The 115,343-nt window shown below is 63.7% G+C and carries 92 protein-coding genes and 2 pseudogenes (1 of these 94 cut by a window edge); 40 read left to right on the top strand and 54 right to left on the bottom strand.

What is annotated here, in order from left to right; genetic code table 11:
- From BN1188_RS17775 to sdhC, 5 genes are all read right to left on the bottom strand, one after another.
- On the bottom strand, nt 1-2,608 hold the 5' portion of the coding sequence (locus BN1188_RS17775) for a 2-oxoglutarate dehydrogenase E1 component (RefSeq protein ID WP_040262768.1). The gene continues 239 nt to the left of window position 1, outside the view; 2,608 of the gene's 2,847 nt are visible here — the first part of the coding sequence; the start codon lies at nt 2,606-2,608; its stop codon lies beyond the left edge, outside the window.
- Between the two features lie 243 nt (nt 2,609-2,851).
- Nucleotides 2,852-3,556: a succinate dehydrogenase iron-sulfur subunit gene (locus BN1188_RS17770; protein WP_040264197.1), complete on the bottom strand. Its 705-nt coding sequence runs from the start codon at nt 3,554-3,556 to the stop codon at nt 2,852-2,854.
- A 14-nt stretch (nt 3,557-3,570) separates the two neighbouring features.
- Nucleotides 3,571-5,343, bottom strand: a complete 1,773-nt coding sequence (gene sdhA, locus BN1188_RS17765; RefSeq protein WP_040262764.1) for a succinate dehydrogenase flavoprotein subunit — start codon at nt 5,341-5,343, stop codon at nt 3,571-3,573.
- 3 nt (nt 5,344-5,346) lie between these two features.
- Nucleotides 5,347-5,715 carry a succinate dehydrogenase, hydrophobic membrane anchor protein gene (gene sdhD / locus BN1188_RS17760; protein ID WP_040262762.1) on the bottom strand — a complete coding sequence of 123 codons (369 nt, stop codon included), beginning with the start codon at nt 5,713-5,715 and terminating at the stop codon, nt 5,347-5,349.
- Nucleotides 5,709-6,095 carry a succinate dehydrogenase, cytochrome b556 subunit gene (sdhC, locus tag BN1188_RS17755; RefSeq protein WP_187375337.1) on the bottom strand — a complete coding sequence of 129 codons (387 nt, stop codon included), beginning with the start codon at nt 6,093-6,095 and terminating at the stop codon, nt 5,709-5,711. The genes sdhD and sdhC overlap by 7 nt, the downstream gene beginning before the upstream one ends.
- A 351-nt stretch (nt 6,096-6,446) precedes the next feature.
- Here sdhC and gltA point away from each other — a divergent pair, with 351 nt between their 5' ends.
- Nucleotides 6,447-7,733 carry a citrate synthase gene (gltA, locus tag BN1188_RS17750; RefSeq protein ID WP_040262761.1) on the top strand — a complete coding sequence of 429 codons (1,287 nt, stop codon included), beginning with the start codon at nt 6,447-6,449 and terminating at the stop codon, nt 7,731-7,733.
- Between the two features lie 54 nt (nt 7,734-7,787).
- Here gltA and BN1188_RS17745 read toward each other — a convergent pair whose 3' ends face one another.
- The 9 genes from BN1188_RS17745 to BN1188_RS17705 all read right to left on the bottom strand — a co-directional run bounded on the left by BN1188_RS17745 (nt 7,788) and on the right by BN1188_RS17705 (nt 14,793).
- Nucleotides 7,788-8,393: an START domain-containing protein gene (locus tag BN1188_RS17745; protein ID WP_040262758.1), complete on the bottom strand. Its 606-nt coding sequence runs from the start codon at nt 8,391-8,393 to the stop codon at nt 7,788-7,790.
- Between the two features lie 16 nt (nt 8,394-8,409).
- The gene (locus tag BN1188_RS17740) at nt 8,410-8,682 is read right to left on the bottom strand and encodes a YkgJ family cysteine cluster protein (protein WP_040262756.1); all 273 of its coding nucleotides are present in this window, start codon (nt 8,680-8,682) and stop codon (nt 8,410-8,412) included.
- 92 nt (nt 8,683-8,774) lie between these two features.
- A complete protein-coding gene (locus BN1188_RS17735) occupies nt 8,775-9,359 on the bottom strand; it encodes a hypothetical protein (protein ID WP_040262755.1) in 585 nt (194 codons plus the stop codon).
- Nucleotides 9,360-9,443: 84 nt separating this feature from the next.
- On the bottom strand, nt 9,444-10,889 hold the full coding sequence (locus tag BN1188_RS17730) for an aminotransferase-like domain-containing protein (protein WP_040264192.1): 1,446 nt from the start codon (nt 10,887-10,889) through the stop codon (nt 9,444-9,446).
- A gap of 106 nt (nt 10,890-10,995) precedes the next feature.
- Complete coding sequence (locus BN1188_RS17725; protein WP_040262753.1) at nt 10,996-11,811, bottom strand: OmpA family protein; 816 nt, start codon at nt 11,809-11,811, stop codon at nt 10,996-10,998.
- Nucleotides 11,808-12,167 carry a DUF4398 domain-containing protein gene (locus tag BN1188_RS17720; protein WP_040262750.1) on the bottom strand — a complete coding sequence of 120 codons (360 nt, stop codon included), beginning with the start codon at nt 12,165-12,167 and terminating at the stop codon, nt 11,808-11,810. The genes BN1188_RS17725 and BN1188_RS17720 overlap by 4 nt, the downstream gene beginning before the upstream one ends.
- A 1-nt stretch (nt 12,168) precedes the next feature.
- On the bottom strand, nt 12,169-12,981 hold the full coding sequence (locus tag BN1188_RS17715; RefSeq protein WP_040262748.1) for a substrate-binding periplasmic protein: 813 nt from the start codon (nt 12,979-12,981) through the stop codon (nt 12,169-12,171).
- 133 nt (nt 12,982-13,114) lie between these two features.
- Entirely contained in the window at nt 13,115-14,044 is a 930-nt protein-coding gene (locus tag BN1188_RS17710) for an electron transfer flavoprotein subunit alpha/FixB family protein (RefSeq protein ID WP_040262746.1), read from the bottom strand.
- A complete protein-coding gene (locus BN1188_RS17705) occupies nt 14,044-14,793 on the bottom strand; it encodes an electron transfer flavoprotein subunit beta/FixA family protein (protein ID WP_040264190.1) in 750 nt (249 codons plus the stop codon). Before BN1188_RS17705 ends, BN1188_RS17710 begins: the two co-directional genes overlap by 1 nt.
- Nucleotides 14,794-15,316: 523 nt before the next feature.
- On the opposite strand from BN1188_RS17705, the gene BN1188_RS17700 reads away from it, so the two are divergent.
- Complete coding sequence (locus BN1188_RS17700) at nt 15,317-16,972, top strand: electron transfer flavoprotein-ubiquinone oxidoreductase (protein WP_040262744.1); 1,656 nt, start codon at nt 15,317-15,319, stop codon at nt 16,970-16,972.
- A gap of 126 nt (nt 16,973-17,098) precedes the next feature.
- Here the strand turns inward: BN1188_RS17700 and BN1188_RS17695 are convergent, their stop codons facing one another.
- The 7 genes from BN1188_RS17695 to BN1188_RS17665 all read right to left on the bottom strand — a co-directional run bounded on the left by BN1188_RS17695 (nt 17,099) and on the right by BN1188_RS17665 (nt 25,180).
- On the bottom strand, nt 17,099-17,875 hold the full coding sequence (locus BN1188_RS17695; protein ID WP_040262743.1) for an IclR family transcriptional regulator: 777 nt from the start codon (nt 17,873-17,875) through the stop codon (nt 17,099-17,101).
- A gap of 55 nt (nt 17,876-17,930) precedes the next feature.
- The gene (locus tag BN1188_RS17690) at nt 17,931-19,253 is read right to left on the bottom strand and encodes an MFS transporter (RefSeq protein ID WP_052469346.1); all 1,323 of its coding nucleotides are present in this window, start codon (nt 19,251-19,253) and stop codon (nt 17,931-17,933) included.
- A gap of 59 nt (nt 19,254-19,312) precedes the next feature.
- On the bottom strand, nt 19,313-20,461 hold the full coding sequence (gene dgoD, locus BN1188_RS17685; protein ID WP_040262742.1) for a galactonate dehydratase: 1,149 nt from the start codon (nt 20,459-20,461) through the stop codon (nt 19,313-19,315).
- 45 nt (nt 20,462-20,506) lie between these two features.
- Nucleotides 20,507-21,130 carry a 2-dehydro-3-deoxy-6-phosphogalactonate aldolase gene (locus tag BN1188_RS17680; RefSeq protein WP_408633614.1) on the bottom strand — a complete coding sequence of 208 codons (624 nt, stop codon included), beginning with the start codon at nt 21,128-21,130 and terminating at the stop codon, nt 20,507-20,509.
- Nucleotides 21,117-22,088 (bottom strand): 2-dehydro-3-deoxygalactonokinase, encoded by a 972-nt coding sequence (locus BN1188_RS17675; RefSeq protein WP_040262741.1) that lies wholly within the window; start codon nt 22,086-22,088, stop codon nt 21,117-21,119. Before BN1188_RS17675 ends, BN1188_RS17680 begins: the two co-directional genes overlap by 14 nt.
- 156 nt (nt 22,089-22,244) lie before the next feature.
- On the bottom strand, nt 22,245-23,147 hold the full coding sequence (locus BN1188_RS17670) for a 1-aminocyclopropane-1-carboxylate deaminase/D-cysteine desulfhydrase (RefSeq protein ID WP_040262740.1): 903 nt from the start codon (nt 23,145-23,147) through the stop codon (nt 22,245-22,247).
- Nucleotides 23,144-25,180 (bottom strand): NADPH-dependent 2,4-dienoyl-CoA reductase, encoded by a 2,037-nt coding sequence (locus BN1188_RS17665; protein WP_040262739.1) that lies wholly within the window; start codon nt 25,178-25,180, stop codon nt 23,144-23,146. The genes BN1188_RS17670 and BN1188_RS17665 overlap by 4 nt, the downstream gene beginning before the upstream one ends.
- A 167-nt stretch (nt 25,181-25,347) precedes the next feature.
- On the opposite strand from BN1188_RS17665, the gene BN1188_RS17660 reads away from it, so the two are divergent.
- Together BN1188_RS17660 and BN1188_RS17655 are read left to right on the top strand one after the other, a co-directional pair.
- On the top strand, nt 25,348-26,385 hold the full coding sequence (locus tag BN1188_RS17660; protein ID WP_040264185.1) for a carbon-nitrogen hydrolase family protein: 1,038 nt from the start codon (nt 25,348-25,350) through the stop codon (nt 26,383-26,385).
- Nucleotides 26,382-27,437, top strand: a complete 1,056-nt coding sequence (locus tag BN1188_RS17655) for an AraC family transcriptional regulator (protein ID WP_040262737.1) — start codon at nt 26,382-26,384, stop codon at nt 27,435-27,437. The genes BN1188_RS17660 and BN1188_RS17655 overlap by 4 nt, the downstream gene beginning before the upstream one ends.
- Here the strand turns inward: BN1188_RS17655 and BN1188_RS17650 are convergent.
- Entirely contained in the window at nt 27,434-28,234 is an 801-nt protein-coding gene (locus tag BN1188_RS17650) for a DUF2242 domain-containing protein (protein ID WP_084596271.1), read from the bottom strand. The two genes, BN1188_RS17655 and BN1188_RS17650, sit on opposite strands and share 4 nt — an antisense overlap.
- A gap of 187 nt (nt 28,235-28,421) precedes the next feature.
- Here BN1188_RS17650 and gcvA point away from each other — a divergent pair, with 187 nt between their 5' ends.
- The gene (gene gcvA / locus BN1188_RS17645; RefSeq protein WP_040262735.1) at nt 28,422-29,306 is read left to right on the top strand and encodes a transcriptional regulator GcvA; all 885 of its coding nucleotides are present in this window, start codon (nt 28,422-28,424) and stop codon (nt 29,304-29,306) included.
- A gap of 33 nt (nt 29,307-29,339) precedes the next feature.
- Here gcvA and BN1188_RS17640 read toward each other — a convergent pair whose 3' ends face one another.
- The gene (locus BN1188_RS17640) at nt 29,340-30,230 is read right to left on the bottom strand and encodes a helix-turn-helix domain-containing protein (protein ID WP_040262733.1); all 891 of its coding nucleotides are present in this window, start codon (nt 30,228-30,230) and stop codon (nt 29,340-29,342) included.
- A gap of 133 nt (nt 30,231-30,363) precedes the next feature.
- Here BN1188_RS17640 and pobA point away from each other — a divergent pair, with 133 nt between their 5' ends.
- Both pobA and BN1188_RS17630 read left to right on the top strand, forming a co-directional pair.
- Nucleotides 30,364-31,590, top strand: a complete 1,227-nt coding sequence (pobA, locus tag BN1188_RS17635; protein WP_052469344.1) for a 4-hydroxybenzoate 3-monooxygenase — start codon at nt 30,364-30,366, stop codon at nt 31,588-31,590.
- 171 nt (nt 31,591-31,761) lie between these two features.
- Entirely contained in the window at nt 31,762-32,820 is a 1,059-nt protein-coding gene (locus BN1188_RS17630) for a permease (RefSeq protein WP_040262731.1), read from the top strand.
- A 127-nt stretch (nt 32,821-32,947) separates the two neighbouring features.
- Here the strand turns inward: BN1188_RS17630 and mnmH are convergent, their stop codons facing one another.
- On the bottom strand, nt 32,948-34,051 hold the full coding sequence (mnmH, locus tag BN1188_RS17625; RefSeq protein WP_040262729.1) for a tRNA 2-selenouridine(34) synthase MnmH: 1,104 nt from the start codon (nt 34,049-34,051) through the stop codon (nt 32,948-32,950).
- A complete protein-coding gene (gene selD / locus BN1188_RS17620) occupies nt 34,048-35,085 on the bottom strand; it encodes a selenide, water dikinase SelD (protein WP_040264178.1) in 1,038 nt (345 codons plus the stop codon). Before selD ends, mnmH begins: the two co-directional genes overlap by 4 nt.
- 141 nt (nt 35,086-35,226) lie before the next feature.
- On the opposite strand from selD, the gene BN1188_RS17615 reads away from it, so the two are divergent.
- The 3 genes from BN1188_RS17615 to BN1188_RS17605 all read left to right on the top strand — a co-directional run bounded on the left by BN1188_RS17615 (nt 35,227) and on the right by BN1188_RS17605 (nt 38,098).
- Complete coding sequence (locus BN1188_RS17615; protein WP_040262728.1) at nt 35,227-36,003, top strand: substrate-binding periplasmic protein; 777 nt, start codon at nt 35,227-35,229, stop codon at nt 36,001-36,003.
- Nucleotides 36,000-37,340 carry a diguanylate cyclase domain-containing protein gene (locus BN1188_RS17610; protein WP_084596269.1) on the top strand — a complete coding sequence of 447 codons (1,341 nt, stop codon included), beginning with the start codon at nt 36,000-36,002 and terminating at the stop codon, nt 37,338-37,340. Before BN1188_RS17615 ends, BN1188_RS17610 begins: the two co-directional genes overlap by 4 nt.
- Before the next feature lie 71 nt (nt 37,341-37,411).
- Nucleotides 37,412-38,098 (top strand): substrate-binding periplasmic protein, encoded by a 687-nt coding sequence (locus BN1188_RS17605; RefSeq protein ID WP_052469343.1) that lies wholly within the window; start codon nt 37,412-37,414, stop codon nt 38,096-38,098.
- Between the two features lie 6 nt (nt 38,099-38,104).
- Here BN1188_RS17605 and BN1188_RS17600 read toward each other — a convergent pair whose 3' ends face one another.
- A complete protein-coding gene (locus BN1188_RS17600; protein ID WP_084596325.1) occupies nt 38,105-38,422 on the bottom strand; it encodes a hypothetical protein in 318 nt (105 codons plus the stop codon).
- Between the two features lie 117 nt (nt 38,423-38,539).
- Between BN1188_RS17600 and gstA the strand changes: the two genes are divergently transcribed.
- Nucleotides 38,540-39,145 carry a glutathione transferase GstA gene (gene gstA, locus BN1188_RS17595; protein WP_040262726.1) on the top strand — a complete coding sequence of 202 codons (606 nt, stop codon included), beginning with the start codon at nt 38,540-38,542 and terminating at the stop codon, nt 39,143-39,145.
- A gap of 43 nt (nt 39,146-39,188) precedes the next feature.
- Nucleotides 39,189-40,049: a DMT family transporter gene (locus tag BN1188_RS17590; protein WP_040262724.1), complete on the top strand. Its 861-nt coding sequence runs from the start codon at nt 39,189-39,191 to the stop codon at nt 40,047-40,049.
- A gap of 152 nt (nt 40,050-40,201) precedes the next feature.
- On the opposite strand, the gene BN1188_RS17585 is transcribed toward BN1188_RS17590, so the two are convergent.
- The 3 genes from BN1188_RS17585 to BN1188_RS17575 all read right to left on the bottom strand — a co-directional run bounded on the left by BN1188_RS17585 (nt 40,202) and on the right by BN1188_RS17575 (nt 43,499).
- Nucleotides 40,202-40,972, bottom strand: a complete 771-nt coding sequence (locus tag BN1188_RS17585; protein ID WP_040264174.1) for a 3-hydroxybutyrate dehydrogenase — start codon at nt 40,970-40,972, stop codon at nt 40,202-40,204.
- Between the two features lie 82 nt (nt 40,973-41,054).
- On the bottom strand, nt 41,055-42,269 hold the full coding sequence (locus BN1188_RS17580; protein ID WP_040262722.1) for a sugar transporter: 1,215 nt from the start codon (nt 42,267-42,269) through the stop codon (nt 41,055-41,057).
- A gap of 153 nt (nt 42,270-42,422) precedes the next feature.
- On the bottom strand, nt 42,423-43,499 hold the full coding sequence (locus BN1188_RS17575) for an NAD(P)H-dependent flavin oxidoreductase (RefSeq protein ID WP_052469341.1): 1,077 nt from the start codon (nt 43,497-43,499) through the stop codon (nt 42,423-42,425).
- 257 nt (nt 43,500-43,756) lie between these two features.
- Between BN1188_RS17575 and BN1188_RS17570 the strand changes: the two genes are divergently transcribed.
- The gene (locus BN1188_RS17570) at nt 43,757-44,203 is read left to right on the top strand and encodes a hypothetical protein (protein ID WP_040262721.1); all 447 of its coding nucleotides are present in this window, start codon (nt 43,757-43,759) and stop codon (nt 44,201-44,203) included.
- 26 nt (nt 44,204-44,229) lie between these two features.
- On the opposite strand, the gene BN1188_RS17565 is transcribed toward BN1188_RS17570, so the two are convergent.
- Nucleotides 44,230-45,468, bottom strand: a complete 1,239-nt coding sequence (locus BN1188_RS17565) for an MFS transporter (RefSeq protein ID WP_040262719.1) — start codon at nt 45,466-45,468, stop codon at nt 44,230-44,232.
- Between the two features lie 240 nt (nt 45,469-45,708).
- Between BN1188_RS17565 and BN1188_RS17560 the strand changes: the two genes are divergently transcribed.
- Entirely contained in the window at nt 45,709-45,936 is a 228-nt protein-coding gene (locus BN1188_RS17560) for a hypothetical protein (RefSeq protein WP_040262717.1), read from the top strand.
- 26 nt (nt 45,937-45,962) lie between these two features.
- On the opposite strand, the gene BN1188_RS17555 is transcribed toward BN1188_RS17560, so the two are convergent.
- Nucleotides 45,963-46,472, bottom strand: coding sequence for a ferritin-like domain-containing protein (locus tag BN1188_RS17555; RefSeq protein WP_040262715.1), 510 nt, complete (start codon nt 46,470-46,472; stop codon nt 45,963-45,965).
- A 120-nt stretch (nt 46,473-46,592) separates the two neighbouring features.
- The gene (locus BN1188_RS17550) at nt 46,593-46,817 is read right to left on the bottom strand and encodes a DUF2188 domain-containing protein (protein ID WP_040262710.1); all 225 of its coding nucleotides are present in this window, start codon (nt 46,815-46,817) and stop codon (nt 46,593-46,595) included.
- A gap of 170 nt (nt 46,818-46,987) precedes the next feature.
- On the opposite strand from BN1188_RS17550, the gene BN1188_RS17545 reads away from it, so the two are divergent.
- Nucleotides 46,988-47,578, top strand: a complete 591-nt coding sequence (locus BN1188_RS17545; protein WP_040262709.1) for a flavin reductase family protein — start codon at nt 46,988-46,990, stop codon at nt 47,576-47,578.
- Between the two features lie 30 nt (nt 47,579-47,608).
- Here BN1188_RS17545 and mqo read toward each other — a convergent pair whose 3' ends face one another.
- Together mqo and BN1188_RS17535 are read right to left on the bottom strand one after the other, a co-directional pair.
- Entirely contained in the window at nt 47,609-49,243 is a 1,635-nt protein-coding gene (gene mqo, locus BN1188_RS17540) for a malate dehydrogenase (quinone) (RefSeq protein ID WP_040262708.1), read from the bottom strand.
- Between the two features lie 268 nt (nt 49,244-49,511).
- Complete coding sequence (locus BN1188_RS17535; protein ID WP_040262707.1) at nt 49,512-50,189, bottom strand: polysaccharide lyase family 7 protein; 678 nt, start codon at nt 50,187-50,189, stop codon at nt 49,512-49,514.
- 641 nt (nt 50,190-50,830) lie between these two features.
- Between BN1188_RS17535 and BN1188_RS17530 the strand changes: the two genes are divergently transcribed.
- Nucleotides 50,831-51,499, top strand: a complete 669-nt coding sequence (locus BN1188_RS17530; RefSeq protein ID WP_040262706.1) for a polysaccharide lyase family 7 protein — start codon at nt 50,831-50,833, stop codon at nt 51,497-51,499.
- 381 nt (nt 51,500-51,880) lie between these two features.
- Nucleotides 51,881-52,768 carry a manganese catalase family protein gene (locus tag BN1188_RS17525; RefSeq protein ID WP_040262704.1) on the top strand — a complete coding sequence of 296 codons (888 nt, stop codon included), beginning with the start codon at nt 51,881-51,883 and terminating at the stop codon, nt 52,766-52,768.
- A gap of 47 nt (nt 52,769-52,815) precedes the next feature.
- Here BN1188_RS17525 and BN1188_RS17520 read toward each other — a convergent pair whose 3' ends face one another.
- On the bottom strand, nt 52,816-53,355 hold the full coding sequence (locus BN1188_RS17520) for a CinA family protein (protein WP_052469340.1): 540 nt from the start codon (nt 53,353-53,355) through the stop codon (nt 52,816-52,818).
- Nucleotides 53,356-53,607: 252 nt separating this feature from the next.
- Between BN1188_RS17520 and BN1188_RS17515 the strand changes: the two genes are divergently transcribed.
- Nucleotides 53,608-54,780: a zinc-dependent alcohol dehydrogenase gene (locus tag BN1188_RS17515; protein WP_040262702.1), complete on the top strand. Its 1,173-nt coding sequence runs from the start codon at nt 53,608-53,610 to the stop codon at nt 54,778-54,780.
- 51 nt (nt 54,781-54,831) lie between these two features.
- On the opposite strand, the gene proP is transcribed toward BN1188_RS17515, so the two are convergent.
- Together proP and BN1188_RS17505 are read right to left on the bottom strand one after the other, a co-directional pair.
- Complete coding sequence (proP, locus tag BN1188_RS17510; RefSeq protein ID WP_040262700.1) at nt 54,832-56,334, bottom strand: glycine betaine/L-proline transporter ProP; 1,503 nt, start codon at nt 56,332-56,334, stop codon at nt 54,832-54,834.
- A gap of 210 nt (nt 56,335-56,544) precedes the next feature.
- On the bottom strand, nt 56,545-57,006 hold the full coding sequence (locus BN1188_RS17505) for a PA2169 family four-helix-bundle protein (protein ID WP_040262699.1): 462 nt from the start codon (nt 57,004-57,006) through the stop codon (nt 56,545-56,547).
- A gap of 256 nt (nt 57,007-57,262) precedes the next feature.
- On the opposite strand from BN1188_RS17505, the gene BN1188_RS17500 reads away from it, so the two are divergent.
- The 3 genes from BN1188_RS17500 to BN1188_RS17490 all read left to right on the top strand — a co-directional run bounded on the left by BN1188_RS17500 (nt 57,263) and on the right by BN1188_RS17490 (nt 62,237).
- Complete coding sequence (locus BN1188_RS17500; protein WP_040262697.1) at nt 57,263-58,603, top strand: MFS transporter; 1,341 nt, start codon at nt 57,263-57,265, stop codon at nt 58,601-58,603.
- 138 nt (nt 58,604-58,741) lie between these two features.
- Nucleotides 58,742-60,556 (top strand): ABC transporter ATP-binding protein, encoded by a 1,815-nt coding sequence (locus BN1188_RS17495; protein ID WP_040262695.1) that lies wholly within the window; start codon nt 58,742-58,744, stop codon nt 60,554-60,556.
- A 124-nt stretch (nt 60,557-60,680) separates the two neighbouring features.
- A complete protein-coding gene (locus BN1188_RS17490) occupies nt 60,681-62,237 on the top strand; it encodes a sensor domain-containing diguanylate cyclase (protein WP_040262693.1) in 1,557 nt (518 codons plus the stop codon).
- 15 nt (nt 62,238-62,252) lie between these two features.
- On the opposite strand, the gene BN1188_RS17485 is transcribed toward BN1188_RS17490, so the two are convergent.
- The 4 genes from BN1188_RS17485 to BN1188_RS17465 form a co-directional block, all read right to left on the bottom strand.
- Nucleotides 62,253-64,895: an excinuclease ABC subunit UvrA gene (locus BN1188_RS17485; RefSeq protein ID WP_040262691.1), complete on the bottom strand. Its 2,643-nt coding sequence runs from the start codon at nt 64,893-64,895 to the stop codon at nt 62,253-62,255.
- 622 nt (nt 64,896-65,517) lie between these two features.
- On the bottom strand, nt 65,518-66,972 hold the full coding sequence (locus BN1188_RS17475; protein WP_052469339.1) for an FAD/NAD(P)-binding protein: 1,455 nt from the start codon (nt 66,970-66,972) through the stop codon (nt 65,518-65,520).
- A gap of 183 nt (nt 66,973-67,155) precedes the next feature.
- Complete coding sequence (locus BN1188_RS17470; RefSeq protein ID WP_040262687.1) at nt 67,156-68,007, bottom strand: CAP domain-containing protein; 852 nt, start codon at nt 68,005-68,007, stop codon at nt 67,156-67,158.
- 129 nt (nt 68,008-68,136) lie between these two features.
- Nucleotides 68,137-68,592: a GNAT family N-acetyltransferase gene (locus tag BN1188_RS17465; protein ID WP_040262685.1), complete on the bottom strand. Its 456-nt coding sequence runs from the start codon at nt 68,590-68,592 to the stop codon at nt 68,137-68,139.
- A gap of 160 nt (nt 68,593-68,752) precedes the next feature.
- Here BN1188_RS17465 and BN1188_RS17460 point away from each other — a divergent pair, with 160 nt between their 5' ends.
- Entirely contained in the window at nt 68,753-70,162 is a 1,410-nt protein-coding gene (locus BN1188_RS17460) for a YncE family protein (RefSeq protein WP_198293231.1), read from the top strand.
- Nucleotides 70,163-70,200: 38 nt separating this feature from the next.
- Here the strand turns inward: BN1188_RS17460 and BN1188_RS22355 are convergent, their stop codons facing one another.
- From BN1188_RS22355 to BN1188_RS17450, 3 genes and pseudogenes are all read right to left on the bottom strand, one after another.
- Nucleotides 70,201-70,899 (bottom strand): methyl-accepting chemotaxis protein, encoded by a 699-nt coding sequence (locus BN1188_RS22355; protein WP_408633632.1) that lies wholly within the window; start codon nt 70,897-70,899, stop codon nt 70,201-70,203.
- Nucleotides 70,900-71,316: 417 nt separating this feature from the next.
- Nucleotides 71,317-72,108: pseudogene (locus BN1188_RS22350) on the bottom strand (cache domain-containing protein); the annotation flags it as partial.
- A gap of 219 nt (nt 72,109-72,327) precedes the next feature.
- The gene (locus BN1188_RS17450; protein WP_040262679.1) at nt 72,328-73,341 is read right to left on the bottom strand and encodes a GlxA family transcriptional regulator; all 1,014 of its coding nucleotides are present in this window, start codon (nt 73,339-73,341) and stop codon (nt 72,328-72,330) included.
- A 471-nt stretch (nt 73,342-73,812) separates the two neighbouring features.
- Between BN1188_RS17450 and BN1188_RS17445 the strand changes: the two genes are divergently transcribed.
- From BN1188_RS17445 to BN1188_RS17435, 3 genes are all read left to right on the top strand, one after another.
- Nucleotides 73,813-75,075, top strand: coding sequence for an aromatic amino acid transport family protein (locus tag BN1188_RS17445; RefSeq protein WP_040262677.1), 1,263 nt, complete (start codon nt 73,813-73,815; stop codon nt 75,073-75,075).
- A gap of 144 nt (nt 75,076-75,219) precedes the next feature.
- Nucleotides 75,220-75,714 (top strand): GNAT family N-acetyltransferase, encoded by a 495-nt coding sequence (locus tag BN1188_RS17440; protein ID WP_040262675.1) that lies wholly within the window; start codon nt 75,220-75,222, stop codon nt 75,712-75,714.
- Between the two features lie 35 nt (nt 75,715-75,749).
- Nucleotides 75,750-77,342 carry an ABC transporter substrate-binding protein gene (locus tag BN1188_RS17435; protein ID WP_040262673.1) on the top strand — a complete coding sequence of 531 codons (1,593 nt, stop codon included), beginning with the start codon at nt 75,750-75,752 and terminating at the stop codon, nt 77,340-77,342.
- On the opposite strand, the gene BN1188_RS17430 is transcribed toward BN1188_RS17435, so the two are convergent.
- Together BN1188_RS17430 and BN1188_RS17425 are read right to left on the bottom strand one after the other, a co-directional pair.
- Entirely contained in the window at nt 77,329-78,378 is a 1,050-nt protein-coding gene (locus BN1188_RS17430; protein WP_040264166.1) for a sensor domain-containing diguanylate cyclase, read from the bottom strand. The genes BN1188_RS17435 and BN1188_RS17430 overlap by 14 nt on opposite strands.
- 152 nt (nt 78,379-78,530) lie before the next feature.
- A complete protein-coding gene (locus tag BN1188_RS17425; RefSeq protein WP_040262671.1) occupies nt 78,531-79,313 on the bottom strand; it encodes an SDR family NAD(P)-dependent oxidoreductase in 783 nt (260 codons plus the stop codon).
- 174 nt (nt 79,314-79,487) lie between these two features.
- Between BN1188_RS17425 and BN1188_RS17420 the strand changes: the two genes are divergently transcribed.
- Nucleotides 79,488-79,913, top strand: a complete 426-nt coding sequence (locus BN1188_RS17420) for a nuclear transport factor 2 family protein (RefSeq protein WP_040262669.1) — start codon at nt 79,488-79,490, stop codon at nt 79,911-79,913.
- Between the two features lie 89 nt (nt 79,914-80,002).
- Entirely contained in the window at nt 80,003-81,304 is a 1,302-nt protein-coding gene (locus tag BN1188_RS17415) for an APC family permease (RefSeq protein ID WP_040262667.1), read from the top strand.
- On the opposite strand, the gene arfB is transcribed toward BN1188_RS17415, so the two are convergent.
- Entirely contained in the window at nt 81,301-81,717 is a 417-nt protein-coding gene (arfB, locus tag BN1188_RS17410; RefSeq protein ID WP_040262665.1) for an alternative ribosome rescue aminoacyl-tRNA hydrolase ArfB, read from the bottom strand. The genes BN1188_RS17415 and arfB overlap by 4 nt on opposite strands.
- A gap of 393 nt (nt 81,718-82,110) precedes the next feature.
- Between arfB and BN1188_RS17405 the strand changes: the two genes are divergently transcribed.
- From BN1188_RS17405 to BN1188_RS17390, 4 genes and pseudogenes are all read left to right on the top strand, one after another.
- The gene (locus BN1188_RS17405; RefSeq protein ID WP_040262663.1) at nt 82,111-94,641 is read left to right on the top strand and encodes a BapA/Bap/LapF family large adhesin; all 12,531 of its coding nucleotides are present in this window, start codon (nt 82,111-82,113) and stop codon (nt 94,639-94,641) included.
- Nucleotides 94,642-94,706: 65 nt separating this feature from the next.
- Nucleotides 94,707-96,146 (top strand): TolC family outer membrane protein, encoded by a 1,440-nt coding sequence (locus BN1188_RS17400; protein ID WP_232430939.1) that lies wholly within the window; start codon nt 94,707-94,709, stop codon nt 96,144-96,146.
- The gene (locus BN1188_RS17395; RefSeq protein WP_040262661.1) at nt 96,143-98,305 is read left to right on the top strand and encodes a type I secretion system permease/ATPase; all 2,163 of its coding nucleotides are present in this window, start codon (nt 96,143-96,145) and stop codon (nt 98,303-98,305) included. Before BN1188_RS17400 ends, BN1188_RS17395 begins: the two co-directional genes overlap by 4 nt.
- Nucleotides 98,302-99,504: pseudogene (locus tag BN1188_RS17390) on the top strand (HlyD family efflux transporter periplasmic adaptor subunit). The gene BN1188_RS17395 and the pseudogene BN1188_RS17390 overlap by 4 nt, the downstream one beginning before the upstream one ends.
- Before the next feature lie 27 nt (nt 99,505-99,531).
- On the opposite strand, the gene BN1188_RS17385 reads toward BN1188_RS17390, so the two are convergent.
- The gene (locus tag BN1188_RS17385; protein ID WP_148485267.1) at nt 99,532-100,176 is read right to left on the bottom strand and encodes a serine protease family protein; all 645 of its coding nucleotides are present in this window, start codon (nt 100,174-100,176) and stop codon (nt 99,532-99,534) included.
- Between the two features lie 651 nt (nt 100,177-100,827).
- On the opposite strand from BN1188_RS17385, the gene BN1188_RS17380 reads away from it, so the two are divergent.
- Nucleotides 100,828-101,199, top strand: coding sequence for an FxLYD domain-containing protein (locus BN1188_RS17380; protein WP_148485266.1), 372 nt, complete (start codon nt 100,828-100,830; stop codon nt 101,197-101,199).
- A 16-nt stretch (nt 101,200-101,215) separates the two neighbouring features.
- On the opposite strand, the gene BN1188_RS17375 is transcribed toward BN1188_RS17380, so the two are convergent.
- Nucleotides 101,216-102,064 (bottom strand): PhzF family phenazine biosynthesis protein, encoded by an 849-nt coding sequence (locus tag BN1188_RS17375; RefSeq protein WP_040262658.1) that lies wholly within the window; start codon nt 102,062-102,064, stop codon nt 101,216-101,218.
- A 111-nt stretch (nt 102,065-102,175) separates the two neighbouring features.
- Here BN1188_RS17375 and BN1188_RS17370 point away from each other — a divergent pair, with 111 nt between their 5' ends.
- The 5 genes from BN1188_RS17370 (at nt 102,176) to BN1188_RS17350 (ending at nt 107,771) form a co-directional block, all read left to right on the top strand.
- Nucleotides 102,176-103,234 (top strand): M4 family metallopeptidase, encoded by a 1,059-nt coding sequence (locus tag BN1188_RS17370; protein ID WP_040262656.1) that lies wholly within the window; start codon nt 102,176-102,178, stop codon nt 103,232-103,234.
- Between the two features lie 32 nt (nt 103,235-103,266).
- Nucleotides 103,267-103,572, top strand: a complete 306-nt coding sequence (locus tag BN1188_RS17365) for a protealysin inhibitor emfourin (RefSeq protein ID WP_040262654.1) — start codon at nt 103,267-103,269, stop codon at nt 103,570-103,572.
- Between the two features lie 186 nt (nt 103,573-103,758).
- A complete protein-coding gene (locus BN1188_RS17360) occupies nt 103,759-104,271 on the top strand; it encodes a sigma-70 family RNA polymerase sigma factor (RefSeq protein ID WP_040262652.1) in 513 nt (170 codons plus the stop codon).
- Between the two features lie 3 nt (nt 104,272-104,274).
- Nucleotides 104,275-105,198, top strand: coding sequence for a DUF4880 domain-containing protein (locus tag BN1188_RS22130; RefSeq protein ID WP_040262650.1), 924 nt, complete (start codon nt 104,275-104,277; stop codon nt 105,196-105,198).
- Nucleotides 105,199-105,293: 95 nt separating this feature from the next.
- Complete coding sequence (locus BN1188_RS17350) at nt 105,294-107,771, top strand: TonB-dependent siderophore receptor (RefSeq protein WP_040262648.1); 2,478 nt, start codon at nt 105,294-105,296, stop codon at nt 107,769-107,771.
- Between the two features lie 128 nt (nt 107,772-107,899).
- On the opposite strand, the gene BN1188_RS17345 is transcribed toward BN1188_RS17350, so the two are convergent.
- Both BN1188_RS17345 and BN1188_RS17340 read right to left on the bottom strand, forming a co-directional pair.
- Nucleotides 107,900-109,216: a dihydrolipoamide acetyltransferase family protein gene (locus BN1188_RS17345; RefSeq protein ID WP_052469337.1), complete on the bottom strand. Its 1,317-nt coding sequence runs from the start codon at nt 109,214-109,216 to the stop codon at nt 107,900-107,902.
- Between the two features lie 3 nt (nt 109,217-109,219).
- Nucleotides 109,220-111,298 (bottom strand): alpha-ketoacid dehydrogenase subunit alpha/beta, encoded by a 2,079-nt coding sequence (locus tag BN1188_RS17340; protein ID WP_052469336.1) that lies wholly within the window; start codon nt 111,296-111,298, stop codon nt 109,220-109,222.
- Nucleotides 111,299-111,420: 122 nt separating this feature from the next.
- Between BN1188_RS17340 and BN1188_RS17335 the strand changes: the two genes are divergently transcribed.
- Together BN1188_RS17335 and BN1188_RS17330 are read left to right on the top strand one after the other, a co-directional pair.
- Entirely contained in the window at nt 111,421-111,891 is a 471-nt protein-coding gene (locus tag BN1188_RS17335) for an Lrp/AsnC family transcriptional regulator (RefSeq protein ID WP_040264157.1), read from the top strand.
- 11 nt (nt 111,892-111,902) lie between these two features.
- Nucleotides 111,903-112,226: a hypothetical protein gene (locus BN1188_RS17330; RefSeq protein ID WP_040262645.1), complete on the top strand. Its 324-nt coding sequence runs from the start codon at nt 111,903-111,905 to the stop codon at nt 112,224-112,226.
- A gap of 16 nt (nt 112,227-112,242) precedes the next feature.
- Here BN1188_RS17330 and BN1188_RS17325 read toward each other — a convergent pair whose 3' ends face one another.
- From BN1188_RS17325 to BN1188_RS17315, 3 genes are all read right to left on the bottom strand, one after another.
- Entirely contained in the window at nt 112,243-112,524 is a 282-nt protein-coding gene (locus BN1188_RS17325) for a type II toxin-antitoxin system RelE family toxin (protein ID WP_040262644.1), read from the bottom strand.
- A complete protein-coding gene (locus tag BN1188_RS17320; RefSeq protein ID WP_040262643.1) occupies nt 112,514-112,759 on the bottom strand; it encodes a type II toxin-antitoxin system Phd/YefM family antitoxin in 246 nt (81 codons plus the stop codon). Before BN1188_RS17320 ends, BN1188_RS17325 begins: the two co-directional genes overlap by 11 nt.
- Before the next feature lie 320 nt (nt 112,760-113,079).
- Nucleotides 113,080-113,700 (bottom strand): TetR/AcrR family transcriptional regulator, encoded by a 621-nt coding sequence (locus tag BN1188_RS17315; protein ID WP_040262642.1) that lies wholly within the window; start codon nt 113,698-113,700, stop codon nt 113,080-113,082.
- Nucleotides 113,701-113,831: 131 nt separating this feature from the next.
- On the opposite strand from BN1188_RS17315, the gene BN1188_RS17310 reads away from it, so the two are divergent.
- A complete protein-coding gene (locus BN1188_RS17310; protein ID WP_187375336.1) occupies nt 113,832-115,205 on the top strand; it encodes an aspartate aminotransferase family protein in 1,374 nt (457 codons plus the stop codon).
- Nucleotides 115,206-115,343 lie beyond the last annotated feature (138 nt).

Below are 115,343 nucleotides of genomic sequence, written 5' to 3'. Positions count from 1 at the left end.
GCGCCAGCATCTCCGCCAGGTCGGTGTCCGGGAACGGATAGAGCTGTTCCAGGCGGATGATGATGGTGTCTTCACGACCTTCGGCGCGGCGTTTTTCCAGCAGGTCGTAGTACACCTTGCCGCTGCAGAGGATCAGGCGCGTCACCTTGGCCGGGTCGAGGCTGTCGACTTCCGGGATGACTGTCTGGAAGGAACCTTCGGCCAGGTCCTCAAGGGTGGACACCGCCAGCTTGTGACGCAGCAGCGACTTGGGCGTAAGCACTACCAGGGGCTTGCGCAGCGGACGGATGACCTGACGGCGTAGCAGGTGGTAGATCTGGGCCGGCGTAGTCGGCACGCATACCTGGATGTTGTGCTCTGCGCACAGCTGCAGGTAGCGCTCAAGGCGTGCGGAAGAGTGTTCCGGCCCCTGCCCTTCGTAACCGTGTGGCAGCAGCATGGTCAGCCCGCACAGCCGGCCCCACTTGTGCTCGCCACTAGTGATGAACTGGTCGATCACTACCTGGGCGCCGTTGGCGAAGTCACCGAACTGGGCTTCCCAGATCACCAGGGAGTTTGGCGAAGTGGTGGCGTAGCCGTACTCGAAGGCCAGCACGGCTTCCTCGGAGAGGAAGGAGTCGTAGAGCTCGAAGCTCGGCTGGCCAGCGAACAGATGGCGCATCGGCACATAGGTGCTGGCGTCCTTCTGGTTATGCAGCACGGCATGGCGGTGCGAGAAGGTACCGCGACCGATGTCCTGGCCGGTCATGCGTACCGGATGGCCTTCGAACAACAGGGTGGCGTAAGCCATGGTCTCGGCGTAACCCCAGTTGATGGGGAGGCCGCCGGCCTGCATCTTCTGGCGATCTTCATAGATCTTGGCCACCTGGCGCTGAACGACGAAGCCTTCGGGCACTTCGAGCAGCTTGGCGGAGAGTTCCTGCAAAGTCTTGAGGTCGAAGCGGGTGTCGTGACGGGCGGTCCAGGCATGGCCCAGGTAGGGACGCCAGTCCACGAAGAGCTCCTTGTTGGGCTCCTTGACCAGGCTCTTGACCACGTGCAGACCGTTGTCCAGGGCGCTGCGGTATTCATCTACCTGGGCCTGGGCGATCTCGGGGGTCAGCGCGTTGGCTTGCGCCAGGCGCTCGGCGTACAGCTCGCGAGTGGTGCGCTGCTTGGCGATCTGCTGGTACATCAGCGGCTGAGTGCCGCTCGGCTCGTCGGCTTCGTTGTGGCCCCGGCGGCGATAGCAGACCAGGTCGATCACCACGTCACGCTTGTATTGCATGCGATAATCGATGGCAAGCTGTGTAACGAACAGCACTGCCTCGGGGTCGTCGCCGTTCACATGCAGGATAGGCGCCTGGATCATCTTGGCGACATCGGTGCAGTACTCGGTGGAACGAGCGTCACGGGCGTTGCTGATGGTGAAGCCGACCTGGTTGTTGATCACGATGTGCACCGTGCCGCCGGTCTTGAAACCGCGGGTCTGGGACATCTGGAAGGTCTCCAGGACAACGCCCTGGCCGGCGAAGGCCGCGTCGCCATGGATGGAAACCGGAACGACCTTGTCGCCGTTGGCATCGTTGCGGCGATCCTGACGGGCGCGCACGGAACCTTCGACCACCGGTGATACGATCTCGAGGTGGGAAGGGTTGAACGCCAGCGCCAGGTGCACTTCCCCGCCGGGCGTCATCACGTTGCTGGAGAAGCCCTGGTGGTATTTCACGTCCCCGGAACCGAGCTCGACTTTCTTCTTGCCCTCGAACTCGTCGAACAGATCCCGCGGGTTCTTGCCGAAGGTATTGACCAGCACGTTGAGGCGACCACGGTGGGCCATGCCGATGACGACTTCCTTGGTGCCGTAGGAACCGGAACGCTGGATGATCTCGTCGAGCATCGGGATGAGGCTTTCGCCACCTTCGAGACCGAAGCGCTTGGTACCCGGGTACTTGGTGCCCAGGTACTTTTCCAGGCCTTCGGCCGCGGTGACGCGTTCGAGCACATGGCTCTGCACTTCGGGCGAGTACACGGGACGACCACGAACGCTTTCGAGGCGCTGCTGGAACCAGGCGCGCTGCTCGGAATCGACGATGTGGGTGAACTCCGCGCCGATGGTGCGGCAATATGTCAGCTGTAAGGCTTCCTGGATTTCGCGTAGGCTCGCTTCTTCCTTGCCGATGAACAGGTCGCCGGTACGGAAGGTCGTATCAAGATCGGCATTGGTCAAGCCGTAATGATTGATCGACAGGTCTGCCGGAGCGGGCCGTTGCCACAAGCCCAGCGGGTCCAGCTGGGCCGCCTGGTGGCCCTGCATCCGGTACGCATGGATCATGCGCAGCACTTCAACCTGCTTCTTCTCGTGCTCACTGCTCACGCTACCGGCGGAAACCGGTTGGGCGCGGCGCTGGTTCTTCGCCAGCAGGACGAAATGATCGCGGACGGTAGAGTGCGAAACATCGGGGGCGGTGCTGCCTTCGGCGGGCAACTTCTGGAAGTAGGTGCGCCACTCTTCTGGCACAGCGTTAGGGTCGTGCAGGTAAAGCTCATAGAGCTCTTCCACGTAGGCAGCGTTTCCACCTGACAGGTAGCCGCTGTCCCACATGCGCTGCATCACGCTTTCTTGCATGCTTGGTCACCCTCGGTTAGGGGCCACCACCTGCGCGAGCCACGGCGGGCCTGAACAAGTCCGGTGCAGCGACTCGAACACAGCCACCAAGGGTCTCGCAGGTAGTCCGGGTACCAGCCCGGATGCCCCTGCTGGTCTCATTTCTTCAAAGTAAGGGCAGCGACCGGCAAGGCCGACGCCCGAGTTCTCGCCGTGGCCGGGCTGGCGGGCCTGACCACGGGGTGCTGCGGTGCAACGGATGAATCAGGTACCGCTTTGCAGCAGCATGTTACGCACGTGCCCGATGGCCTTGGTAGGGTTCAGGCCCTTGGGGCATACGTTCACGCAGTTCATGATTCCGCGGCAACGGAAGACACTGAAGGGGTCGTCCATGGCTGCCAGACGTTCGCTAGTGCGGGTATCGCGGCTGTCGGCCAGGAAGCGGTAGGCCTGCAACAGCGCGGCGGGGCCCAGGAACTTGTCCGGGTTCCACCAGAACGAGGGGCAGGACGTCGAGCAGCAGGCGCACAGGATGCACTCGTACAGGCCGTCCAGCTTTTCCCGGTCTTCCGGCGTCTGCAGGCGCTCGATGGCAGGCGCCGGCGTATCGTTCTGCAGGAAAGGCTTCACCTTCTCGTACTGCTTATAGAAGATGCTCATATCCACCACCAGGTCACGAATGACCGGTAGACCCGGCAGTGGACGCAGTACCAGCTTGTTGCCCTTGACCACGGACGACAGCGGCGTGATGCAGGCAAGGCCGTTCTTGCCGTTGATGTTCATGCCATCGGAGCCGCAGACCCCCTCGCGGCAGGAGCGACGATAGGAGAAGCCTTCGTCCTGTTCCTTGATCAGCGCGAGGACGTCCAGCACCATGAGGTCCTTGCCGCCGGTATCGACCTGGAAATCGACCATCTTGGGCGCGGCATCCTGGTCCGGGTTGTAACGATAAACACTGACTTGCAACATAGCGGTCATCACCCTTAGTAGGTCCGGACTTTAGGTTCGAAAGCTGGCACGGTTTTCGGCGCGAAGTTCACGGCACGCTTGGCGACGCGCTTTTCACCCGGGAAGTACAGGGTGTGGCACAGCCAGTTTTCGTCGTCACGGTCTTCGTAGTCTTCGCGGGCATGGGCACCGCGCGACTCCTTGCGCTCCTCGGCCGCGATCGCGGTGGCCTCGGCAACTTCCAGCAGGTTCTGCAACTCCAGCGCCTCGATGCGGGCGGTGTTGAAACCCTGGCTCTTGTCGTTGATCTTCACATTGGCGATTCGTTCACGCAGGCTCGCCAGCTGGGCAATACCCTTCTGCATGTACTCGCCGGTACGGAACACACCGAAGTAGTTCTGCATGCAGCTTTGCAGCTCGCGCCGCAGGGTGGCGACGTCTTCACCGGTGGTGCGCTCGTTCAGGCCGCTCAGACGGGCCAGGGCCACGTCCACATCGGTGGAGCTGGCATTGCGGTATTCGATGCCGTCGCTGAGTGCCTTCTCCAGGTGCAGGCCCGCGGCGCGCCCGAAGACGACCAGGTCCAGCAAGGAGTTGCCGCCCAGGCGGTTGGCGCCATGGACCGAGACGCAGGCGACTTCGCCCACCGCGAACAGGCCTGGGATGATGACATCCTTGCCTTCGCCGTCCTGGGTGATGGCCTGCCCGTGAATGTTGGTGGCCACGCCGCCCATCATGTAATGGCAGGTAGGCACCACCGGTACCGGGGCAACCACCGGGTCCACGTGGGCGAAGGTCTTGGACAGCTCGCAGATACCTGGCAGGCGGCTGTGCAGCACTTCCTCGCCGAGGTGGTCCAGCTTGAGCAGCACGTGATCGCCATTCGGACCACAGCCGTTGCCGGCGATGATTTCCTTGACCATGGAGCGGGCCACGACATCGCGACCGGCCAGGTCCTTGGCGTTGGGCGCATAACGCTCCATGAAGCGCTCGCCATGCTTGTTGATCAGGTAGCCACCTTCACCGCGGCAACCTTCGGTTACCAGTACGCCGGCGCCAGCGATGCCGGTCGGGTGGAACTGCCACATCTCGATGTCCTGGACCGGCACCCCGGCGCGCAGGGCCATGCCCACGCCATCGCCGGTGTTGATCAGGGCGTTGGTGGTGGACGCATAGATGCGGCCAGCGCCGCCGGTAGCCAGGACGGTGGCCTTGGAGCGGATGTAGACGGTTTCACCGGTTTCGATGCAGATGGCGATCACCCCGACGAAGGCACCGTCCTGGTTCTTCACCAGGTCCACGGCGTACCACTCGTTGAGGAAGGTAGTGCCGGCCTTGAGGTTGCCCTGGTAGAGGGTATGCAACAGGGCATGACCGGTACGGTCGGAGGCGGCGCAGGTACGCGCGGCCTGGCCACCCTTGCCGAAGTCCTTCGACTGGCCACCGAACGGACGCTGATAGATGCGCCCCGTTTCCGTGCGGGAGAAAGGCAGGCCCATGTGGTCCAGCTCGAAGACCGCGGCCGGGCCTTCCTGACACATGTATTCGATCGCGTCCTGGTCACCGATGTAGTCCGACCCCTTGACGGTGTCGTACATGTGCCAGCGCCAGTCGTCGTTCGGGTCGGCCGAGGCGATGGCGCAGGTGATGCCCCCCTGGGCCGATACGGTGTGCGAACGGGTCGGGAAAACCTTGGTCACCACGGCGGTCTTGTGACCCCCCTGGGCCAGTTGCAGCGCGGCGCGCATGCCGGCGCCACCACCACCGATGATGATGGCGTCGTAATTCAGCGTACGGATGTTGGACATGGATCAAATACCCCAGAGAATCTGCACACCCCAGACGAAGTAGGCGAACATTGCGACGCCACATACCGCCTGGAACAGGAAACGCACGACAGTGGCCGACTTGCCCAGCGCCATGGGCGTGAGGTAGTCGGTGGAAATGGTCCACATGCCGACCCAGGCGTGGGCGCTCAGGGCGACCAGCGACAACAGGCTGAAGATGCGCATCCAGTTATTGGAGAACAGAGCGTGCCACTGGGCGTAGTCGAGCCCCGGGTGAGCCACCAGGTATCCAATCAGGAAAATGAAATATACCGCGAGAACGACAGCTGAAACCCGCTGCGCCATCCAGTCGTAGAGGCCCGAACGGGACAGGTTAGTGACGTTGGTTACCATATCCAGACTCCCGCCAGAACGATCAACACTACGGAAACGACGATGACGATCTTGGAGCCGAGCTTGCCGCCTTCCAGCGTTTCGCCGACACCGGTGTCCATGATCAGGTGACGCACGCCGGCCACCAGATGATAAAGCAGCGCGGAGAGCAGGCCCCACATCACGAGCTTGGCCAGCGGACTGGTCAGATACGCCTTCACCTCGCCGAAGCCTTCCTCGGACCCCAGGGACTTGCCCAGCGCGTAGAGCGCCACGGCGATGCCGAGGAACAGGATGACACCGGAAATGCGATGGAGAATGGACGTGTAAGCAGTGACGGGGAGTTTGATGGTCCTTAGGTCTAGGTTTACAGGTCGTTGGCTATTCACGGCTTTTTTCACACTGAAGAGCCCCCAGCTAGCAGGGCAAAGTTGTAGGGAAGTGTACTGGTCAGGTACCCACCACCCAGGGAGTGACGACGACAGTGGAACGGGCTCGAAAGCCCCTGGCGGTCGGACGCCGAGTATAGACAGTTAGGATACTAATGACAACGTAAAGGACTGTTCCGCAATCCGCGTTGCAGCGCATTTCGAAAAGGCGTAGATGGTGTAAAAAAACTACATTTTCGGGCAGGCGAGGCGCCCATCCCAGGGCGGTTCGGCAAATTGACTTTGAGATTTATCACACTATAGTGGTGCGGGCCCTGCGTGGGGGGTCTGTCTGATGATTTGAAGCATTAATAGGAGGCCACAATGGCTGACAAAAAAGCGCAGTTGATCATCGAGGGCGCAGCCCCCGTCGAGCTGCCGATTTTAACCGGCACCGTTGGTCCCGAAGTTATCGACGTGCGCACCCTGACCGCGTCGGGCCGCTTCACCTTCGACCCGGGCTTCATGTCCACCGCCTCGTGCGAATCGAAGATTACCTACATCGACGGCGACAAGGGCATCCTTCTCCACCGCGGCTATCCCATCGAGCAGTTGGCCGAGAAGTCGGACTACCTGGAAACCTGCTACCTGTTGCTCAACGGCGAACTTCCGAACGCCGAGCAGAAGGCGCAATTCGTAAGCACCGTGAAGAATCACACCATGGTGCACGAGCAGCTCAAGACGTTCTTCAACGGCTTCCGCCGCGACGCGCACCCCATGGCGATCATGTGCGGCGTGGTCGGGGCGCTGTCCGCGTTCTACCACGATTCACTCGACATCAAGAACCCGCAGCACCGCGAGATCTCGGCGATCCGCCTGATCGCCAAGATGCCGACCCTGGCAGCCATGGTGTACAAGTATTCCATGGGCCAGCCCATGATGTATCCGCGCAACGATCTGTCGTACGCGGAGAACTTCCTGCACATGATGTTCAACACACCGTGCGAGATCAAACCGATCAGCCCGGTATTGGCCCGCGCGATGGACCGGATCTTCATCCTGCACGCGGATCACGAACAGAATGCCTCCACTTCCACCGTGCGCCTGGCCGGCTCTTCCGGGGCCAACCCCTTCGCCTGTATCGCGGCCGGCATCGCCGCGCTATGGGGCCCCGCCCATGGCGGCGCGAACGAAGCGGTACTGTCAATGCTCGATGAAATCGGCGATGTTTCCAATATCGACAAGTACATCGCGAAGGCCAAGGACAAAGACGATCCGTTCAAACTCATGGGCTTCGGCCATCGGGTTTACAAGAACTTCGACCCACGCGCCACCGTGATGAAGCAAACTTGTGACGAAGTTCTTGCCGAACTTGGCATCAAGAATGATCCGCAGTTGGAACTGGCCATGCGCCTGGATGAAATTGCACGTAACGATCCTTACTTCAAGGAACGCAATCTCTATCCGAACGTGGACTTCTATTCGGGTATCATCCTGAAAGCCATTGGCATTCCAACCAGCATGTTCACGGTAATCTTCGCCCTTGCCCGTACGGTCGGCTGGATTTCCCACTGGAAGGAAATGCTCTCGAGCCCTTACAAGATCGGCCGCCCACGCCAGCTGTATACTGGCGAAACCCAGCGAGACGTGAAGGACCTCGAAACTCGCTAGACAAGATTGTGCCAACTGAAGAGCCGCCCCAGGGGGCGGCTTTTTCTGGCCCGCTCAACGTTGCTCGGCGAGCGCCTTCAGGCTTTTAAGCGTGTTGAAAGGCGCGTCCACCACGAACTTGTTGGCGAGCCAGGAAGGAACGCTACCCCCAGGCTCGGTATGCACCTGATAGGTGACCTGGGTAGCATTCGGCCCCTTGGGCTCAAGCTTCCAGTAGCCCTCGACCTGCGCGACGCGCACAAAACCCTTTTCCTCCGGCAAATAGGTAGGCACGCCCTTGAGTTGGCGAGTGATGGAACCATCCGCCCCTTCGCTGCTGGTCACTTCCAGCACCGAGTCGCGGGGCGTCACCGGCCACGGCGTATTGAACTGGGTGTAGGTCCAGCTCTTCGCCCCTTCATGCTTGAGCAGCTTCTGCGACTTGCATTCATGGATCCAGGCGCAGGCGCCACTGGCGTCTTCCTGCAAGCCGCGCACCTTGACCAATGGAGCATTGATGGTGACTACTCCTTTATAGGTCTTGTAGTCAGACCCGGGCTGCGCGCTCAGGGAAACGGTGATGCCGTCCGCCTGCTTGGCCACCTGCCAATCCTCGGCGACGGCAATGCCACTGAGCCAGGGAAGCGCGCACACTGTGATCACTCGATACATCGCTCTCATAGGTTTTCCTTCTTGTTTACGAGACGCTAGAAGCCCCAGCCACGGTTTCGCACTCCAGCCATGCCAGGGTCGCCAGCGCCTGGGCCGTGTCCGTGCCGCAGACCTCAGGATCAGCGGTGAATGCACTGCACACCGGCGGCCGTTCAGGCTGGCCGAATATCCTGCAGCGGTTGTCGTTATCGAGCTGTACACAGCGCTCTCCGGCGCGCTTGCCCTGCGGCATGCCCGGAATGGGGGACGAGATCGATGGGGCGATGCAGCAGGCACCACAGCCGGCACGGCACAACATGGCAGCACGACTCCGTAGAGGGCGATAGGGTGAAGCAGGACGATGTTAACCGGGTAAACGCTCGTTTGAAACCGCTGTTCGGCGTATATGGCCTATTGCTTGAACTTGAAGTCCAAGGCCGCGCCATCGACTTCCCGCCGACTGTCGTTGCGTAGCTGCAGATCCATTTCGTTGGTAAGCAGCCGACCGTTGAGTTCGAAGGGCTCCCCTTCGACCTTGGGCGCGAACAGCGAGGGCAATAACGGCTTGCCGTCCACAGCCGCCTGAGCCGCCGCAGCAGGAACCCGCTCGGGCTTTCCAGGAGGCTGCAGCTGCTTGACCATATCCTTTGGTAGGCTGAGGTCGAGCTTCGCGGCGGGAATATCCGTGGCGATGACTTCGGCTTTTTTTCGTGACTTGCTTTTGGCGGCGACTTTTCCCGCTGTTGCCTTGCCTCGATTGCTGGCAATGCTCTTGGACGCCTTGCCTTTGCCAGGTTGAGCCTTAGTGACAGCGGGTTTTTTGGCGGAACCTGGCTTGACAGGATCAGCCGACAAGGCCTCGGGGGCAGCTACCGCCTTGCCCAGCCCAAACCCTTCAGGCGCGTCGACTGCAGGCGCCGCCGCCATGGCCAGGGCCGCCGCCGGCAGCGCCGAGGCGAACATGAGGAGGGAAGCGAGGCGCGTGAGCCGGTTCATGGAATGACCACCTAGCAACGGACAAGGGGCATGCTCGCTCTCACCCGCGACCTTGGCAAGGGCTGCATCGTGACATTGGACTGATCAATACCAGGCGCCGTTCCCGCTTTCCTCGCACAACTGCGTAGCCAGGACGCCAAGAGTCATCAATGCCCGCTCGGACTCGCGATTCCAGGGGATGCCGCAGTTCAGACGGATGCAATGATTGAACTGCTCGGTATTACTGAAGATAAGTCCCGGCGCAATGCTGATCCCCTGCTCCAGGGCACGTACATGCAGCTCCTGGGTGTCGACGCGGCCTGGCAAGCTCACCCAGAGAATGAATCCGCCCAGAGGGCGCGTCATCTGGGTTCCGCTGGGAAAATACTGTTGCACAGCCAACTGGTAGGCCGTGAGGTTCTTCCGATATTCCTGGCGAATGTGGCGCAGATGGCGGTCATAGCCGCCATTCTCCAGGTAGCTGGCAATGGCCATCTGGGTCACGCTGCACGCCGAATGAGTACTGAAGGTCTGCAGTCGCTGAATCTCGGCCTGATGCTTGCCCGCAATCATCCAGCCGATGCGCACGCCCGGCGATAGGGTCTTGGAAAAGCTGGAGCAGTAGATGACATGCCCCTGCCGGTCATAGGCTTTCAACGCCTTGTGGCGCCCCTGGTCAAACATCAGCTCGCCATGGATATCGTCTTCGACGATCTGTATGTTGAAATCCGCCGCCAAGCGCAGCAGCTGCTTCTGTCGTTCCTCGGGAACAATACCTCCCAGCGGGTTGCTCAGACGCGAGGTCATCATCAGCGCCTTGATCGACCATTGATTAGCGGCCAGTTGCAAGGCCTCAAGGCTGATTCCCGCGGTGGGATCGCTTGGAATCTCGATAACCTTCAGCCCTAGCAGGTCGGCCAGTTGCAGCAGCCCGTAGTAGGTAGGCGATTCGGCGGCGATGAGGTCGCCCGGTCGCGTCACCGTCCGCAATGCCATCTGTAACGCGTCGACGCACCCATGGGTGATCACCAGGTCTGCCGGGTCCACCACCACCCCTGCGTCCCGCATGCGGATAGCGATCTGCCGGCGAAGGGGCTCGTAGCCCGGGCTGAACATATAGCTGAAGGCCCTGGGGCTCTGGAACCGGGTTACCTTGGCGATCTGCTGGTGCAACGCGCGCACCGGCAGATACTCCACATGAGGCACAGCCGCTCCGAGCGCAAAGACGCCGTCACGTCTGGACTCATCGAGTACCTGCTGGATGATGCTGCTGCGGGTGACCAGGCCGGGGCGCTCGACGCGGGCGATGTCAGGCGTAGGCGCCGTCAGCGCAGGGGTCTGATGAACATAGTAGCCCGACTGCGGCCGCGCCCGGATCAGCCCCTGGTCCTCTAGATTGGCGTAGGCTTGCAGCACCGTGGCATGGCTGACGTTGAGCTGAGCGCTCATCTTGCGCACTGAAGGTACACGCTCTCCTGGCTGGTACACACCCTTGCGGATGTCTTCAGCCAGCTGTTGGGCGATGCGCTGATAGAGGAGAAGGTTGGTCATGGCGCCGCCGAACACCTGAGCACGATACAGTTGCAACTGTATGGGAACAAGGCACGAATTGCCAGAGGCCGCTCGCGCGGCCACTTGCATACCCTCAGCCGGACGGTCAGCGCTGCTGACCCAGTACGCCCTGGCGGTCAGAGATCACCACTTCCACCCGGCGGTTCAACGCCCTGCCCCGCTCCGTGGCATTGGCCTCGACCGGGTATTGATCGCCATAGCCCAGCACCTGGATGCGGCTCTCGCGCACGCCCAGGTCGACCAGCATGTCGGCGACCGCTTGCGCGCGGTCCCGTGACAGTTTCAGGTTCTCATCCGCCGAACCCGTGCTATCCGTATAGCCCTCGATGCGCACAGCCCGGCGAGGATTCATCTGCAGAAACTGCACCAGCTTGAGCAAGGTACGGTTGGCCGAGGGCTTCAGGTCTGCCTCGCCAGTGTCGAACAACACGTCGCCCAGGGTCAGGACCAGACCGCGATCAGCGTCGGTCGTGGTCAGTGCCAGCAGTTGATCCTCCAGCCACTGGCCCTGGCGCTGGACGCTCATCAGTTTCGATTCGCGCAAGGCCAGTTGGAGCCGTTCCCGTTCCAACTCCTGATGCTGGCGTCGTTCCTGGTTACCCGCCGCCTCGCTATGGGCCATGGCGATGTCGCTGTAGCGACTGCTCAGATACGCGTAGTGGCGTACGTCGCTTTCACTCCCCCAGTAGCCAGCGAGGCGCTCGGCGCGCGCCAGCGATTCGCCGGCGCGAATCACGTCTCGCGGCGCATGCCGCAGTACTTCGGTGTTATCGCGCACTGCCTGGAAACGGGTGTTGGCCTGGGCAAGCGCTTCATCCGCGTCGTGGGTGGCGCACCCGGCCACGGTACCGGCCAAGCCCAGGATCAGGCAACTGGCGGCCCGCCATGGCTTGAGGCTCATTGAACGTCCCCCAGTTGCTTGTGCAGGCGCTGGATGCGGGCATTGACCTGGGCCAACTGTTCGCGACTCTTGCGGTTCAGTTCGTTGGCTTCGGCCAGTCGCGCATCCAGCTCCGCCTGTTCCAGAGCCATGCGCGCCGCCTTGTTACGCTGGCCCGCCAATTCAGCCCGCGCCCGGGCGGTCTTGGCCAGAGCTTCGGAAAGTGGCGCGCTGTCATCGGCGGCGCCCACTGCGCGCGCCTGTTCGATGGCTTGCTCGGTCAGCCGCAGTTGTTCATCCGGCACCGGGTCCGAGGCACAGCCGGCCAACGCCAGCGCGAGCCCCAGGGAGTAAAGTCGTTTGTTCACACTGCTCATCCTATGGTTTCGCCGTTGCGCCCGCCGCTTGTTGCTGTAGCTTCCAGCGTTCGGCGTTGCGCTGCAGGATCGCCTGGATCCCGCCGGAGGCGGCCAATTCTGTCATTTTTTTTGCCAGCTGTCCGCGCAGCCAGCCGTCGTTGCAGGCAGAGTCCTGGGCGATCGCCAGGTAGATGCCAGGCCGGTCGACGGAGACCTCCGTGGGAACGAGCTGCCCGGTGAGCCCCAGCGCCTCGACCGCGGCGGCACCCGCGTAGCGAGGCGCGATGGCGTATTGCGCCTCACCCTGGGCAAGGCGCCGCAGCGCTTGCGAGAGCGATTCGGCGACTGTCAGCTTGAGATGAGTGGCCGCGAAAGCCTGGAAAGCCGGTGTCAGGCGAGCCTTGCCGGATACGATGCCCTGAGCGCCGGCAAGGTCGGCGAGGCTGCCATACGCGGGGTTGGCGCCCTGGCGAACCCAGGGCACGTACTCGTTGTAGGCCAGGGGTGGATAGACGTAGTCCAGACGAGTCAGGTCTTGCTCATTGAGTACGGCATCGGCCAGCAGGTCCACACGGCCGCTACGCGCTTCCTCCAGTGCCTGGGAGCGCCTGCCGGTATAGAGTACGTCGATTTTCACGCCCAGTTCGCCACTCACTTGCGAGAGGATGTCGATACTGGCGCCGATCAAGCGGCCAGGCTCGGCCGGATCACGCCACGCAAAGGGTGGCGCGTCCGGGCTGGCCGTGGCGACCAGTCGCTCGCAGCTGCCTCCGGCAAGGGCCAGAGAAGGGAGCAAGGCCAGACAGGCCAGGGAGCGGGCGGTCCAAGACATAGCGTCATCCGGCAGCTAAAGCCCGGCAGTTTAGCGCCAGGGGATGGCTAAGGAAACGATACCCCATCAGGGATGGCCTGGTCGCACAGACGCAAAACCCGGGCAAGCCCGGGTTTCTGGCTTCGCCGCGAAATCAGACCAGTTGTTCGAACTGGGGAATGATTTCGAACAGGTCGCCCACAAGGCCGTAGTCCGCCACCTGGAAGATAGGCGCCTCTTCATCCTTGTTGATGGCCACGATGACCTTCGAGTCCTTCATGCCAGCCAGGTGCTGGATGGCGCCCGAGATACCGACGGCAATGTACAGTTGAGGCGCGACTATCTTGCCGGTCTGGCCTACCTGCATGTCGTTGGGCACGAACCCGGCATCCACCGCGGCGCGGGATGCGCCGACGGCGGCACCAAGCTTGTCCGCCAGAGCGTAGAGATGCTTGAAGTTGTCACCGTTCTGCATGCCGCGGCCGCCAGAGACTACGATCTTGGCCGCCGTCAGCTCGGGACGGTCCGACTTTGCCAGCTCTTCGCTCACGAAAGCCGAAACGCCAGCGCTCTTCACTTCGCCGACCGCTTCGACCGAGGCCGCGCCACCTTCGGTGGCGACCGGGTCGAAACCGGTGGCGCGCACGGTGATGACCTTCACAGCTGCGCTGGACTGCACGGTGGCGATCGCGTTACCCGCGTAGATAGGCCGCTTGAAAGTATCGGCGCTTTCCACGGCGATGATCTCGGAGATCTGATCGACGTCCAGCAAGGCGGCGACCCGCGGCAGGAAGTTCTTGCCATTGGTAGTGGCCGGGGCGAGCACATGGCTATAGCCCGAGGCCAGCGAAACGATCAGTGGAGCGACGTTTTCCGGCAGTTGATGGGCATAGGCAGCGTCATCGGCGGCCAGCACCTTGGCAACGCCCGCCACCTTGGCGGCCGCCTGGGCGACCGCGTCGATCCCCTGCCCTGCGACCAGGACGTGAATGTCGCCGCCAATCTTCTGCGCGGCCGCCACGGTGTTCAGGGTAGCGCCAGCCAGTGCGCCGTTCTCGTGTTCAGCGATAACCAGGATAGCCATCAGATTACCTTCGCCTCGTTCTTCAGTTTTTCGACCAGCTCGGCGACCGACTTGACCTTCACCCCAGCGCTGCGGGTGGCTGGTGCCTCGACCTTGAGGGTCTTGGTGGTGGACGTGAGGGAAATGCCCAGGTCCTGGGCCTTGACCACTTCCAGCGGCTTTTTCTTGGCCTTCATGATATTGGGCAGCGACGCGTAGCGCGGTTCGTTCAGGCGCAGGTCGGTGGTGACGATCGCCGGCAGGTTCAGCGCGACCGTCTGCAGGCCGCCGTCGATCTCACGGGTGACGTTGACCTTGTCCCCGCTCAGCTCGACCTTCGAGGCGAAGGTGCCCTGAGCGTAGCCGGTCAGCGCGGCGAGCATCTGGCCGGTCTGGTTGTTGTCGCTGTCGATGGCCTGCTTGCCAAGGATCACCAGTTGCGGCTGCTCCTTGTCCACGACGGACTTGAGGGCCTTGGCGATGGCCAGGGAATTGAGTTCTTCGGTGGCTTCGATGAGCACGGCGCGATCGGCCCCGAGTGCCAGGGCGGTCCGCAGCTGTTCCTGGGCGGTTGCCGGGCCTACCGTGACCACGACGATCTCGCTGGCGACGCCCTTTTCCTTGAGACGGACGGCCTCTTCAACGGCGATTTCGCAGAACGGGTTCATGGACATCTTGACGTTGGCAAGATCGACCCCGGAGTTGTCCGGCTTGACCCGGACCTTGACGTTGTAATCGACCACTCGTTTGACAGCTACAAGAACCTTCATGGATTCCTCGTTACTCTCCGGTGAATAGAATGTCGCAGGGCGGGCCTTGCGATTGCTCATGGCGCGACATGCCGCCGGCCAGGAAGCTTCATGCGAAAACTGGCTGTGCCCGACGGCGCCATGCCTGTCGATCAGCAGCGTAGCAGGCCTGCGAGGCCTTGATCGCCCGCCCCGGGCCTGGGCCCGGAAGCCGCCACAGGGCGCGAAGCCGGCCGTCGCAAGCGACAGCCGGCGTGAAACCGCTCGTATCTTGACCGTATCGAAAAACCCGGTCAATACGCGGAACCCGCCGGTCACGCCGTTGCGCATGGCGTATTTACAGGCCTGGAGCGAATTCAAACAAACGTTTGATTTGGACCGGCCCAATGGTGTAGATATAATGTGCCACCCGCGGTAAAGGGCCACTTGAGCCCCCTGCCCCGAGTCTGCCGCGTGGTGCTCGTGCATCACCGCTACAGGCGTGGCCAGCGCGCCAACCTGCCCATTAGAAGAAACCGTACCCGCCTGTGTTAGGAGAGAACCTGTGGAACGCGAATACATGGAATTCGACGTGGTCATCGTCGGGGCAGGCCCCGCGGGCCTGTCTGCTGCCTGCCGTATCAAGCAGAAAGCGGCCGAAGCCGGTAAGGAAGTCAGCGTCTGCGTGGTCGAAAAGGGCTCCGAGGTCGGCGCCCACATTCTCTCCGGGGCTGTGTTCGAACCCCGCGCGCTGAACGAACTGTTTCCCGATTGGCAAGCGCTCGGCGCCCCGCTCAATACCCCCGTCAAGCGTGATGACATCTATCTGCTGAAAGATGCCGAGCGCGCGCGCAAGATTCCCGACGCCTTCGTGCCCAGGACCATGCACAACGAAGGCAACTACATCATCTCGCTGGGCAATCTCTGCCGCTGGCTTGGCCAGCAGGCGGAAAACCTGGGCGTGGAGGTGTATCCCGGATTCGCCGCGCAGGAAGCGCTGATCGACGAGCAGGGCATCGTTCGCGGCATCATCACCGGCGACATGGGTGTGGATCGCGAAGGCCAGCCCAAGGAAGGCATGTACACGCCCGGCATGGAACTGCGTGGCAAGTACACTCTGTTCGCCGAAGGCTGCCGCGGGCACATCGGCAAGCAGCTGATCGAGCGCTTCGCCCTGGACAGCGAAGCGGACCCTCAGCATTACGCCATCGGCCTCAAGGAGATCTGGGACATCGACCCGGCGCGCCACGAGCAGGGCCTGGTCGTGCACACGGCGGGCTGGCCTCTGGACGACGAGAACCCGGGAGGTTCTTTCCTTTATCACCTGGAAAACAACCAGGTGGTCGTCGGGCTCATCGTGGACCTGTCCTATAGCAACCCTTACCTGTCGCCCTTCGACGAATTCCAGCGCTACAAGCATCACCCGGTGATCAAGCAGTACCTCGAAGGCGGCAAGCGGGTCTCCTACGGTGCCCGGGCCATTGCCAAGGGCGGCTACAACGCGCTGCCGAAGATGGTGTTCCCCGGTGGCGCCCTGATCGGTTGCGACCTGGGTACCCTGAACTTCGCCAAGATCAAGGGCAGCCACACCGCCATGAAATCCGGCATGCTGGCCGCCGAGGCGGTGGTGGAAAGCCTGTTCGCCGGAAGCGAGGGCGGTGACCTGCTCAGTGCCTACCCGGAAACCTTCAAGGCGAGCTGGGTCTACGAAGAGCTGTTCCGTAGCCGCAACTTCGGCGCGGCGATCCACAAATGGGGCGCGGTCAAGGGAGGCGCCTTCAACTTCATCGACCAGAACCTGTTCGGCGGCAAGATCCCCTTTACCTTGCGCGACACTACCCCCGACTATGCCTGCCTGAAGCTGGCCGCCGATTCGAAGAAGATCGACTACCCCAAGCCAGACGGCAAACTGAGCTTCGACAAGCTCAGCTCGGTGTTCCTGTCCGGTACGAACCATGAGGAGGAACAACCCTGCCACCTCAAGCTCAAGGATCCGAGCATTCCGATCGGGAAGAACCTGCCGCTCTACGACGAGCCCGCCCAGCGCTATTGCCCGGCCGGCGTGTATGAAGTGGTGACCCAGGAAAACGGCGACAAGCGCTTCCAGATCAACGCCCAGAACTGCGTGCATTGCAAAACGTGCGATATCAAGGACCCTTCCCAGAACATCACCTGGGTAGCACCCGAAGGCTCGGGCGGCCCGACTTATCCCAACATGTAGAGGCAGGGGTTGAAGAGCTGGCGAGGCTATTGGACGTTCGCTAGCCTTCGCCCTATCTGAAGGGATCAGCCAGTAGCGATATGGCGGGGCAACGCTCTTCGATGAGCGTCGCGCAAACCGCCGGGGTCAGCCGCCCAGCTCGCGACTTACGGCTTGGGCGGCCTGCTGGACCCTTGGCCGCAGTTCGTCCATGCGCTCCAGGGGCATGTAGGGTACCGTACTGGCGACACTGATGGCGGCGACGATCTGCCCGCTGGCGTCGCGCACGGGTGCGGCCACACAGCGGATGGAGGGCTCATTGTCTTCCAGGTCGAACGCATACCCACCGGCGGCATACTCCTGCATGCGGGCCAGAAACGTCTCCCAATCCGGTTCAGCGCGGCCGGGCCACACGGCGGCGGGCTGAGGCTGCCCTTCGAACAAGCGCCGCCATTCCGCCTCGGCGGCATCGAGCAACAGTGCCTTGCCGATCCCGGTACGGGTGAGCGGCATGCGCTGGCCGACCCGGGAACGCATCTCCGGCCCGTTTCGCCCTGGGTTCTTATGCAGGTAGAGCACCTGATCGCCGTCGCGCACGGCCAGGTGCACCGTATCGCCGGTAAGCCTCGATAGCTCATCCAGCCAGGGCGTGGCCAATGCTGGCAGCGGGAGTTCGTCCCGCGCCTGGAAACCCAGCTCGATCAGCCTCGAGCCGAGGTAGTAACCCTGTGGCGTCACCCGCAGGTAGCGCGCTTCCACCAGGGCACTGGCCAGGCGATGAGTGGTGCTGCGGGTCATCCCCAGGCGCGCGGAAATCGCCTTGAGGTCGCGCGCGCCCGTGGCCACCGCCTGGATGACATTCAACCCTCGCAGCAGCGTCTGGGTGCCGGCGGGCACGGAGCAAGAGGCATCACTGGACGTCATCGACTATGACCCTGAACGGTAAAGGAGCTCATTATCGTCGGCCGCGAAGGAGCCGTCATCTCTCCTCGACCGCGATGCGTTCTACCTTCCCGACCAGGAGGATATAGCAGAGCGCGCCCACTAGCGCAGTGGCCGCTACATAGGTGATGGCTGGGGCGAACGAGTCTCCGCTTGCCAGGAAGCCGATCACCATGGGTGTGATGATGGCCGACAGGTTGCCGATGAAATTGAACATGCCGCCCGTAAGCCCCAGCAACCCGGCCGGCGCCAGGGTCGATACCAATGACCAGGTAATGGACGCCAGGCCGTTGCCGAAGAAGGCCAGGGCCAGGCAAGCGATGACCACAGCCGTGGAGTCGAACCAATTAGCGCCTATGATGCTGGTAGAGATGAGCAGCCCGCCGATGATCGGCAACTTGCGCGCCACGCCCACGCTGGCGCCGCGGCGGATAAGCCAGTCGGAAAACACCCCGGAGCAAAGCACGCCGATGAAGGCGGCCAGGAACGGGACTGCTGCCAGCAGCCCGGACTTGATGAAGTCCATGCCCCGGTATTTCACCAGGTAGGTAGGAAACCAGGTCAGGAAAAACCACAGGGTCGAGTTCAGGCAAAACTGGCCGATATAGATGCCCCACAGCTTGCGCTGGGTCAGGACGGCCTTGATTTCCCAGGCCTGGAAACCGCGCCTGGCAGCCTTGCCCTGCAGGTCCAGCAGGCCGCCGCCTTCCTGAATCAATGCCAGCTCCGCCGCGTTCGCGCCCCGGGCGGCGCGCGGCTCTCGATACAAGGCATACCACGCCAAGGCCCAGGCCACGCCTGCCAGGCCGGTGATGACAAACACCATCTGCCAGCCGAAGGCCTGTTGCAGCCAGGCCAACACCGGCGTCAGGAACGCCAGCCCGACGAACTGCCCAGAGGTGTATACCCCCACGGCGGTAGCTCGCTCACGCTCAGGGAACCAGCTGGTCACTACCCGGCTGTTGATCGGATAGGCCGGCGCTTCCAGCGCGCCCACTGCCATGCGCAGCACGAACAGCGCCACGAAGCTGCCGACGAAGCCCAGGGCCAGGGTAGCCAGTGACCATAACAGCAGCGCGGCGGTATAGAGGATGCGCGGCGGTACCCGGTCAACCAGCCAGCCGCCGGGAATCTGCATGGCGGCGTAGGTCCAGCCGAAAGCAGAGAACACGAGCCCCACGTGGGTGGGGTCCAGCCCCAGCTCACCGGTCAGGGCGGGCGCGGCGATGGACAGGTTGGCGCGATCCAGGTAGTTGATCACCACGGTGATGAACAGCAGCACCATGATGAAGAACCGTTTACGCGTAGGCGCCATCGCGACGCTGGGGGCCACTGGCGCGGCGGTAGCTGAGGTGTGCATGTCGGGTCTCTTCTGATTATTGTCCACGTGCCGAACGCGCCCTCAGGCGCCGGGCGGCCTTACCACTCTGCGAAACTGCCATCGGCGTGACGCCAGATCGGATTACGCCAGCGGTGGCCAATGGCGGCTCGCTCACGCACGTACTCTTCGTTGATCTCGATGCCCAGGCCTGGACCGCGCGGGATCTTCACGAAGCCGCTGTCGTAATCGAAGACTTCGGGCTGGCGGACATAATCGAGCAAGTCGTTGCTCTCGTTGTAGTGGATGCCCAGGCTCTGCTCCTGGATGAACGCGTTGTAGCAGGCCGCGTCCAGTTGCAGGCAGGCGGCCAGGGCGATAGGCCCCAGGGGGCAGTGCAAGGCCAGGGCCACATCGTAGGCTTCCGCCATGGCGGCGATCTTGCGTGTTTCGGTGATGCCGCCAGCATGGGACGCATCGGGCTGGATGATATCCACGTAGCCCTCGCTGAGGATGCGCTTGAAGTCCCAGCGGGAGAACAGCCGCTCGCCCAGGGCGATGGGAGTACTGGTCAGAGGCGCCAGCTCCTTCAAGGCTTCGTAGTGTTCGCTGAGTACAGGCTCCTCGATGAACATCAGCTTGAATGGGTCCAGCTCTTTCATCAGCACCTTGGCCATGGGCTTGTGCACGCGCCCATGGAAGTCAACACCAATGCCTACGTTGGGGCCTACGGCATCGCGAACGGCGGCCACGCTGGCCAGGCAGCGATCGACCTTGTCGAAACTGTCCACATACTGCATTTCTTCAGTGCCGTTCAGCTTCACCGCGCTGAAGCCACGGGCCACGGCCTCGCTCGCTGCCGTGGCGGTTTCCGAGGGTCGGTCGCCGCCGATCCAGGAATATACCTTGATGCGATCACGGACCTGCCCGCCAAGCAGATCACTGACCGACACCCCCAGGGCCTTGCCCTTGATGTCCCACAAGGCCTGGTCAATGCCGGCCAGGGCGCTCATGTGTACCGCCCCACCTCGGTAGAAACCGCCGCGGTATAGCACCTGCCAATGGTCCTCGATGTTGCGCGGGTCCTTGCCGACCAGGTAATCGGCCAGCTCCTCGACCGCCGCCGCCACGGTGTGCGCGCGCCCCTCCACCACCGGTTCGCCCCAGCCACTGATGCCTTGGTCTGTCTCGATTTTCAGGAAGCACCAGCGCGGGGGCACGATAAAGGTGGTCAAACGGGTGATTTTCATCGCTTGTCTCTCTTGTCGATGTTCTGAATTCGTAGGGGTTGCGCTTCAGCGTGCCCGCTGCCAGCCTTGTACATAGGCGTCGGCCCGCTGGCGTATGTCTTCGGTGCTCATGCCCGGCTTGTACAAGCCGGAGCCCAGGCCGAAGCCGGCGACACCGGCTTCAAGGAAGGGCGACATGTTCTCCGGCGTGATACCACCGACCGGCACCAGCGGTGTTCCCTTTGGCAGCACCGCCAGCAACGCGCGAACCACTGCAGGGGTCAGCGCCTCGGCCGGGAACAGCTTGAGCGCGTCGGCACCGGCCTCCAGCGCTGCGAACGCCTCGGTTGGGGTCACCACTCCGGGAGCCAGTTGCAAACCTGCGGACTTGGCTGCGCGCACTACTTTCAGGTCGGCATGGGGCATCACGATGAGCTCGCCGCCGGCGTCGCGCACCTCGCCCACGTCTCGCTCGCTAAGCACGGTGCCCGCGCCCACCAGGCAATCCGCTGGCAGGCCATCGCGCAGAATGCGGATACTGCGCAAGGGCTCGGGAGAATTGAGTGGCACTTCGATCACTCGCAGGCCGGCAGCATAGAGCGTCTGGCCTACGGACAATGCCTCATCGGGCCGCAGGCCCCGCAGGATCGCGATCAGGCCGTTACGCGCCATGGCGTCATTGAGCAACATGGGTGAGCTCCTTCAGGTCAGGTTGGACAAGGCCGGCCGCCGCAGCCAACGACCACAGCCCAAGCTCGGTAGCCTGATCGCTGATGCGGACATTGGCGAAACCGCAAGCGTGCAAGACACGCTGGTAGCGCTGGCAGAGGGCTGGGCTACCGATAAGGGCAATAGCGCCGGTACTCGTTGCGCCTGGCCGGGCGTTGACCAGCGCGGCTACCTCATGGCCGATCATCAAGCCGGAGAGGTAGTCGGCTTGCTCGTGGGGTGCCAATACATTGGTCAACCCCAGCGTCCTGGCACTGAACAGCGTGGCGAGCAGACCCAGGCGGCCCTCCGCCGACCGCGCCACCGCCACTCCGCGATCGAAGGCCTGCTGCTGAAAGGCTTCGCTGGGTGCCTGGGTACGCCCCAGGATGGTGTGTTGGCAAGCCACCGCGAAGAGTTCGCCGGTCATGAAGGTATCGAAGTGGCGGATGCACCCTTCCTCCACCTGTACCCATTTGCTGTGAGTGCCCGGCAGGCCGATCAGCCACGGCGTCTTGCCCTCAGCCTGAGCTAGCGTCTGGAGCAAGCCGAAGACCTGGGTCTCTTCACCCCGCATCACGTTGGGCAGCGCTCCGTCTTGCAGCACGCCAGGAATGATATGCAGGCAGCCGCCGTCTTGCAGGGGCTGGCGGACCAAGCCGGCAGCGACGCCGGCCGGGCTGGCGGGCGCCATGCAATAAGGGGCCTCACGCCAGCCCTGGGCGCTGCCGACCATGCCGCAGGCCACGACTGGCACCTGGGGAGCGAGCTCACGCCAGTCGCCGCAGGCTTCATGGAGGACCTGCTCGAAGCCACCCTTGGCGATGTTCATGATGCCCTTGGCCAATGCGCGTGTCGCCAGCACGTGGCCGTTCTCGCCCAGGCAATAGGCCCTCAGGGCGGTGGTGCCCCAATCCAGCCCGATCAATCGTACGTCCATTGCCTCACCTGCTTGTTGTTATGTCAGCGGCGAAAAGACTATAGCGCGACCTCTCGGAAAATCTCAATATATAAACTTCATTCCCATATTATGGGATTATGCTGCAGACTCACGAAATCGCGCTCAGGCGATCAGTGACCTTTAAACAGAATCTGGTTACGGAAGCGACGGGAATCCGCGACGCCCTTGCAGGCCGCCTGTATGAACGAACACCAGACGGCTGCCCTTGGGGAACAGCCCGGCACTTACCGACGTGCGTAGCGCAAACAGCGCCTTGGCGGTGTAGAGAGGCTCCAGAGCAAGTTCGCCTTGGGCTTCGGTGGTGGTCAGGAAGGTGAACAGCTCGGCATCGACCTTGCCGAAACCGCCGCGACTGGCGTCATGCCATATGACGGGCTCGGCGCCCAGCAGCGCGATGACATTGCGCTCAGCGCCTTGGCCAGGTCGCACCGCCAAGGCAGCGTGCACAGGGCGTCTGCCGTCTTCAGCCATGGCCAGGCCGGCCGCGGTAGTGCCGGTACCCGCGGCCAGCCACCAGGCATCGAAATCCTCCCAGCCAATGACACCCAGCTGCGACTGGACCAGCTCAAGCAAAGCGCTACAGCCCTGGACGCCTCGCTGACAAGCGCCGCCTTCGGGCAAGCCCAGGTAGCCTGGGTAGCGTTCGTGCCAAGGTTTCCAGAAATCAGGTTCATGCCGGGCCCGATAGCCGCCATAACCCAGCCAGTGCAGTTGCATGCCCATGGCGCGCAGGTCGGCCACGGTCGCCGTGTCTCGGGCCTCGCCTCGCAGCAGGCCGACGGTCGCCAGGCCTTCATGCGCGCCCAACGCGGCCAGTGCATGAAGATGATTGGACCAGGGGCCGCCCAGGCTGATCAGGCCGGTGGCGCCCGTCGCCCGGGCTTCGGTCAGCCAGGGAAGCAGCTTGAACAGCTTGTTGCCGCTGACCAAGGGGTGGATAAGGTCCAGCCTCAGCACCGACGCTTCCACTCCCGCTGCGTCCAGCCACGGTAGGCGCAACCGCTGCAAGGGCGCCTGGCCAGGCCCCGGCGCAATCATAGCGCCGCGGCGAGACGTGAGCCCTGGTTGATGGCGCGCTTGGCATCCAGCTCCGCAGCGACGTCCGCGCCGCCGATCAGATGCACCCGGATACCCGCGTCGCGCAGGCCGTGCTCCAACTCCCGTAGCGGATCCTGCCCGGCGCATACCACGATATTGTCCACGGCCAGGACACGCGGTTCACTGTCGCCGACGCGGATATGCAGCCCCTGTTCATCTACCTTCAGGTACTCGACCGAATTGAGCATCTGGACGCGCTTGCTCTTGAGCCCCGCGCGATGGATCCAGCCCGTAGTCTTGCCGAGACCATCGCCTACCTTGCTGGCCTTGCGCTGCAACAGCCAGACCTGCCGCGCCGGCGGACTGACTTCAGCCTGCACCCCAGCAACCCCGCCACGAGCGTCCAGGGCGGGGTCGATACCCCATTCGCGCCAGAAGGCGCCGGGGTCCAGACTGCTCACGGTGCCTTGGTGAACCAGGAATTCGCTGACGTCGAAACCGATGCCGCCCGCTCCGATCACGGCGACCCGAGCGCCGACCGGCTTGCGCCCAAGCAGAACGTCGAGGTAGGTCAGCACGCTCGGGTGATCGATGCCGGGAATCGGAGGAACCCTTGGCGTGATGCCGGTGGCGAGGATGACCTCGTCGAAGCCGCCATCGAGCAGCTCGGCCACGCCAACCCGGGCCCCCAGCCGTAGGCTGACCCCGGTCAGTTCCAGCTTGCGACGGAAGTAGCGCAGGGTTTCGTTGAACTCTTCCTTCCCGGGGATACGCCGCGCCACGTTGAACTGGCCGCCCACTTCGGTGGCGGTGTCGAACAGCGTTACCTGATGCCCGCGCTCGGCCGCCACGGTAGCGGCGGCCAATCCCGCTGGCCCGGCGCCCACCACGGCGATTCGCTTAGGCGCCATCGTCGGCAGGTACAGCAGTTCGGTCTCATGGCAGGCTCGCGGGTTGACCAGACAGCTGGTGAGCTTGCCGGCGAACGTATGGTCAAGGCACGCCTGATTGCAGGCGATGCAGGTGTTGATCTCGTCCGCGCGGCCTTCGGCGGCCTTGGCAATGAATGCCGGATCCGCCAGGAAGGGCCGGGCCATGGACACCATGTCTGCGTCGCCCTCGGCAAGGATGCGCTCGGCCACTTCCGGCGTGTTGATGCGGTTGGTGGTAATCAGCGGAACCTTGACCGCGCCGCGCAGCTTGGCGGTTACCTTCGCGAAGGCCGCGCGAGGCACCTTGGTAGCGATGGTTGGGATACGCGCCTCATGCCAGCCGATACCGGTGTTGATCAAGGTCGCCCCGGCCGTTTCAACCGCCTGGGCCAATCGCACTATTTCGTTCCAGTCGCTGCCACCTTCGATGAGGTCGAGCATGGACAGCCGGAAAATGATGATGAATTCGGCACCGACCGCGGCGCGGACCTGGCTGACGATCTCTACCGCCAGGCGCATGCGGTTCTCGTAGCTGCCGCCCCAACGATCCGTGCGATGGTTGGTCCAGGCGACCAGGAACTGGTTGATGAAGTAACCCTCGGACCCCATGATCTCCACGCCGTCGTAGCCGGCCTGCCGGGCCAGGCGCGCGCAGTTGACGAAATCGGCGATCTGCTTCTGGATACCGCCCTCATCCAGCTCATGGGGCTTGAACGGGTTGATCGGCGCCTGGATGGCGCTCGGTGCTACCAGCGCCGGGCTGTAGGCGTAGCGCCCGGCATGCAGGATCTGCAGGCAGATCTTGCCGCCTTCGGCATGTACCGCCTGGGTGACCACACGGTGACGCTCGGCTTCCTCAGCCGTGGTCAGCTTGGCGGCGCCCTTGTACACGCCCCCTTCTTCATTCGGTGCGATGCCGCCGGTCACCATCAGACCTACGCCGCCCCGGGCGCGCTCGGCGAAGTAGGCGGCCATGCGTTCGAAGCCGCCGGCCACCTCTTCGAGCCCGGTATGCATGGAGCCCATCAGGGCTCGGTTGCGCAAGGTGGTGAAGCCCAAGTCAAGCGGGGCAAGCAGGTGTGGGTAGGCGGTGTTGGTCATGGGGTAGCTCCAGCATCAGGTCCGCGGCTGCTCGGGATGGCGCCTACGTCATGGCTGCGACAGTAATGACCGGACGGGGGTACGCTCAATGATCACAAATGACAAGTCATTGATCCAAACGCACAGGCTGCTAACCTATGCTCCATTGTTCGCTTCTCTGGTTGCTCATGCGCAAGCTCTCCCTTCTGCTCTGCACAGCGCTGGTTGTATCAGCGGTAGTGGCCTATGTCGGCTGGATTGGTCAACGGCCGGTGGCGCACTACCTTTCCGACTTGCGTATCGACCTGGTGCAGGAGCAGGGCGCGCACGGCGATGCTGGCAACATCCTCGGAATACAGCCACACATGGCCCCGGCGGACTATCAGGATGCCCGGCGCCTGCGCCTGAAGTTCGAGGCCTACCTGCGCCAGGCGCAAGCCCAGGGCCTGCTCGGCCCCCATACCGTGATTGTGCTACCCGAGCACATCGGCACCTGGCTGTGGCTCAGCGGCGAAAAGGACGAGGTCTACCAGGCTGATCGCCTGGACGCCGTCAGCGGCTGGCTGACCTTCAGCAACCCTTTGGCGTTCGTCCGGGCGTGGTGGCAGGGAGAGGGCAGGCATCGCCTGAGCGAGGCGCAGTTACGCATGAAGGCCTCGCGAATGCGCGACGAGTTCCAGTGGGTGTTCGGCGGCCTGGCGCGGCAATTCAAGGTAACCCTGGTGGCCGGGTCCATCGTGCTGCCCAACCCCAGAGCCGAGGACGGGCAACTCGCGCTCGCGGCCGGCCCGCTGTACAACGTCGGCGTGATCTTCGGGCCGGACGGGCGGGTCCTGGGTCAACCGCTGCGCCAACACCAGGTACACTATCGGCGCTTTCTCAGCCCGGGCCCCTCCCCGGCCGTTGCCTTCATTCCCACCGCCGCAGGCCCGCTGGCCGTGGCCTTGGGCGACGATGCCTGGGCGCCCGAGGTACAGGCCCGGATTCGTGAGCAAGGCGCTCGCGCGCTGCTGGTCCCTGCCTTCAGCGCCCAGGCCCTGAACGAATCGCCGCCCGCGCCGCTGCCGGACCTGTCTGCCCACATCCCGGCCGGCGTGCTGGTATATCTGCGGGGTCGTTTCTGGAGCCATGTGGGCGCTGGCGCGGGTTACAGTTGGCAAGCCGGCGCGCAGGGCCGGCCCGCGCCGGCGGGTGGCGGCGCCGGGATGTTCAGCCTATGGCTATGAATGCCCGCACGGTGCGGCTGGGCGCGGTGTCCGTAGGGTTTCTCCAGGCCCTGGCCGCGGCCCTGGTCGAACACAATCGAAGCCCCACGCCGTTGCTGGAACAGTTCGGCTTCGACACGACCCGCCTGGGACAAGCGGGCGCTACCTTGTCCATCGCCCGCTACATGCGTCTGGGCCACGCTGCCATCCAACTGAGCGGCATTCCGGCCTTCGGGTTGACCATGGGCCGCTGTGCTCGCTTTGCCCACGCGGGTCTGGCCGGGGTGACCGCGGCCCAGGCGCCGAACGTGCGCGAAGCAGCGCGGACACTGATCCGCTTCGAGCCCCTCTATGGCGTCAACTATCGAGGACAGTCCAGCTTCCAGGAAGATGCCGGGGGCGCCTGGCTGAACTTTTACTCCATCAGCCCCTATAACGACTTCAACCGCTTTGTGGTGGACTCCGTGCTCAGTGGCTGGCTCGGCCAGCTCAGCCTGCTGACGGGCGAGCCACTACGCGCGGAGCAGCTACAGATCGAATTCCCTGCCCCAGGCTATGCCCAGGCCTATGAAGGCCTGAGCGAGGCCCCGGTGCAATTCGGCAGCCAGGCCAACCGGCTGCGACTGAGCCTGCGCACCCTCGCGCTACGCAATCCTGACCATTGCCCAAGCACCTGGCAGCAACTGTTGGCCTTGTGTGAGGAGGCCCTGGTTCGACAAACCCGCTCGCGCAGCCTGACCGAGCGTATCGCCGGGCTGCTCGGCCCCATGCTGGAGGGCCGTCGCGAGCCAGACTTGGGACAGGTCGCCGCCCGCCTGAAAATGCCGCCCTGGACGCTGAGACGCAAGCTTGCCGAGGAAGGCAGCGGCTTTCGCGCAATTCTCAACCAGACCCGCCGCGACCTGGCCATGGCCTATATCCGCGACACCGAACTGAGCCTGGGGGAGATCACCTACCTGCTCGGCTTCACGTCCGCCGAGGCGTTCCAGCGCGCCTTCAAGCGCTGGGCCGGTCAGCCGCCCGGTGTCTATCGCAAGAACTGGCGGCAGCCTGGAGAAGATCCGAACTGCTAGGGCGCCTCCTGGGCGCCCTCACCTGGAGTGATAGGTGGCTGCTCGGCGGGCGGAGCCAGCGGCTCGGACGTCTCGGGCAAAGCCTCGGAGGGTTCGGCTGTCGGGGCAGGCGCCGGGGCCTGGGCAGCAGGTGGCGCTGCCACAGCCGGCTCCGAAGGCAGGGGGTCTGCCGTGCGGATGGCGCCCGGGGACGGCGACGCTTCCGGCACGCCGAGATCCCCCTTGGGCCTGTCGGGAATATGCGCTGCCTCCCGCGCCTCCCTGGGCAGGAAGCTTTCTACCAGGGCAAAGTAGCGTTCGTAGAATTTACTGGCCGATACGGTTTCACTGGCCACCTTGACCATGGAATCGTCGGTGGACCCGATCGGCATGGATACCGAGCCCAGTACCCCAACCCCAAGGCTGGCCGAATTGTTGACTTTCTTCAGGGCGTAACGGTCCTGCAGGGCGTTGGCGAACATGGTCGAGGACCGGTCGCCATTGCTGTCCGGCGCGCAGACCACGTTGAAGGAGATTTCCAGATGGGTGTCACCGTTCTGCTGGAAGCTCTTGTGTCCGCTGACCAGCTTGGGGTCGTTGCTGGTGATGATGTAGCCCTGGCTGAGCAAGGCGCGACGGGCGGCCTCACAGGACGCGGTATCGCTGACCGGGTAGCTACGGGAAAAGGTGCCGGAATCATCGAAATGCTCGTGCTCGTAGATGGCCGGTTTCTGCGAGGAACAACCCGCCCCGGCCGTCACGATCAAGGCCAGCACCCACCCTTTGCGAGGGAGAGCGGCGGCAATGGAATTGAACATCGACATATCCTGGTAACGAACGGCGGGATCGGCATTGTGCATTACAACAGCGGGCCGCGCGCCATGAAATCGGTGATTAGGACCACGGATTTTACTATGCCCCGCCGCAAGTACCAACTGGCCGAATGGCAGCTGGCGTAGGCTTGCCGTATATTGCGCCGGCTTCGTTACGCCCAAGGAAACGGACATGTCCCGCCGCCTGATGCCCTCGATCGCCGCGCTGCAATGCTTCGAAGCCGCCGCGCGCCATCTGAGCTTTACCCGTGCCGCCCAGGAGTTGCACCTGACCCAGAGCGCGGTCAGCAAGCAGGTGGCGCAACTCGAGGACATGCTCCGTCATCACCTGTTCCAGCGTGTGCGGCGGCGTCTGCAACTGACGCCCGCAGGATCCCTCTACCTCGCCGAGGTGGATAAGATTCTGACCCAGATCGATATGTCCAGCCGCTATATCCTTTCCTACGGAGCCGAAACCGAAGTGCTGCGCGTGGCTACCCAGCCCACCTTCGGCGCGCGCTGGCTCATTCCTGCCCTCAAGGGCTTTGGCAAGCGCTATCCGCAGATTCATCTAGAGATCAGCAACGCGCTGGAACCCTTCGACCTGTCCCAGTCTCGGGCCGACGTAGCCTTTTTCTTTGGCCAGGGCACCTGGCCCGGCGCTACCTGCCTGCGATTGTTCGATGAAGAGGTGATTCCGGTCTGCGCCCCGGAGCTGGCGGCAGAGACACGCCTGTCCAAGGCGATGGATCTTACCGGGGTAGTGCTGCTGCAATGCACGTCTCGCCCCGAAGCCTGGCACGAATGGTTTCTGGCCCAGCAGCTGCATTCTTCGAACAGCTACCATGGCCCGCGCTTCGATACCTTCTACATGTGCATTCACGCAGCAGTGGCCGGATGCGGCGTGGCACTGCTGCCGCGCTACCTGATAGAAGACGAACTGGCCTGCGGAAAACTGGTGACGCCAGTGCCCGCGGCCATGCCCAGTAATGGCTCACACTTCATCGCTTTCTCCGAACACGCCAGCGAAGTGCCCAAGGTCCGCCGCTTCGTGGACTGGATACTCGAGCGGGTCTGAGCCCACCCCGCGCAATCCGGAAGGGCCGGCGGCCTAGACAGCCGGGCCGGTGGCGAGCGACTCCCGAAAGGCGCGCGGCGACTGGCCCGTCAGTCGACGGAAAAACCGGGCGAAATACGCAGGATCGGCAAACCCCAGCGCGTCGGCGATCTGATTGATGGTCATGCTGGTGTAGGTCAGGTTGCGCTTGGCCTCCAGCAGTACGCGCTGATGAATGATCTGCAACGGCGACTGTTGCGCCAGACGCCGGCACAGGCTGTTGAGCTGGGGCACCGATACCCCGATGGCATGGGCCAGATGCTCTACGCTGGGCTGGCGACGGAAGCAGGCCTCCACTTGTTGTTGAAAGCGCGCCAGTACTTCACGCCCCCGTTCCGGGACCTGCAACGCGGCCCGATGCTGCTGGATACGTCGGCCCAGCCACACCAGGGCTACGTTGGCCAGAGCATGCAGCATCAGTTCACGGCCCGGCTGCGGACCTGCATATTCGCGCTGAAGCGCCTGGAACAAGCGATACAGGTAACCCCGTTCTTCACCCGCCAGCAGGCACACCGGCGCCTGGAACAATTCCTGGCCCATGCCCGCCTGCGCGCGCAGCTGTTCGATCCAGGGCGCGGCCAGGGTCACTACGTAACCCTCCACGTTTTCACTGAAGCGAAAGCCGTGAACGGCCAGTGGTGGCACGAACTGCAAGGCAGCCTGACGCACCGACTGTCGATGGCCTTCGATGTCGATCTGCGCCTCTCCACGATGCAGGTATAGCAACTGATAAAGGTCGGCATGGCGGTGCGGCCCGATTTCCCATTGGAAAACCCGGCTGCGGGCACTGATGGTCTCGCAGTGCAGCAAGTCGGCGATTGGCCAGTCAAGTCCGTCGCCGTAAAGCTTGAAGGTCGGTACCTGTTCAACAGCAGGCGGATTCACGGCGCACCTCGGTTCGATAATCGAACTCTTTACTTGAAAGTACCCGTTATTTAGCCGATTTCCCCTGTTATGAACAGTGGGCGGGACGAAAAATACAGACAGCCCAAACACAATAACAATCGCGAGACATTCCATGCATACTTCAGTCGCAATCATAGGCGCGGGGCCTTCCGGCCTTCTGCTCGGTCAGTTGCTTCACCGTGCCGGCATTTCCAACGTCATTCTTGAACGTCAGACCCCGGAGTACGTACTTAGCCGCATTCGCGCGGGGGTGCTGGAACAGGGCATGGTCGACTTGCTGCGCAAGGCCGGCGTGGATCAGCGGATGAATGCTGAAGGCCTGGTGCACGATGGTTTCGAGCTGGCCCTGGATGGCCGCCGGGTGCATATCGACCTGAAGGGGCTTACCGGCGGCAAGACCGTGATGATTTATGGCCAGACCGAAGTCACCCGTGACCTGATGGCCGCGCGCCAAGCCGCTGGCGCTACCACCGTGTACCAGGCCGCCGATGTGCGTATCCACGAGCCCAAGAGCGACCGCCCCTGGCTCACCTATGAGCGGGACGGCCAGGTACATCGGCTCGAGTGCGACTATATCGCTGGCTGCGATGGGTTCCATGGCGTTTCCCGACAGAGCATCCCCGCCGAGGCCATGGAAATCTTCGAGCGGGTCTACCCCTTCGGCTGGCTGGGCATCCTGGCCGATACGCCGCCGGTGAATGAAGAGTTGGTGTATGCCGCCCACGCCAGGGGGTTTGCCCTGTGCAGCATGCGCTCACCCACCCGTACCCGCTATTACGTGCAGGTGGATGCCCAGGAGACGGTCGAGAACTGGTCTGACGAGCGTTTCTGGAATGAGCTGAAGGCACGGCTTCCACAGGACCTGGCTGAGAAACTGGTGACCGGCCCGTCCATTGAAAAGAGCATCGCCCCGTTGCGCAGCTTCGTAGTCGAGCCCATGCAATATGGCCGCATGTTCCTTGTGGGCGATGCGGCCCATATCGTCCCGCCGACCGGGGCCAAGGGCCTCAACCTGGCGGCCAGCGACGTGAGCACGCTGTTCGATATCCTCCAGAAGGTGTACCACGAAGGCCGCACGGAGCTGATCGAACGCTATTCGCAGATCTGCCTGCGGCGAGTATGGAAGGCCGAACGATTCTCTTGGTGGATGACTTCCATGCTTCACCAGTTCCCCGATGCCGATGCGTTCAGCCAGCGCATCACGGCTACCGAACTGGATTACTTTGTCAGCTCGGAAGCCGGGCGGCGCACCATCGCCGAGAACTATGTAGGCTTGCCCTACGAGCCGGTAGAACCGCAAGCGGATACCGACCTCCCGCTTCGCTCGCGCTGTGCCTGATGGGCATCGCGGGCCCATGGCAATGCCGTTGCCATTAGGCCTGCGTCACCCTTTCACAGGTAGTTTTCCCATCGCCGGCCCCGCCTGGAACTGCCCCAGCCCGGCGGCCCTGCCCTTTGCGCCACCGAAACCTTATCATGCAGCGTTTTTTACCCACGGACATCTGCTGCCATGCATAGCCTGCCCTCCTCTCCCCAGCCACGTGGCTGGTCGTTCTGGTGGAAACCCCTGTTGTTCGTACTGGTCGCCGTGCTTGGCCTGTACTACGTCAAATGGTCGCCCTATTACCTGAAGTCGTTCGTGGCCGCGCAGAATCACAGTATCGGGGCTTCGATCATCGACGATCACCAGGTGGCACCGCTGCAGGCAGCGCTGGCCTATGCCCAGGTCTATTTCCTGGCAATCTGGAAGGCCGCTGTGCTGGCGGTGATTCTCGGCTCCCTGCTGCAGGTGCTGATTCCGCGGGACTGGCTACTGCGTCTGTTCGGCAAGGCGGGCTTGGGCTCTACCGTGCGCGGCGGTCTGTTCGCCCTGCCGGGAATGATGTGCAGCTGTTGCGCTGCCCCCGTGGCCGCCGGCCTGCGCAAGCAGCAGGTTTCCGTGGGCGCGGCCCTGGCCTTCTGGATTGCCAACCCGGTGCTCAACCCGGCGACGCTGGTGTTCATGGGCTTCGTGCTTGGCTGGGGCTTCGCCGCGTTGCGGCTGGTCGGCGGCGTGATGCTGGTGCTGGGGGTGGCGCTGTTCGCTCAGCGCCTGTCCCGCCCTGATCAGGTGCCAGAGCCGGCGCTCAATGCGGTGGCGGCGGCTACGGCCGAGCCTGAAGGCAGCTTGCTGGGACGGTGGGCCGCCAGCCTGTGGCAGCTGTTCTGGAGCACCATCCCGGTGTATGTGCTGGCGGTGCTTGTGCTTGGGGCGGCTCGGGTATGGCTGTTTCCCCACGTCGACGGCAGCTTCGGCGAAGGCCTGGGCTGGCTGGTGCCCATGGCCGTGATCGGCACGCTTTTCGTGATCCCCACGGCCGCGGAGATTCCCATCGTGCAGACCCTGATGACCCTGGGCCTGGGCACAGCGCCAGCAGTGGCCCTGCTGATGACCTTGCCCAGCGTGAGCCTGCCGTCCCTGCTCATGCTTCGCCAGTCGTTCGATGCTCACGTGCTCTGGGCCGTCGCCCTGATGGTCATGGCCTTTGGCGCCCTGTGGGGACTGGTGGCCCTGGCCCTGCCGCTCTAAACGCCAGGGCGGCCCCGCTGAATCGAGTAGGCGGGTTCTGCCCTGGCCCGGTGGGAGCTTGCAAAGCAAGCGAATCCGAATCCTTGCAGCTCCGCTGGCTGCCAGCGGGTGAACCGAGCAGGCGGGTTCAGCCCTGGCTTCGGCGCTGCCTAAGGTACTCCACCACCTCGGCCCGCTGGCCAGCGAATTCGATACGCTGGCCCTTGGCATCACGCTGGAAGACATACATGGGGTCGTAATACTCGTTGAGCAGCGTTTCGATCCAGCCGCGATGACTGTCGACACGGCCGCTGGCGGCCTGGACCTGCAGCGCCTGGTCCAGGATAGCGGCCAGGCGCTGATAGCGCTCGCCCCCCAGACGCTTGGCGATGCCTGCCAGGCTCTGGCGCAGGCGCTGCGCGAACGCTGTGAAACCCGCTTCCTCGCCCTGGAGCGCGACGAACTCGGCGCAAAGGTCGACCACATAGTCGCGCAGGATGCGCGAGACCCGCGAATCGAAGCTGTCCTCCAGCCACACCAGCGGGCTTTGCTGCATGCGCCGGAACAGCGACAGCGGCAAGGCGCAACTGCCGATCATGCGGCTTTCATCCTCGACCACAAACCCTTGCTGGCCCCGTGCGCGCCGCTTGAGCAGGTCGATCGCCAGGCGATTCTCGAAGGTGATCGGTGCCGGCTGCGCAGTGGCGCGCTTGCCGAACCCCGAGCCCCGATGGTTGGCCAGGGCTTCGAGGTCCACGGCATTGTCCAGTTCGCCAAGCACTTCGGTCTTGCCGATGCCGGTCATGCCACCCAGGCATACGAAGTCACAGTGCGCCACCGCGTCCTCGGTCTGCTCGATGAGGTAGGTGCGTAGCGCCTTGTAGCCGCCGACCACGCGGGGAAAGTCCAGGCCCGTCTCGGCCTTGATCCACTGTTGGGTGATCTGTGAACGCAAGCCACCGCGGAAGCAGTACAGGAAACCCTCGGGGTTGGCCTGTACGAATCGCGTCCAGGCTTCGACCCTGGCCAGCTTTACCGAACCGGCGACCAGCCGGTGGCCAAGCTCGACAGCGGCCTGCTGGCCATGCTGCTTGTATGCCGTGCCGACCCGCTCGCGTTCGCGGTCGTCCATGAGCGGAAGATTGACCACCCCGGGAAACGCACCCTTGTTGAACTCGACCGGGGCGCGTACATCCATCATGGGCACGTCTTCCAGAAACAAACGCTGGAAGTCCGTGGTATTTTCCCTCATCGAATCACCTCGACCGCATGCGCGCCCCGGCCTGTCATCTCGCCGATGGGCGCGAGCGCCAACCCCAGTTCGGCAGCGCAGGCGAGGAAGGCTGCATCGTCCTCCGGCGCTACCGCAACCAACAGGCCGCCGCTGGTCTGTGGGTCGCACAAGAGCAGGCGATCGGCCTCACTCATGGGGCTCACCCCAGCGCCGTAACTGTCGAAATTGCGCGAGGTGCCGCCCGGGGCACAGCCCTGCGCCAGGTAATCGTCCACCCCCGCCAGGCGTGGCACCGCCGCAGCCTCGACGCGGGCAGTGAGGCCGGCGCCGTCGGCCATTTCCAGCAAGTGGCCGATCAGCCCGAAGCCCGTGACGTCCGTCATGGCCCGCACGCCGGGCAGCTTGGCAAAACGGCTGCCGGCCGCGTTGAGGGTGCACATCCAGTCCCGCGCCACATCCTGGTGCTCCGGGCGCAGCAATCCCTTCTTCTCCGCGGTGGTCAGGATGCCGATGCCCAGGGGCTTGGTCAGGTAAAGGCGGCAGCCGGCGGTGGCAGTGTCGTTGCGCTTGAGCTGCGCCTTCTCCACCAGGCCGGTGACCGCCAGGCCGAAGATGGGCTCCGGCGCATCGATGGAGTGGCCTCCGGCCAGGGGGATGCCAGCCGCGTCGCAGGCGGCCCGGCCGCCACGGATGACCTCGCGGGCAATCTCCGGCGCCAGGACGTTCACCGGCCAGCCCAGGATCGCGATGGCCATCAGCGGCGTACCGCCCATGGCATAGATGTCGCTGATGGCGTTGGTGGCAGCGATACGTCCAAAGTCGAAGGGGTCGTCCACGATGGGCATGAAGAAGTCCGTGGTGGATACCACGCCCCTTTCCCCATCGATGCCGTAGACCGCCGCATCGTCCCGCGAGGCGTTGCCTACCCACAATGCCGGGTCGAGGTTCTGCGCTCCGCTGCCCGCAAGGATCACTTCGAGCACCTTGGGAGAAATCTTGCAGCCACAGCCAGCGCCATGGCTGTACTGGGTCAGGCGAACGGTTTCGGTCATGGTCGGGCCTCTGAAGTTCAAGGCGGCCAAGTCTACCACCGCCGGCCGGGCCTTGAGGCCGTCACTTGCCCAGGGTCAAGTTGCCGCCCGACCGGCCGATAGCGTGGGCACGACCCTTCCACCAGCCTTCGGAGAGCGACCATGCCCCTTGCCTGGCTCTCGCGCACCTTCAGCGCCGCGCTCGCCGCCGTGGCGCTCTTGGCGTGCCCGGAAGGCGCCAGCGCCACGGCATTGCAGGTGGTCACCGAAGAGCTGCCACCTTACAACACCCGAGTGGGCGGCAAGGTCAGCGGCATGTGCACCGAGATCGTCGAGGCGGTGTTCCGGGATATGGGTATCGACCCTGACATCCAGATGATGCCCTGGGCCCGCGCCTACGACCTGGCGCTGCACGCGGACAACGTGATGATCTATTCCATCACCCGCACCCCTGAACGCGAGGCACTGTTCCAATGGGTCGGCCCCATTGTCAGCACGCGCTGGTTTCTCTATTCCACCCAGGCGCGGCCCGTGAACCGGAGCAGTCTCGGGCAGGCCTTGGAGCAGCGCTACCAGATCGCGACCGTCAATCAGGACGTAGGCGAGCAGTACCTGATCCGGCAGGGCTTCGCCTTGGGCCAGACACTGCAGCAGAGCAACCATTACGCCCTCAACTACGAGAAGCTCAAGCTGGGCCACGTGGCCCTGTGGATTTCGGACGAACTCAACGCCGCCTATACCGTAAGCATGGCCGGCGACGATCCGCACCAGGCATTGCGTCCCGTGCTGGAGCTGCCGGAGCTGGAAGACAGTGGCTTCAACGTCGCTTTCAGCCGCAGCACTGATCCGCAGACCGTCGCCGCCTTCCGCGCAGCCTTGGCACGCCTGCGCGACGACGGTCGCTACGATGCCATCGTTCGCCGCTGGGTGGGCCCATGAGACCGGAACACTACGAGGACCCTACGCACCCGAGCATGGGCGCGGAACGGCCCCTGGCCCATCGCCTGGTGGTGGCGACCCTGGTGTTCTGCCTGGCCTTCACCTGCGCCACGGTAAGCGTGCGGACCTGGTTCGCCTGGGGCACCGGAGTCCAAGCCATGAACGGTGAGCTGGCGTTGATCGACCAGGTGTTCCAGGGCTCGCTGTCCAAGGCAATCTGGGAGATGGACCGCGACAGCCTCGAAGCGCAACTGGATAGCGTGGTGCACGCGGCCCCAGTGGGGCGCGTGACTTTGCGCATTCCCCGTCCCGAGCGCACCGAGGAAGTATTGGTAAGGCAACGGGACGGTTTCCTCGGCACCGGCCCGGCGCCGTCCTTGCAACGCGCGTTGGCCGTGGTGCCTTACCCCGGTGCCGTGCAGGCCGTGGGCGTCCTGGTCATCGAAGGCGACCCTGCCCTGCTGCGCCAGCGGCTCTGGAAGGAAATCTGGACCATCATGCTGACGCAGGTCGTCCAGGCTCTGGCGCTGGCGGGCATCACCATGCTCATGTTCAATGGCCTGGTCACCGTGCACGTACGCCATATCGCTCGCCACCTGGAACGACTTACTCCGGAAACCCTGGGCAAGCGCCTGCGACTGGATCGCCTGGGCAGCCGCAACGACGAACTGGACCTGCTTACCCTGCGCATCAATGCGCTGCAAGACAATATGGGCCAGTACCTGCAGCGCCAGCGCGAGGCCGAACAAGCCCTGGCCGCCAGCCGCGACGACCTGGCCCTGGAAGTGGCGCAACGCACCGCCGAGCTGGTGCGCGCGAACGAGCAATTGCAGAGCCTGTCACGCCTGGACCCGCTCACAGGCCTTGCCAACCGGCGCTATTTTGACGAGCTCAAGGATGCGGAATTCAACCGCGCCTTGCGCAGCGGGCGCCCCTTGACCGTGCTGATGTGCGACGTGGATTTCTTCAAGCGCTACAACGATACCCACGGGCACGGCGGTGGCGATGTCTGCCTCAAGCAAGTGGCCGATACCATGAAGGCCTTGTTCATGCGCAGCGGCGAGGTCATCGCCCGGCTGGGCGGCGAAGAGTTCGCCGTGCTGTTGCCTGGCAGCGATGCCCGCCAGGCCCGCCAGGCCGGCGAGCGGCTGCGCGAGGCGTTGGCCGGCAAGCGGATCCCGCATGGATCCTCGCCCATTTCCCCTTATGTCACGGTGAGCATCGGCATGGCTGAGCTCGATCCGGTCGGCATGAGCGTGTTCGATCAATTATTGCATAGCGCCGATGAAGCGCTATATCGCGCCAAGAACGGAGGCCGAAACCGGGTATGCGAATGACTCCTGTAGCTCCAGCCTCTGGCTGGAGGACCTGCCTGACTCAAGGCGTCGTCGCCGCCTTGATTGCGCTGATGGCAAGCCAGGCCCTCGCTCAGCCGATCGAAGCGGTCACCGAAGAATCCTCCTACAGCTACATGGAGGACGGGAAGGTGGCTGGGCCCGCGACCTCAGTGGTGACCACCGTGCTGGAACGTGCAGGCCTGAGCGAGTATCACCTGGCCATGTATCCTTGGGCACGTGCGTACGACATCGCCCTGGGTGAACCCAACGTGCTGATTTTTCCCATTATCCGGACTCCGGAGCGGGAAGCGCATTTCAAATGGGTGGGCGAATTCGAGGAAATCCAGACAGTGCTCTACAAGCTCCGCGAAAGGAGCGACCTTGTCATTGCCCAACTGGCTGATGCGCAGGAGCACAATCTGGGGGTAGTGCGCGACGACGTGCGTCACCAATACTTGCGCAGCAACGGCTTCACCCGTCTGGTGATCTCGGCCACGCCCATGGACAATCTCCGCAAGCTCCTGGCCGGCCAGGTCGATATGGTGCCCCTGTCGCCCCGGGATGCGCGACGGTTCTGTGAAGAGCTGGCGATGCCCTTCGAAAACCTCGAGGCGGTCATGCCGTTGAGCCAGATCACTGCCCATGCGTACCTGGCCTTCAGTCTGGGTACCTCTGACGAACTGGTACGGCGCGCCGTGGAAGCCTTCCGGCAACTACAGCGTGACGGAGAGCTCAAGCGCCTGATGGCGCCTCGCTGAGGCCCCTCAGTCTTGCATCAGCGCCGGGAGGAACTCACCATGCAGGTCCTGCTCGGCCAGGCGCTGCTCGACCGCCGCACGCAGCCGCGCGACAGTGGCGTCCGCCGTGGGCATGGCCACACGCACCCACACGCGCCTGACATTCTGCTCATGGGTACCCTCGCTGAGCATGTCATGGCTGACTACCGGGCGGCCCCGCCACAGGCACAAGCCTTCACTGGGGGAGTCCGTATCCTCGGGGGCATCCAGCGGCACCAGCCATAGCTCGGTAGCGCCCCGCAGGTCCACAGTGTTGATATGCGCTTCTTCGATCGCTATGTTCATGTAGCTCTCCAGTGTGATGTCGTTGAGAGTCCGGTACATCCCGGCCGGTTCACTCGGCCTGGCTGAGCCGGCCATCGAAAAGGCCGCGACCGCGGCCACGCCCATCAAGGAACTGTCATGAAACTGTTCTACCTGCCTGGCGCCTGCTCCCTCGCTCCCCATATCGTACTGTGCGAAACCCGGACTCCCGTCACCCTGGTGAAGGTGGACCGCGCCACCAAGCAAACCGACGAGGGCGAAGACTTCCTGAATATCAACCCGAAGGGCTATGTGCCGGCCTTGCAACTCGATGATGGCCAAGTGCTGACCGAGGCTCAGGTCATACTTCAATACCTGGCCGACCAGCCTCCGGGCAGTTCACTCGCCCCCCAGGCGGGCACCATGGAGCGCTATCAGCTGCAGGAATGGCTCAGCTTCATCTCTACCGAGTTGCACAAGACAATAGGCTCCTTCTTCAACCCCAAACAGACACCGGAGTGGAAAGACGTCGCCACCGAGATTCTGCACAAGCGCCTGGCCTGGCTGGAAAACCAGCTGCAAGGCCGTGAGTTCGTCCTGGGCGACCGGTTCACTGTGGCTGACGCCTACCTGGTCACGGTGCTGAGCTGGACCGTACGGGTGAAGTTCGATCTGTCGCCATGGCCAGCGGTACAGGCCTATCACACCCGCGTGGCCCAGCGACCTTCCGTGCAGCAGGCCCTGCGTGAGGAAGGCCTGGCGTAATGATTCCTGTTCGGGGCATCACTGCCTTGCGCGCTGGGGCGCCGTGACGCGGGCCCGGGCGTTGCTGCAACTGCACCTGGCCGCCCTGCTCTATGGCCTGTCCGCGCTGTTCGGCCAGGCCTTGAGCGTGAGCCCTGAAATGATTGTCTTCGCCCGAGGGCTGTTCGCCCTGGCGGTGCTCGCCCCGCTATGCGTGCTGGCAAGGCGGCTCCCCTGGCGCTCGCTGCGCCTGCTCGATATCGGCAAGCTGATGCTGCTGGGCATTGCCCTGGCCATCCACTGGCTGCTGTTCTTCAAAGCCATTCATACTGGCGGCGTAGCGGTAGCGACCCTGGGCTTCGCCACCTTTCCGGCCTTTACCGCGCTCAGTGGCTGGCTTCTGTCAGCGCAGCGCATGAGCCGCCAGGACTGGGCCCTCATTGGCCTGGCCAGCGCCGGCCTGGTATTGATCGGCCCCATGGACGCCAGCGATGCGACATCCCTGCAGGGGCTGGCATGGGGCATTGCCAGCGGCGCGACCTACGCGGTCATCGCCATCGCCAATCAGCACCTGAAGGTCACCTCGGACAGCCTCACGTCCAGCGTTTGGCAGATGGCCAGCATTGCCTTGGCGCTCGCGCTTTTCAGCCTGGGCGAGTGGGCCCAGGTCACCGCGAGGGACTGGTGGCTGCTGGCAGGCCTGGGCGTACTGTGCACAGGCGTGGCCTATACGCTTTTCATCAGCGGACTCAGCCAGGTCAGCGCCCACGTCGCCGCTGTGGTGATAGCCATGGAGCCGGTCTACGCCATCGCCGGCGCATGGCTGCTATTCCAGCAGCGGCCGACCTGGCCCATGGCCCTTGGCGGGGCCTTGATCGTGGGGGCCGTGGCCTGGGCGGGTTGCCGTCAGAAGCCGACCGCCTAGCTTAGCGATAGTTACCGGCCATAGCTTGGCAATCAACGGAAACTAGAGCGGAAAGCCGCAGCGCCCGGGAATGAATGGCGAGGTTTCATCGCAGCGATGCCCCTCGGGAATAGCGAGCGCGGCATCCTCTATTTGCGTATTCCCTGCTGTCATCAGGCCGCGGTCCATCCGCCATCCATGCTCCAGGCCGCGCCGCGAACTTGACGAGCGGCGTCGCTACACAGGAAACACGCCAGTTCACCAAGCTGTTCGGGGGTGACGAACTCCAGCGAAGGCTGCTTTTCGGCCAGAAGTTGGCGCCGGGCCTCGTCCGCGGTCAGCCCGCCTTCAGTCTTGGCGTCGATCTGAGCCTGTACCAGGGGCGTCAGCACGAAGCCTGGACAGATGGCGTTGCAGGTAACCCCGGAGGTCGCCGTTTCCAGCGCCATCACCTTGGTCAGGCCAAGCACACCATGCTTGGCCGCCACATAGGCCGCCTTCCCCGCCGAGCCGACGAGGCCATGCGCCGAGGCAATGTTGATGATCCGCCCCCAGTCGCGCGCCTTCATTCCGGGTAGACAAAGACGGGATGCATGGAAGACGGAAGACAGGTTGATGGCAATGACGGCGTCCCAGCGGTCCACCGGGAACTCCTCTACCGGCGCCACATGCTGGATGCCAGCGTTGTTCACCAGAATATCCACTGCGCCGAAGGCCGCCTCGGTGGCCTGGACCATGGCTGCGATAGCCTGCGGGTCGCTCACATCGGCAGCGTGGTGGAAAGCCTTGACTCCCAGCGCCCTGACCTGGGCCAGGGCCGGCTCCGCGTCGCCGAAACCATTGAGCATGAGATTGGCGCCCGCCCGGCCGAGCGCCAAGGCGATGCCTAAGCCGATACCGCTGGTGGAGCCTGTGACCAGGGCGGTCTTGCCGCTCAGTTGCATGAGTGCCCCCTTGGGTTGGTTGATACTCCAACGGTAGCGGGGCATGCAGGTGGCGCCAGCCTGGGCGAAGGTTTTTTCTCCTTCAGTGCAGCGCCATCGGGCCCGCGTCTGCCTGGGCCGGCGGCGCCCCATAGCGGCGGGTAGCCCAGGCGCATAGCCCCAGCCCGACCAAGGCGAACAACCCACCGACGAAGCCCACCTGGCCAACGCCAAGGTGACTGGTCACCACGCTGCCCAGCAGCGCGCCGCCGCCAATGCCTATGTTGTAGATGCCTGAATGGAGCGCCATGGCCACGTCGGTGGCATCCGGGGCCAGATTGAGTACCCGAGCCTGCAATATCAGGCCGAAGCACATGACGAAGATGCCCCAGAGCGCGCTCTGCACAGCCAGCCCTGGCAGCCAGTCGGCGACGGGTGTCATCACCAGCAGGCAGGTGGCGAGGCCACCTAGCACCAGCAACAACAGTGCACGGGGATAACGATTGTTATAGCGGCTGAACAACAGGGAACCGAGAATGCCCGCGCCGCCGAACAACAGCAGCAGCCCTGTGGTGGTTTCCCCACGCAGCCTGGCTACTTGGGCGACGAAAGGCTCGATGTAGGTATAGGCAGTGAAATGAGCGGTGACCACCAGGGCAGTGAGGACGTATTGCAGCGTGAGCGCGGGGCGCTTGAACAGCACCGGTAGGCTGCGCAGCGAGCCCGAGTTCTGGCTGGGCAGCGCGGGCAGCGCCCTGGCCAGGACGATCAGGGTAGCGGCCGCGGCGATCCCGATGACGGCGAAGGTCACCCGCCAGCCAAAGGCTTCGCCCAAGACCCGGCCCAGCGGGATGCCCAGCACCATGGCCAGGGAGGTTCCCGTGGCCAGCAGCCCCAGGGCCTGCACCTGACGTCCTGGAGGCGCCACACGTACCGCCAGCGACGCGGTGATGGACCAGAACACTGAATGGGCGAACGCGATCCCTACCCGGCTGGCCAGCAGCATGCTGAAACTGGTGGCGAAGGCTGAAACCAGGTGGCAGAGCGCGAACACGGCGAAGATCACCATAAGTAATCTACGCCGCTCGACATTTCGGGTCAGCAGCATGATCGGCAGCGAGATCAGCGTAACGATCCAGGCGTAGACCGTCAGCATCAACCCGACCTGGGCGGAAGTCATCTCAAAGCTGCCGCCAATGGCGGCAAGCAGTCCCACCGGCACGAACTCAGTGGTATTGAAAATAAAGGCGCCCAGGGCCAGGGCTATCACGCCCAGCCAGCTGTCACGTAGGACGGGGGTAGCGGATGACGTCATCATAGGTACTCAGGTCAAGTCCACCCGGTGAGGGCGAATCAGCGAAACGGCCAGTGCCAAAGCAAAAAGGCGCGCTCACCAAGGGTAAGGGCGCCTTCTGATTGTCATTATGGAATCATTGCAAAGCATGCAGCCGGACATGCTAACGGTGACACGCTATCGGAGCAATCCGGCCAAGGCATCGAGATCGGAGCTGGCGTTGCGCTCCTGCTCCAATACCTTGACCAGTTCGCCCGCTGGCAAGCGCCGCGCCAAAGGCGCGCCCTGCCCCGCCCACTGCACGGCGAAATCCGTGCTGCCAGCGGCCGAAGCCGCCGCCGCCAAGGCTTTTTGCGCGTCATAGGCCAAGGGATAGTCGGGAATACCCGAGCAGCCGAGGCTGAAGTTGCGGTTGACCAGCCCACGGGCCGGCCGCCCCGAAATGGCTGTGGTTATCCGGGTGCACAAGCCTCGAGGCCCGACCAGCGCCTGGCGATAGCTTTCGTTGGCCGCGGATTCCGGACATCCGATAAAGGCTGTTCCCAGCTGTACGGCACTGGCGCCCAGTTCCAGGCAGGCGCGGATGCCGGCGCCATCCATGATGCCGCCGGCGGCTATCAAGGGTAGCGACACCTTCGCCGCCAATAAGCGCAACAGCGGCAGGGTTCCCAGGCAGAGATCAGCGTCGGGGTCGAAGACGCCTCGATGCCCACCCGCTTCATATCCTTGCACGACCAGCGCGTCCATGCCCGCCGCTATCGCCAGCTCGGCCTCGGCCAGCGAGGTAACGCTGCACAGCAACAGGCTGCCGGCCTTCTTCAGCGCCTGCACCGCTTCCGGCGCGGGCAGCCCGAAATGAAAACTCACCACGGCCGGGCGCACTTCCAGCAGACAGGCGAGCATGGCCTCATCAGCCACGAAGGTACGGTAGATCTCTCGCAAGGCCTGGGGAGGACGCGCGCCGAATTCCATGAACAGCGGTTCTAGGGCTTTCAGCCAGGCAGCATCGCGCTCGGGCTGGGCCTGGGCCGGCCTATGACAGAACAGGTTGAGGTTCAAGGGGCCCGCCGTCAGCGCGCGGGCCTGCTCCACCATCGCACGGGCCTGCTCGGGCGTGCTTGCCCCCAGCCCCAGAGACCCCAGTCCGCCCGCGTCAGTGACCGCGGCGGCGAGCGCCGGGGTAGACACCCCGACCATGGGTGCCTGGATGATAGGCAGGCCAATGCCCATGCGTGCCAACAATGGTGTGTTCATGATCTCGCCTCAATCGAACGTCCGGCCCACAGCCTAACGGCTTTTGGTACGGGCAGCAGCCTGTAAGTGCCTTTGGCGAAGTCAACGACCGAGGCGCCGCTGCGTTGTGACACTCATCACAAAACCGCCGCATGCCTGGGCAGCCTATCCGGAAAGCCCCAGGGCAGCGCACCTGCGCAGGGAACCGAAGCGGCAAGGCCCGGTCGGAAACGGGTCTTTGAAGTCTCGACGTTACGGCGTGGAAGGAGGGTACTGGGGTGCAAGAGGAACGCTTGGCACTGTTACTGGACATGCTCGACGAATTGGCCGCTGGCCGCTGGCAGGTGTCGCGCAAGGGGTATACAGGATTCGGCTATCGGCGCCCTTCCTTCCTGCCGGATGTATGGGTGACCGCCATGGACGACCCTCTCGGCCATGCCGCGTGCGCCATTGGCTATGCGTGCCTGGATGCCCGTTTCGAAGGGCTCTACCTCAATGGCCTGGAGCCCTGTACGCGAGCGGCCCCGAGCGCGCGGGCCCACGCTCGCCTGGCCACTGGTTGGGACGCAGTCTGTAGCTATTTCGGCCTGGACGAGGCGACGGCGCGCCGGCTGTTCAGCGCCGAACAGTCGCCTGCCTCCATCGCCTGCGTGCGCGACTGGCTGCGCGAATGGCTCTACAGCCCCGCCAAGCCAGGGGCAGGCAACCCGCGCAAATGTGGCTGAGTGCACGGGAGGTTTGCGCGCACCGCCTATACACTACCTTCTTCGCTCATGTTCACGCCGGTCGCGTTTGGCAGCCAGCACGCCGCCAGGAAGGCGATGGCGTAGGCTGTCACGGCCAAGGTGCCCATGGCGGCCGGCAGGCTTGCATGAGCGGCGGCAAAACCCACTGCCGCCGGCATGACTGAACCGAGACCGCGACCGAAGCTGGTGCAAAAGCCTGCGCCGTTGGCACGGATCCGCGTGGGATACAATTCGGAGAACGCCAGCGGCAGCCCGGAAGCCAGTCCACCCTGGAAAGCCCCGACCAGAAGGCCGAGTGCCAGGACCACCGCAAGGTTGACCGGCGCGAACATGTATACGCTGACCACCAGCGCCTGGCCCAGGAGGAACAGCATGAAAGCCCGGCGGCGGGTGATGCGGTCGCTGATGACGCCGTACAGGAAGGGCCCTAGTAGCGAGCCCAGGATGTTCACGGCGAGGTAGCCGGAAGTGGAGGCTACGGGCAACTGCAGCACGGTGCGCATATAGGTGGGCAGCCAGGTGATCATGATATAGGCGGCGCCGAAGATACCGCTGGCCAGCACGGTGCCGATCAGGGTGATGCGGCGGTGCTCGGGCGCGAAGATAACCTTGATGTTCATTGTGCGCGGTTGGGTGCTTGCCCGTGTGAATGCCTCGGATTCCGGGACCAGACGCCGTATGAACCAGATCAGCAAGGCCGGCAGCAGGCCAATGGCGAAAAAGGCGCGCCAGGCGATGTCCTCGGGAAGGAATGAAAACACCACCGGCATCATCGCCAGTGAAATGGCATACCCCACGGCATAGCCACTCTGGATCGACGCCGCAACCCGACCGCGCAGCGCCGGGTTGACCACTTCGCTGATGAGCACCGCGCCTACCACCGCTTCGCCACCATAGCCGATGCCTTGGAGAAACCGCACAGGCAGGAAGGCCCAGAAGCTACTGCATAACCCGGCCAGGGCGGTGAACACCGCCACCCAGAGGACAGTGATCTGCATCACGCGGATCCTGCCGAAGCGGTCTGCCAGCAGGCCCGCGCCCCAACCTCCGATAGCGCTGCCGATCAGCGACACCGAGCCCAGAAGCCCAGCGTCGCTTTTGCTCAAGGCCAGCACGCTCATCAGCACCGGCATCATGAGGGCGTAGATGGTCGAATCCAGGGAGTCGAGGGTAAAGCCGCCGAAGCATGCCCAATAGGTGCGTTTTTCCGTCGGTGTCAGTTGCGAGTACCAACCCAGGCGCATGGGACCTTCCTCTTTTTATGAGTAGGTCAGCAGGCTACGCCGGGCAGCCAGGCAGCCTGGGGTGCGAAATGCTGATGGGCCCAGTGGTTATGTTTATGGAAGGTATTGGCGAGCCGGCGACGGAGGGCGCAGTGCAAGCCTCAAGGGCCGGAGGGGATGTGCCGATAGCATTGACGAGCCCAGCGTAGTGGGCAGCCTGCCAGGCTGCCGTCTGGCTCTTCAGTCGCCGGAGGGCATGCAATGGAACACAATAATCAAGTCGGTTCGTATCTGACGGCTCACAAAAGCCTGATGAGCATGCTGGCCGACAGCGTCATGGCCAAACTGGCCGAACCCAGCCCGGCCGAGCCAGCCTCTGCCGAGCCCGCGCAAGCCGCTGATAGGCCTTTCGTGGACAGTTTCTACTTTCGTAGCCGCGCCAAGCGCTGCGGCTGCGCTCAATGCAAGGCCGTGCGGGCGGCCATGTAGGCCGCCCTGCTAACTTACAGTCGCTGTCAGCGCTTGGCTTCGAGGTCAGGATGCTCGGAACGGCCCAGGAACTGCTGGGTCGTTTGTGGCAGATGTTCCAGGATCCATTGGGCCATGGCTTTTTCCTGCTCCAGGATCTTCTCGCACTCGGCCGCCGTAACGGTATCACCCGCTGCCTTGGCAGCCGCGATGATCACGGTATAGGTGGCGATCTCCAGGTTCTCGAATACATAGCCGCTCATGGAACCTTTGACGACTTCATCAGGCATGGTCATGCCGGCCATGGCCTGTCCAAAGGCCATCAGCTTGCCGCCAAGGTCCTTGAGCGTGGAAGGGCTACCACCCAGACGCTGGATGGCGGCGTCGACCACACCTTGCTGCCAACGGGTCTCTTCGATGTGTTGCTGGATACGCTGCTTGAGGTCTGGATAGTGCTCAAGGCGCTCAGCCTGGGCCGTAAGCATTTTTTCGGCCTGCTGCTCCATGGCGTGGGCGTCTCTGAGCCAGTCGAGCAAGTTGTCTTGTACCGATGCCATTGCGATGTCCTCTCACGATGCTGATGGAAACAGGATGCTTGAAGGTCCGACCGAGACGGGGCCGACTTGGCTGCGCCAATTTTCGACCGGCCAGACCAGCGGTGCCGAAGCCGGGCTGCTTCAGCCTTCACTGCGTCGCGGGTCGGCGCTGCGCGGATAGGTGCGCTCCTCCTGAACGGTGCCGTCGCCTTTGTGGATTTTCACCGACGCGGTCTTGCCTTCCATGAAGGCCGCGGTAGCTTCCATCAGCGCCTCCTTGGTCGGCGCGCTCTTGGACGCACGGCTGGCGCCTTCTTTCTTCAGTTCCCAATGGTCGCCGGCTTTCGTGATGTGGTAGTTGTCCATGTCGACTCCTGATGGTTGCAGGCTATGTGCCTCGATTCAAAGCTGTAGAGGGCTAAAAACGCCATCAGTTCGAAGCAAAACGCCTGCAACCCACGGCACGCCTGAAGTACCGCGGATCAAAGCCTACCGGCGGCGGTAAGAGCCTCACCCCCTTGTTCGAGGCAACTCCCATGACTGAACACATCGTCGCCGTCCCGCTGGAAAAGGCCTACCGCTTGCTCAACCATGGTCCCACCGTTCTGGTGTCGGCCTGTCATCAGCACGTGGAGGATGTGATGGCCGCGGCCTGGGCCTGTGCCCTGGACTTCGCGCCGCCGAAGCTAACCGTGGTGCTGGACAAGAGCACCCGCACGCGCGGCCTGGTGGAACAGGCCGGCCGCTTCGTGATTCAGGTTCCGACCGCGGCCCAGGTACAGATGACTCACGACCTGGGCAATCGCTCACTGGCCGACGACCCTGACAAACTTGTTCATTGTGGCGCGGTACTGCAGCGTATAGAAGGGCGTGATCAGCCCTTTGTGGCAGGTTGCTGCGCATGGCTGGAGTGCCGGCTGATCCCGGAACCGCACAACCAGCAGGCCTACGATCTGTTCATCGCAGAGGTGGTGGGCGCCTGGGCCGATTCGAGAGTGTTTCGCGACGGACACTGGCATTTCGAAGATGCCGATCCCGGCCTGCGCAGCATTCACTACGTGGCCGGGGGACAATTCTTCGCGATTGGCGAGTCGCTGATGGCCCGGCATGCGCCGAGCCAGAGCTGAAGCCGGCAGACCAGGCGGGCTGCCGTACGCTCAGAGCGCGATGTCCGAGGCGGGCGTGTCGTCGCGGGCGGGGCTTGCCGCCTGGGTAGCCGGGGCGCCGGTCACTGGTGGCGGCGGCGTCAGTTCCAGCACCTTGGCAGTGTAGGCCCACTCCTCCGCGACCCGTGCCGGGCTATCGTTCAGACGGGTGCCGTAGCTCGGTACGATCTGGCGCAGCTTCTGCTGCCATTCAGGGGTGGCGACCTTGTCCTTGAAGACCCTTTCCAGCACGGTGAGCATGATCGGGGCCGCGGTGGAGGCGCCAGGCGAAGCGCCCAACAGGCCTGCAATGCTGCCGTCCTTGGCGCTGACCACTTCAGTGCCGAGCTTGAGCACGCCGCCCTTCTCTTCGTCACGCTTGATGATCTGCACCCGCTGACCGGCCTGCCACAGGCGCCAGTCTTCCTTGCGCGCATTAGGGAAGTATTCGCGCAGAGCGTTGAAGCGGTCGTCGTCAGACAGCATCAGTTGACCGGCCAGGTACTCCACCAACGGGTACTGGTCGATACCCACTTTGGTCATGGGCCACAGGTTGTGGGTCGTGGTGCTGGTCAGCAGGTCCAGATACGAACCGTTTTTCAGGAACTTGGTCGAGAAAGTAGCGAAGGGCCCGAACAGAATGACGCGCTTGCCATCCAGCACGCGGGTATCCAGGTGTGGCACCGACATGGGTGGCGCTCCTACCGAAGCCTTGCCGTAAGCCTTGGCCAGGTGCTGTTCAGCCACACTTGGGTTTTCGGTCACCAGGAACGAACCGCCTACCGGGAAGCCGGCGTATTCACGCGCTTCCGGAATGCCCGACTTCTGCAAAAGGTGCAGGGCGCCGCCGCCGGCACCAATGAACACGAAGCGCGCATCGGTGGCCGTGACCTGCCCATCCTTCAGGTTCTTGTACTCGACGTGCCAGCTGCCGTCGTCGTTGCGCTTGATGTCCTGGACTTCGCTGGACAGCTTGAGCGAAAAGCCCGGCTGAGCCTGCAGATGCCCCACGAACTGCCGGGTGATCTCACCGAAGTTGACGTCGGTACCGATGGGGGTCCAGGTCGCGGCTATCTTCTGCGCCGGATCACGCCCCTCCATCATCAGCGGCACCCACTGCTTGATCTGCGCGGCGTCTTCGGAATATTGCATGCCACTGAAGAGCGGGCTAGCCTTGAGCGCCTCATAGCGCTTCTTCAGGAAGGCGATGTCGTCGTCGCCCCAAACGAAGCTCATGTGCGGCGTGGAATTGATGAAGGAGCGCGGATTCTTCAATACTCCATTACGGACCTGCCAGGACCAGAACTGGCGGGAGATCTGGAAGGATTCGTTGATCTCCACAGCTTTGGAGATGTCGACCTTGCCGGTCTTGTCCTGGGGTGTGTAATTGAGTTCGGCAAGCGCGGAATGGCCAGTGCCTGCATTGTTCCAGCCGTTGGAGCTTTCCTCGGCAACAGCGTCCAGGCGCTCGACCATCTCCATGGACCATGAAGGCTCGAGCTCATTGAGCCAGATGCCCAGGGTAGAACTCATGATGCCACCGCCGATGAGCAACACATCGACGCGCTTGGCCTCGGCACCCAGGGTGGTGCCGCTACCGACGGCAACGGCCAGGGCCAGCAGCGCCCCGCTTGCTTTCTTCAACATAATCACTTCCAGATCAAAGGGTCATTCGCCTGGCGGCAGCCAGCGTGCAGCCATTGGCCGGTGCAGCGCGAACGGACGGCAGCCCGGCGGCCGGGCACGCCCTGATAAAGACGGCGCCCGACACTGGCACGATAGGCCTCAGCTTCGAGCGCTTGCGGCGTGGGCATGGGGGCCCGCGCTTGCGCGCGGCAAAGGTACGGATGAAACCTTTCAGTAACCTTTCAAGCCCACCGCAGTCCGTCCAATCCCCTGTGACCTGTATCCTCGGCTAGCTGCTTTTGTGCTTGTGGGAGACCGACAGGTTCTGAAAGATCACCCGCCCGCCTTCACTGCTATAGCCCGTATTGTCCTGGGTATAGACACCGGCCTTGAAGTACAACGGCTTGGTCTTCCATGCCGAACTCAAGGTAGTGTTCCAGCCATAGTCGGCGGCCACTACAGACAATCGGCCGCTCTTGGTCAGGGTAATCACATAAGAAAAGGCACGGTTGAGCGGCACTCTTTCGGCAATCACTATCACGGATGGATCGTCCTGGCTCGGCGAGCGCCGCAGCTTGGCCACGATATTGCCGAGCCGCTCGTTGTCCATGTACTGGTATTCGACCTTGATCAGGGGGTCATTGCTGTCGTACTGATGGATCTGGCCGATCACCACCTTCCCACTGGAAGGTACCTCCGTTACGGTCAGCTTCGCCCTGAGGTAATTGTCAGCATCAGGGTACTTCCAGTTCCGGACGGAACCGTCCGCATAGGTTTCACGAAGTTCGCTGCGGGGGTACTTCGCGCTTTCAGTGGTAGAGCCGGTGACAGGGGCCCAGAAGTAAAGCTTGCTGCCATCCTTGCGAAAGTATTTGTCCTTGTAACCCTTCACAAGGACGGGCGTGTCTATGGTTTTCGCGGATGATCCGACGGGAACGCTCAAGTTCCAGGTTGAAAGATCGATCATGAAGGGCACGGCCAGAGGTTTGAGGATGCATCCACTGCATCCCGGCAAACAAAGCGAACAGCCCGGCCCTGTCCTGGGCCAAGCGAGGCGACCGCGTTTATATAGCGAGTTTTCATCGCTGTTAATGATGGCACGCCTGATGATTGGCGCTTGTTATTTGGCAAATGCCTCCAGGCCGCATGACAGGCGGCCGAATGAACGAATACCGTTCGTCTGATTGTTTTGAGATGCGTAGAACTACCCTGGAATCATTTAATCAGGCCACGCGTGATAGCTATAAGCCACCTCATGGCCAAAGCATGCGCGGTACTCGCGTTAGTGGGTGCGCGACAACTAAAAAAATATGCCGTTCGTCGGGAATACACGAGACCACGGAACTCGAGGCAAATCCATAATGTGACGATATGTCAAATTCAAGGCGCCATTTTAATAACGCAAACCCTTGAATTCTGCTGACCAACTGGCTTTCAATATCAGGAAGCCATTAATATCACTCCAATATCATTCAGTGCTTACGACGAATTTCTGGCGAAACGCCCGAAAACACTACCCTTCAGCCTTTCCTCCGGTGGCCGAAAACCAAGTCACAGATGGTGAGCAGCGCTTACCGACCCCTTCGCTTGAATCCCCGGAGTTTTCCCATGATTGCCCTCGACACCTGGAACCTGAGCATTCCCGTCGGTAGCCCTTCCATCACTATCGACACGCCCAAGCTGGCTTCGGGCTACACCGATACCTTCTTCAAATCCGGCGATACCCTATTCTTCTGGGCGCCGGTTACCGGCACCACCACCAAAAGTGCGAAATACCCTCGCACCGAGCTGCGTGAGACCAAAGCTGACGGCAGTCTCTATAACTGGAAATACGGTGCCGCCGACAACATGCTTCGCGCCGCGGTTGCAGTGAACAAGGTGCCCTCCACGGGCAAGATCGTCATTGGCCAGATTCACTGCTACGGCAGCACCGAGCCAATGCTCAAGCTCGAGTATCAGTGGAAGGACGCTAGCCGCCTGGGCAACGTCGTGGCCAAGTTCCGTGTCACGCCGGACTCCGAACCCGCAGTGATCACCGTTGCCGAGAAGGTGCCGATGAACAAGCGCTTCACTTACACCATTCACCTGACGCCCACCGGCAACCTGACTGTGAACGCTGCCGGCTTCCAGTGGGGCAAGAAGGTCGATAACAGCTGGGCTTCAGAGTCTCTGTACTTCAAGGCCGGGGTCTACACCCAGGACAACGCCGGTTACGCCACTGAAGGCGGTGCGGCGACTTTCTACAAGCTGGCCATTGAGCACACACCCAAGAGTTGACCTGGCACCATCACGACCTAGCTTCCCTTCGGCCTGTCTTCGACAGGCCTTTTTTATGCCCGGCGAAATTTGACAGCACAGTGGAGCTGCCTTTGTTAGCGCCCGCGGACAGCGATAATCGCTGCCAGATCGATTGATCTTGTACATCGTTGTGATGATTTTTTTAAATGAACCATTAGCCTTTCTGGCTCCCTATATCCCTGTAACCAATGCAAAGCGGTTTTGGTTATTAGCGGAGATTGTTGCAAGTAGGGCACTGGAGCTATTGGTCGGAGTCGCTTCGTTTTCGTAATCGAAGAGAGTTGGCCGGTACTGCAGAACGCCCTCACAGCACCCAGCTCCTGAAAGATTTGAACCCGTGACGAAACCGAGGACGAAAGTATGTTCATACATAACAAGCGTCTCCAGTACACCGTACGTGTCGCCGCGCCGAACCCAGGCCTGGCGAATCTGATGCTGGAACAATTCGGCGGCCCGCAGGGCGAACTCGCTGCCGCGATGCGTTACTTCACCCAGGCGGTGACCGAGGAAGATGCAGGTCGCAAGGACATGCTCTACGATATCGCGACCGAAGAGCTCAGCCACCTGGAAATCATCGGCTCGATCATCGTCATGCTCAACAAGGGTGCCCGTGGCCAGCTGGCCGAGGGTGTTCAGGAACAGGGCGAGATGTACCGTGCACTCACCGGCGCGGGCAATGACTCGCATATCACCAGCCTGCTGTATGGCGGGGGCGCTGCGTTGATCAACTCCGGCGGCGTGCCATGGACTGCGGCGTACGTCGATACCATCGGTGAACCCACCGCGGATCTTCGCTCGAACATTGCCGCCGAAGCGCGTGCCAAGATCGTCTACGAACGCCTGATCAATGTCACTGACGACCCGGGCATCCGCGATGCCCTCGGCTTCCTGATGACCCGTGAAGTGGCGCACCAGATGTCCTTCGAGAAGGCGCTGCATTCGATCCAGCCGAACTTCCCGCAAGGCAAGCTGCCACCGAAGCCTGAATTCGCCTCGGTGTACTTCAACATGTCCCAGGGCGACGATATGAAGGGCCCGTGGAACCAGGGCGAGAACGCGGTAGCGGAGTGGGAAGTCCGCGAGGCTACCCCAGCCGTGGACGGCGGCGATGGCCTGGCCACTGTGGACCTGCCCCCGCAGGACCTGGAAGTGGTCGAAGCGATGAAGCTGCGGACCATGTCCAACCCTGAGGCCGAACCCCTGACCGGGGCCGACCTGGGCAAGCTGGGCGCGCCCAAGAAGCTGTAAATTGGGTGTTAGCTATACGAGGCCGCCTCCGGGCGGCCTCTTTACGTTCAGCTCATCCCATTCGCGCCAGGCGCTTCCCCTTGCAGCATGCGCTGGTGAAATTCCCGCACAGCGCTCAACGCATGGCTGGAAGCCTGACGGATCACTTCCTCACGATCACCATCGAAGCGTTCGGTACCGGAGAATAGCGCCGTACCCTGCTCCGTTGCGAACGCCCAGGCGAAGCAGACGGTGCCTGGCGGGATATCGTCCATGGGTTCAGGCCCGGCCACCCCGGTAGTGGCCACCGCCACATTGGCTTCGCTGTCATGCAAGGCGCCTGTGGCCATTTCCCGGGCCACCTCCTCGCTGGTCAGGCCGAACTCTTCGATGGTATTGGAACTAACGCCCAGCAAGCGGTGCTTCGCCTGAGGCGAATACACTACATAACCGCTTTCCATCACCTGACCACCACCGGACACAGATCCGATGGCGGCAGCGATCAGACCAGCCGTGCAAGATTCGGCGGTGGCCAGATAGAGATCATGTTCTTTCAGGTAATCCACAAAGGTTTCAACATTTTCCACAGCGGGTTGGGGAATCTTCATTGCAAAGTTCTCTAAGTCAATTCACGGGCACTACCTTCCATTAGAGAGAGCCACGAGTCGGCCGTTTCACTGGAAAGTCTGCCTGCCTGAAGCGGCGACCGCCCATCCTCGCCGGCTACCGCTCGGATAACCGCTTGAACTTGCTGCCGTCCCGCTCGCCTGAACAAAGAGGGCGGTGGAAAGGCGTGCTGTTCATGGCAGCCAGGTGATGTCCCACGTTGGCCCATCCGACCATACCCAGGAGGAAGATTCATGAAAGCGCTACGTTGGCATGGCAAGAAAGACATTCGCTGCGACGATCACCTACCGGACCCCACCATCGAAGATCCCCGGGACGCCATCATCAAGGTCAGCTCCTGCGCCATCTGCGGCTCAGACCTGCACCTTTATGACGGCTTCATGCCCGGCATGAAGCATGGCGACATCATGGGCCATGAATTCATGGGCGAAGTGGTGGAAGTCGGTTCCGCCAACAAGAAGCTCAAGATCGGTGATCGCGTCGTCGTGCCCTTCACCATTTGCTGTGGCGAGTGTGAACAGTGCAGGCGCGGCAACTTCTCCGTATGCGAGCGCAGCAACCGCAACAAGGACCTGGCGGACAAGGCCTTTGGTCATTCTACCGCTGGCCTGTTCGGCTATACCCATTTGACAGGTGGCTACCCTGGCGGCCAGGCGGAGTATGTTCGGGTACCCTTTGCCGACTTTTCCCCGGTGGTCATTCCTGATGGCCTTACCGATGAGCAGGTGCTGTTCCTTGGCGACATCTTCCCCACCGGTTGGCAAGCCGCCGCCCAGTGCGATATCCAGCCCACCGATACCGTTGCGATCTGGGGCGCCGGCCCCGTCGGGCAGTTCACCATCCGCAGCGCGGTGCTGCTCGGTGCCAAGCAAGTGGTCTGCATCGACAACGTGCCAGAGCGCCTGGCCATGGCCAAGGCCGGCGGCGCGATCACCATCAACTTCGATGAAGAAAGCGTGCTGGACCGCCTTGGCGAACTGACCGGGGGCAAAGGGCCGGAAAAATGCATCGATGCGGTGGGGATGGAATCCCACGCTACCCGTTCCTTCGACTCGGTGTACGACAGGGTCAAGCAGGCGGTGATGCTGGAGTCGGACCGGCCCCATGTACTGCGCGAGATGATGTACGTATGCCGGCCGGCCGGTACCTTGTCGATTCCAGGCGTATACGGCGGGCTGATCGACAAAGTGCCGTTTGGCGCCGCGATGAACAAGGGCCTGACCTTCAAGATGGGGCAAACCCACGTCAACCGCTGGACAGATGACCTGCTGCGGCGCATTCAGGAAGGCCAGATCGATCCGAGCTTCGTGATCACACACACCGTAAGCCTTGAAGAAGGGCCGGAAATGTACAAGACCTTCCGAGACAAGAAAGACGGTTGCGTCAAGGTGATCCTCAAGCCCTGAGTCGGCGCGCGGGTCGAGGCAGCGAACGCCGAGCGGTCGCTGCCTGCCGCGTCAGTCGATGCGGGGATGCTGTTGCACGAGCTCTTCGCGCTTGGCCTGTAGCCGGGCGATCTCCGCGTCCAGGGCTTCGACCTTGTGTTCGATGGTGTCATGATGCTCTTGCAGCAGCTCCTTGGCTTCTTCCAGGTCCGAAGCTGTGGGGGCCGCGCCGCGCAATGGCTTGTTCGCGGTTTCCTTCATGGTGATCCCGGTGATCAGCCCGATGATCGAGACGACCATCAGGTAGTAGGCCGGCATGTAGAGCTCCTGTGTGCTTTCCACCAACCATGCCGCGACCGTGGGTGTCAGCCCGGCAATCAGTACGGAAATGTTGAAGGCGCTGGCCAGGGCGCTGTAGCGGATGTGGGTCGGAAACATTGCCGGCAGGGTCGAGGCCATGACACCGATGAAGAAGTTGAGCATCACCGCAAGAATCAGCAAGCCTCCGAAAATGCGTGCCATATCGCCACTGGTGATCAGCATGAAGGCCGGTATTGCCAGGAAGAACAGGCCAACGCTGCCACAGATGATGAACGGCCGGCGCCCGAACCTGTCGCTCAAACGGCCGATGAAAGGCTGCACGAACAGCATCCCTACCATGATCGCGATGATGATGAGCACACCCCTGCTCTCGCTGTAGTGCAAGTTGTGGGAGAGATAGCTCGGCATGTAGGTCAACAGCATGTAATAGGTGACGTTGGTAGCCACCACCACGCCTACGCAGGTGATCAAGCTACGCCAGTGTCGGGTGGCGACTTCCTTGAACGATACCTGCGGGCCGGTAGCCAGGCCCTCGCGGTCCCCGTGTTCGAGCTTTTCCACGTGTTGCTGAAAGGCCGGCGTTTCCTCCAGCGCATGTCGAAGGTACAGGCCCAGCAGGCCCAGCGGCAGCGCCAGGAAGAAGGGCAGGCGCCACCCCCAGGCCTGGAACTGTTCATCCCCAAGCACGGTTGAAATGGCCACCACCACCCCGGCGCCCAACACGAAGCCGGCGATAGAACCGAAGTCCAGCCAGCTGCCCAGGAACCCTCGCTTGCGGTCCGGGGCATATTCGGCCACGAAGATGGACGCGCCGGTGTACTCCCCGCCTACGGAAAATCCCTGGGCCATCTTGGCCAGCAGCAGAAGGATTGGCGCCCAGAGGCCAATGGAGGCATAGGACGGAATCAACCCGATGGCGAAGGTGCTCAGGGACATAATGACGATGGTAGCCGCGAGCACTTTCTGTCGCCCGTAGCGGTCACCCATGGCACCGAAGAACAGTCCGCCCAGGGGCCGGATGAGGAAGGGCACGGAAAAGGTCGCCAGCGCGGCGATCATCTGTACGCTGGGGTCGGCGCTGGGGAAGAACACCTTGCCCAGTACATAGGCGACAAAGCCATAGACGCCAAAGTCGAACCATTCCATGGCGTTGCCCAGGGCCGCGGCGGTGATCGCCTTGCGCATCTTGGCGTCGTCTACGATGGTTATATCTTTCAAGCCGATGGGCTTGACGGTTTTTCTACGTGCTTTCATGCAAGTCACCTGAAGCTGGCCAGTCGTGTTCAAGCGACGCTCACCCAAGGGCTAGCGTAGCGGATGAAGCTCAGAGGCAAGGCTGGCGAAAAAATTCAGTACTGACATGGACTTGGATATCCGGACCAGTCACGGGCCCAGAGCACGGGGAGGAATTGTCGAGCAAATGGGTGGCGTGAGAGGGGGGCAGAAGCTGCCCCCCGAAGTGCTTTACTTCTGGGCGCGAGCCTGGTCGCGCAGCGCCTTGACCTTGTCATGGTTGCGCAGCACGCCTTCATACTGTTTCTGAATCACCGCGCGCACCTCTGGAGCGATATCGGCATTTTCAAGCGCCTTGGTGTAGCTCTTCTTGGCCACGTCCTCTCCTCGCTCGGCCTCATTGAGCAGGGCGGCGTCGTCCTTGCCCGTGATCGCGGCCTTGAGGTCTACCCAGCGGCGATGCAGATCACCCGCCACGCTGGTCGAGGTTTCCGGATCACCACCCAACTGGCGGACCAGGCCCTGGAGTTCGGCAGCGGCGCTGGCGGTATCGGCGGCGGCGCTGGTGAATACAGCCTTGAGTTCAGCGCTCTTGGTCTGCTCGGCCAAGTCCTTGAAACCGGCTTCGCCGTCTTTGGAGGTCTCGATCAGGTCGTTGAGCACCTTGATGGTTTCTTTGGTGATATCAGTCATGGTTCGTCTCCTTATGGACGGCCCTTCGGGCCCTTGAGGCAGCCAATGTATAGCCAGTCAATAAGTTAGGAAGGCCGCTTGGCTTAAGGTTCAGAATTTCTCGGCAGCATGCCTGTCAGGCGGCTCATCCGTCGTTGACATACTCTGAAACAGCGTCATAGGATGTCGTACAAATTTACCCGTGAGTCCTTCGCGAGTAAGGCCGCTCCGTCGGCACCGGTAGTTCGGTAATAAAAAAAACAAGGGAACAACTACGATGACAACCCAGGCTCCGCCGCAGGTTCAGCCGCACGCACGCCCAATTGCTCAGGAACAGACCCGAATCAGCAAGTACAGATGGGTTATCTGTGCCTTGCTATTCATCGCCATCGGCATCAACTATATCGACCGACAGATGATCGGCATCCTCAAGCCTACGCTTGCGGCCGAACTTCAATGGTCGGAAACCGACTACGCCAATATCGTGTTCTGGTTCCAATGCGCCTATGCCATTGGCTTCATTACCTTTGGCCGGCTCATTGACAAGGTGGGCGTCCGGGTAGGCTACGCTCTGGCGTTCACCGTATGGACTTTCGCCAGCATCGGTCACGGCCTGATCACCACGGTGACCCAGTTCGCCATTGCTCGCTTTACCCTGGGCTTCGGCGAGTCGGGAAGCTTCCCCGCCAGCCTCAAGGCTGTATCGGAATGGTTCCCTCAGAAGGAACGGGCCCAGGCTACCGGTATCTTCAACGCCGGCACCGCCATGGGCCCCATCATCACCCCTTTGCTGGTTCCAGCGATCACCCTGGCCTGGGGCTGGCGTACCGCGTTCATTTCCATCGGTCTGGTCAGTCTTCTCTGGCTGGTTGCCTGGCTGCTGATGTACCGCCGCCCTCACGAGCACACCAAGGTGAGCGCCGAGGAACTGGCCTATATCCAATCCGACGACACCCCGGTATCCGCCAAGCCCGCCGCGCCGGTGAAGATCTCCTGGTTCAAGCTGCTGCGCTTTCGTGAAACCTGGGCCTATGCCGCTGGCAAGTTCCTGACCGACCCAATCTGGTGGCTGTATCTCTTCTGGCTGCCAGACTTCCTCGGCAAGACCTACGGCTTGAACCTCAAGACCTTCGGCCCACCACTGATCGCCATCTATGTGCTGGCCGACCTAGGCTCCGTGCTGGGTGGTTGGGGTTCCTCGCGACAAATGAAAAGCGGCCTCGGCGCCAATAGAGCGCGCAAGACTACCATGCTGATCTGCGCCCTGGCCGTTATCCCGATCGTCAGCGCCCAGTTCATATCCAACCTGTGGCTTGTCGTCGCGATCATCGGTCTGGCCGCTGCGGCGCACCAGGCATGGTCGGCCAACCTGATGACCCTGCCATCGGACATGTTCCCCAAGGAAGCCGTGGCGTCGGTGATCGGTATCGGCGGCATGGCCGGGGCCATGGGCGGTATGCTGATGACCACCTACAACGGCTACATCCTGGAAGTGTTCAAGTCCTACCAGCCGATCTTCATCGTTGCCGGTAGCGCCTACCTGGTTGCCATCGTGGTCATTCACCTGCTGACGCCGCGCCTGCGCCCCGTGACGCTGGACCGCATCTCGGTCAACTGACCAGTCCGTGGAACCACCCTTGGCCGTGTCGCTCGCCGACACGGCCTTTTTTGTACCTGGCGCGCGGCGCGCACTGTATCGACCTTCCCGGCAACGGAGCGGTCCAAGCCCTGAACTCGACTACTCGGAGCCAGAGCGATGTTGTCACCGCGCGCTTTCATCGCCTTTCTTGGCCAGGGCCGACGCGCCGTCGCGCTGGTGTGGCGCACCTCCCCTGCCCTCCTACTCGGGTTGATCGCCGCCACCCTCTGCGCGGGATTGTTGCCAGCGCTCGCCGCGTGGCTCGGGCAGCGCATCGTGGATGCAGTGGTCAGCGCGATGGCTGTCCACGCCCAGGGCGGTCAGCCCCCGCTTTGGCCGGTCCTGCGCTGGCTGGTGGCCGAAGCGGGGGCACTGGCGTTGCTGGCCGGGGCGCAACGGGCACTGTCCGTTCAGCAGTCCCTGCTAAGGGTGCGCCTGGCGCAAACGGTGAACCTGTTGATACTGGAGAAAGCCCAGACCCTCCCTCTGGTGCAATTCGAGAATTCAGACTTCTACGACCGCCTGGTACGGGTCAGGCGGGATGCTTCGACGCGTCCACTGGGCCTGGTGACCAAGGCCCTTGGGCTGATCCAGAACCTGGTTGCCCTGACCAGTTTCGCGCTCCTGCTCGCGCATTTCTCCCTCTGGGCACTGGCCATCCTGGTGATCGCCGCCCTTCCCGTCTTTTTCGCCGAGACCCGTTTCTCCGGAGATGCCTTTCGCCTGTTTACCCGCCGTGCTCCGGAAACCCGCCGACAGAACTACATCGAAACCCTGCTTTCCCAAGAGGCGCATATCAAGGAAGTCCGCCTGTTCGGGCTGGCGCCATTGCTATTGCAACGCTACCGGGAAACGTTCGATCGCCTCTATGGTGAGGATCGTCGCCTGACCCTGCGGCGCGACGGCTGGGGCTTCGCGCTTGGTTTGCTCGGCACCCTGGGGTTCTATCTGGCCTATGCCTGGGTCGTGCTCGCCACCGTCTCCGGGCAGATAAGCCTTGGTCAGATGACCATGTACCTGGTGTTGTTCAAGCAGGGGCAGGCGGCGATCAGTTCCAGCCTGGGCGCCATTGGCGGGGTATATGAAGACGGCTTGTACCTAAGCAACCTGTACGACTACCTGGAGCACCCGGTGCCCGCGACCACTGGCACCGCGACCAAGGGCAGCGTGCCCAACGACGGCCTGCGCTTCGACGGGGTCGGCTACACCTACCCAGGCGCGACCCGGCCCGCGCTCACCGGGATCGACCTGCATCTGGCGCCGGGCCAAAGCCTGGCCCTGGTCGGCGAGAACGGCTCCGGCAAGACCACCCTGATCAAGCTGCTCACCCGCCTATATACCCCTACGCATGGGAAGATCCTGCTCGATGGCACAGATCTACAAGCGTGGGACCTGCAGGCGCTTCACCGACGCATCGGAGTGATTTTCCAGGATTATCTGCGCTATCAGATGATCGCTGGGGAAAACCTGGGGGTAGGCGACGTGACCGCCTTCGACGACGAGCAGCGCTGGCGTCAAGCCGCCGAACAAGGCATGGCGGCGGACTTCATCGAGCGTTTGAGCGACGGCTATCGCACCCAGCTGGGCAGATGGTTCGCCGGCGGCCAGGAGCTGTCCGGCGGCCAATGGCAGAAAATCGCTTTGTCACGGGCCTACATGCGCACCCAGGCAGACCTGCTGGTACTCGACGAACCCACCGCGGCCCTGGATGCGGCGGCCGAAGCTGCAGTGTTCGAGCGCTTCCGCGCCTACGCCCGCGGACGGATGAGCGTGCTGATCTCCCATCGGTTCTCCAGCGTTCGCAGCGCTGGACAGATTATCGTGCTGGATCAGGGCAAGATTCTGGAGCGAGGCGATCACCTCAGCCTGATGGCCCAGGGTGGACACTACGCGCGTTTGTTCGACCTGCAGGCGGAGGGGTATCGGGCCTGAGCGCCCTGTTGCCGGTAACCGCACCGGCCCCTGCCACCTTCCTATACCCATTCGTCACCAAGCCTGCCAGACTGTCGAACAAACCGTAACGGCCTGCCTGAAAACCCCGATGGCATCATCCTACATGCCCCCCTCTACCTCCATCGACCTTGCCGAGCGCCGAGCCCGGCGCATGCTGCGGCTGTTGCCGCTGTTCACCCTGAGCATCATCGGCATCATCATCGCCCTGGAAGGCCTGAGGCTGTGGCATGACTACCGCCGTATCATCGATGAAACCAACGCGAGCGCGGCCAACCTGGCCCGTGCCGCGGCGCAGAACGTGGAAGACGCCCTGCGCCAGGTCGACTCCATGAGCGGCGGTATCACCGAGCGCATCGAGGGTGACGGCCTAGCCAACCTCAGGGCGCCTCGCCTGCATGCCTTGCTCAAGCGCCAGGTCGAGCTGCTTCCCCAGCTGCATGGCCTGTTCATCTACGGAGCCGATGGCCGCTGGCTGGTCACCGACAAGGCTCAGATACCACCCAATGCCAACAATGCCGACCGGGAGTATTTCGCTTGGCATCGGACGCACGCCGACCGGCTGCTGCATGTGGGCCCGGTCATTATCAGCCGCTCCACCGGCGATCCGGTGATCCCTGTCTCGCGGCGGATCAACAACCCTGACGGCAGCTTCGCCGGGGTCTTTCTGGCAACCCTGCGCCTGGCCTATTTCCAGCGTTTCTACGCCGGTTTCCAGATCGACGACCAGGGCACCTTCGTGCTTGCCCTGGCCGACGGTACCCTGCTTTTGCGGCATCCTGCCCTGCCCGGTGTCAGCGGGCGCGACCTTGGTCAAAGCCCGTTGTTCCGTGATTACCTGCCGCGGGTAGACAGCGGCGTGGCGGAACTGGACTCTCCCCTGGACGGCATTCGGCGGATCTACGGCTTTCGCCGGGTCGACGGTTATCCCGTGGTGATCCAGGCGGGTCTTTCACGCCAGACAGCATTGCAGCCCTTGCTCCTGGACGTGATCAAGACCGCCCTGGTGCTAGGCGTACTCTGTTGCGGAATCGGCCTGTTCGGGGCGGCCTTGTCGCGGCAATTCCGCTACCGCCTGGTCATCGAGGGGGAATTGCGCGCCGCTCATGAAAGCCTCAACCAGATGGCGTACCAGGACGGGTTGACCGGGCTAGCGAACCGCCGCCGCCTGGACCTGGCACTGAACGATGAATTGAGCCGGGCCCGGCGGTTGCGTTATCCGGTAGCGCTGATCATGCTGGACCTGGACCGCTTCAAGCTGTTCAACGACCGCTACGGACATCCCGCAGGGGATCACTGTCTGGTGGCCGTGGCTAGCGCGCTCAAGGCCACGGCGGCCCGATCCAGCGACTTGGCAGTGCGCTATGGCGGCGAGGAAATGGCACTCCTGCTGCCGAACACTCCGTTCCAGGGCGCCTGCAAGGTAGCCGACGACCTTTTACAACGCATCCGTGCCCTGGCCATTGCCCACCAGGACAATGAGCGCGGCGTGGTTACCGCCAGTCTCGGAATATACGTCTGCCACCCGGCCGAGCAAGCCGTAGAGCCGGCTGACCTGATCAAGGCCACCGACGCCCTGCTCTATGCGGCCAAGCACTCGGGACGTGATCGCTGGCGTGGCGCCAGCGCCGGCATCCTGGCCCAGGGAACCGGCGGCGGCTGAGCCCCGCGAGATCGTTCAGCCGCTGGCCAGGCCCAATGCCTGAGCCAGGAACGGCGCCGTGGCGCTCTCCCTACAGGCGGCAACCGTTTCCGGGGGCCCGGCGACCACGATTCGGCCGCCCGTGGCCCCAGCGCCGGGCCCCAGGTCGATCACCCAGTCGCTATCGGCCACCACCCGCATGTCATGCTCTACCACAATCACGCTATGGCCCGCATCGACCAACCGGTTCAGCTGGGCAAGCAGGCGATCCACATCCTGAGGATGCAATCCAGTAGTTGGTTCGTCCAGCACATAGAGCGTCGCGCCGCGACCGCTGCGTTGCAGTTCGGTGGCCAGCTTGATGCGCTGGGCCTCGCCTCCGGACAATTCCGTCGCCGGCTGGCCCAGCCGCAGGTAGCCCAGGCCAATGTCCTGCAGCACCTCCAGCGAGCGCAGGACGGGAAGCTCCTGGGCGAATACTTCCAGCGCCTGCTCCACCGTGAGCTGAAGCACCTCGGCGATGCTCAGGCCCTGCCAGGTCACGGCCAGGGTCTGCGGGCTATAGCGGGCACCGCCGCATTCAGGGCAAGGGGCGTAGACGCTGGGCATGAACAACAACTCCACGCTGACGAAGCCTTCACCCTCGCAGACAGAACAACGTCCCTTGGCCACATTGAAGGAAAACTGCCCGGCATCGAACCCGCGGGCCTTGGCTTGCTCGGTGGCCGCGAACAGCTTGCGCACATGGTCGAACAGCCCGGTGTAGGTCGCCAGGTTCGAGCGCGGTGTCCGGCCGATAGGCTTCTGGTCCACTGCAACCAGGCGACGCAGCTGGTCCAGGCCATCGATAAGCCTGCCCAGGGTTGGCCCGGTGGCCACGTCCTCCAGGTCGAGCGCTTCTTCGCCAAGGCAGGGAGGTTTCTGCCCCAGGCTCGCCCCTACCAGTTCGAGCAGGGCCTGGCTCACCAGGGTGGATTTGCCGGAACCGGAGACGCCGGTCACCGCGGTCAGGCATCGCAGCGGAAAGGCTACATCCAGGCCCTGCACATTATTGCGACATACACCGGCCAGGCGAAGCCACCCCTGGGGGCTGCGAGCAGGCTGGGAATCAATGGCCGGTTGGTTGAAAAGGTAGGCGGCGGTACGCGATTCCCTGATATCCCCGAGCCCCTGGGGCGGCCCGCTGTAGAGCACCAGCCCGCCTCGTTCTCCAGCGTCGGGCCCTACATCGACCAGCCAGTCTGCGCGGCGCATGACCTCCAGGTCATGTTCCACCACGAACACGGTATTGCCCGCCCGCTGCAACCCACGCAGAGAGGCGTAGAGCGCCTCACTGTCCGCCGGGTGCAGGCCTGCCGAAGGCTCGTCGAGGACATAGATGACACCGAACAACTGGGAGTTGAGCTGGGTGGCCAGGCGCAGCCGCTGCAGTTCACCGGAAGACAGGGACGGTGTGGACCGCTCCAGGTCAAGGTACCCCAGGCCCAAGGTCTGCAACGTGCGCAAACGCTCCAGCAGTTCCTCGGCGATGCGTTGCGCGGCCAGGCGCTTTTCGATCGAGAGATTCGGCGTGCCGCGCACGTCCCGGCCGCCAGCGTGAGCGTTGACTCCGGCGGCGGCGCGCTGTTGACGAGCTTCAACCAGCTGGGCGCGACTAAGCGCTGTGTTATCTTCGCTTGGCCGTGCAGGGTAGCCAACGGCGGCGATCGGCTGCAATGCCTCGCAAAGCTCGTCCATGGGCAAGCGGCTTAGCTCGGCAATGTCCAGGCCCGCGAAGCGCACCTGCAGCGCCTCTGGCTTGAGCCGTTTCCCCTGGCAGGCCGGGCATGGGCTGGCCTGCATGAACTGGCTGACGCGCTTGCGCATCATCGCGCTCTGGCTTTGGCTGAACGTGTGCAGCACGTAGCGCCTGGCCCCGGTGAAAGTCCCCTGGTAGCTGGGCTCAAGCTTGCGCTTGAGCGCGGCCCGGGTCTGCGCTGGCGTAAGGCCCGCATAGACCGGCACCGTAGGCGTTTCCTCCGTGAACAGAATCCAGTCGCGCTGAGCCTGAGGCAGCTCCCGCCAGGGCAGGTCGACGTCATAGCCCAGGGTAACCAGGATGTCCCGTAGATTCTGCCCTTGCCAGGCCGTCGGCCAGGCTGCCACGGCACGCTGACGAATGCTCAGGGAGGGATCTGGCACCAGCGAGGCCTCGGTCACATCGAATACCCGGCCGATGCCTTGGCAATGAGGGCAGGCGCCCTGGGGCGTATTGGCGGAGAAGTCTTCGGCGTACAGCATCGGTTGCCCCGCCGGATAGCTACCGGCACGGGAGTAGAGCATGCGCAACAGGCTGGACAGGGTCGTGACGCTGCCTACCGACGAGCGCGCGCTGGGCGTGCCGCGCTGTTGTTGCAGAGCCACCGCCGGTGGCAGGCCTTCGATGGCATCGACGTCGGGCACCCCGGCCTGATCGATCAGGCGACGGGCATAGGGCGCCACGGATTCGAAGTAACGGCGCTGCGCCTCGGCATAGAGGGTGGAAAAGGCCAGGGAGGATTTGCCCGAGCCAGATACTCCAGTGAATACCACCAGGGCGTCACGTGGAATATCGACGTCGACGTTCTTGAGATTATGTTCGCGCGCCCCGCGTACCCGTACGAAACCGTGGGCCGGGGGAGCTTTCGGGGAATCGCTCATCGAAGGTCCTTGGCTGGAAGACCTTCGTTCGATTCCCTGTCGACCGGGATCGTTCAGCAGCCACGGCGAAGCGGCCTCGACATCAAGGCTTGATGGCAGGCTCAGCGGCGGTGGTCGCGAGGTGGGACCTGGCTGCCTTGCGCTCCTCACTGACCATGATCTGCGGCGTCGAGGCACAACGATACTTAACCCCGCGCGTCGTAGGCATGGTAGCCACGCTTTCCATGCACTCCGCACGCGAGGAATAGGCGGTAGGCCGCCGCTCCTCGAGGCAGCCTTCGGCCGCCGTGCACATACTCATTACAACCACGAACACACTCATCATTTGCCACCACTCCTTTGTGAGGCCAGACGGACTTCATCACGGCACGGGGCGGATTCTGTACATGGCAGCGGAGCGAAAACAATGGGCACGAGAGTGCCTGAAGACGAAAAGATGGCGATTTGCCAACCCGTTCCGCTTTGCGATTACAAGTCACTGATAAGCTGGAACTTTTCCAAAGTGCCACTAACTGAGAAAGGTTCTTCTTCGCGGGCTGCGGCCGCTTTTCCGCCGCCAGAAGATCGGCAGTTCCGGTAAGGCTTGCCGATGCCGGAAAACCGCCGAATAGCTAATGGCATTTCACTGGCTTACCCCTGTCTTTCCGACCTTGGGCGCATTGAACCCAAGCTGGGCAATATGCAGCGCAAGCGCTCTGGCCTGCGCCGCCACGTCGGTCACTGAGGTGCTTTCCCACCACAGCCCACGCAATGGCGGGCCCATCGCCAGCAACCGATCACTCACCTGGCCAGTGGCTCCGATAACGGCGCCGCTTGGGTCTGCGTCGATGCCCAGGCCGAGCGGCCCGGGACGAACGAGGCCTCGTGCCAGAAGCTGACGTGGCAGGGGCCGCTCGACCCGCCGCCAGTCATATTCGATGCCGCTGGAATCGATGAGCGCAGCGAAACGTCGAGGTTCCGCTTGCTCACGTCCGCGGGGCCGCACCGTCAGCTCCAGCCCCTCGGGTGCCGGCTCGCTGGCTATCAGGCAAGCCGCTTCCAGGGTCAGACGGCCCTCGCTCAACAGTTGAGCCAGCCAGGCCGCCCCCTGAGGCGGCGAACGATGATGATGGCTCTCCCACCACGGACGCAGATGGCGTACGAACTGGCGGCGCTGCCCTTCACTGGCCTGATGCCAGAGCCGGGCAACATGGGCACGTACGGTGTCCAGTGGGGCCTGCCAGTCCACGCCTTGGCTGACCGCCAACCGACACTGGCGGCGCAACGCGCGTGACAGTTGCAAGGGGGTCCGCAAGCTAGAGTCCAGGCAAAGGAAATCCGGCCACGCCGGGGGCTGTCGCCGTGGCTGAGGCAGTAAACCGTGGCGGGAGAATACCTGGACCGGCCCTTGGTGCCCGGCCCGCCGCAGCGATAGCAAGCCGTCGATCATGGTCAGCCCTGTGCCGACGATGGCCACGGGCGCCTCGACGGGCAAGCGCGCCATACGTCCGACATCCCAAGGGTCCAGGGCGAGCGCCGCTGTGGCTGGGCTGCCTCGACGAGGCGTGCGGGCGGCGGGGAACACTCCGGTAGCCAACACAGCTATCGGCGCCTGCCAGCGCTGCGTACCTGCCTGGACGCAAATGCCCCCAGGCACCGGCCAGGCATCTTCGGCTTCGGCACGCACATGCCGCACACTTATTCCGGGCGCCTCCGCCATCGCTTGCCCCAGGCGTTCCTGAACGTAACGTCCGAACAGGCCCCGCGGCGGGAACAGCAGCTCGATGGGTTGCCGCTGCGCGGCGCCCTGGGGCCAGCCACCCGCGGCCAGATGCTCGGTGAGCCAGTGGGTGAGATCGTCCGGCGCATCAGGATCGATGCTCATCCGAGCGGCGTTGGCGTTGAGTGTATGGTCCGGCTCCTCGGTGCTATAAGCCTCGCCTCGCCCCAGTTCCGCCCTCGGTTCGAAGACAACGATCATGCGCGCGCCACCGCGTCGGAGCAATTGCCAGGCCAGCAGCGCACCGCTGAGCCCACCCCCGATGATCAGTACATCGGCGGTGATCACGGGAGGGTGGGTGAGGCTTTCAGCGATCATGGCGAGCGGTCTCATAGCTGGCGATGGGTAATTGGCCAGCTGTTATACCCTATTCGAGGGTGGGTCGGGCTTTCAGCGATCATGGCGAGCGGTCTCATAGCTGGCGATGGGTAATTGGCCAGCTGTTATACCCTATTCCCCGCGACTGCTGTCTTCGGTGATCTCCGCCCTCCGCGAGCAGCCCTACGGAGCGCCGAACAGCATCGTCCAGTAAATCCCCGCCTCGTTGTCTGGCGCGGTCTGGTAGCCAGCACCCATCTGGGTGAATACGGGATTCATCAGGTTGGCGCAGTGGCCGGGGCTGGCGAGCCAACCCGCCACCGCCGCCGCGGGCGAGCCATGGCCCGCGGCGATGTTCTCACCGACCTGCCGACCCCGATAGCCTTCAGCGCGCGCCCGCGCGTAAGGGGTGGTTCCGTTCCGGTCCTGGTGTGAGAAGTAGCCACCTTCGGCCATGGCGCGGCTATGTCGCAGGGCAGCGGCTGCCAGGGCCGGGCTCCATGCCAGAGGCCGGGCCGCGGCGAAATGTATACGACCACATAGTCGGGGCTTGGCCCGGGCGGCATTGACCTGCGCCAACAGGGTCTGCGCGGTGGCCCGTGGGTCAGCCAGTTGTGTATCCAACAGCGGACGGGCCAGCAGCACCTGCCACTGCTCTCCTGTATGGCTGATGCCGATGTCGGTGTATTGGCTATCCAGCAAGGCCTGGCAGTAGCCGGTTCTGAGCATGACGAACGCGGCGTCCAGGGTTTGCGGGCCGGCCAACCGGATAGCCCGCACGGCGGCCGCCTGGTAACCGCTTCGCCGCAGCCCTTCGCGAAGCCCGCCTGAATAGCCAGCGGGCAATTGAAGGTTGGCTCGCAACACTAGGGATGAAGGCGCGCCGCCTGTGGTTTGGCAAGTGTCCGGGTAGGCGCGGTAGGCATTGATCCGGGCAACGAGCTCACGCTCTCCGGCCCCGCGGGCAGGCGAGACAGCCGACATGATCAGCAGGGTGGCCAGGCCACAGCGAAGCAGGAAAGCGATCGGATTCATCGGGCATGAACGGTAGGGAGATAACAGCGGGGCGCTCTGGCGAGACATGCCCTTGGCGAAGCACGCATCCGACCAGCCGCTTCGCTTTAAGTTGCAGCAAGGCAGCGATTCTCGTCGCAGACACGGTGACTAACCGGGCCGGCGCATATCCACGTGCGCAATCCCGTCTTCTAGGTAAACCTCCCCTTCCGCCCGGAAGCCGTAGCGTCCGTAATACCCTTGCAGGTGCGCCTGGGCTGAAAGGTAAAGGGATTGCCCCGGCCAGAGCCGTTTGCAGGCGATCAAGCCTTGCTCCAGCAAGGCATGGCCTAGCCCGCGGCCGCGCCCCGCCGGGGCCGTGATCACTCGACCGATCGTGGGCGCGGCGCCCGGCTCGGCCGGGGCGAGCAACCGCAGATACGCCAGCAGCACACCATCTTCGTAGCCCAGCAGGTGATGCGTATCGCCATCAAGGTCCTGGCCGTCGACGTCCTGGTACGGGCAGCGTTGTTCAACCACGAATACCTCACAGCGAAGGCGTAGCACCTGGTACAGGGCGTACTTGTCCAGGTCTCGGTGGTGCAGGCAACTCCAGCTCACAGCCATTGATCGATCCTCTTGGCAAAGCCGATATCTTCCCATGCGGTGGCCCATGGCTACAGAACCCTGACCATTAAATCCGCCGGACCGTTTATTTCGAGAATGCTTCTTGTTAACCTCTGCACCCCTTTATCGGTCGTCAGTATTCTTTGAACAGGAGTTGCAGATGGGAACAGGTAATGCTCAGCGGATGCCGGTCCGGCGTCCCATTCGTACGTTGGTTTCGGCGCTGAGCCTGCTGGCGGTAGGCCTGGCCACTGCCCATGCCGATGTACTTTTCGATACGCCCGATGCCACCTTCAATGGTCAGCTCAATGCGCAGGGGCCCGGCGGGGCGGCGATTACCGCCGGCAGCGATGCGCAGGTGCAGGGCCGGGCCTTCAAGCCGGGCCAACAGGTGACCCTGCTGCGCGGCACTACCGTACTCAATCCGGATCATCCTTATGTAGTAGACGCCCAGGGCGGTTTCAGCGCGAGCCTGAAGATCCCTGGCGATGCGGCCGTTGGTATACAGCCGATCCTGGTCGCGGTCAGCAATCCTTCGGCCGCCGCCGTCCTGCCGCTGAAGGTTTCCCCCGTTGTACCGCTGGCCGGCGCCGAGCATTACAAGCAGGTCAGCGCCAAACTGGTGCCTGGCTTGTACCAGTCGGCGGTCAGTAGCAAGAGTGGCGCGGTCTTCGTCACGTCCGCCGTCGGCCGTCCGCCGGTCAAGGCTTCGCAGTTGCTCAAGCTGAACCCGGATACGCTGGCGGTGGAAGCCAAGGTCACTCCGGCCACGGCACCCGGTGAAGAAGGCTCGGTTTATGCGGTCCACGGTGTCGGCGTCGACGATGCCAAGGGCACGGTGTGGGTGACCAACACTCGCCAGAACACGGTAGCTGTCTATAAGCAGGCGGACCTAACCCTGGTCAAACAGTTCGCGCCAGGCACGGTGGCCCACGCCCGGGATGTGGTCGTCGACAGCAGCTTGGGCCGCGCCTTCGCAGGGGCGACCGGAACGCCTGTGATCGCCATGTTCGACACCAAGCGCCTGGCCGCGCCAGAACCCATCACCATTGCCTCGGGCAAGCGCGGCGGCCAGTTCTCCGTGGCCAGCCTGTACCTGGACGCACAGGCGCACAAGCTCTACGCCGTGAGCCTTAGCACTGAAGAGGCCGCCGTGGTGGATGCCAAGACGGGCAAGGTGGAAAAGGTATTGCCCGTGGAAGGCATCAAGATGGCCATGGGCGTTGCCTATGACGCCACCACCAACCGCCTGTTCGTGGCCGCCCAGGGCAGCGACAACCTGGCGATCGTCGACCTGGCCACTGGCAAGACGCTGCACCGCGTCAGCACCGGAGCCGGCCCGCTCAACGTAGCGTTCGACCCGGTCAAGCGCCTGGCCTATGTCAGCAACCGTGCCGCGGGTACCGTCAGCGTCGTGGACCCGGACGGCAACCTGGTGGCCAACCTGGCCAACGGCACCTTCCCCAACCACGTTACCGTGGACAGCAAGGGCAATGTGTTCGCGGTGAACAAATCTAAGGGCCCGGACGACGCCGCAGGCGATCGGATCACCCGTTTCACCCACTTGTAAGCCATGCGCCCCCGTGTAGACGGGGGCGTTCATCACCCTCAGCGGCCCCGACTCATCCCGCCCAGGCGCGAGGAAATGGCCTGCATGCCTTGCCCCAGTTCGCGCAGCGCTGCTGCGTCACGCGCGCCTTCCTCGCTGGCCACGTGAATGCGCACCGCCAGTTCATTGATCTCCTGGGTCACATGGCTCTGTTGCTGGGCCGCTACTGCGATCTGCTGCGCGCGCTGCACGATGTCATCGAAACTGCCCACCGTGGTGCCGAGGGTACCGGACACTCCGCTAGCCTGCTGCACGGCTTCCCGGGTGCGCTCCGCCCCGCTCTGCATGGTGCTTACCGCTACCGTGGAGGCCTGCCGCAACTGGGTGATCATTTCCTGGATTTCATTCGCCGAGGCTTGGGTACGTCCGGCCAGGGTCCGTACTTCATCCGCGACCACAGCGAAGCCCCGCCCCTGCTCTCCAGCACGGGCCGCCTCGATGGCGGCATTCAAGGCCAGCAGGTTGGTCTGCTCGGAAATGGACTTGATCACATCCAGCACGCTACCGACCCGTTCGATGTCGCTTCCCAATCGGGTGATGGCCCCGGCGGCGCCCTGGATATCGCCAGCCAGCGCTTCGATGGACTCACTGTTGCGTTGTACGCGCTCCTGCCCTTGCTGGGCGTCATCCAAAGAGCGCCGCGCGGTTTCCGAACAGTCGGTGGTATTGCGCGCCACCTCACTGGCGCTGGCCGACATTTGGGTAATGGCCGCTGCCAGCAAGGTGTTGTCCTCGCGCTGAGCCTCGGCGCGGTCGGCCAGGCCCCGGGAAAGCTGTGCCAACTCGTTGGCCTGGGCTTCCAGCGACACGGATTCGTCGGCGATGCGCTCGAGCATGCCGCGCAGGGTGCCGGCGTAGCTGTTGACCGCGCCACGCAAGGCGCCGATTTCATCGGCACGACGTATCTCCAGCTCGGTACTGCCCTGGCCGCCTGCGCCCAGGCGCTCGATCTGCTCGGTGGTTTCTTCCAGTTGCGCGAGCAAGCGCTTGCCCGCCAACCAGGCCAGGCCCAGCAGGACGGCCAGTAGCGGCAGCAGGAACAGGGTCATCAAGGTAGTCAGTTCCCGAGCCAGGCCGACCACCCGGGCCTCGGGCGTGACCAGCCCGACCCGCCAGCCAGTACCTTCCATGGTTTCCAGTGTGACGTAGGCCGGGCCGCTCAGTCGACCGTCTCGTTCCAGGTAAAGCGTCGTCGGCTCGGCGGAAGCGCTGCCAAGCTGCGCCACGACTGGTTGCAGCCACGGCAGGTCCTTTTCCAGGCTGGCCACTGTCGGCAGGCCCTTGCTCGCCTTGGCATCCGGGAAGAAGAGCACGTTCCCGGCCCGGTCCACGGCGAAGGCATAACCGCCCGTCACGTTACCCTTGGCCTTGAGGAAATCAGCCAGGCCGTCCAGCTTCAGATCCAGGGTCGCGACACCGGCGAAGCGGCCATTGAGTTGGTAAGGCACGCTGCAGGTGGTCATGGCCACTCCGCTGACTGGGTCCTGGTAAGCATCGGACCACACACAGCGGCCAGCCGGGGCACTCTTGGCGCCGGTGTACCAGGCCTCGGCGTGGTAGGCGGCGGCCTGTTCAGCGTTGTATTCGTCAGAGTACTCCATGGCGCCCGCGCCGCTACGCGCCCAGAAAAAGCTGCGCCGCGCCACGCCTGGGGTGAAGGCATTGGGCTCGGGCCACAGGCCGCCACCAGCGATGGCGCGATCGCCCTGGCTGTCGATGATGCCAGGCAGATTCGCTTTTACCAGCGTCTCATCGTGAGGCAGAGTCTGCACCAGATGGGCCATGGCTGCCGTGGTGCCCTCGATACGGTTCAGTTGCAAGGCCAACTGGCGGGTAATGGCGCTGGCGGATTGCTCGGCCGCCTCGGTACCAGCGGCTACCAGGCGAGGCTTGCCTCCTATGGCCATCACGCCGTAGATGGCCACGGCAGTGAGCACCAGCAAGGCAAGAATGCCGAACGTCATGCGCCCGGCGATGCGGGTAGGTAAAAGGGCCATGCTCAAGCCTCGATCAAAAAGGGATTCGCCAGGCTTACGGCCAAGCGTGACATTAGTTGAGCGTAGCCGATGGCGAAGTCGTTCAAGCCGACCAGTGGCTGGGCCCAGGGCGGCGCCGATCAAGTCGTATCAAAACTCCAGCCGCTTTTCCCGCGAAGGCGAATGCCCAAAGTAAGCCGTGTAGCATTTGCTGAAGTGGCTGGGTGACACGAAGCCGCAGGCTACCGCCACGTCCACCACCGGCAGGGTAGAGTGTTGCAGCAGCCGCCGCCCCTCGGTTACCCGCAGTTCCAGGTAGTAGCGCAGCGGCGTGGTACCCAGCTGGTCCTTGAACAATCGCTCGATCTGTCGTCGGGACACGCCCACGTACTCGGCAAGCTGGTCCAGGCCAAGGGGCTCTTCGAGGTTGGCTTCCATCAGCTCGACCACCTTGCGCAACGGCGCTGCCATCTTCACGCGCAGGGTAGGATTGACGCGCCGGTAGCGAGACACTTCGAAGGCCAGAATGTCGACAATAGCGTCAACCAGCGCCGGGCCGTGGGCCTGCCCCACCCACGCCAGGACCATGTTGAAAGCGCCATTGGGACTGGCGGCGGTGTAGCGGTCACGGTCGACCATGAAACTTTCGCTGGTCACCTGGCTGTACTTGGCGGTTTCGGCCAACGCCGGACGATGCTCCGGATGGATGGCGCAGCGGTATCCATCGAGCAATCCGGCATGGCCGATGAACCAGGCGCCGTTCCACAGCCCGGCCAGGGCGACACCCTGCTCCGCAGCCCTGATCAGCAGCTTGCGCAGGGTGGCGTTACCCCTTAGGGGCGTACGCAGCCCGCCGCAGATGACCAGCAGGCGCAGCTGCTCGACCGGGTAGTCCGCTAATGCGGTATCGGGGCGGATGACAATGCCAAGGTCACTGACCACTTCCTCCCCACTGAGGGTGAAGGTATGCGGCTTGAACGCGCCAGGCTGCAGCAGGTTGGCTGTAACCAGCGTATCCAGGGCCTGGGTGAAGGCCGGCAGAGAGAAATGTTCGAGCAGCACGAAGCCCACATCGGCGCTTACGGCCTTGCTGTCATGCTCGCTCTGCAGGTAGCGCAGGTTCTTGCCTTTGATGCCACCGCTGAACGTTCGTCGTTCGATCACCCCTCACCTCGCCTCGCGCCACGTTGGACGCCGCCTTGGCGGCGGCGGGCAAGCCTGTCACGGGCTGTGCCGAGGCGTCAATCAAGTCCACCCCGCGCAATCAGGTGATGAAACCAGGTTGAAAAGTACCCCAAAAGCCGCCTAGGTGCTTCGATCTGAAGGGCATCCAGACGGAATAAACCTTCAGGGCATGTCGCTATCCGGCGTTTCGATGTCGCCAACAGGCAGGAATGAAAAGCGCCCAGGTAGACAACTCCATGTCAGCGACTCCGGCAAGGCAGGGCCGCTCAGCATAAGGGCGCCGGATGGCGCCGCCAAGCCAGCCGCGACGCGCCCCAGGTTGTACCACCCGGTACATGCACCCTATGCAAGCCGCGCCAAACGTTACACAATCGCCGCTTTTTTTATGGCCGCCCCGCTCTGAACCGCGGTTTGCGGCTGTGCCTGAAGCCTCGCTCACGGAGACCCCGAATGAATCAGCAGGCCACTGCCACTTCCACCACCCAGGCCGTTGTCGCGGCCCCCTGGGGCAAGGACGAGACCACCTGGATGCTCGGGCTGTTCGGCACCGCCATTGGTGCCGGCACCTTGTTCCTGCCCATCAACGCCGGCCTGGGCGGCTTCTGGCCGCTACTGATACTGGCCTTGCTGGCGTTCCCGATGACCTACTATGCGCACCGGGGCCTGACCCGCTTCGTGCTCTCAGGCCGTGATGGGGCGGATATCACCGGCGTGGTCGAAGAGCATTTCGGCAAGGGTGCCGGCACCCTGATCACCCTGCTCTACTTCTTCGCGATCTTTCCGATCCTGCTGATCTATAGCGTTGCCCTGACCAACACCATCGGCAGCTTCCTTGAACACCAGTTGCAGATCGAGCCTCCGCCCCGCGCTGTGCTGGCAGCGGTATTGATCGCAGGGCTGATGATCGTGGTGCGCTGCGGCGAAGCCGTGACGGTCAGGGTGATGAGCCTGCTGGTCTACCCCTTCATCGCCGCCCTGGTACTGCTCGCGCTATTCCTGGTGCCCCATTGGAACGGTGGCATCCTGGCCACAGCCAGCGACCTGCCACCGGCCAGCAGCCTAGTACATACGCTCTGGCTGGCGATACCGGTCATGGTGTTCTCCTTCAATCATTCGCCGATCATTTCCGCCTTCGCCGTGGACCGCAAGCGTGCCTGGGGCGATGCCGCCGAGCCGCGCTGCAGTCGTGTGCTGGCCCGGGCCCATGGCCTGATGGTGTTGACCGTCATGTTCTTCGTGTTCAGCTGCGTACTGGTGCTGTCGCCGCAGCAGCTGGCCGAGGCCAAGGCACAGAACCTGTCCATCCTGTCCTACCTGGCCAACCACTTCAGCAGCCCAACCATCGCCTTCGCCGCGCCCATCATCGCCGTGGTAGCCATCGCCAAGTCCTTCCTGGGTCATTACATCGGCGCCAGTGAGGGCCTGCACGGCTTGTTGGCCAAGGGCGGTTGGCAGGGTGGCAAGGGCCAGCAGCGCCTGGTCGCTTTGGCCATGGCCCTGGTGTGCTGGGCGGTCGCTACGCTCAACCCAAGCATCCTCGGCATGATAGAAACCCTGGGCGGCCCGGTGATCGCGGCGTTGCTGTTCCTCATGCCCATGTACGCCATTCGCCGCGTGCCAGCACTGCGCCGGTATGCAGGGGAGTGGTCCAACGTCTTCGTCGTGCTCGTAGGCCTGGTGTCCATTACCGCGCTGGTGTATTCGCTGGCCTGACCCCTGGCAGCTTGGCCAGGTCCGCGCCTCGCCCTGCGAAGGGCCGAGGCGTCAGGGTCAAGGACTTGGCGAGGGCGGGCACAGGCAGGCTAAGATGAGCGGCCCGCGGCCGCCTTGCCGCGTCTAACCCTGGAGCTGTTGGAAATGGATACCCCGCCTGTTCAGGTGCTACAAGCCGACTACCGCAACCCCCTCCATGCCGCGGCCCTGGTCGAGCTGCTGGATCATTACGCCCAGGACCGCATGGGTGGTGCCAAGCCTCTGTCAACCAACGCCCGCCATCACTTGGTCGCGGAGCTGGCCAGGCGCCCTCACGCTTTCAGTGTACTGGCCTTTGTGGACGGGCAGGCCGTGGGCCTGGTCAATTGCTTCGAGGGTTTCTCCACCTTTGCCTGCCAACCCCTGGTGAACGTACACGACGTGGCGGTGCGCGAAGACATGCGTGGCCGCGGCATCAGCCGCCTGATGCTGGAAAAGGTCGAGGCCATCGCCCGCGAACGGGGCTGCTGCAAGCTGACCCTCGAAGTGCTGGAAGGCAATGCGCCAGCCCAGGCCGCCTACCGCAAACTGGGCTACGGCGCCTACGAACTGGACCCGACCCTGGGCAAGGCGCTGTTCTGGCAGAAAGTCCTGGCCTGAACATCGCCCTCATTCGATAGATGGAGCCTCTCCTGATGCGCTTTCCCTACGTCTTCTCGCTAGTGGCCGCCGCGGTGTTCGCCAGCCTTCCGGTTGCCCAGGCCTCGACGCTGATCTACTGCTCCGAAGCCAGCCCGGCCGGCTTCGACCCGGCGCAGTACACCTCCGGCACCGAATTCGACGCCGCCGCCGAAACCCTGTTCAATCGCCTGGTGCAGTTCAAGCGCGGCGGTACCGAGCTCGAACCCGGGCTGGCTACTGCCTGGGAGGCCAGCGCCGACGGCAAGACCTACACCTTCCACCTGCGCCCTGGGGTCAAGTTCCATACCACTGCCTATTTCACTCCTGGTCGGGACTTCAACGCCGACGATGTGCTCTTCACCTTCGAGCGCATGCTGCACCCGGACCAGCCGTTCCGCCAGGCATACCCTACCGAATTCCCCTACTTCACCGACATGGGCCTGGACCAGAACATCGCCGCGGTGAACAAGCTCGATGACATGACGGTGGTCTTCACCCTCAAGCAGACCGACGCTGCCTTCGCCGCGAACCTGGCCATGAGCTTCGCCTCGATCCAATCCGCCGAATACGCCACCCAGTTGCTCAAGGCCGGCCACCCGGAGCAGCTCAACCAGCAGCCCATCGGCACCGGCCCCTTCGTATTCAGCCGCTATCAAAAAGACGCGGTCATCCGCTACAAGGCCAACACTGCGTATTGGAAACCAGAGGACGTGAAGCTCGACGAGCTGATCTTCGCCATCACGCCGGACGCCGCTACCCGCCTGCAGAAGCTCAAGGCAGACGAATGCCAGGTCAGCGGCTACGCCCGCCCGGCCGACCTGGTGGAGATGAAGAAAGATCCCAGGCTCCAGGTACTGGAACAGCCAGGCTTCAATGTAGGGTTCCTGGCCTATAACACCCAGCACCCTCCCCTGGACAAGCCCGAGGTGAGACGCGCCCTGGACATGGCGATCAACAAGCAAGCCATCGTCGATACCGTGTTCCAGGGCGCCGGCCAGGTGGCACAGAACGTCCTGCCGCCTACGCAGTGGTCTTACGATCCGCGGATCAAGGGCGCTGCCTATGATCCGCAGAAGGCCAGGCAGTTGCTCGCTGCCGCGAGGGTCAAGCCGGGTACGACCCTCGATCTATGGGCGATGACCGTGCAACGGGCCTCCAACCCCAACGCGCGTCTATCTGCCCAGATGATCCAGCAGGACTGGGCCAAGGTCGGCATCAAGGCCAATATTGTCAGCTACGAATGGGGCGAATACATCAAGCGCGCCAAGGCCGGCGAGCACGACGTGATGACCTATGGGTGGACAGGCGACAACGGCGATCCGGATAACTGGCTGGGCGTGCTGTTCGGCTGCTCGGCCATCGGGGGCAGCAACTACGCCCGCTGGTGCGACAAAGGGCTGGACAGCCTGCTGCAGAAGGCCAGGAGCCTGACCGACCGCGAGGCCCGCGTTCCTCTGTATCAGCAAGCGCAGCGCATCATCCATGAGCAGGTCCCGGTCAGCCCCATGGCCCACTCAGTGGTATCCCAACCCATGAGCACCCGGGTCGAAGGCTTCAAGATCAACCCCTTTGGGCTCACCGGCTTCTACGGTGTCAGCCTGCGCTAGCCGTTGGCGGATGCAGGCAGACCCGGTCGCGGCCGCCATGCTTGGCCTGGTAGAGCGCGGCATCGGCCTGGGCCAGCAGCGTTTCGGCAGTCGTCTGCGGCGCGCCGCTGGCAGCGCCCAGGCTGGCCCGGACCTGCAAAAGCCCAGCGGCCGTCTCGAAGGGTTTGTTGGCGATTCCGGCGCGCACGCGCTCGGCGATGGTGCGCAACTGCTCCACCGCGGTCACCCGCGCCACCACGGCGAACTCTTCGCCACCGAGGCGCAACAACAGATCGCTGGGACGCAAGCCGCTGGCGATGCGCCGGGCGGCCTCCACCAGCACCTGGTCGCCCACCCCATGACCGTGGCTATCGTTGACCGCCTTGAAATGATCGAGGTCTATATAAAGGATGCCGATCACTTCCTGTGCGCTACTGGCGATGGCTTGCTCTCCTGGATAAAAATGCGCCAGGGCCGCTCGGTTCCAGATCTGGGTCAAAGGATCAAGCAAGGCCTTTCGCTGCTCCCGGGTCACCGCCTCGCGTAGCTGGCGCGTGTGCTCGCTCAAGCCTTTCAAACGCAGGTAGCCCTCCACCAGTTGCGCCAGGTCGCGCAGACGGCTTTCTTCATCCGCGGCCAGCCGTCGGGCCGAAGAGCTGAGCAGGCAGAGGGTGCCCACCGGCAAACCTGAGGCCGCCACCAGCGGATGCCCGGCATAGAAGCGAATATTCGGCGCGCCGATGACCAATGGATTATCGGCGAACCGCTCGTCCTGCCGCGCATCCGGTACTACCAGGGTTTTCTGTGGATCGAGGATCGCGTGAGCACAGAAGGAGGCATCGCGGGACGTACTACAGGCTTGCAAACCGACCCGGGCCTTGAACCACTGCCGGTCGCGGTCCACGAGGCTGATCAGTACCTGTTCCACTTTGAACAGGTCCCGCGCCAGGCGCACCAGGGACTCCATGTAAGGGTCGGCTGGCGTATCCAGCACCTCGAGTTCATCCAGCGCTTGCTGGCGTTCGTTTTCCTGGGGATGAAGCGGGGCGACGAGCATATTGGCGTCCAACTCGGGTGCGCGTCCTGTGCACGGTGAAACCGCGGAACCCGGCGAACACAGGCGATCATGTAGGGTAGCGACCCCGCTTCGCTAGGCCAACGGAAGATAGCACATTGCCTCACCCCTGTGCGGGCAATCAAGCCTAGCTTTCAGCCACTTGCCTTGTTCTCCAGCAGTCGGTTACCACCGTCGATCACCAAGACTTCGCCCGTAATGTAGCTGGCCTGCGGTGACGCGAGGAACGCCACCGCGGCGGCTACTTCTTCAGGCCGACCAGGACGGCCGACCGGGGCCCGGGCACCAGCACGCAGTTCCTCCGGCGAGCTCGAAGCGGTAGCGATCCAACCCGGCGCCACACTGTTGACCGTGATGCCATCGCCCGCCACCTCCAGAGCCAACGCCATGTTCATCCCCACCATGCCTGCCTTGGCGGCGCTGTAGGCCGCTTCGCCAGGGTTGCTGCCGGTGGTTCCGGTGGTGGAACTGACCTGTACGATGCGGCCGTAACCCCGGGCCTGCATGCCAGGCAGCACCGCCCGTGTGAGCAGGAAGGCACTGGTCAGATTGCGGTCCAGCGACATGCGCCAGGCCGCCAGGTCCATGTTCGCGACCTGTGCATAGGGCTCAGGGCTGCCCTGCATGGCCATCCCTGCATTGTTCACCAGTACGTCTACCTTGCCCCAACGCTCGTAGGCCCAGGCTGCCAGCATCGCTACCTGTCGCTCATCGGTAAGGTCCGCCGCATGCCCCTCGACCTCCAGGCCGAGGGCCCGGAGCTCCAGAACGCGCTCAGCGATGCGGGCGCTGCTGGCGGTGACCAGCAGGCGGGCCCCCAACTGCCCGAGATGACGGGCGATGGCCATGCCGATGCCGTGCTCGCTGCCGGCGCCGCTGATCAATGCAACCTGGCCGGAAAAAGGGGCAATATCCATGGGCAAGCTCCTTGCGGCACGGTGGCCATGATTGTTTTTAGAGGTATCTAACTTCACCGCCCCCAGCATGCAAGTCTCAGGACAGGCCCTGGGAACATACTTGCGTACCTGGCGGAGCATGCTAAGTTGTACGATGTCCGCCAGGCGCGGCAACCATAACAACAAGGAAAACCTATGAAGACCTCTCGACTGTTACTAGGCCTTGCTTTTCTTTACACGGGCTATGTTTCGGCCGCCACACCCGAACAGGAAGTGGAACAGGCCGTTGACCGGCTCACGCAAGCCATGTGGCACAAGGACATCGGGCAGCTGAAAGCGCTGACCGCCGACAACCTCAGCTACGGCCATTCCAGCGGCAACATCCAGGACAAGGCGGCTTTCATTGCCGACATCGAGACTGGCCGCAGTGGCTTCAACGAGCTGAAAATGCTGAATCAGAAGATCACCTTGTCCGGCGATACCGCGCTGGTGCGCAACCACTTTTCAGCCCAGGCCGTGAACAGCGGAAAGCTGGTCCCCACCGAGATAGAGAACTTCCAGGTGTGGCAGAAGCAGCATGGCAAGTGGCTGTTGATCGGTCGCCAGGCGTTCCGTTTCTGAGTATAGCGTAGCGGCGAAACGAACCATTCCCATGCTCGAGCGCTCTGATTCCACACAGCGGCCGCCGCCGCCTCCGACGAGCGCTCATCATGACCACTGCCACTGCCGCGCCCGGGCTGCACCGGGTCATCACCACCCCTCTGTTGATACTGTTCATCCTGGGCGACGTTCTGGGCGCGGGCGTCTATGCCCTGGCCGGGACCATCGCTGGACGCGTCGGCGGAGCCATCTGGGCACCACTGCTCATCGCGCTGTGCTTCGCTCTGCTCACCGCAGCCTCCTACGCCGAACTCGTCACCAAGTACCCGCGCGCGGGTGGCGCGGCCGTGTTCGCCGAGCGTGCCTTCGGCAAGCCGCTGCTGTCGTTCCTGGTGGGGTTCTCCATGCTGGCCGCCGGTGTGACCAGCGCGGCCGGTCTGGCCAAGGCCTTCGCCGGGGATTACCTTGGCGCGTTCGTCCACTGGCCGCCGGAGCTGGTAGCAGCGGCCTTCCTGGTGGTGGTGGCCCTGTTGAATGCACGTGGCATCAAGGAATCCCTGAGCGCCAACCTGGTGATGACCCTGATCGAGCTCAGTGGCCTGGTGATGGTGGTCACCGCGGCAGCCTGGTATTGCGCCAGCGGCCAAGGGGTTGCGGCACGGCTCTTGGAGGTAGATGCCCAAGCACCAGCGGCGGCTTTGCTGGGCGCCTCGCTGCTGGCCTTCTATTCGTTCGTCGGCTTCGAAACTTCCGCCAACCTGGCCGAAGAGGTACAAGATGTGAGCCGGGTCTATCCCAAGGCACTCTTCGGCGCCTTGTTGATTGCCGGCGCCATGTACCTGCTGGTTGGCGCGGGCGCTGCCCTGGTGCTGCCGGTCGAGCAACTCAAGTCATCGAGCGCGCCCTTGATGCAGGTGATCGAGGCTTCCGGCCTCGGTATTGCCCCACGGTGGTTCGCTCTGATCGCATTGATCGCAGTGGCCAACGGCGCCCTGCTGACCATGATCATGGCCAGTCGGCTGACCTATGGCATGGCCCGGGAAGGCCTGCTTCCGGCCGCCCTTGGCCGCATACTGCCGCGACGCGGCACCCCGGGCCTGGCGATCCTGGCGACAACGGTGCTGGCCATCGCGCTGACCTTCACCAGCACTCTGGAAACCCTGGCCGAAACCGTGGTGCTATTGTTGCTGTTCGTATTCCTCAGCACCAACGTCGCAGTGCTGGTGCTCAAGCGAGACAAGGTGCAGGGCCAGCACTTTCGCGTGCACTGGATCTTCCCCGTGCTTGCCGTGCTCTCCTGCCTGCTGCTGCTGGCCCAGCAAGGCCCGGCGACCTGGCTGCGGGCGGGCGCCATGCTGTTGCTGGGTGCGTTGCTGTACCTGTGCAGTCGCCGGCGCGGCCAGCGTTCCTAAGGGAGCTCCACCCTCCCCCGCCCTGCCTTGATGCCGCCCCGGCGGCTCTTGGCTTCCAGTCGGCGTACCTTTGAGCCGTGGGTGGGCTTGGTCGGACGCCTGGGCTTGTCTACATGCCCCGCCGTCAGGATAAGCGCCCGGAGCCTTTGCAAGGCATCGGCGCGGTTCTGTTCCTGGGTGCGATATTGCTGGGCCTTGATGATCAACACGCCCTCGCTGGTAATACGGCTGTCCCGCAGCGCCAGCAATCCGGCCTTGTAGGCAGGCGGCAGCGAAGAGGCGCGGATGTCGAAACGCAGGTGCACCGCGCTGGCCACCTTGTTCACATTCTGTCCGCCCGCACCCTGGGCACGGATGGCGCTCAACTCCACCTCGTGATCGGCCAGGTGAAGGCGTTGGGAGATTTCCAGCATATCCCTTTCCTTTGAAAAGGTTACCTTGCCCGGTCCGCGTAGGCAGGACAAGCGCTTTAACCAGTCCTTTTCAGCGTCATCACCTAGAAACCCGTACAACCATTCGTCAGTCTTTTGACAACGCCGATACGCGTGAAACACCAGGTGAGGATTGCAATAAGCCAGTACTCACTTGCAGTTATCGCTCTGGGCGCGCGTGATTGTGTGTCGATTGCCATATTTCCGTCGCCACCCAAGCGCACGATTCCTTAGCTTCCTAAACAAAATCAAGAAACTGCTGCTATAACAAAAGCTTGGATCCTAAGGTGGAACATTCGGGACTCATCGGGCCTGACGCACCCCTTCGCTACAGCGGCCCCGCGTGTGCATAAGAACGGACCGGCAGAATCGTACGTGGACAATATCGTAGTAGCTGACAAAACCACCGCCGAACTCACCTCCCAGGTCTGGGGCGACGTGCAGCTCCCCCAGCCTGCGGTGGTCCAGATCCCTGTGGCGCCCACTCAGGTCGCTTCAGTCAGCCGCGTCGGCCAGGATGCCGTGGTTACCCTGAAGACCGGCGAGCGCGTCACCGTCAACAATTTTTTCGCCAGTACCGCCGAGGGCGTGCGTAGCGACATGGTCTTCCAGGGGGAAGACGGCGTGCTCTGGCAGGCACAGTACAGTAGCGAAGCCTTTGAAGGTTTCAGCTTCACCGAATTGTCGTCCCTTGACGAGCTGCTCGCCGGTGTTGGCGTGGTTGGCAGCGCGACGCCGGAATGGGCCATCGCAGGCCTTGGCGCCCTGGGCGCTGGCGGCGCCACGGCTGCCGCCACTGGCGGCCTGGCAGGTGGCGGCGGTGGGGGCGGAGGCGCGGTTGGCGTGGTACCGGACACTACGGCTCCAGGGGCGCCCACGGGCCTTGGTTTGAGTACCAATGGCCTAGTGCTGACCGGGCTGGGGGAAATAGGCGCCACGGTCAATGCGTTCGACCTGGCGGGCAACCTCCTCGGTAGCGGTACGGTCGCGACCGATGGGCGCTTCAGCCTGAACCTGACTGCCGCGCAACTCAATGGCCAAACCCTCTCGGTGGTGCAGATAGATGCGGCCGGCAACACCTCTCCAGCCGCGAGCCTGGTCGCGGCTGATGTCACCGCACCCGCGGCGCCCGCCAATCTGGCGTTGGACACCACCCAAGGGCTTTTCAGCGGCACCGCCGAGGCCGGCAGCACGGTAACCGTCCGGGATGCCAATGGCACCGTGCTGGGCAGCGTCGTGGCAGCGGCCGACGGTAACTTCAGCCTGTTCCTGACTCCGGTTCCCGGCGCTGGCGTCAGCCTGAGTGCCATCGCTATCGATGCCGCTGGCAACGCGTCGGCCGCGGCTCCCTTCGGGGTACCGGCGCTTCCAGCGGGGCCCGACGTCACGCCGCCCACGGTGGCGTTCGATGTAGGGATCAGCGCAGACGGCACTCTGCTCAGTGGGCGTGGCGAAGCCGGAGCCACCGTTGCCCTTTTCGATGCCGCTGGCAATGTCCTCGCCACGGCCGTGGTAGGGGCTGATGGCACTTTCAACCTGGCCTTGATTCCCAATGTGATCAGCGGGCAGTTGTTGCAGCTGACCCTGACCGATGCCGCTGGCAATGTTTCTCCCAACCTGCCGGTTCAGGCGCCTGACCTGAGCCAGCCCGCACCACCCGCCAACCTTGCGATTTCCAGTGACGGACTGACGCTTACCGGCCTGGCCAGGGGCGGCGCGCGCATTCTGGCGCGCAACGTCAGAGGACAGGTGGTCGGTGCCGGCCGCGCCAACCTCGATGGTACCTTCAGTGTGAGCCTGGACGCGGCCTACCTGAACGGGGAGCGATTCGACGTCACCGTCACCGATGGCAACGGCAACAGTTCGGCACAGGCCCTGGTAAGCGCGCCCGACAGTACCGCGCCCTCGGCAGTCACGGGCCTGCAAGCGAGTAGCGATGGGCTGGCGCTGTCTGGCGAGGGGGAACCCGGCGCCACTGTTACGGTAAGCGCCAACGGGGTGCTGCTGGCGAGCAGCAGCGTGGCCGGCAATGGGACCTTCGTGGTTGCCCTGAGCCCGGCGGCCGCCGCTGGCGCCAGCCTGGTCGTGAGGCAAGCCGACGCTGCGGGCAATCTATCGGTGGACGCGAACGTGACCGTACCGGCTGCAGCTCCGACCCCGGCATTGAATGTGGCGGTGAGCACCGACGGTAACCTGGTCAGCGGTACCGCCACGGCCGGGGCTACCATCGAAGTGCGCGGCGCTGATGGAAGCCTGTTGGGAACGGGCCTGGCAGCCCCGGATGGTACGTTCAGCGTGAGCCTGGCCAGCGCCCAGCTCAATGGCCAACTGTTGGACGTTATTGTGCTTTCGGCCAGTGGTACCTCGGTCACCGCGCTGGCCAGCGCGCCAGACATTACAGCCCCCTTGGTCGCCACCGACCTTGCGATCAACCCCAATGGCGCGCTGCTCAGCGGCCGTGGCGAACCTGGCGCCAGCGTCACCGTGCGGGCCGCCGACGGTACGGTGCTCGGCACCGCCATAGTCAATGCCGTGGGAAGCTTCGCGGTCGCGCTCACGCCCCCGCAGATCGACGGGCAGAACCTGCAGATCAACCTCAGCGACGCGCTCGGCAATAGCTCGGCCGCCACTACCCTGCAGGCCCCTGACCTGAACGGCCCCTTGCAGCCCGCAGCCCTGTCGGTGGATATCAGCGGCCTGGTACTGGTGGGGGTCAGCGAGGCCGGAGCCAGCGTCAGCGTCCGGGCGGCCGATGGAACCCTGCTGGGAACGGCAGTGGCCGACGCCGATGGCCGCTTCAGCGTCAACCTGGCCGCCGCGCAGAATAATGGCCAGGCCCTGCTGGTCAGTGCCGTCGGCACGAACGGCACCGCTTCACCCGTGGTGCCCTTCACCGCGCCTGACACCACGCCGCCAGCAGCGGCGACAGGGCTGGCCATCGATGCGTCAGGCTTGGCACTAAGCGGCAACGCCGAACCGGGCGCGAGCGTGGTCGTGCTCGATGCCAATGGGCAATCGCTGGGCACCGCACAGGTAGCGGCCAACGGTACCTTTACGGTCAGCCTTGGCAGCCCTCAACTGAGCGCTCAGGCTCTGAGCGTGAGCGTCCTCGACAGCGCCGGCAATATTGGGCCGGTGGCCGCCATTACTGCGCCCGATCGAAGCGCGCCGGCCGTGCTCAGCGACTTGGCGATTTCCGCCAATGGCAGCCTGGTCAGCGGGAACGGCGAACCCGGCGCCACTGTTACCGTGCTGGACCCGGCGGGCGCCTTCCTCGGCAGCGGGGCCGTAGGTACCAATGGCCGCTTCGAAATAAGCCTGGCCACGCCCCAGGTCAATGGCCAGGCGCTGAGCGTCAGCCAGGCCGACGCGGCGGGCAACCCGTCTCCGTCGAGCGGTTTGAGCGCCCCGGATATCCAGGCGCCGGCCGTGCCCAGCGCGCTTGTGTTTTCCGCCGACGGCACTACCCTCAGCGGCCTGGGCGAGCCCTCGGCGCTGATCCGCGTACGCAGCCTACGCGGTGTGTTGTTGGGCTCGGCCCGGGTAGCGGCCGATGGCACCTTCAGCGTGCCCCTGACTCCCGCCCAATTGAATGGCGAGGCCGTGGAGGTAGAGCAACAGGATACCGCGGGCAATCTTTCTACCTTGACTAGTGTCACCGCCCCCGACACCACGGCACCCCTGGCCGTTGACAATCTTCTGCTCAGTGGCAACGGCGCCACCCTCACCGGCACCGGCGAGGCGGGCGCGACCGTGACCGTGCGCGGCACGGCGGGCGCCGTGCTGGGTTCGTCCATCGTGGACGGCAACGGCAATTTCAGCGTCGTCCTGACCCCGGCACAACTCAACGGCCAGAGCTTGAGCGTGCAGCAGGCGGACCCACGCGGCAATGCCGCCTCGCCCGTCGCGCTGACGGCGGCCGACTTGAGCGCTCCGGCGGCACCGACCGGCCTGCTGGTCGCCGCCGGCGGCCAAGCGGTTTCCGGCACGGCGGAAGCGGGAAGCATCGTGGAGGTCCGTGCGGCTGATGGCACCTTGCTCGGCAGCACGACAGTGGCACCGAATGGTACCTTCAGCGTTAGCCTGGTTAGCCCTTTCACCAACGGCGAGGCCTTGCTGGTCACGGCGACCGATGCCACGGGCAACCTGTCCCAACCCACCGGCCTCAACGCCCCTGACATTACCGCGCCGACGTCGCTGGGCAACCTGGCAATCAGCCCGGACGGCGCAACGCTTTCGGGCACGGGCGAAGCCGGCGCCACCGTACAGGTGACGAACGCCGCCAATGCGCTGCTGGGATCCGCCACGGTAGGCCCGGACGGCGTTTTCACTCTGACGCTGACCCCTGCGGCCACCAGCACCGATGTGCTCAGCGTGGTAGAGCGCGATGCCGCGGGCAACCTGTCCCAGGCTGTCAGCCTCGCCGGCCCGACCGGCAACGAGCTAGCCACGCCGAGCAACCTGGCGCTCTCAACGGACGGCCATACCCTGACCGGCAGCGGCACTGTCGGTAGCACCGTGAACGTGATCGATGCCACGGGCACTAACCTGGGCAGCGCCCTGGTTGGCAGCGCCGGCACCTTCCGCCTGCTGCTGCGCTCGGCCCAGCTCAATGGGCAACTGCTGCATGTAAGCGCCAGCAACGGTAGCGGCAACACCTCGGCCGCCGCCACCCTGGTCGCCGCGGACAGCACGGCGCCGGACGCGCCCTTGAGCCTGACCACCGCCAACGGCGGCAGCCTGGTTACCGGACGTGGCGAGGCCGGCGCCACCGTAACCGTGAGCGATGCCAGCGCCACCGTCCTCGGCACCGGGGTGGTCGGCAGCAATGGGGCCTTCGCCGTACAGGTAACGCCGGCTCAGCTCAACGGCCAGGTGTTGACGGTGGTGCAAACGGACCTGGCTGGCAATATATCTCAGACCAACACCCTGGTGGCCGCCGACCTGCAAGGCCCGGCAGCCGCCAGCGGTCTGGCGGTGAACACTTACGGCACCGTGGTGACGGGCGTGGGCGAAGCCGGAGCGACCGCTACCGTGCGCGATGCGGCCGGAAACACCCTGGCCACCGGTACCGTGAACCAGAGCGGCGTGTTCCAGGTCACCCTGCCCCTCGCCCAGAACACCGGCGAGGCACTCACGGTTCAACTCACCGATGCCGCTGGCAACGTGTCTCCGGCCGCAACCGTGGGGACACCCGACAACACAGCGCCGGGGGGGGTGACCAGCCTGCTGATCAGCGCCGATGGCAGCAGCTTATCCGGCGTGGGCGAGCCTGGCGCCACCGTGGCCGTACGCACCGCCACTGGCACTGTGCTCGGCACCGGCGTGGTAGACACCAACGGGGTGTTCACGGTGGCGCTCAGCCCCGCCCCGCTGAACGGCGAAACCCTGGACATCATCCAGACCGACCTCAATGGCAACCCCTCGGTGGCCGCCACTCTCATTGCCCCGGACATCAGCCCGCCTGCCGCCCTCAGCGGCGTGGCAATCAATGGCGATGGCGTAACCGTCACAGGCCACGGCGAACCCGGCGCCACCGTGTACGTGCGCGCCGTGGACGGCACCGTGCTGGGCAGTGGGCTGGTGGCCAGCAATGGCGCCTTCAGCGTGACGCTGGGTAACGCGCAGCTCAACGCCCAGGTGCTCACCGTCAATCAGGAAGACCCGCCTGGTAACGAAGGCCCATCCGCTACCTTAGTGGCCCCGGACACACAGGCCCCCGCGCTGCCCAGCGACCTGGCCATCAACGCCGCCGGGCTTCAGGTCAGCGGTCGCGCCGAAGCGGGCAGTCAGGTCAGTGTGCGAGATGCCCAGGGGAATGTCCTGGGCACCACGACAGCCGCAGCCAATGGCACCTTCGTCACGGCTTTGAGCGCACCGCAGCTCAACGGCCAGGCCCTGACGGTGACTGCCTCCGACGTCGCCGGAAACCTGTCGGCGCCAGCACCGCTGCTCGCTGCGGATGTCACCGCCCCGACCGCGGTCAGTGGCCTGGCGGTTTCCGCCAGCGGCGCCACACTGACCGGGCTGGGCGAAGCCGGTTCGCTCATTACCGCCACGGCCACGGACGGTACTGTGCTGGGTACGGCCACTGTCGGCAGCGATGGCCGCTTCACACTGGCGATCACACCGCCCGCCACGGCGGGCGATACGGTCGCGGTGATCGCTTCGGATGCGACCGGCAACGCCTCGCCGAGCATTTCGGTGATCGCCCCCGGCCCGCTGGCGCCGAGCGTGGCCAGCAACCTGGCGCTGAGCGGCGACGGCCTGACCGTACAAGGCAGCGCCGACCCCGGCAGCCTGGTCAGGGTATACAGCGCGAGCGGTCAGCTGCTCGGTGTCGGGCTTGCCGGCAGCGACAGCGTTTTCAGCGCCCCCTTGACCGCTGCGCAACTCAATGGTGAAGCACTGACGGTAATCGCCACGTCCACCGACGGCATCAATGCCGCGCCGGCCAATCTGCTGGCTGCGGACGTGACCGCTCCGCCCCCGGTGGCGACTTATAACCTGGCCAGCGACGGCGCCGCCCTCACCGGCTTCGGCGAAGCCGGCGCCACCTTGCGGGTGCTCGCCCAGGGCGGGCTGATCCTGGGCACCACCACAGTGGCCGCCGACGGCACCTTCGCGATGACCCTGGTACCGGCGCAAATCGCCGGCCAACTGCTCACCTTGAGCCAAGTGGACGTAGCCGGCAACGAATCCCTGACCAGAACGTTGCTCGCACCCGACCTGACGGCCCCCAACGCGACGGGCGGCCTGGCCTTGAGTACCGATGGCGCCGTGCTCACCGGTACCGGTGAAGCGGGCGCCACGGTAAGCGTGCTCGATGCCAGCGGTGCCATACTGGGCACAGGTACCGTGCGCCTGGACGGTACGTTCCAGGTCGCCCTGGTGCCGGCCCAGGCCAACGGCCAGGTACTGTCGGTCACCCTCACTGACGCGGAGGGCAACGCCTCCTTGCCCGCCACGGTAACGGCCGTGGACTCCACCGCCCCCGGCGCGCTGACGGCCCTGGCGATCGGCGCGGACGGTGCGAGCATCACCGGCCGCGGCGAAGCCGGCGCGACCGTCACGGTGGCTGACGTTGACGGTAACGTACTGGGCAATGCGACGGTAAGCAGCACCGGCGCCTTCAGCCTGGTACTTGGCACCCCGCTGCTCAATGCGCAGGTGTTGACCTTCACCCAAACCGACGACGCGGGCAATGTGTCGCCGGTGGCCAACCTCACCACGGTCGACCTTACTCCACCGGATGTACTCACCAACGTGGCGATCAACGCTGCGGGCGCGGTAGTCAGCGGCCGGGGCGAAGCAGGCGCGACCGTTACGGTACGCGATGCCGCCGGCACGCTGCTGGGCAGCACCGTGGTATTGGCCAACGGCAGTTTCAGTGTTGCGTTGACTCCGCCGCAGACCAACGACCAGATACTTACCGTGCAGCAGGCCGACCCGCCCGGGAACATCAGCCAGCCGGTGCAGCTCAACGCGCCTGACCTCACTCCTCCCGCTCAGGCCGCCAACCTGGCGCTCAACGCCGCGGGCGATCAGCTCAGCGGCACCGGCGAGCCATTGGCCAGCGTGCGCATCACCCTGGCCAATGGCACCGTGGTGGGCACTGGCAACGTGGACGCCACGGGCAATTTCCTCATTACACTGACCAACCCGGCGGTCAACGGCGAAGCCCTGTTAGTACGACTCGGCGATGCCGCAGGCAACCTTTCTCCCATCGCAGCCTTGAACGCGCCGGACATCACCGCGCCGGCAGCCGTGGCCAACCTGGCGGTCGACGCGGCGGGCGCCGTGCTCACCGGTACGGGCGAGCCGGGGGCCAGCCTGTTCGTGAGCAACGCCAATGGGGATACCCTCGCGCTGGGCACGGTTGCCGCCGACGGTACCTTTGCCGTGGCGCTGACAACCCCGCAGCTCAACGGCCAGCGCCTGAGCGTGGTGCAACAAGACCCTACCGGCAACCCTTCCATATCCGCCGGGATAAACGCGCCCGACCTTACTCCACCCGGCGCGCCCGCTGTAACCAGCCTTTCACCCGACGGCCTTACCCTGGGTGGCAGCGGCGAAGCCGGCGCAGCGATCCGGGTGACCGCCGCCGACGGCACGGCGCTAGGCAACACTACTGTCAATAACGACGGCAGTTGGAGCCTGACCCTGGGCAGCGCCCAGCGCAACGGCGAGCTGTTGACGGTAATCCAGACCGACACCGCCAACAATGCTTCGGCCGTCCTGCTCTATCAGGCAGCGGATAACACCGCGGCCGGCGCGGTGAGCAATCTGGTGGTCAGCGCCGACGGCCTGCTGCTGACCGGCTTGGCGGAGGCCGGCGCGCTGGTGACCATCAGCAGTGCGGGCGGTTCGCTACCGGGCAGCGCCATCGCCGGTAACGACGGCCGCTTCAGCTTCACCTTGCCCACTGCTCAAGTGAACGGTGAGACCTTGAGCGTGGTACAGACAGATGCCGCCCAGAATACCTCTGCGGCCGCCAGCGTAACGGCCGGAGACATCACCGGTCCGGCGGCCCCGGCCATCATCAGCCTTACCGGTAGCGGCACGGTACTGGCCGGCACCGCCGAGGCCTTGAGCACCGTTACTGTGCTCGCCGCTGACGGCACCACGCTCGGCAGCGGCACGGCGGACGCCAATGGCCTGTACAGCATTAGTTTGAGCCCGGCCCAGGCGAACGGCGAGACGATCAGCGTGATCGCTGTGGACGTCTTCGGCAATGCGTCCTTGCCTTTGCCGTATGTGGTGCCGGACATTACCGCGCCCGCCGCGGTCAGCGACCTGGCTGTAAGCAACGACTACACCACCCTCGCCGGCCGTGGCGAGCCCAACGCAGTGGTGACCGTGACCCTCGGCGGCGTGTCGCTGGGCACGGCCACGGTCGACGCCAGCGGAGCCTTCGTAGTGGCACTGACCGGGCAGATCGCGGCGGCCGATGTATTGAGCGTGGTGCAGCGGGATGTGGCGGGCAATCCGGCAACCGCCGCCACCCTCACCGTGGCCGCCGTGCCGCCGCCACCGGCGCCAACGGCATTGGTGCTGGCCCTCGATGGCGCTAGCCTGGCCGGTACCGCGACCGCCGGAAGCCAGGTAAGAGTGTATGGCACCAACGGCACCTTGCTGGGCAACGCCACCGCTGCGAGTGACGGCACCTTCGACGTTTCGCTTTCTTCGCCCCAGATCAACGGTCAGGTGCTGGAGGTGACCGCCAGCACCCAGGCTGGCGGCGAGTCGATTCCGACTGCGATAACTGCAGCGGATACCACGGCCCCGGTCGCCCTTACAGATGTCGCCATCAATGGCGCTGGCGCTATAGTGACCGCCCGTGGCGAAGTCGGCGCCACTGTGACCGTACGCGCGGCCGATGGCACGGCGTTGGGCTCAGGTATCGTGGGCGCCACCGGGGCCGTGAGCGTGGCACTGGTTCCGATCCAGGCCAACGGCCAAGCGCTGACCGCCACACAAACCGACCTTGCGGGCAATACCTCCGCGGCGGTGGCGATCACTGCGCCGGACATTACTCCGCCCGCCCTTCCCGCCTCGCTGGTGCTCAACCCCGCAGGTCTGGCGCTTTCAGGCTTGGGCGAGGCCGGGGCTACTGTCCGCGTGCGCGACGCCAGCGGCGCCTTGCTCGGCACCGCGACCGTGGCAGCCAATGGCACTTTCACGGTCAACCTCAACAGTGCCCAGCACAATGGCCAGGCCTTGAGCGTGACCCTCACCGACGCCGCCGGCAACGTCTCGATCGCCGCGCCATTGCTGGCCGCCGATACCACCGCACCGGGCCCGCTCAGCAGCCTGCGGTTGAGCACCAACGGGCTGCAGTTGAGCGGTAATGGCGAAGCCGGCGCGTCCGTCAGCGTGACCAACGCCGCCGGCAGCGTACTGGGCACAGGCCTGGTAGGCCTCAATGGTGCCTTCAGCGTGCAGCTCAGTGCCGCCCAGCTCAACGGCCAAGTGCTTACCGTGAGCCAGACGGACCTGGCTGGTAACAGCACCAGCGGTAGCGTGACCGCCAATGACGTGACCGCGCCTACCGTGCCTGCGAGCGTGGCGGTAACCGCCGACGGCAGCGCGGTCACCGGCACAGGCGAGGCCGGGGCCATCGCCAGCGTGTATGACGCCAGTGGCAACTTGCTCAACAGCGCGACCGTGGCCAGCAATGGGGTGTTCTCAGTGGCGCTCAGCCCCGCTCAGGCCGATGGTCAGGCCTTGACCGTTCGCCTCACCGATGCCGCCGGCAATGGATCTTCGCTGGCAACCGTGACGGCGCCAGACATCACGCCACCTGCCCCGCCCGCCACGGCGGTGGTGGGCCCCGGCGGCACGGTGGTGACCGGTACGGGTCTGGCTGGGGCGCGGATCTTCGTGCGCAATGCTTTCGGGGTGCTGCTAGGCAGCGCCACGGTGGCCGCCAATGGCACCTACTCAGTGGCCTTGACCCCGGCACAGATCAACAGCCAGACATTAAGCATCACTCAGGTGGATGCGGCGGGTAACGTCTCCACGGCGGTGAGCGCGACCGCGCCAGACCTGACACCGCCCGTGGCCGCCAGCTCGCTGGTGGTCGCTGGCGACGGTAATAGCCTGACCGGCAGCGGCGAAGCCGGCAGCACTGTCACCGTGCGCAGCGCCGCGGGCGTAACCTTGGGCACCGCCACTGTGGCTGCCAACGGCACCTTCAGCGTGGCGCTGGACAGCGCGCAGATCAACGGCGAGGTGCTCACCGTTACCCTGCGCGACGCCAACGGCAACCTTTCGACCACCAGCAGCGTGACCGCGCCGGATGTAGACGTGAACCGCCCCGTGGTGGCCAGCGATAACCTCACGACGGCAACGGTCAACCTGGCGCCAGTAGCCACCACCCGCAACTACGCCGATAGCTTCACCACCGCGCTGAGCGGTTTCAACAAGGTGTTCAACTTCACGGTGGCCAGCGGCACCAGCGTGGACCCGACCCTCACCCTCACAACCGGGAGCGCCCTGGCGCTCTACAACGGCGCCACCTATACCCTTCAGGTGCAGGACGCCAACGGTAACTGGGTCACGCTGGGCAATGCCGCCAATGGCGCCCTGCTCAACGTGCTGCTACTGGCGGGCCAGGGCGTGCAGGTGGATATTGGCACGCTGCTAGGGGGTAACTACCGGCTGGTGGTGGCAAGCAACGGCATCGGCGTGCTGACCACGGTCAACACCAACCTGCAGCTGGATATCACCAGCCTGACTCAGTTCAGCGGCACGGCCGACGCGGTACTCAACGGTAACGTGGTGACCGACGTCGGCACGGACGGCACCGCCGACGTGACCGGGCCTGACAACGGGGCGGTGGTGCAGGTGTTGCGCAACGGCGCCTTCGTCAGTACCGCCGGTGGCGCCATTGTGCAAGGCCTGTATGGCACGCTTACCCTCGATGCCCAAGGCAACTACACCTACACCGCCAACGGCAGCGTGAACAGCGTGGGCAAGGTGGACGTGTTTACCTACCAGCTGGTGCACCCCAACGGCCTTGCCGACACCGCCAACCTCTATGTACGCATCGACAGCCCGCAGGCGGCAGAGGTATGGAGCAGCGGCAACCTGGCAGCGCCAGCGACCGTCGTGGATGCGACGTTCGACGTGGCCAGTACCTCGCTGACGCTGGCCAACAAGGTCACCACTACCACCAGCGCGCTGGGTAGCCTGTCGATCCTGCTTGGAGGCGGGTCGGGCAGCTATTCTTTTAGCGTGGCTGCGGACACGGTCAGCGACCTGACCATTACGCTTGCCTCGAGCAACCTGTTGTCACTACTAGGTTCGGTGGTTCTGGGACTGTACAAGCTCAACCCCGCCACTGGTCAGTACGTCCTGGTGCAGGCATGGGGCGGCGCCGGGCTGGTCGGCCTGGGCAGCGGCCTGTATGGCGTGACCGTGGACGACCAGACCGCGGGTACCTATCAGGTGCGGCTGTCCACGGGAGGCATTGGCTTGCTGGCGCAGATCAACGTGGGCCTGATCAACGTGGCCACCTACAACAACCAGTTCACCGTGGCGAGCTATACCCCGGTGACCGGCAACCTGTTCACCGATACTGCCGGCGCAGGCGCGGACGTACTGGGCTCGGCGTATACCTTCCTCAGTGTGCTCGCCGCTGGCAGCTACGTGACGCCTGGCTACACCGGCACCGTGATCACTGGGACCTACGGCACACTACTGGTGAAGGCCGACGGCAGCTACACCTATACGCTCAATGCCGGGTTGACCGAGGCGGCGGTCGGCAATCAGGACGTGTTCACCTATGCCCTTAACCACCCCAACGGCACCGTGGACACCGCCACCCTGACCGTGAGCCTGAACCGAGCCGGCGCCACCGTCGCGGCCAGCACCTTCAGCGCACTCAGCGCCGCCAGAGACGCGGATGTGCATACGGCGGCGGTTGCCAGCAGCACCGGCGATACCCTACAGGGCACCAGCGGCGACGACACCCTGGACGGCTCCCATGGCGGCGCAATCCGCCTGGCCGGCGGCGCGGGCAATGACACGCTGATCATCGTCGACCAGCACTTCACCTCGGTGGACGGTGGCAGTGGCACCGACACCCTGTTGTGGGCGGGCGGCGCCGCCAATATCGACTTGGGCAACCTGGCGGCGCGGGTGCACAACATCGAGGTGCTCGACCTCGATACCACCGCGCCGGTGAACCTGACCCTCAGCCTGGCGGACCTAGTCAGCGTGCTGTCCAGCGACCACGACACCTTGATGATCAAGGGCAACGCCCAAGATACGGTTCACATGACTGGGCAATGGGACCCCGGCGGCCTTCATCAGGCAGGCGGCGTGGAGTACGTGCAATACAGCCCACAGGAGGATCCCAGCTATCACCTCTGGGTACAGAACGGCATTCAGATGGTTTGAAACAAATGGACTGCGCCGCCCCAGCCCGGCAATCGGCAGGGCGGCCATCACAGTAAGGGACAGCGGTGATAACAGGCCTGAACACTGTCACGCGCGCACGGGCGTTGCTCGCCCTCGCCGTGCTTGCGATACACTCCCCGGCGCATGGCGCGCCGGATCACATAGACCCACAACTGTTGCGGGTAAGCCCTCACCCCAGCGGCGAACACGATGCGCAGCGGCGGCCCGCCCTGGCCCTGCGCGGCGCTATCGCCAGCGACCGCTTCGACATCAATGAAGCCGTGCGGCTGGCGGTGGAATGGCACCCCAGCATCGCCCAGGCGGTAAGCGTGCTGTACCAGCAGGGCGAAGGCATCAACACCGCCGAGGCGGGTTACTACCCGCAGCTGTCCGCTGGGATCAAGGGTGGGTTGGACAGCGGCTATAACGGCGAACGGGGCAGCCAGTCCCTTAGCCTGTCGCTCAAACAGATGCTGTACGACTTCGGCAAGGTGGATAGCGCGGTGAATGCCGCTCGGGCCAAGGCAGCCCAGGCCCAGGCGCAACTGCTGCTGACCATCGACCAGGTAGCCCGCGACACCGCCTATGCCTACATCGAAAGCCAGCGCTACCGCCAACTGATGGCCACGGCCGAAGCACAACTGCAGGGGCTGGAAAAGATCGTGGAACTGGCGCGCCAGCGCAGCGACATGGGCGCCAGCACCCGATCCGACGTGGTGCAGGCAGAATCGCGAGTGGATGGCGGACGCGCTACGCTGCAAGAGTACCGCGCCGCCTATGCCCGCTGGCAGGCGACTTTGGCTAACCTGTTGGGCCGGGCCAGCATCCCTGATGGCAGCGACGTCCCGCCACCGGGACTTGGCCAGGCCTGCGAGGCAGCGCCCCCGGTCAACGGCACCGACGCCTTGCCCGCCGTGCTGGCCGCCTTCGCCCAGCGTGACCAGGCCCAGGCCGAGCTTGCCCAGGCAAGGGCTCAGGCGTACCCCACGGTGTCGCTGGAGCCCTCGATCAACCATTACCTGGACAACAACTACAACGACGACAACCCCTACCTGGACCGCACCCAGGCCGGGATCTATATCAACGTGGAGGTACCGCTGTATCAGGGTGGCGCCACCAGCGCCCGCACCCGCGCCGCCGGATACGCCCTGAGCGCGGCGGACGCCGCCGAAGACGCCGCGCGCCTCCAGGCCAGGCAAGGATTGGCCGAGGCCCAGGTGCAGACCCTGAGCCTGAGCAATCGCCTCGAAGCCCTGCGTCGGCGCCAGGGCAATATCACCGAGGCCCGCGAGCTGTACGGCCGACAATACCTGGAACTGGGCACCCGGCCGCTGCTCGATCTGCTCAACGCCGAGCAGGAAATCCACCAAGCCCGCTTCGACCTGACCAATACGCAAACGGATATGCAGCGCCTGCAAATCGACTGCCTGTACAACAGCGGTGGCATGCGCCGCGTATTCGCCCTTGAAGGGCACAACCTTCAAGGCGTCGAGGTATTGCCATGATCGAGGCCAGTCAAGTACCTGTGACCACTGCGCCGCCAGCGGACTTTCAGCCATGGATGGACGCCATCCTGATGGTGGCTCGGCACTATCGCCTGGACGTTTCCCCGGAAAGTGTTCGCCTCGCCTCGCAGCACCAGGACGAGCCGCTGGAACAGATGGTGCGCCAGATGGCCCGTCAGGCTGGGCTTACCGCCAAATTCAGCGGGGCTGACGCACGAGTACTGAGCCGCTGGCGAATGCCGCTGGTGGTAGAGCTGATCGATGGCCAGGTTGGCGTGGCCGAAGGCCTTGGCGCGGACGGCGAACTGGGCATGGTGTTCAGCGGCGACCAAGGGCTGCAAAGTCGCATTGCCCTGGCCGAGCTCAGCGGCCAAGTGCGGCGGATTCTAGTACTGCGCCCCATCCGCCCGCTGGCTGACGCGCGCACCGATGATTACGTACCGCCCTATGACGAGCACTGGTTCCGCCGCATCGTGCTCCGGGACCTGCGCCCCTATGGTCATGTCATGGTCGCGTCCCTGGTGGCGAATCTGCTTGGCATGGCCGGAGTGCTCTTTTCCATGCAGGTCTACGACCGTGTGATACCGGCCGAGTCATTGCCTACCCTCTATGTATTGTTCGGCGGCGTCATGCTAGCGGTAGCGTTCGATTTCCTGATGCGGTTGATCCGCTTGCGCCTGACCGACCTGTTGGGAAAACGCGCGGACCTGCGCGTTTCGGATCTGGTCTATAACCACGCGCTGCGCCTGCGCAACTCGGTACGGCCGCGCTCTACGGGTTCATTCATCGCTCAGTTGCGAGAGCTTGAACCGATTCGCGACCTGATTACCTCCAGTACGGCTACCGCTCTGGCAGACGTGCCCTTCTTCCTGCTTTTCGCGTTGGTGTTCTTCCTGATAGGCGGCCCTTTGGTCGCGATCCCGCTGGTGGCCCTGCTGCTGATGCTGATCCCGGGGTTGTTGTGCCAGCGCCGCCTGGCCCGCCTGGCCAGCGCCAACCTGCGCGAAGCGGCGCTGCGCAACGCCATGCTGGTGGAAAGCATCCAGGGGCTTGACGACCTCAAGGCGCTTCAGGCCGAACAGCGCTTCGCGCAGCAATGGAACCGCTATAACGCTGCTTCGGCCCAGAGCGGCCTTGAATTGCGCACGCTTACCAATAGTCTGGTCACCTGGACCCAGAACGTACAGAACGCGGTGTTCGCCGTGGTGATCGTGATAGGCGCGCCCATGGTGATTGCGGGGGATCTTACTACCGGTAGCCTGGTAGCGCTGTCCATGCTCGCTTCACGGATGATGGCGCCCATGGCACAGCTCACTCACGTGCTGACCCGCTGGCAGCAGGCCAAGGTGGCGTTACAAGGCTTGGACCGGTTGATGCGGCTGCCGGTGGATCATCCAGAGGGCAGCAGCCGGGTGCACCTGCCGGCGATACGTGGTGACTACCAGCTGGAGCAGGCCAGCTTCAGGTACAGCCCGGAGGGCGCGCCGGCACTGACCGTTGCCCATCTGCGGATACAGCCAGGAGAGCGCGTCGCGGTGCTCGGGCGTAACGGGGCCGGCAAGTCTACCCTGCTGCAGGCCTTGGCCGGCAGCATGGACCTGGCCACCGGCCAGGTAAACTTGGACGGCATCGCCATGGCCCATATCGACCCAGCGGACCTACGGCGGGACGTTGGCCTGCTGGCGCAGCACGCCCGGCTGTTCCATGGCACGCTGCGGGAAAACCTGACCCTTGGCGCCGGGCTGGCCAGCGATCAGGAGCTGGTTGCCGCGCTGACCGCGACCGGTGCCCTGGACTTCGTACGCCAATTGCCCAAAGGGCTGGATCACCTGATGCAGGAAGGCGGGCTCGGGCTTTCCGGTGGCCAGCGGCAAAGCCTGTTGCTGGCGCGCCTGCTGGTGCGCCAGCCCCAGGTGCTGCTGCTGGACGAGCCGACCGCCGCCCTGGACGATGTTACCGAGCGAGGTCTGCTGGATAACCTGACCCACTGGAGCCAGGGCCGTACCCTGGTGGTAGCGACCCACCGCGCCAGCGTGCTGCAACTGGTAGAGCGCGTGATAGTGGTGGACAACGGGCGCATCGTGATGGACGACGCGCGGGACAGTGCCCTGGCACGCTTGCGCCAGCCTTTGGGCGAACCCACGGATGGCCAGCCATGAGAATATCGAACGACACACCGGCGGCACGTGAACCGCTCTCCTATCTCGATGGTGAAGACGATCAGGCGGTCATCCGGGCGGGACGGGTGACATGGGTCACCGCAGCCATGCTCGCGGCCTTCCTGGCCTGGGCCGCGAGCTTCGAAATCGTGGAAGTCTCCAATGGTACGGGCAAGGTGGTCCCCGGTTCCCGGGAGCAGGTGATCCAGTCCCTGGAAGGCGGCATCCTGGCTGAACTCAACGTCGCCGAAGGCGACCTGGTGCAGCGCGACGACGTGCTCGCGCAGCTGGATCCCACGAAAAGCGAGTCCACCGTGGGCGAGAGCGAAGCGCGTTACCGGGCCGCGGTCGCCAGCGTAGCCCGCCTGCAGGCCGAAGCCAGCGACCAGCCGCTGGTATTCCCGCCGGCGGTACAGGCTGCGCCCGAGCTGGTACGAAGCGAAACCCAACTGTACGACAGCCGCAGGCGCGGCCTGGATGCCACGCTCAAGGGCATCCACCAGTCGCTGGCCCTGGTACGCAGCGAGCTGGAGATCACTGAGAACCTGGCCAAGATCGGCGCTTCCAGTCGGGTGGAGGTCATTCGGCTGAACCGCCAACGTGCTGAGCTCGAGCTCAAGGCCAATGAGGCGCGCTCCGAGTACATCGTGCGCGCGCGCGAGGAACTGGCCAAGGCCAGCGCCGAGGCCGATAGCCTGGCACAGGTGATTCGGGGGCGTGCTGATTCATTGTCGCGGTTGACGTTGCGATCTCCCGTGCGGGGGGTGGTGAAGGACATCGAGGTCACCACCCTGGGTGGTGTGGTCCCTCCGAATGGGCAACTGATGCAGATCGTGCCCATGGACGACCGCCTGTTGATTGAAACCCGCATCGCGCCTCGGGACATCGCGTTCATTCATCCGGGCCAGGCGGCGAAGGTCAAGATCACTGCCTATGACTATGCCGTGTACGGGAGCCTGGATGGCACGGTAATCAACATCTCTCCCGATACCTTGCAGGACGAAGCCAAGCCGGAAGTATTCTATTAACGGGTATTCATCCGCACCGCCAACGATGCCTTGCGCAACAAGGCCGGCCAGGCCTTTCCCATAGTCCCCGGAATGATCGCCAGCGTGGATATCCGTACCGGTTCGAAGACGGTGCTGGCCTACTTGTTGAAGCCTCTGAACAAGGCCGGCGAAGCCTTGCGTGAACGTTGAAGGAAAGGCCCTTGAACCCGGGGTTGGTCAGTCGGCTTTCGCCAACCGCGTCGTTGCGCTCAGCGCCTGCTGGGCTTCGAAGCGCCTCCATTCCCGGGCGATCTCGCTGTAGGGCATGAAGATGCTGACACGGGGTTGATCGGCCAGGTCCTTGCGCTTCAATGCCTGCAGGTCGCCTCGGGTGAGATAGGCCACGTTGATGCCCACCGCGTTGCCATCGGCCGCGAAGACCGGGCCACCGGACATGCCCTTGGCCGTAGGGCCGTCGTGGGTACCGTAGAGGACGTTGTCCCGGGCATCCAGGCGAACCATGGCCGCAAGCGCCCTGCCTTGGCCCTTGATGGGGACGTACAGGGAGTTGAAGCCGACCGCCGTGAGCACTTCACCTGGCACGAACTGGCGCCACTGCGGGGCCTTTTCGGCCTTGCGACGGAAGAACTGTACGTCCCCCTTGCCTTGATGGACCGAGCCCGAAAGATAAGGCACGTGCTTGACGGTCACTGCATAGTCTTCGTTCCATTGCACCGCGCTTCCCATCAGCATCAGCGGCAATGGTCCACTGGAGTGAACCACGAAGGCTTGATCATGGACAGGATCCTGAAGATAGGCGGCGGGCATTCCGTTGCACCCGCTGAGTAGCACGCAGGCTACCAGGAGCGACTTGAAAGACATGATGGCTACTAGCTATTGTTGTTGAAGACGCCGCGAATATGTCAGTGAGCCATCACTTACGCTATAGCCGATTGTCTGGATCCAGGCGGCCAAAAGATTAGGGCTTGCAAAAGCCTAACGACTGAATTCTGGCGTCCCAGATATGCGCTGAAAGTAGCGCTCCAGAGCGATTCAACCGTTCAATGAAATTTTCACACTGGATCCGACTCGCGCGGCCTCTTGGGCGTCAAGGCGGATCCCGACAAACGGACTGTCTTTCTGCTATGTTTCTGTCGTAAGAAGGATCCTCTTCACCATGTAAGCTCGGGCTTACATGACTGTCAGTTGGTGGCCATGCTGCGTTTTGTCAATGCGGGGTATAACAAGCCTCTTCTCCCCTTCCTTCATTACCCTACTTATGTCCAGACTCGCTCGCTCGCTACTCGCTTGCGCTGCACTCGCTTCACTGACCGGCAGAGGAGCCGTAGCCTCCATGCCAGCCAGACGTCTCCTGATTGGAAACAGCCCCGAGAGTCATAGGCTCATCGGACCAACGGCAGTAAAAAAACGATGCCCTGGACCGCTGTCTGCCGGCGCAAAGCTATATTGGATCACAAGGCGCGCTCGCATCCTCTGCGCGCCGCAGGTGCCTCTACACAGGGAGACAGAGGTATGAAAAGGTCAGTGATGCTTTCGCTGGGATGTCTTGCGGCCGCCTTGGCCCAGGCAGAAGATCTGGAAGTGCGCAATGTGGCCTTGGTCCGAGCGGGGCACCTGGTGAATATCGTCGCCACGGTCCGCAATACCAGTGACCATCCGATGGAAAGCTCCCTGCTGATCTTCAGCGTAGTGGAGCAGAGCCAGGTGATCGCCAAAGAGGCGGTTCAGGTCCCCCCGCTCGAAGCAGGGCAGGCCTGGCGGGTGAACAAGCCCATCAGGTCCAGCAGCCAGGCCAAGGTCGCCCAGGCCGAGGCCCAGGCCACCGAGGGCAGGAACATCACCATCGATGCGAAGATGTTTCCCCGCATAGCTGTCCAGCACTGACGACGTAGCGAACCTGCTAGAAACGCACCTGCCCCTCGATACAGGTTACTACGTCGCCACCGAGCCAGATATCCGCGCCAACGCGTTGCACGTACACCCTGCCGGCACGCCCCATGGCCGTGCCCTGGCTGGCCACATAACGCTCGGGCGCCTGCCCGTCGCGATACAGCCACTGGGCAATACCCGCATTGAGGCTTCCGGTGACCGGATCCTCCGGAACGCCTTCACCTGCCACGAACGCGCGCACCTCGAACTGCGCTTCGTTACCGTCGAGCTCAGGATTCCAAGGCCCGAATACGCCCAGGGCCATGCCCTCCAGGGCGGGATAGTCAGGGGTGAGATCCAGCACGGCCTGCCGGTCGCGCAGGCGCAGCGCCAGCCAGCCCGGACCGTTGTCCACCCACTCTGCCGCCAGGACCTCATCCTGGGACAGGCCAAGCCCAAGGCACGCTTGCTTGAACACGTCAGCGGCCGGCGCTCCACTGCGCAGCAAAGGCGGACAGGCAAACGCCAGTCGACCATGCTCGCGACGTATGCGCACCAGCCCGACCCCGCACTCCTGTATGACCTCGGCGCCTTTTGCCGACCCGCCGGCCTCCAGCCAGGCATGACAGCTGCCCAAGGTCGGATGGCCGGCGAAAGGCAGTTCGCGCACCGGGGTGAAAATGCGCACCCGATAATCTGCGCCCGGCTGGCTTGGGGGCAACAGGAAGGTGGTTTCGCTCAGGTTGGTCCAACGGGCGAAGGCTTGCATCTGCTCGTCCGTGAGGTCGGCGGCATCGAGCACCACGGCCAGCGGATTGCCCAGCAGGGGCTGGGCGGTAAAGACATCGACTTGCTTGAAGGCTCGGACGTGATCGGACATGACTAGGGTCTCGGCAGCGGAGCGCCCGAGAATAGCCCAGGCGCGCGATCGGGGCTAATGCCTGGCAGTGGTCTAGACTGTGGGTTCCAGCCCTTGGACGGAACCCCTCGCATGTGTCAGCACCACCCGCGCAACCCGTTGTTCTGCCTGATCCCTCCCTACCTGCTTGACCAGATCGCCCGCCACGGCAACAAGGCGCAGCGTGATGCGGCGCTGCGTACCCGGGCCAAGGACACCACCTTCCGGTCTCTGCGCATGGCCGCCCAGCCTGCTCCGGTACAGGCTCGCGCGGCCTCGGCGTTCACTGGCAAGCGGCGCTCGATCTACTCCGCCGAGGGCGGTGAAACCCTGCCCGGAACCTTGATCCGCGGCGAAGGGCAGAAAGCCAGTGGCGACCCGGCCGTTGACGAAGCCTATGACGGCCTGGGCGCTACCTACGATTTCTTCTACGAAGTGTTCGACCGCAACTCCATCGATGACGCCGGCCTGGCCCTGGACGCCACTGTCCACTTCGGCCAGGGCTATAACAACGCTTTCTGGAACTCAGCGCAGATGGTCTTCGGTGATGGCGACGGCCAACTGTTCAACCGCTTTACCATTGCCCTGGACGTTATTGGCCACGAACTGGCTCACGGCGTGACCGAGGACGAGGCGCGTCTGCAGTATTTCAACCAGTCCGGCGCCTTGAACGAATCCATGTCGGATGTCTTCGGCACGCTGATCAAGCAGTACGCTCGCCAGCAACCGGTGGAGCAAGCCGACTGGCTGATTGGAGAAGGCCTGTTCACCAAGAAGATCAACGGGGTCGCCTTGCGCTCGATGAAAGCGCCAGGCACCGCCTTCGATGACAAGCTACTGGGCAAGGACCCCCAACCCGGACACATGGATGACTTCGTCCATACCTTCGATGACAATGGCGGGGTGCACATCAACTCCGGCATTCCCAACCATGCGTTCTACCAAGTGGCCACCCGCATCGGCGGCTTCGCCTGGGAAGCACCGGGGCGGATCTGGTACGACAGCCTGCGCGACCCCAAGCTGCGGCCCAACAGCGGCTTCCTGCGCTTTGCCCGCATCACTTACGAGGTGGCCGGCCGCCTGTACGGGGCCAAGAGCGCAGAGCAGAAAGCGGTCAAGCAGGGCTGGGCCGCCGTGGGCCTCAAACTCTGAATGCTGTGAGCGCGCCCTGAGGAGACAAAGCCATGCGCATTTCCTATTCTGAAAGCGGTGGGGTGGCCTTCTTTCCGGGCCTGAGCAAGCCACGCACCCTGGAAGTGGACCGCCTGCCGCCCCCTGAACAGCAGGAGCTCCGTCAACTGCTGGAGGCCTCGCGCTTCTTTGCCCTGCCGGAAAGCCGCCAACCCAAGACCAGCCCCCGCGGCGCGCAGCACTACACGCTCACCGTCAGTGAGGGCGATCGTGAACATACCGTGTGCCTGCTTGCCCCTGTCCAATCCGGGCCCTTGCAGGGCCTGGTGCAGTGTGTGCGCAAGCATGTGGACGGCTGAAAGGCGATGGCGCTAGGCGTGGTAACTGAAGCAGAGCCGTCATGCCGGGAAGTCACAGCGAATCACACGCCCCGGGTCAGGCCGGGTGACCCGGCTTCGCTGCGGCTTGCCAAAAATGCGACAACATTTGTAACGCCTGGTTGATAAGCATTATCATTTGTAACCTTCAACCAGTGCCGCCTTTTCATGAACAGTCCTGCCCTGCCCGACCGTGCACCCTTCGAAGCGCTGTATCAGACCCATCTCGGGTGGCTGCAGGGCTGGCTGCGCCAGCGTACCGGTTGCGGGCAGGACGCGGCCGACCTGGCGCAGGATACCTTCCTGCGCTTGCTCAGCAAGGAACGTGACCTGGCTCCGGTACGTGAACCACGTGCCTACCTGACCAAGGTCGCCCATGGGTTGCTGGTCAACCAGTGGCGTCGCCGGGCCATCGAGAGGGCTTATCTAGAGGCCCTGGCGGCGCTGCCACCTGCCGCCGCGCCCTCGCCGGAAGCGCGGCAACTGGTGATCGCTACCTTGCAGGAAATCGACACCTTGCTGCGGGCGCTTCCGTACAAGGTGCGCACGGCGTTCCTGCTCGCCCAGCTGGATGGCCTGGGCTACCGGGAAATCGCTGAGCGCTTGCACGTGTCCGAGCGCATGGTGAAGAAATACATGGCCCAGGCGATGCTGCATTGCCTGAGCCTGGCGCAGGATTGAACGATGCCTACGCCTCGCCCGCAACTCTCCCATCAAGTACTCGAGCAGGCCGCCCAGTGGTTCGCTGTACTTCAGGGTCAGCCTGGTCCGCAAGAGCACGCCGCCTGGCGTGCATGGCTCGAAGCGGCGCCCGAACATCGCCAGGCCTGGAACCGGGTCGAAGCCATCAGCAGTCAGTTCGCCCGCCTGCCGCAACCGGCGGCGGCCCACCGGGCCCTGCGGGAAGGTACCAAGCGTCGCCAGTTCCTCAGCATGGCTGCGCTGTTTGGCGGCGGAGCACTGCTGGCGGCAGCCGGGCGTGGCCTGCCGTGGCAGGCCTGGGCCGCCGATCGTTCGACCTCGGTAGGCGAAATCCGTCAGGTTCCCTTGGCCAGTGGCGGCCAGTTGTGGCTCAACACCCAGAGCGCGGCAGACATCCGCGGTACGCAAGTACGCCTGTACCGCGGCGAGCTGCTGCTGGAAAGCTCCATCCCCTTGCGCATAGAAACAGCCAACGGGCCACTGGCCATGTTGGGGCGACGCGTCGGCGTACGGCAGTACCCGAGTCATAGTGAAGTCATGGCCTATGAGGGGCCCGTCAGTCCGGCGGCCAGAGGTGCCACGCTTGTCGGCGGCCGACGTGGCGAGTTGCGCCAGGGCGTCCTTACCGATGTGGGCCCCGTGCGCCCGGGCGCCCAGGCATGGAGCCGGGGAATCATCCAGGCGGACAGCCTGCCCCTGGGGGATTTTCTCGGCGAATTGAGCCGTTATCTGAACGGGTACCTGCATTGCGACTCCGAGGTCGCCCGGCTGCCTCTGGTCGGGGCCTTTCCCATCGCGCAACCGGACCGCATCTTCCAGGCATTGGAAAAGGCCTTGCCGGTACGGGTCCACCGCCCGCTGCCCTGGTGGGTAAGCGTCCAGCCGCGCGAAGACGTCCGTGCATAAAAAACTCCTCGCACGGTTCCCCTTTTTGCGCCTCGCTTGGCAAAGAAGGCAGAGGGCCTGATGGCAGGCCCACCTGACCACCAAGGACGTTCCCGATGTCTCGCATCCGCCCTCGCCGCCCTGCCCTGCAACCCTTGCGCGCCGCCCTGCGCGCCAGCTTCCTTGCCGCGCCTCTGTTGCTGACACAGCCTGCCCTGGCGACATCGGCAACCGCCACCAGCGCCGCGCCCCTGGAGTACGCAATCGCAGCAGGGCCTTTGTCCAGCGCGCTCAGCAGCTTCGCGGCCCAGGCGGGCATCCTCCTGGCCGTGGACGGACAGCTGACCCAAGGCAAGCAAAGCCCTGGCCTGCGGGGCAGCTTCAGTGTGGACGCGGGCCTGGCCCGCCTGCTAGACGGGACTGGCCTGGCCGCGCAACGCGACGCCAGTGGTGGATACAGTCTGTCGCCTATCGCGGCCGAGGGGGCTGTTACCTTGGGCACGACCGCCGTGCAAGGGTTTGCCCTGGGCAACGCCCTGGGCAGCATGGAAGGCTATAACGCCACTCACAGCAGCGTCGCCACCAAGACCAGCATGCCTCTGGCCGAAACCTCGCAGACCGTCTCGGTGGTGACCCGACAGCAGATGGACGACCAAGGCTCGCGCACCGTGGCCCAGGCGGTACGCTACAGTCCAGGCGTGATGAGCACCCCTTACGGCGCGACTACACGCTATGACTACGTCGCCCTGCGCGGCATCAATGACGGCTCGGTAGACAACCTGTTCATCGATGGCCAGAAAATGCTCGGCGACAGCGGCACCTATAGCAGCCTGCAGGTGGACCCCTGGTTCATCGAGCGCATCGACATTCTCAAGGGGCCATCTTCGGTGCTGTACGGGCGCAGCCTGCCCGGCGGCCTGGTCGCACTGACCACCAAGAAGCCTGAATTCCAGAGCCATCGTCGCCTGGAGCTTTCCTATGGCAGTAACGACGAACGCCAGGCGGCCCTGGACTTGACCGGCCCGTTGAACGAGCACGTGGCCTACCGCCTCGCCGGGGTGGCGAAGAAGGCGGGCAACCAGGTCGATGGCGTGGACGAAGAGCGCTACGCCCTCATGCCGTCCCTGGCCATAGACCTGGCCGAGGAAACCCGCCTGACCCTGATGGCCATGCTGCAGCATGACCCTTCCAGCGGTTATCACGGGGGCTTGCCGGCCGCCGGCACGGTGACCTCCTATAACGGCCAGCGCATTTCCCGCAGCTTCTTCGAAGGTGATGATCGCCTGGAATGCTTCAAGCGCGATCAGCAGATGCTGGGCTATCAGCTCGAACATCGCTTCAACGACGTGGTGTCAGCGCGGCAGAACCTGATGTACGTAGACTCCAAGGTGAACTCGCGCCAGGTCTACCAATATGGCTATACCACTGCCCAGGGCGACCTGTACCGTGCCTACACCGGCGCCAACGAGGCGCTGCATGCCTGGAGCCTGGACAACCAGTTGCAGTTCGAATTCGATACCGGCTGGCTGAGCCATACGCTGGTCACCGGCCTTGACTACCAGCGGCGCTGGGCCAAGGTGGACTACGACGCCGCTGCCAATAGCCTGACCTCGAGCAACCCCTACACCGGCTACACGCCACCGGCTGGGCTCCTGACAACCCATCAGTACGATGAAAGCCGCCAGCTCAAGCAAACCGGCCTCTATGTTCAGGATCTGGTCAGCCTGGACCGCTGGCGCTTTTCACTCGGCGCTCGCCAGGACTGGGTCGACGTGGCGTTCCAGCACACCCAGGACGCTTACTACGGCGATCAGTCCGATAGCAGCAAGGACAGTCAGTTCACCGGCCGGGCCGGGGTGCTCTACGCCTTCGACAACGGCATCTCGCCCTACGTCAGCTATTCGGAATCCTTCAACCCCAATACCACCAGCGCCTACAACCAGACTGCCACTGGCTGGAACCTGGCGCTGCTCAAACCCACCAAGGGCAAGCAGTACGAAGCGGGGATCAAATACCAGCCACCCGGCACGGATGACCTTTACACCTTTTCAGTGTTCGACCTAAAGCAGTCGAACCTGGCCAGCAAGGACTCCAACGAAAGCTTCTACCGGGCGGTGGGCGAAATCACCTCCCGCGGCGCCGAACTGGAGGCGCGGCTGCGCCCCATGGACAACCTCAACCTCATCGCCAGCTACACCTACCTGGATGTGGAGTACAGCAAGGACTTCGTCGGCACCGCGGGGCTGAACAACCGTGGCAACACCCCTACCGCCGTGGCCCGCAACATGGCCTCGGCCTGGGCTGACTACCAGTTCACCGAAGGCGCGCTGGCAGGCCTGCAGCTGGGCGCAGGCGCTCGTTACTTCGGCCGCAGCTGGGCGGACGCGGAAAACACCCTGCGCATCCCCGCCTACACGCTCTACGACGCCCTGCTCGGTTATGACCTGGGCCAGGTGGGCCTGAAGGGAGTTGGAGTGAGGCTCAACCTGAACAACCTCACCGACGAGAAATACGTCGCGGCTTGCAACAGCCTTTACCAGTGCTATTACGGGGAAGGCCGCAACGTCATGGCTACCGTCAGCTACGACTTCTGAGGAAACTGAACTGAACCCTTGAGGTTGAAAATCCATTTTCACGGGCTCAGCTCAAAGCCTTTCGCTGGCTGGCGCCAGCTCCCACCGTGGGTTCCCGCGCTCCAAGGCTCCTTTGCCTGGTACTTGCACTAGATCGAAGGCTCGTCCTTCCAGCCTTCGATCACCGCCAAGAATCGCTTGAGCCAGGCGTTGGCCTGGCTGCCGTCCAATACCCTGTGGTCGATGGTCAGGGTGATGTAGGCTCGCGGCCTGGCTTGCCAGCTTTCCACTCCGTCCACTTCCCTCACTACTACCCGCTTCTCCACCGCCCCCACGCCGAGAATGGCCGACTGCGGTTGGTTGATGATGATAGGCGCGGCCAGCAGCGTACCGGATATCCCATGATTGGAAATCGTGAAGGTGCCGCCTTGCAGGTCCGCCCGTTGCAGGCGCCCAGCGCGGGCGGCTTCGGTCTGAGCCTGCAGTCGCCGGGCAATTCCGAGCAAGGACAGTTCCTGTACCCGATGGATGACTGGCACCACGAGCCCCTGGTCACCCAGGGCGGTGCCTACGCCGATATTGATATCCTCGAACAGCTCCAGCTCGTCGGCATGCCAGCGGCTGTTCACCGCAGGCGCCGCGGCCATGGCCTGGGCAGCGGCGGCCACGAAGTACGCCGTGAATGTAAGGGCGGTACCCTGCTCGGCGAAACGGGCCTTGTGCCGCTGACGGTGAGCGATGATGGCGCTGAAGTCCGCCTCCACCATGGCGGTGACATGGGGGGCGGTGCTGACCGAGCGCTGCATATGCTCGGCGATGGCCCGACGCATTGGGCTATGGGGTATGCGCGCCGCCACGCGAGGGCTGTCCTGGGCCGCGCCTGATCCTTGCTCATCGAGCTTATGCGATGCCGGCGCTGGCTGGTCGGCAGCTTGCCCGGGCTGGCCGGGGTGCTCGGCCAGGGCAGCGACCACATCGGCCCGCGTCAAGCGCCCGCCTCGCCCGGTACCTTTGCCTCGAAGCTCGGCCGGGTCCAGGTCATGGTCGGCCAATAATCGTCTTACCGCCGGAGACAGCCGCATTTCCAATTCACTCGGTCCGCGGGCATTGGCGACCGCGCCCTTCACGACAAGGGCATTAGAAGCGGTGCCGCTCGAGGCCGCATCCGCGCTGGCAGTCACCTCCCACCGCGCCTCGGCCCCATTCGCCACCGGTGACGCGCTGCTCACATGACCCAGCACAGCCCCCGGCGGCGCCGCCTGGCCTTCTCCCAAGGTGATCTGTAGCTGTCCAGCACAAGGCGCGCACACCTCCACCACCACCTTGTCGGTCTCCAGTTCAGCCACGGGCTCGTCTTGGGCGACCGAGTCGCCTGCGGCCTTCAGCCAGGTACGCAACACCGCCTGGGTGCCCTCCTGTTGCAGCGGCGCGACGATGGCTTGACGATCAAGTGTCATATCGTTCATGGCTCAAAACCCCAGCAGTTCGTCGATCTTCGCCTGGATGCCCGCGACCGACGGCAGCACCTGTTCCAGCAAGGCAGGATGATGGGGGCTGGGAATGTCAGGCATGGTGATCCGCGCCACGGGGGCGTCCAGGTCCAGGAAGGCTTGGTCGGCGACCACGGCGGCGATCTCGGCGCCAAACCCAGCGGTGCCCAAGTCCTCATGAACGATCAGGCAACGGTGGGTCTTGCGCACCGAGGCCAGCACGGCGTCCCGATCCCAGGGCATCAGGGTACGCAGGTCCAGCAGCTCGACCGGACGCCCCTGCGCCGCCGCCTCGCAACGTTCCACCATGGCCCCCCAGGTCACTACCGTGATGCCGTCGCCGTCCAGCACCCGGCGGGCCTGGCCGAACGGCAGCACGAAGTCGTCACCCGGGTAGCAACGGCGGGCCGAGGCCGCGTCGAGCATGGCCCGGTGTTCGAAGAAGATCACCGGGTCGTTGCCGCGCAAGGCGGCGCGGAGCAAGCCCACCGCATCCTCGGCGTTGGAAGGCACTGCCACCATCCAGCCTGGGGCGTGCACGAACTGAACCTCGTTGGTCTGGCTATGCCAGGGATCGCCGCATTTGAAGAAGCCACCGGCGATGCGCACCACCATGGGCGCGGCGAAGCGGTTGTGGGTGCGCCAACGCAAGGTCCCGCAGTCATTGAGCTGTTCCACCGCGGGGTCAGCGTACTTGCGGAACTGGATCTCCGGCACCGGCACCAGACCGGCCAGGGCCAGCCCTACGGCGCGGCCGATGATGCCCTCCTCCGACAGACTGGTGTCGAATACCCGTTCGGTGCCGTGCTTGTCCTGCAGGCCCAGGGTGACTGCATGCACGCCTCCCTTGGGCCCGATGTCCTCCCCGAAGAGCATTACCCGCAGATTGATCGTCAGCTCATGATCGAGGGTACGGCGAATGGCCGCCACCATGTTGACACGCTGGCCTTCCGGCTTGGGCTCGGCCTGGGCAGCCGGCGGCAGGTAGCCTTCAGCCCATTGCCCGCCCCGCTGCTGCAAGGCACCTTCGTAAAACACGTGCTCGATGACCTTTGCCGGATCGCTCAGGGGTCGGGCCTCAGCCTGTTCGCAAGCCAGGCGCACGGCTTGTTCAGCCTCGGCTTGCAGATCGTCCCACGCCTTGGCGCTCAGCTGGGCCGGCACCAGGAAATCCCGCAGCCGCGGCCATGGGTCTCGCGACCATTCTCGCTTGACCGTGGCCTCGGACTTGTACGCCTGGGTGTCCTGGAAACTGTGGCCTTCCAGACGTGGCACGGTCAGGCGCAACAGGCACGGCCCCTTGCGCGAACGCACATGCTCCACCGCTTCGGCAATCAGGCAAGCGCTCTGCTCAGGCTGAGCGCCGTCGCCCGACAATACATGCAGGCCCTGGAAGCTGGCCAGGTTACGGGCGATATCGCCACCCGGGGTCTGGAAGGTAGACGGCACCGAGATGCCGAAGCCGTTGTCTTCGATGTAGAACAGAATGGGCAACTGCTGGGTAGTGGCCAGCGTCAAGGCCGACCAGAAACCGTTGGTGGCCACCGAGCCGTCGCCACCCAACACGACGCTGATCGCCCGCTCGTAGCCCGGCTCTTTCAGCACCCGGGCGCGATATTCCAGGGCCTGGGCCCAGCCGGCGGTAGGCGTGTACTGGGCGCCGACACCGCCGCACATGGGCAACGCGGAGACCCCACCGGGGTTGGGGTAATTGAACACCACGCCGATGTCGCGGCCGTCCGAATAGCCACCGGCCCTGGCCATGGACGAGCCCAGGGCATCGGCCAGATCCACCCCCAGGGCCAACAGCAACGGCCGTGAGCGGTAGTAGCCACAGGCGGCGTCATGAGGGTCGGTCAAGTGCAGCCCGAGCAGGATCTGCGCCATGTCATGCCCACGGGCGGAGAATTGGTACAGCACCTTTTTCTGCGGTACCAGGGTGGTTTCTTCCAGGGCGTCCAGGCTGCGGGACACGTTCATCAGGTAGGCCACGCGGCGCCAATCCGGGGCTGGAGCGGCGGCAGGTTCGAGCGTGGTATTGCGCTGTAGCACCGTCATTTTGTTGTTGTCCTTGAACGGGGGTGCGGTGCAACCATGCTAAGGACGGCCCAGGAGAATAGGCTTTTTATTTTTCCCGTTTTCGGGCAGATTCGAGCATGAACCTGTTCGCTGAGCCCACTATGAATAATAAACATCAGCCAGACCCCCACTCAGCGAGAATTCTCGCCGCCCTCCAGCAAGACGGCCGCCTGTCCGTGCAAGACCTGGCCAATCGTATCGGCCTTTCAACCACACCCACCTGGAAACGCCTCAAGGCTCTGGAACAGGCCGGTATCATCCAGCGCTACACCGCCGTGGTGGACCGGGCGCAAGTGGGCCTGGCCACCTGCGTGCTGGCGGAGGTCAATCTGTCGCGCCATGTAGAGAATGTGGTCGAGGAATTCGAAACCGCGGTACGTGACTGCCCGACCATAGTCGAGTGCTACAGCACCACGGGGCAGGCCGATTACGTGCTGAAGGTAGTCACCCCGGACATCGCCCACTATGACGCCTTTCTGCACCAGGTGATCTTCAAGCTGCCTGGCGTGAACGACATCCGCTCGGCCGTGGTATTGCGGGAGGTGAAAAGCCACGGCCCACTGCCGGTCTAGGAGACTTGCCCATGCCCCATTATCCCACTACCCCCGATGGTCGCTATTTCGTCGTGCGCGGGCGCCTCTGGCGCTGCAGCAACCCGGCGCTGCCAGAAAAAGAACGACAGCGCTTGGTCAACGCCCTGATGGATGGGCGCCGTGCCGTGAAAAACGCCAAGGCGGCCAATGAGCCCGTTGCGCTGAAGGCTGCGCGGGCCCAGGTGAACGCGGCCAAGGTGGCCCTCGGCGAACGTGGGCCAGTGTGGTGGACCGATGGCGCCGAGGACTTCAATCGGCGGTTCGTGGGGAACACGCCTTATAGCGCTTGGCATGAGCAGTTGAGCCAGGCATAAGGAAAAGACGTGACAGTTAACGGACATTAGCCATCCGGTAGACAACGCCGCGATCTCGCTTACCCACCGATACCACTACAACCACAACTCGGGCTTCCTCGACTCGGTAGACCAAGCGGTAGCCTGATGCCTTCAGCTTGATCTTGTAGTGATGGGGCATATCTCGCAATGCATCAGAGGGTACACGGGGAAGCTGCAAGCGTTCCTGTAATTTCTTTTTGACTTGTTCCCGCACGGTGTGCCCGAGCTTCTCCCACTCCTTCAATGCCTGAGGCAGAAACTCAAGCCTATAAGTCATCCAGGTTTACCGGTACAGGCGTTTCATGGGCTCTTGCCTTCGCGATCTCGGCCAACTCAAGGTCCTCGAGTCGCTCCAGCATCGCCTCATAGATATCCGCAGGAACCATGTACCCCATCACCCTGTTATGGTTCAGAACCGCAACGGGCAAGCCACCTGCTCCGGCCATGATTCCAGACGGGTTTTTCTTCAGTTCAGAAACGCTGACCGCTACGTCTGCGAGAATGCTTTGCATATTAAGCCCTCAATTCAGGTCTTTATTCTGGGCCTTATGCATTCATAACTCAAGGGGGCTATGCGACCATCACTCGCTCGAACTGCCGCGCCAGCAGGGTATAGGCCGACGACACCCTGGGCGGCGACGAGCCAGAGCGCGGCGGCATTGCCCTGGCAGCCGCGGCCACCCGGTACCCTGCTCCGGTCAGGTCGTCCCCCGCCTCCCTGAGCAGGAGCCACGCCCATGCTGGACAGTAGATAGTCAGCCGACGCGATAATGACAACCCAACCTTGCCACCCTTTCTGGAAATGGCCCGCCCTTATTTCAGCGATCGAGACTCACGGGGCGAGCAGGCCCCGACATAGCAATTCGAACACAGCACGCATGTGCGCCGCATGGGCGGCACGGTCCGGCGCCGCCTCGGTGGCCAGGCGAATGAAGGCCAGGTTGGCGTATTGATTGAATACGGTGGCGGCCACCTCCACTTGCGCGTCTTCGGCAACCTGGCCCAGGCTCTGGAAGTGGGTCAACAGCGCTTTCGCTTCTTCTACCACGGCGGCGTTCCAAGGCTGAAAGATGTCCGCCAGCTCTCCGGTAAACAGGTACGGCGCCAGTTCGCGCCATAGCGAAGCGGGCAGCGCGCTCAATTGATAACGGGTCATGGACTGCTCGAGGTCGCATAGCGCCTCCACGGGGTCCCGGTAGTCCGCCAGCCTTTGCCGAAAGTCACGCACGGCTTGCTGGTCCGGCTCGCTGATCAGGGCCAGGAGAATCTGCTGCTTGGAGCCGAAGTAGTTGACCACGGTAGGAGCAGACACGCCCGCCTTGCTGGCGATTTGCTCAAGAGTAGTGTTGGCGAAGCCCTGGGCAATGAAGACCTCGCGAGCGGCGGTGGCAATCTGTTCGCGCCGCTGCTGTTTCTGGCGAGCACGTAGGCCGGTAGTCTCGGCAATGGGCATGGCATTTCCAAGTGAAACGGAGCAATGAGGATAAGGCCAATTCTTGGCAGCTAAAAATATTTTGTTTACAAAAATATTTTTAGCTGCCAAGAATTGGCGTCGCGGTCACCGCCATCACCCTGGAGCTTTCAGTGGAACATTTCGCGAAACGCAGCACGCAGGCCTACCAGGCCCTCGACGCCGCCCATCACATCCATGCCTTCGTGGACCAGAAAGCCTTGAATGAGGTCGGCCCACGGGTGATGGTCAAGGGGGACGGCCTAACCCTCTGGGACAACGACGGCAAGCGCTACCTGGACGGCATGTCTGGCCTGTGGTGCACCAACCTGGGCTATGGCCGACAGGACCTGGTCGCTGCCGCCAGCGCGCAGTTGGCGCAACTGCCCTACTACAACATGTTCTTCCATACCACTCACCCGGCCGTGGTCGAACTGTCGGAACTGCTGTTCAGCCTGTTGCCAGGGCACTATAGCCACGCCATCTACACCAACTCCGGCTCAGAGGCCAATGAAGTATTGATCCGCACCGTGCGTCGCTACTGGCAAGTGATGGGCAAGCCGGAAAAGAAAATCATGATCGGCCGCTGGAACGGCTACCACGGCTCCACCTTGGCCGCCACGGCGCTTGGGGGCATGAAGTTCATGCACGAGATGGGCGGGCTGATTCCGGACGTAGCCCATATCGACGAGCCCTATTGGTACGCCCACGGCGGCAACCTTTCTCCCGAGGCCTTCGGCCTGCAGGCGGCACGGCAGCTGGAAACCAGGATTCTGGAACTGGGCGCCGAGAACGTAGCGGCCTTCGTGGCAGAACCCTTCCAGGGCGCGGGTGGCATGATCATTCCTCCGGCGTCCTACTGGCCGGAGATCCAGCGCATCTGCCGCCAGTACGACGTTCTGCTGTGCGCCGACGAAGTGATCGGTGGCTTCGGTCGCACCGGCGAATGGTTCGCCCACCAGACCTTCGGCTTCGAGCCCGATACGTTGTCCATCGCCAAAGGCCTGACGTCCGGCTACGTCCCCATGGGCGGATTGATTCTGTCCAGGCGCATGGCGGACGCTCTGGTCGAGCGCGGCGGCGTGTTCGCCCATGGCCTCACCTATTCCGGCCACCCGGTGGCGGCAGCGGTAGCCATCGCCAATCTCAAAGCCTTGCGCGACGAGGGCATCGTCGAACGGGTTGAACGAGACACGGGGCCCTATCTCCAGCGTCGCCTGCGCGAGGCCCTTGCCGGGCACCCCAACGTTGGCGAAGTACAGGGCGTAGGCATGGTCGCCGCGCTTCAGTTCACCGAGGATAAGGCCAGCCGCAAGCGCTTCGACAACGAAAGCGACATCGCCTGGCATTGCCGGACCCTGGGCTTCGAGGAAGGCATCATCATCCGCTCTACTCTGGGAAGGATGATTCTGGCCCCGGCCCTGGTAGCCACCCATGCCGAAATCGACGAACTGGTGGACAAGACGCGGGTCGCCGTAGAGCGGACCGCCGAGCATTTCGGGCTTTAGGCAGGCTTGGGCGGGCTTGGCGCAGGCGGTCAACCCATGACCTCTCGCATCGCCAGCCCCATTAGCTTTTTCCTCCCCTCAGGCCACAAATTTACTAATTTTCCTCGGCATACCTTTAAGCCACCATCGACTCGTCCT

The sequence above is a fragment of the Pseudomonas massiliensis genome (genome assembly GCF_000826105.1).
Taxonomy (GTDB): Bacteria; Pseudomonadota; Gammaproteobacteria; order Pseudomonadales; family Pseudomonadaceae; genus Aquipseudomonas; species Aquipseudomonas massiliensis.
Note: the sequence above shows the minus strand (reverse complement) of the source record. Positions and strands in the feature narration are given on the sequence as shown.

Coding starts and splice junctions, on each gene's coding strand:
- BN1188_RS17770 (WP_040264197.1), bottom strand. CDS start 3,556: ATGTTGCAAGTCAGTGTTTATCGTTACAACCCGGACCAGGATGCCGCG.
- sdhA (WP_040262764.1), bottom strand. CDS start 5,343: ATGTCCAACATCCGTACGCTGAATTACGACGCCATCATCATCGGTGGT.
- sdhD (WP_040262762.1), bottom strand. CDS start 5,715: ATGGTAACCAACGTCACTAACCTGTCCCGTTCGGGCCTCTACGACTGG.
- gltA (WP_040262761.1), top strand. CDS start 6,447: ATGGCTGACAAAAAAGCGCAGTTGATCATCGAGGGCGCAGCCCCCGTC.
- BN1188_RS17745 (WP_040262758.1), bottom strand. CDS start 8,393: ATGAGAGCGATGTATCGAGTGATCACAGTGTGCGCGCTTCCCTGGCTC.
- BN1188_RS17740 (WP_040262756.1), bottom strand. CDS start 8,682: ATGTTGTGCCGTGCCGGCTGTGGTGCCTGCTGCATCGCCCCATCGATC.
- BN1188_RS17735 (WP_040262755.1), bottom strand. CDS start 9,359: ATGAACCGGCTCACGCGCCTCGCTTCCCTCCTCATGTTCGCCTCGGCG.
- BN1188_RS17730 (WP_040264192.1), bottom strand. CDS start 10,889: ATGACCAACCTTCTCCTCTATCAGCGCATCGCCCAACAGCTGGCTGAA.
- BN1188_RS17725 (WP_040262753.1), bottom strand. CDS start 11,811: ATGAGCCTCAAGCCATGGCGGGCCGCCAGTTGCCTGATCCTGGGCTTG.
- BN1188_RS17720 (WP_040262750.1), bottom strand. CDS start 12,167: ATGAGCAGTGTGAACAAACGACTTTACTCCCTGGGGCTCGCGCTGGCG.
- BN1188_RS17715 (WP_040262748.1), bottom strand. CDS start 12,981: ATGTCTTGGACCGCCCGCTCCCTGGCCTGTCTGGCCTTGCTCCCTTCT.
- BN1188_RS17710 (WP_040262746.1), bottom strand. CDS start 14,044: ATGGCTATCCTGGTTATCGCTGAACACGAGAACGGCGCACTGGCTGGC.
- BN1188_RS17705 (WP_040264190.1), bottom strand. CDS start 14,793: ATGAAGGTTCTTGTAGCTGTCAAACGAGTGGTCGATTACAACGTCAAG.
- BN1188_RS17695 (WP_040262743.1), bottom strand. CDS start 17,875: ATGACGTCCAGTGATGCCTCTTGCTCCGTGCCCGCCGGCACCCAGACG.
- BN1188_RS17690 (WP_052469346.1), bottom strand. CDS start 19,253: ATGCACACCTCAGCTACCGCCGCGCCAGTGGCCCCCAGCGTCGCGATG.
- dgoD (WP_040262742.1), bottom strand. CDS start 20,461: ATGAAAATCACCCGTTTGACCACCTTTATCGTGCCCCCGCGCTGGTGC.
- BN1188_RS17680 (WP_408633614.1), bottom strand. CDS start 21,130: ATGTTGCTCAATGACGCCATGGCGCGTAACGGCCTGATCGCGATCCTG.
- BN1188_RS17675 (WP_040262741.1), bottom strand. CDS start 22,088: ATGGACGTACGATTGATCGGGCTGGATTGGGGCACCACCGCCCTGAGG.
- BN1188_RS17670 (WP_040262740.1), bottom strand. CDS start 23,147: ATGATTGCGCCGGGGCCTGGCCAGGCGCCCTTGCAGCGGTTGCGCCTA.
- BN1188_RS17665 (WP_040262739.1), bottom strand. CDS start 25,180: ATGACCAACACCGCCTACCCACACCTGCTTGCCCCGCTTGACTTGGGC.
- BN1188_RS17660 (WP_040264185.1), top strand. CDS start 25,348: ATGCGCAAGCTCTCCCTTCTGCTCTGCACAGCGCTGGTTGTATCAGCG.
- BN1188_RS17655 (WP_040262737.1), top strand. CDS start 26,382: ATGAATGCCCGCACGGTGCGGCTGGGCGCGGTGTCCGTAGGGTTTCTC.
- BN1188_RS17650 (WP_084596271.1), bottom strand. CDS start 28,234: ATGTTCAATTCCATTGCCGCCGCTCTCCCTCGCAAAGGGTGGGTGCTG.
- gcvA (WP_040262735.1), top strand. CDS start 28,422: ATGTCCCGCCGCCTGATGCCCTCGATCGCCGCGCTGCAATGCTTCGAA.
- pobA (WP_052469344.1), top strand. CDS start 30,364: ATGCATACTTCAGTCGCAATCATAGGCGCGGGGCCTTCCGGCCTTCTG.
- BN1188_RS17630 (WP_040262731.1), top strand. CDS start 31,762: ATGCATAGCCTGCCCTCCTCTCCCCAGCCACGTGGCTGGTCGTTCTGG.
- mnmH (WP_040262729.1), bottom strand. CDS start 34,051: ATGAGGGAAAATACCACGGACTTCCAGCGTTTGTTTCTGGAAGACGTG.
- selD (WP_040264178.1), bottom strand. CDS start 35,085: ATGACCGAAACCGTTCGCCTGACCCAGTACAGCCATGGCGCTGGCTGT.
- BN1188_RS17615 (WP_040262728.1), top strand. CDS start 35,227: ATGCCCCTTGCCTGGCTCTCGCGCACCTTCAGCGCCGCGCTCGCCGCC.
- BN1188_RS17610 (WP_084596269.1), top strand. CDS start 36,000: ATGAGACCGGAACACTACGAGGACCCTACGCACCCGAGCATGGGCGCG.
- BN1188_RS17605 (WP_052469343.1), top strand. CDS start 37,412: ATGGCAAGCCAGGCCCTCGCTCAGCCGATCGAAGCGGTCACCGAAGAA.
- BN1188_RS17600 (WP_084596325.1), bottom strand. CDS start 38,422: ATGAACATAGCGATCGAAGAAGCGCATATCAACACTGTGGACCTGCGG.
- gstA (WP_040262726.1), top strand. CDS start 38,540: ATGAAACTGTTCTACCTGCCTGGCGCCTGCTCCCTCGCTCCCCATATC.
- BN1188_RS17585 (WP_040264174.1), bottom strand. CDS start 40,972: ATGCAACTGAGCGGCAAGACCGCCCTGGTCACAGGCTCCACCAGCGGT.
- BN1188_RS17580 (WP_040262722.1), bottom strand. CDS start 42,269: ATGATGACGTCATCCGCTACCCCCGTCCTACGTGACAGCTGGCTGGGC.
- BN1188_RS17575 (WP_052469341.1), bottom strand. CDS start 43,499: ATGAACACACCATTGTTGGCACGCATGGGCATTGGCCTGCCTATCATC.
- BN1188_RS17565 (WP_040262719.1), bottom strand. CDS start 45,468: ATGCGCCTGGGTTGGTACTCGCAACTGACACCGACGGAAAAACGCACC.
- BN1188_RS17560 (WP_040262717.1), top strand. CDS start 45,709: ATGGAACACAATAATCAAGTCGGTTCGTATCTGACGGCTCACAAAAGC.
- BN1188_RS17555 (WP_040262715.1), bottom strand. CDS start 46,472: ATGGCATCGGTACAAGACAACTTGCTCGACTGGCTCAGAGACGCCCAC.
- BN1188_RS17550 (WP_040262710.1), bottom strand. CDS start 46,817: ATGGACAACTACCACATCACGAAAGCCGGCGACCATTGGGAACTGAAG.
- BN1188_RS17545 (WP_040262709.1), top strand. CDS start 46,988: ATGACTGAACACATCGTCGCCGTCCCGCTGGAAAAGGCCTACCGCTTG.
- mqo (WP_040262708.1), bottom strand. CDS start 49,243: ATGTTGAAGAAAGCAAGCGGGGCGCTGCTGGCCCTGGCCGTTGCCGTC.
- BN1188_RS17535 (WP_040262707.1), bottom strand. CDS start 50,189: ATGATCGATCTTTCAACCTGGAACTTGAGCGTTCCCGTCGGATCATCC.
- BN1188_RS17530 (WP_040262706.1), top strand. CDS start 50,831: ATGATTGCCCTCGACACCTGGAACCTGAGCATTCCCGTCGGTAGCCCT.
- BN1188_RS17525 (WP_040262704.1), top strand. CDS start 51,881: ATGTTCATACATAACAAGCGTCTCCAGTACACCGTACGTGTCGCCGCG.
- BN1188_RS17520 (WP_052469340.1), bottom strand. CDS start 53,355: ATGAAGATTCCCCAACCCGCTGTGGAAAATGTTGAAACCTTTGTGGAT.
- BN1188_RS17515 (WP_040262702.1), top strand. CDS start 53,608: ATGAAAGCGCTACGTTGGCATGGCAAGAAAGACATTCGCTGCGACGAT.
- proP (WP_040262700.1), bottom strand. CDS start 56,334: ATGAAAGCACGTAGAAAAACCGTCAAGCCCATCGGCTTGAAAGATATA.
- BN1188_RS17505 (WP_040262699.1), bottom strand. CDS start 57,006: ATGACTGATATCACCAAAGAAACCATCAAGGTGCTCAACGACCTGATC.
- BN1188_RS17500 (WP_040262697.1), top strand. CDS start 57,263: ATGACAACCCAGGCTCCGCCGCAGGTTCAGCCGCACGCACGCCCAATT.
- BN1188_RS17495 (WP_040262695.1), top strand. CDS start 58,742: ATGTTGTCACCGCGCGCTTTCATCGCCTTTCTTGGCCAGGGCCGACGC.
- BN1188_RS17490 (WP_040262693.1), top strand. CDS start 60,681: ATGCCCCCCTCTACCTCCATCGACCTTGCCGAGCGCCGAGCCCGGCGC.
- BN1188_RS17485 (WP_040262691.1), bottom strand. CDS start 64,895: ATGAGCGATTCCCCGAAAGCTCCCCCGGCCCACGGTTTCGTACGGGTA.
- BN1188_RS17475 (WP_052469339.1), bottom strand. CDS start 66,972: ATGATCGCTGAAAGCCTCACCCACCCTCCCGTGATCACCGCCGATGTA.
- BN1188_RS17470 (WP_040262687.1), bottom strand. CDS start 68,007: ATGAATCCGATCGCTTTCCTGCTTCGCTGTGGCCTGGCCACCCTGCTG.
- BN1188_RS17465 (WP_040262685.1), bottom strand. CDS start 68,592: ATGGCTGTGAGCTGGAGTTGCCTGCACCACCGAGACCTGGACAAGTAC.
- BN1188_RS17460 (WP_198293231.1), top strand. CDS start 68,753: ATGGGAACAGGTAATGCTCAGCGGATGCCGGTCCGGCGTCCCATTCGT.
- BN1188_RS22355 (WP_408633632.1), bottom strand. CDS start 70,899: ATGTCGGCCAGCGCCAGTGAGGTGGCGCGCAATACCACCGACTGTTCG.
- BN1188_RS17445 (WP_040262677.1), top strand. CDS start 73,813: ATGAATCAGCAGGCCACTGCCACTTCCACCACCCAGGCCGTTGTCGCG.
- BN1188_RS17440 (WP_040262675.1), top strand. CDS start 75,220: ATGGATACCCCGCCTGTTCAGGTGCTACAAGCCGACTACCGCAACCCC.
- BN1188_RS17435 (WP_040262673.1), top strand. CDS start 75,750: ATGCGCTTTCCCTACGTCTTCTCGCTAGTGGCCGCCGCGGTGTTCGCC.
- BN1188_RS17430 (WP_040264166.1), bottom strand. CDS start 78,378: ATGCTCGTCGCCCCGCTTCATCCCCAGGAAAACGAACGCCAGCAAGCG.
- BN1188_RS17425 (WP_040262671.1), bottom strand. CDS start 79,313: ATGGATATTGCCCCTTTTTCCGGCCAGGTTGCATTGATCAGCGGCGCC.
- BN1188_RS17420 (WP_040262669.1), top strand. CDS start 79,488: ATGAAGACCTCTCGACTGTTACTAGGCCTTGCTTTTCTTTACACGGGC.
- BN1188_RS17415 (WP_040262667.1), top strand. CDS start 80,003: ATGACCACTGCCACTGCCGCGCCCGGGCTGCACCGGGTCATCACCACC.
- arfB (WP_040262665.1), bottom strand. CDS start 81,717: ATGCTGGAAATCTCCCAACGCCTTCACCTGGCCGATCACGAGGTGGAG.
- BN1188_RS17395 (WP_040262661.1), top strand. CDS start 96,143: ATGATCGAGGCCAGTCAAGTACCTGTGACCACTGCGCCGCCAGCGGAC.
- BN1188_RS17385 (WP_148485267.1), bottom strand. CDS start 100,176: ATGTCTTTCAAGTCGCTCCTGGTAGCCTGCGTGCTACTCAGCGGGTGC.
- BN1188_RS17380 (WP_148485266.1), top strand. CDS start 100,828: ATGAAAAGGTCAGTGATGCTTTCGCTGGGATGTCTTGCGGCCGCCTTG.
- BN1188_RS17375 (WP_040262658.1), bottom strand. CDS start 102,064: ATGTCCGATCACGTCCGAGCCTTCAAGCAAGTCGATGTCTTTACCGCC.
- BN1188_RS17370 (WP_040262656.1), top strand. CDS start 102,176: ATGTGTCAGCACCACCCGCGCAACCCGTTGTTCTGCCTGATCCCTCCC.
- BN1188_RS17365 (WP_040262654.1), top strand. CDS start 103,267: ATGCGCATTTCCTATTCTGAAAGCGGTGGGGTGGCCTTCTTTCCGGGC.
- BN1188_RS17360 (WP_040262652.1), top strand. CDS start 103,759: ATGAACAGTCCTGCCCTGCCCGACCGTGCACCCTTCGAAGCGCTGTAT.
- BN1188_RS22130 (WP_040262650.1), top strand. CDS start 104,275: ATGCCTACGCCTCGCCCGCAACTCTCCCATCAAGTACTCGAGCAGGCC.
- BN1188_RS17350 (WP_040262648.1), top strand. CDS start 105,294: ATGTCTCGCATCCGCCCTCGCCGCCCTGCCCTGCAACCCTTGCGCGCC.
- BN1188_RS17345 (WP_052469337.1), bottom strand. CDS start 109,216: ATGAACGATATGACACTTGATCGTCAAGCCATCGTCGCGCCGCTGCAA.
- BN1188_RS17340 (WP_052469336.1), bottom strand. CDS start 111,298: ATGACGGTGCTACAGCGCAATACCACGCTCGAACCTGCCGCCGCTCCA.
- BN1188_RS17335 (WP_040264157.1), top strand. CDS start 111,421: ATGAATAATAAACATCAGCCAGACCCCCACTCAGCGAGAATTCTCGCC.
- BN1188_RS17330 (WP_040262645.1), top strand. CDS start 111,903: ATGCCCCATTATCCCACTACCCCCGATGGTCGCTATTTCGTCGTGCGC.
- BN1188_RS17325 (WP_040262644.1), bottom strand. CDS start 112,524: ATGACTTATAGGCTTGAGTTTCTGCCTCAGGCATTGAAGGAGTGGGAG.
- BN1188_RS17320 (WP_040262643.1), bottom strand. CDS start 112,759: ATGCAAAGCATTCTCGCAGACGTAGCGGTCAGCGTTTCTGAACTGAAG.
- BN1188_RS17315 (WP_040262642.1), bottom strand. CDS start 113,700: ATGCCCATTGCCGAGACTACCGGCCTACGTGCTCGCCAGAAACAGCAG.